Below are 110,057 nucleotides of genomic sequence, written 5' to 3'. Positions count from 1 at the left end.
GGCGCCGAGGAACAGGTCCATCTGTTCCGTCGAGATGCCGGGCATGCTCCAGCCGCGCACCACCCATTCCAGCGGCCCGAGCCTGATCCCCGCCTCCTCGTAGACCTCGCGGCGCGCGCCCTCCTCGGCCTCGGCCTCGTCGAGAAGGCCGGCCGGAGCCTCCCAGACTTCCGCCGTCCCGTCGGCGTAGAAGGCCGGGGCGCGGAACTGCGAGATCAGAACGGCGATCCGACGCTTGGGATCGTAGGGCAGCACGGCGACGGCGCGGCCGTGATCCTCGATCTCGCGCTTGATCGGCGTGCCGTCGGTCATCGTCACCTCGGCGACGAGGAAGCGGCTCCAGCCGTCGTGGACCGTCCGGGTGCCGCGGATGATGGGTGCCATGCGAGAATCCCCGAGCCCGCCGCGGCGGATTGTTGCCGCGGCTTTCGGGCGGTCCTCTAAGGGGGACTTGGCGCATCAATGAGGCGGCAGGCTACCCGTTGCGGCGAATGACGAAGCGCAGCGTCGCGCCGTCGCGCTCCTGAGCAATAAGGCTGTCCCCCTCCTCCCGCAGAAGATTGGGGATGTCGATGGCCGCCATCGGATCCGTGCAGGCGATGACGAGACGAGTGCCGGGCGTCAGGCCGCGCAGGACCTTGCGCGTACGCAGCACCGGCAGAGGGCACTTGAGCCCGCGCAGGTCGAGTTCGATCGGGTCACTCACGAAAAAACCCCGCCGACGGCGCAGGCCGTCGGCGGGGTATCTAGACGATGGCGGCGTCCGCGTCAGGCGGCCCGCCGCGCATCCGTGCCGGGCCTCAGTAGCCCCAGCCGTAGGCCGGGTAACCGTAGCCGTAACCGTAGGCCGGGTAGCTGTAGCCGTAGGCCGGATAGCCGTAGCCGCCGCCGTAGCCGGCACCGTAATAGCCGTCGTAGTAGCCGTAGCGGGGCGCCGAGCTCGCCGCGATCGCGCCGCCGATGATGCCGAGGGCCGCACCGGCCGCCAAGGCGCCGCCGACGCCGCGACGGTAGCCGTAGCCCCGGTAGCCGTAGCCGCCACGGTAGCCGCCGTAATAGCCGCCGCCGCGCCAGCGAACCTGATCGACGCCGCCGGCCGGGCCTCCGACCTGCGCCGAGTTCAGGGCCGGGAGGGGAGCCGCCTCGGCGGCAGTGAAGGAACCCGCGGTCATGCCGATCGCGGCAGTGCCGGCGAGGGCGAGGGTCAAGATACGCGACATGAGGACAATCTCCTGTGTCGAAGCGGTAGTGCCCTGAGAACGGCGTCGCTCCATTTCCGTTCCGCCGGCCGCGGGCACGGACACGCTTCGCCCGTGCCCTCACGCACATGTGTACGGTCAAGGCTCCGGCGGCCGGCCTTAGGGACGCATCCTCGCAGGGGGTCGCGAGCCTGTCGAAGGGTCAGAACACGCAGGTCTCGAAGGCGGGCGCGACCGAGCGACGCCACGCACCCTCGTAATCAGCGAGCCGGTCCTCGGCATGGGTGCGGCCCGCCGCGACGATCGCCTCGAGCGGCTGCAGATAGGCGGTCTCGTCGCGCCCCGCGGCATCGCGCCGTGCGCGCGCCTGGAGACCCGAGCGGGCGATGGCGAGCGTTTCCGCGGCCACCTGCCCGAGGCTCCGGCCGGCCACCGGCGTGGCGAGGCCGAGCCGGGGCACGGTGGCGCGCACCGCTTCGCGCTCGGCCTCGCTCCAGCCCTTGGCGAGGTCGAGGGCGGCGTCGAGGGCGCCCTCGTCGTAGAGGAGGCCCGTCCAGAAGGCGGCCTGCGCCGCGATCATCGCCGGCCCGCCGACATCCGACCCGCGCATCTCGAGGAAGCGCTTCAGGCGCACTTCGGGAAAGGCGGTGGAGGCGTGGTTCGCCCAGTCCGAGACCGTGGCGTACTCGCCCGGGAGCTGGGGCAGCTTGCCCGCCATCAGGTCGCGGAAGGAGGCGCCGGAGACGTCGTGGTAGGTGTCGCCCCGCTTCACGAAGTACATCGGCATGTCGAGCAGCCAGTCGACATAGGTCTCGTAGCCGAAGCCGGGCTGGAACGCCTCGGGCAGCATGCCGGTGCGGTCGCCGTCGGTGTCGCGCCAGATCTCGGAGCGTCGGGAGAGGAAGCCGTTGGGACGCCCGTCGGTGAACGGCGAATTTGCGAAGAGCGCCGTCGCCACGGGCTGGAGGGCGAGCGACGCGCGCATCTTGCGCGCCATGTCGGCCTCCGAGCAGAAATCGACGTTCACCTGCACGGTCGCCGTGCGCAGCATCATGTCGAGGCCGAGGGTGCCGACCTTGGGCATGTAGCCGGCCATGATGCGATAGCGGCTCTTCGGCATCACGGGGGTCTCCTCCCGCGTCCATTTCGGGCTCATCCCCAGGGTGAGGAAGCCGATTCCGTGCGGCTCGGCGGCGCGCGCCGCCGCATCGAGGTGCATCTGTAGCTCCCGCGCCGTGGCATGGACGTCGGGAAGCGGCGCGCCGGAGAGCTCGAACTGTCCGCCCGGCTCGATCGAGATGGCCCCGCCCTCGGCGCCCGCCAGCCCGATGATATTGCCCGTATCAATGATGGGCTCCCAGCCCGTCTCCCGCGCGAGGTCTTCGAGAAGCGCCCGGATGCCGTGCTCGCCCGCGTAGGGCACCGGTCCACGGCTCTCGCGATAGAAGGGGATCTTCTCGTGCTCCGTCCCGATCGCGAACTGGTCGCGCGGTTTCTCGCCCTCGGCGAACCACGCGATCAATTCGGCGCGCGTGGTGAGCGGGGTCGTGTCGGACGTATCGCGCGCCATGCGCTGCCTCGTGGTGCGGGATCGTTCGGGGGAGCGAGGGGCCGCGCCGCTCATCTGCGCCGTCGAGCCCCTCGGTCTGATGTCGTGTCCTTAATCCAGCCCGCAAGGCGCGACAACGCGAGGCACGCGCGGGGCACCGGCTCCGGACCGGTGCCGCGTGCCGTCCCGGACGACCCGATGTGCGCCCGCGCACGCGGATCCGGCCCTCAGCGGGCGTCGCCGAGGATCGCCTGGACGAGGGCCATCACCGCCACGGCCGCCGTGTCCGCCCGGAGGATGCGCGGCCCGAGAGACAGGGCCACCGTGTTCGGACGCCCCACGATGAGGTCGCGCTCCTCCGGCGCGAATCCGCCCTCGGGTCCGACGAGCACAGCGAGGGGCGGCGGGCTCGCGGGATCCGCCGCCCCGCGCAGCGCCGCGACGGGGTCGGCCACGGCCGCATCCTCGTCGCAGAAGACGAGGAGCCGGTCGGGTTCGAGGTCGGCCAGAGCCGCGCGCAGGCGGGCCGCCTCGGGCAGGTCGGGGATCGCCAGGATGCCGCATTGCTCGGCGGCCTCGATCGTGTTCGCCCGCAGCCGCTCCGCGTTAATCCGCTCGCCCTGCGTGTAGCGGGTGAAGACGGGGCGGATGGTGCCCGCTCCCATCTCGACGGCCTTCTGGGCGAGGTAGTCGAGGCGGGCGCTCTTCAGGGGCGCGAAGAGGTAATGCAGGTCGGCCCGGTCCGGCTGGGGCCGGGTCTGCGCCTCGAGCAGGAGGTCGGCGCTCTTGCGGCCGGTCGGGTCGAGGCGGCCCCGCCACTCGCCGTGTCGCCCGTTGAAGACGAGGACCGGGTCCTCCGGGCTCCGCCGCAGCACGGTGAGGAGGTAGTTTGCCTGCGCCCGGTCGAGGGGCAGGCGCGCGCCCGCCCCGAGATCCGCCTCGACGTAGAGGCGGGGAGCGGTGAAATCGTAGGCGGCCATGGCTGCGAAGTCGCGCGGCCGCGCCGCCCTGTCAACGCGGCCCCGGGAGACGTTGCAAAAACGTTACGCCCGCCGCTTTTTGCCGAATTGCCCACGGCCGAGGGCCGCCACCGGTTTGCGGCTCGAAAGACGCCACATTCCTATGCAGAACCGAAGCCCAGCAGAACTGAACGAGCCTGGTCCGGCCGGCGGGCGGACGATCGCGCGAGCCCCGCGCGGCAAAGCCCGCATCTCGAGAGACCGGCGCCTAGAGGGAAGACGGCATGTTCACGAAATCCATCGCCACGCTCGCCGCCGGACTGACGGGCGCACTTCTCATCGGCGGCGCGGCCCTCGCGCAATCGGCCGATTGCGGCGCGATCCAGCAGACGCTGAAGACCCGGCAGGACCTCGTGGCGAAGGCGAACGCGGCCTCGCAGTCGAAGAAGAAGATGACGCCGCAGGAGGCCTGCGCCCTGTTCGGCAAGCTGCAGTCGAACGGCGCCGAGGGCGTCAAGTGGATCGCCGCCAACAAGGAATGGTGCTCGATCCCCGATTCCTTCGCGGAAGGCTTCAAGGCCGACCACGTGAAGGTGTCGGGCATCCGCACCAAGATCTGCTCGGTGGCGGCTCAGGCGTCCAAGATGGAGGCGCAGGCCCGCGCGCAGGCCGCGGCGGGCGGGGGCACTCCGGGTGCCGGCGGCCTCCTCGGCGGACCGGGCCTGAGCGGGTCCTTCAAGATGCCGCAGGGCGCGCTGTAAGAGGGAACGCGTCCGATTCCCTGAACCGAGACGCGCGCCACCTCCCGGCGAGTCGGGAGGAGTGCGCGGTGCCGATGAACAGCCAGCAGCGATTCCCGTGTCTCAGCGTCCCGTGTCCCCGGTGAGCGACCTCCGCCGAGAGGAGGGCCGGGTCGCGGACGCGGTCGCGGGACACTGGGTCGACCGCCTCGCCCCGCTTCGCGCGCGGCCCTACCTGCGGCTCGCCCGGATCGACCGCCCGATCGGCTGGTGGCTCCTGCTCCTGCCCTGCTGGTGGTCGGCGGCCCTTGCCGCGGTCGCGGACGGGCAGCCCTATCCCGATCCCCGGCACCTCGCCCTGTTCCTGATCGGCGCCGTCGCGATGCGGGGCGCCGGCTCGACCTACAACGACATCGCCGACCGCGACCTCGACGCGCAGGTCGAGCGCACGCGCTCGCGCCCCCTCCCCTCAGGGCAGGTGAGCGCGAAGGCGGCGGCCCTGTTCCTGGTGGCGCAGTCCCTGATCGGGCTCGCGGTGCTGCTGCAGTTCAACGGGGCGGCGATCCTCGTCGGTATCGCCTCCCTCGTGCCCGTGGCGATCTACCCATTCATGAAGCGCGTCATGTCGATGCCGCAGGCCGTGCTCGGCCTCGCCTTCGCCTGGGGCGCGCTGATGGGCTGGGTCGCCGTCTTCGGGCGGCTCGATCTGCCGGCCGGCCTTCTCTACGCGGGCGCGGTCGCCTGGGTGATCGGCTACGACACGATCTACGCGGTGCAGGATATCGAGGACGACGAGATCGCGGGCATCCGTTCCTCGGCCCGCCTGTTCGGGCAACGCCTCCGCCTCGCGGTCGGGCTCTGCTACGGGGTGTGCGCCCTGCTCGTCGCGCTGGCGGCGCTCGCCGCGGGAACGGGGCCGGTGGGCTTTCTCGGGATCGCCCTGTTCGCCGCCCATCTCGGGCGGCAGGTGCTGCGTCTGCGGGACCGCGACGGGCGGGGGGCGCTCGCCCTCTTCCGCTCGAACCGCGACGCCGGGCTGATCCTGTTCGCCGGGCTCGCCCTCGACGCGATGCTCAGGGCCTGGGCCGCCTGAACCGTCTCAGGAACGGGCGATGATCTCCTTCTCGCCCCGGTGGATCAGCGGGCGCACCGGCAGGCGGCCGGTCTTGCGGCGCACGAGGAAGCGGGGGCGGCGGTCGCCGAGGAGCCCGCAGCGGCGGCGCATCCGGGTGGTGCCGAGCGCGACGCGGCCGATCTGGCGGGAAACGAGGCTCAAGGCCCCGTCCTCGCGGATGATCATCCGGGGAAGGCCGGTCTTGGCGGACAGGTCCCGCCAGACCGCCACGACGTCCTCCTCCGCGAAGGGGCCGAGCCGCGACAGCACCTCGCCCTGGTCGTCCACGAGGACCAGATCGAACCGGTCCTCGCCGCAGCTCTCCGCGTCGTCCCCCGCGAAAGCGAGGGCGATCCCGGTCGGCCGGGCGGCGCCGGACAGCGTGCCGAGGATCGGCAGCGGCGAGGCGGCGAAGACGGGAGATTCCGCCGAGGCCGGAGCGGGGCTGTGCGCGTTCATGCTCTGATAAGTGTTCATCTGCCTGACGCCCTGATGCAAGTGGCGATCTCTGCCGGATCGTCCGTTATGCCAAGCAAAATCGCGTCGAACCTCCTCAGGCGACCTTAAGAGTGAGCGTTAAGCGATGGTGGAGATGCCCCTGAAGCTCGGAATGCTCAACGCTTCCTTGCCCTGATCGGGACAAAGCCGGCGTATCCCATTCTGCGCGGCGCTCCTTGTGACGAATCGGACCGCGACCTAGTTTCGGCTTGCACTCGGCATGAACCATGCCGCACCCTTCGCCGGGAGCGTCGCCACGGTGAGCCGGGACGCCGCCGACCCGCCGTCCGCACGATGCCGCCGAGGCCCGTGCGGACAGACAGCTCCGCCCGATCCGGACTTTCATGCCCGACACGATGTCCCCCGAGGCCGCGCAGGCCGTGATGCCGGCCTTGCGGGAGGCGGTCCACGAGGCCGCCTCCCTCGCCCTGCCGCACTTCCGGCCGGGCGCGCAGACGCGCGCGCGGATCTGGTCGAAGGCGGGCGGCTCGCCCGTGACGGAGGCCGACGTCGCGGTCGATGCCTTCCTGAAGGTGCGGCTGAGCCAGATCGTGCCGGCCGCCGCGTGGCTCTCGGAGGAGACGCGGGACGATCCCGTCCGACTCAAGGCCGATCTCGTGTGGATCGTGGATCCGATCGACGGCACCCGCGCCTTCCTGTCGGGACATCCCGACTGGTCGATCGCGGTGGGTCTACTTGCGGGTGGGGAGCCGCTCGTCGGGATCGTGCACGCGCCCGCCAGCGGCCATTTCTACGAGGCGGTGGCGGGCTTCGGCGCCACCCGCGACGCGGCGCCGATCCGGGTCTCGGACCGCGCCACGCTTCCCGCCGCCCGCGTCACGGGCCCGAAGCCCATGATCGAGCGTCTCGCGCGCGGACTCGCCCGCGAGGGGGTCGAGCCGGACTTCGTCCGCGTCGACCGTGTGCCCTCTCTCGCGCTCCGGGTCGCCCGGGTCGCGGAAGGCAGCATCGATGTGGGTCTGGTCTCGTCGGACGCGCGGGACTGGGATCTTGCCGCCGCCGACCTGATCCTGCGCGAGGCGGGCGGGTCGGTCTGCGACCTCGCCGGCCGGCGCACGATCTACAACCGGGAGAACCCGGTGCACGGCGAACTCGTCGCCGTGCCGGAAGGGTTGCTCGCGCCGGCGATCGCGGCGCTCACCGCGTGAACCGGCCTCAGGCCCGCGCCTCGCGCAGCGAGACGGCGGCGGGTGCGAGGCCGAAGCGCTCGGCGAGATGCCAGCGCAGTTCGCGAGGGGAATGGTAGTTGTAGGAACGATCGATCACGTGGCTGAAATCGGTGCCGGGCGTGCCGGCATTCGGGGCCTGGTTCAGGCGAGCCACGCGGAAGGTCGCGGCGTCGGTGACGGGCGACCGGGCGCTTCTGCGCCGGGTGAACTCAAACTGCATGTCGTTTTTTCTTATGTCCTGGTGACCGGATATTCGCTCTGCGGCGAAGCCCGGACTCGTTTCTGTTTTCGGGTGTTCCGCATCCGGCGCGACCGGACCCGTTGGGAGCGTCGGCGGCGTCGGAGGCTTTGGGCTTGGCGTTGGAGCCCTTCAGGAACGCCAGCCCGCCGGAGCGGGCTGGCGCTGGACGATCGCTTTCAGATCAGGCCGCCTGAAGGTTGCCCGCGGCGTCCTTGCCGCTGCGCTTGTCGGTCAGGATCTCGTAGGAGATCTTCTGACCCTCGACGAGATTGCGCATGCCTGCGCGCTCGACTGCGGAGATGTGAACAAACACATCCTTGCCGCCGTCATCGGGCTGGATGAAGCCATAACCCTTGGTCTCGTTGAACCACTTCACAGTGCCGGTATTCACGAATAGAACCTCGTATCGTCCATTGGCCGACATCGCGTGCCCACGCGGGGCTCGCGCTGTGACCTCTTCCGTAGTTTGTCGGAGCGGCGGGGCTGGAGACGCAAGACCTTTAAAGCGCCCGTCTCACCAATAGCCCCCCGAGACCCTATGTAGGCGTTTCATGCGGCCGCAACAAGGCGTCGGCGGCTCGACGATCCGCTTCGGAGCCGCCGCGACAGGGGTAGCCCGGGTCCGCGACCCTGGGTTTTTCGCGCCGCAGCGTGCATATATGAGTTCGGCTCCAGGCAGTTAGGCGATCCATGGCGGGTATCTCGGTTTCCCTCGAAGGCGGCAACATCCAGCTCTCGTTCCAGAAGGACGATCAGGCCACCGCCGTCGTGATGGACGCCCGGGCGGCCCGCGCACTCGTGCGCGCCGTAGGCCAGCTTCTCACCGCGATCGACGAGACCGACGAGTCGGACCTGCCCGAGGAGATGGGCGAGGAGGAAGTCGCCATGCTCGACGTGACCTCGTCCGCCATCGAGGTCGGCACCGACGAGCAGGGCCAGGCCGTTGTCGCCCTCCAGGCCGGCGCCCTGCCCCCGTTCCAGCTGCGCCTGACGGACGAAGAGGCCCGCCACGTCGCGACGAGCCTCTCCGAGATCCTCAACGCCCCGCGCGACGTGCGCGCCTCGCATGGCGGCCATTGAAGCCTACAGGCGCACGCCCGGGTCGGTGGGATTGCCGGGCAGGTAATCCGGCTCGGAGCCGGGCCCGGCCGGTTCGTCGATGCCGGGATCGTCGACCGGATAAGGGGTGCGCGGCCCGGTCGGTCCCGTGTCCGGCAGGTCGTCGGGCTGGGGCGGCGGCGGAAGGTCGCCGGGGATGTTGCCGCCGGGCGTGGGTTCGGGTGTCGGAAGGCCGGGGTTGGCCATGCGAAGCCTCCTCCATCATGTTGGGGTATACCGGGTCAACGGGGCCGTCTCCCGAGCGGTTCCGCCTCCGTTCCCGCTCGAGGGCGCGCGATGACCTGCGGCGGCGGGCCAGGCGCGAGAGGCCGGAACATCCGGAGCCAGCCGCGGTTTGCGCCTCCAGTTCCCCAACATGGAGGTATGACCCATGGCCGACATCAAGCAGGCCAAGATCCTGATTCTCGCCACCGACGGCTTCGAGGAGAGCGAGCTGACGGTGCCTCAGGCCAAGCTCAAGGAGGCGGGCGCGACCGTCCACGTCGTCGCTCCGCAATCGCGCCAGTCGAAGGATTCGATCCGCGGCTGGGACAAGACGGACTGGGGCAAGAGCGTGCCTGTCGACAAGGACGTGGAGAGCGTGAACGCGGGTGATTACGACGCCCTCGTCCTGCCGGGCGGCCAGATCAATCCGGACAAGCTGCGGCTCGAGCCGAAGGCCCTTGACGTGATCAAGGGCTTCCTGACCTCAGGCAAGGTCGTGGCCGCCATCTGCCACGCGCCGTGGCTCCTGATCGAGACGGGCGCCGTGAAGGGGCGCCAGCTCACCTCCTTCGCCTCGATCAAGCGCGACGTGGTGAATGCCGGCGGCACTTGGCAGGACAAGGCGGTCGTGACCGACCACGGCATCATCACGAGCCGCAACCCGGGCGATCTCGACGCCTTCTGCGCGAAGATCATCGAGGAGGTGCAGGAGGGCAAGCACGAGGCCCGCCAGCTCGCGGCCTGAGACCGGGCGGCCCGCGCCGGGCGCTGAGGACACGCCGCGTCAGGCGCGCCCATAGCATCGCCCCCTTCGTCTGAGGCGTTGGCGAGAGGGTCCGCCTCTCGTCAGCGCTTGGCCACTGCCTTCTGCACCTTCGGCTTGTCGCCGGTCGTGCTCGCGATCAGCGCCGACAGGTGGTCCTGGTCGAGGCCGCGGCTCACGGGCTCGGCCGGCGGCCGAACCGCGCCGGAGCGCGCGGGCGCGATCGATCCCGTGGTGACGGGGTCCGGGATCGAGGCGACGGGAGCCGGGCGTGCGGCGGGCTCGCGCTGAACGCGCAGCGCCCAGTGCGCCGCAGTGGACAAGGCCGCGATCGCCAGGATCGCCTTGATGCCGCCGGAGAGGAGGCGCCGCATGATGGGTAACCTGAGGATACGCGGTGGAACGCGGCCGGTTTCACGGCCGGTTCCAGCTTCGCTCAGGAGCGTGAACGAAGCCGCAAGGCGCGCCGGGCTCGCCGGTCCCGGAATGGCGCAGGCAGCCGCGTGGATAGGCAGGTGGGCCATGCGCCAAGGCCCGCGGTTCCTGTTCCCCGCGCTCCCGACACCCCTGCAGCTACTCGGCCCACTGAGCCTCACAGGAGGGGCGCAGAGAACTGGTCCGCGCCGTCCCGTCACTGCCGGCCCCGCCACCATGCAGGCCCGAGAGGGCTCGCGAAACCGTCGGACGCATCGGTTGCTGGGGAGTGCCGATGTAGGGGGTGGCATCGAGCCGGGCAACCGCGGATCGACGATTCGGCAACGCTGTGACGATCCGCCGGCCCGCCGCACGAAAAAGGCGCCCGGTGCGAGGCACCGGACGCCCGATCGCGTCGGCCGGGGCCGGGCTTAGCGCAGCGAACCGCAGAAGCGCTGGATGCGGTGACAGGCCTCCTCCAGCGTCTTGTTCGAGGTCGCGTAGGAGATGCGCAGGTTCGGGCCGAGGCCGAAGGCCGAGCCGTGGACGGCGGCGACGCCCTCCGCCTGGAGCAGTTCGGTCACGAAATCCTCGTCCGTCTCGATCGTCTTGCCCGACGGCGCCTTACGCCCGATCGTCTCGGCACAGGACGGGTAGACGTAGAAGGCGCCCTCCGGCACCGGGCATTGCAGCCCCTTGGTCTGGTTCAGCATCGAGACCACGAGGTCGCGCCGCTCCTGGAAGGCCGCCTTGAAGCGCGCGAGATGCTCCTGCGTGCCGTCGAGCGCGGCGACAGCCGCCCATTGCGAGATCGAGGAGGCACCCGAGGTCTGCTGGCCCTGGACGAAGTCCATCGCCTTGATCAGGTGCTCGGGACCCGCCGCGTAGCCGATGCGCCAGCCCGTCATCGCGTAGGCCTTCGAGACGCCGTTCATGGTGAGCGTGCGCTCGTACAGGCCGGGCTCGACCTGGGCCGGGGTGACGAACTCGAAGTCGCCGTAGGTCAGGTGCTCGTACATGTCGTCGGTGAGCACCCAGACGTGCGGGTGGCGCATCAACACGTCGGTGATCCGCTTCATCTCGTCCCGCGTGTAGGCGGCGCCCGACGGGTTCGAGGGCGAGTTGAGGATGATCCACTTGGTCTTCGGCGTGATGACGCGCTCGAGATCCTCAGGCTGGAGCTTGAAGTCGTGCGCCATGTCGGTATCGGCGAAGACCGGGGTCGCGCCGCACAGGATCACCATCTCCGGGTAGGAGACCCAGTAGGGGCGCGGGATCACGACCTCGTCGCCGGGGTTCAGGCTCGCGAGGAGCGCGTTGTAGATGACGTGCTTGCCGCCGGTCCCGACGATGGTCTGCGAGACCTTGTAGTCGAGCCCGTTCTCGCGCTTGAACTTCTTGACGATGGCCTCGCGCAGCGGGTTGATGCCGGAGACCGGCGGGTACTTCGTCTCGCCGCGCCGGATCGCCTCGATCGCCGCTTCCTTGATGTGGTCGGGCGTGTCGAAATCGGGCTCGCCGACCGACAGGCTGATCACGTCCATCCCCTGCGCTTTCAACTCGCGCGCCTTCTGCGTCATCGCGATGGTCGCGGACGGCTTCACGCGGGAGAGGGCGTCGGCCAGAAAGCCCATGGGATGGTACTCCGATCGAAAATTCAGGTGGTGTGCCAGGTTCCAGGCGGCGCGGACCCTAGTCGCGGGCGCTGCCAGGGGCAAGGTGCGGGGATCGCGCTCCGCCCGCGAATGTCATGCTTGGCCGGAATGGCGGGACCGACCGGGGCGGCCCCTGCGTGGGGCTCGCAGGAAGGCCCGTCCCTCCCCATCTGGCGGGCATGATCGCGATCTCCGTCCTCGACCTCTCATTCGTGATCGCTGGCGCGAGCCCGGCGCAGGCGCTCCAGGACTCGATCGCCCTCGCCCGCCACGTCGACGGGCTCGGATTCACCCGTTTCTGGCTTGCCGAGCACCACGCCCTGCCCTCGGTCGCCAGCCCCGCGCCCGAGATCATGATCGGCCAGATCGCCGCCGCGACCCGGCACCTGCGCGTCGGCTCCGGCGGCATCATGCTGCCGAACCACCCGCCGCTGATGGTGGCGGAGCGCTTCAAGATGCTCGAGGCGCTGTTCCCCGGCCGCATCGACCTCGGTCTCGGGCGGGCCCCCGGCACCGACGGCATCACCGCGCAGGCGCTGCGGCGGCGCGAGGTCCCGCGCGGGGGCGACGACTTCCTCGACCGGCTGCAGGAGTTGCTGCTCTGGGAGACGGGCGGCTTTCCCGAGGGTCATCCGTTTCGCCAGGTGGAAGTGATGCCCTCCGGCGTGCCGCTGCCGCCGCTCTTCCTGCTCGGCTCCTCGGATTACAGCGCCCATCTCGCCGGCCAAGTCGGCACCGGCTTCGCCTTCGCGCAGCATTTCGCGGCCTTCGAGTCCGAGGCCGCCATGCTGGCATATCGGCGCGGCTTCCGCCCCTCCCCCTGGCGGGAACGGCCCCACGCCATCCTCGCCGTCGCGGCTGTCTGCGCGCCCACGGACGCGGAGGCGGAGCAACTCGCCCGCAGCGCCGAACTCGCGACGCTCCGGCGCGAGCGGGGCGAGTATCTGCCTCTGCCGAGCCTGGAGGAGGCGCAGGCCCATCCCTACACGCAGGCCGAGCGCATCCGCCTGGAGCGGGGGCGCGCCCGGCTGCATGTCGGCTCACCCGAAACCCTGCGGGCTCGCCTCGGCGCGCTGGCAGACGCGACCCAGGCCGACGAGATCATGGTGTTCTCGGCAATCCACGATCAGACGGCGCGGCGCCGATCCTACACCCTTCTCGCCGAAGCATTCGGCCTCGGCGCAGGGGTGGCCGCCTGAGATGGCTCACCAGCGGCAGACGCGCCGCGGACCGAACGGCGTCGGGCGGAGAAAGCAGCGTCGCCCATAGAAGGGACGCGGACGGTAGTAGCGGCCCGGGCCCGCAAACGGGCGGCAGCGGCCGTAGGCGCCACGGCCCCAGCCGGGGCCGCAGCCCTGCGCGACCTGCTCGACGAGCGGCGCCGTGCCGGCCAGACCCCGTGCCGCATCGACGCCGAGCGGCGCCGCCTGCGCCGACGAGACGGCTCCGAGACCACCGAGGGCGAGCACGGCTCCGAGAACCGGCATCCAGCGTTTCGACATGGCGACATCCTCCTTCGGGCGTGCCGACCGCACCGATCGCGCGGCCGCAGAACCATCTAGAGGTGCCGAGCCTTGCCGAGGCCTTTGCGCAGCATGACGGTTTAGACAGGTTTCAGGCCGAACCCGAACGGTGAGCCCGCGCCCCGCGAGCCCCGAAACGCCCGATACATCAGAGACCTATTCGTCCGCACAGGTTAATGCGGACCGCTGGCTATCCCCGCTAGATGTCACTGATACGTGATTGGGAGTTGCCATGCCCCGTTACTTCATCGATGCCGCCGTCGGGTCTCGCGGCCACCGCGACACCGAGGGCTTGATCGCTCACGACGATCTGAGTGCACACGAGATCGCCCTCGCGACCCTCCATGATCTGGCGCGCATTGCGACGGCCGAGGGACGGGAGGTGCCGCTCAGCGCCATCGTCCGCAACGAGGAGAACGAACGGCTGTGCACCGTCTCGATGACGATCCGCACGGACTGGTGCCCACAGCGTGACCGGCCTCTCACGAGGATCCTGGAAGACGTCGCCTAACGCATCGGGGGCGGGAACCAGCGCTGCACCGCCTCCGCCGTGTCGGTCGGCTGCGTGTTGAAGCAGAGTTTCGCCTGCGGCGCATGGACGTGGACGACGTTGATCAGCTTCTCGAACAATGGGGTGTTCTCCGCGATCAGGCGGAGGCCCGCCCCGATCACCACCGCGTCGAAGAGCCGGCGGCGCAGGAGTTCCCGGACCACGGATTCGGCCGTCTGCCCGAAATCGACGAGGCAGATCTCGGGCGCGTAGCCGAGCTCCCTGAGACGGGCCGCATCCGCATCGAGACCCGCCCTGACCTTGCCCGCGTCGAGGCCGGGATAGGCGCTGTAGGCGGGTGCCGAGAAGTCGATCAGATCGGGATCAAGGCCGATCAGGACGACGCTGACGGGAGCCATGGCAGCCTCCGGACCGCAAACGCGGCGACGATCGCCGCGCCGGTCGAGGATAGCCCTGGCCCGAGGCCGGGGCCACCGGCCCCGAGACGCTGGCCTCAGCCGCCGAACAGGCGGCGGAGGGTCGCCAGGAACCCGCGGGGCTCCGTCGTCTCGCTGGCCGGTGTGGACGCGCTGCCACCGTGTGAGCGCGGTGCCTGAACGAGCCCGAGGGCCGCCGTGTCGGTGCTCTCGCGATCGATCAGGATCAGGCTGCCCGTGTCGCGGTTCTCGGCGTAGGGGTCGAAGGCAACCGCGCGGTCGAGCGTCAGGGTGACGTCGGCGATCTCGTTGGCCGCGAGCCGCTCGGCCGGACCTGGGCGCCCCGTCTCCGGATCGATGCGGGTGCGGATCGCGCTCACCGTGGCGTTCACGGTCACCGTGCCGATCTTGGCGAGGAGCGTCGATCCGGGTCGGAGCTCCGTCTCGGCCGCCCAGAACAGGCGGGTATCGAGAGTGTCGGAGACCTGGAGCGGCGCATTCGCCGCCGCGATGACGGCCCCGCGGGAGGCGTCCACCTCGTCCGAGAGGACCAGCGTCACCGACTGGCCCTCAACCGCTTCCGCAAGGTCTCCGTCGGCCGTGGCGATGCGAGCGATCGTGGTGGAACGGCCAGAGGGCGCGACGGTGACGCGGTCGCCGGGGCGCACACGCCCGCTGGCGACCAGCCCCGAGAAGCCGCGGAACTCGGAGTTCGGGCGGTTCACCCACTGCACGGCCATGCGGAACGGGGCGGCCTGCGCCTCCTCGTGCACCGGCACCTCTTCCAGATACTGAAGGAGCGGCCCGCCGGTGTACCAAGCGGCGGCGGTGCCCGGCAGCACGACGTTGTCGCCGTTCTTGGCCGAGAGCGGGATCGCGCGGACCTCCGCGAAGCCGAAGGTCGCCGTGAAGGCGTTGAAGCCCGCGAGGATCGCCTCGAACTTGTCCTGCGACCAGCCGACGAGATCCATCTTGTTGACGGCGAGCACGACCCGCCTGATGCCGAGCATCGAGACGAGGAGCGCGTGGCGCCGCGTCTGGCGGGTCAGGCCCTGGCGGGCATCGACGAGGATCACGGCCACGTCCGCCGTCGAGGCGCCGGTGGCCATGTTGCGGGTGTACTGCTCGTGGCCGGGCGTGTCGGCGACGATGAAGGAGCGCTTGTCGGTCGAGAAGAAGCGATAGGCGACGTCGATCGTGATGCCCTGCTCGCGCTCGGCCTGGAGGCCGTCCACGAGGAGCGCGAGATCGACCTCGGCGCCCTGCGTGCCGTGCTTGCGCGAATCCCGCTGAAGGGCGGTGAGCTGGTCGTCGAAGATCTGCTTGGTGTCGTGCAGGAGGCGCCCGATCAGGGTCGACTTGCCGTCGTCGACCGAGCCGCAGGCGATGAAGCGCAGGACTTCCTTGCTCTGGTGCGCGGTGAGGAACGCCTCGTAGCCGAACGCCTCGGGTGACTGATGGATCGTCATCAGAAATAGCCCTCCTGCTTCTTGCGCTCCATGGCGCCGGCGCCGTCCTTGTCGATCACCCGGCCCTGCCGCTCGGACGTGCGGGCGGCGAGCGTCTCGCCGATGATCTCGGGCAGGGTCGCGGCGGGGCTCTCGAAAGCGCCGGTGAGCGGATAATCGCCGAGCGTCCTGAAGCGCACCTGGAGATGGCGCGGGGTCTCGCCGGGCTCGAGGGGCAGGCGCTCGTCATCCACCATGATGAGCTGTCCCTCCCGCTCGACGACAGGGCGCTCCTTGGCGAAGTAGAGCGGGACGATCGGGATCTGCTCCTGCTCGATGTAGAGCCAGATATCGAGCTCGGTCCAGTTCGAGAGCGGGAAGACGCGCAGGGATTCGCCGCGCTTCTTCTTCAGGTTGTAGAGGTGCCAGGGCTCGGCGCGCTGGCGCTTCGGGTCCCAGCGGTGCTGAGGCGTCCGCAGCGAGACGATGCGCTCCTTGGCGCGGGACGCCTCCTCGTCGCGGCGGGCGCCGCCGAAGGCCGCATCGAACTTGTGCTTGTCGAGCGCCTGACGCAGGGCCTGCGTCTTCATCACGTCGGTGTGCACCTCGGAGCCGTGGCTGATCGGGCCGATGCCCTTGGCGAGGCCCTCCTGGTTCGTGTGCACGATCAGCTCGGCGCCGATCTCCGCGGCGCGCCGGTCCCGGAAGGCGATCATCTCGCGGAATTTCCAGGTCGTGTCGATGTGCATCAAGGGGAACGGCAGGCGCCCCGGCGCGAAGGCCTTCAGCGCCAGATGCAGCAGGACCGAGGAATCCTTGCCGATCGAGTAGAGCATCACCGGGTTCTCGGTCTCGGCGACCGTCTCCCGCATGATGTGGATGCTCTCGGCCTCCAGGCGCTGGAGGTGGGTCAGGCGACCGGGTCCGAGCCGTGCGGCCGTGGTCGCGGGGGCGGCGCTCATCGGGCCATCTCCGGTGTCTTGAGGTTCGTGGTTTCGAAGGCGGCCGCTTCCTGGCCGGGCTGCACGCTCGCCTCGGGGACGTGCACGTGCAGGCCGCACTCCTTCTTGGATTCCTGCTCCCACCACCAGCGGCCGGCGCGCTCGGGCTCTCCGACGCGCACTGCCCGGGTGCAGGGGGCGCAGCCGATCGAGGGGAAGCCCCGATCGTGCAGGACGTTGTAGGGGATGAAATTGTCACGCACGAACGCGTCGACGTCCGCCCGCGTCCAGTCGGCGAGCGGGTTCACCTTGATCAGCCCGCGCGCCTCGTCGGCCTCGGCGAGGGGCGTGTCGGCGCGGTTGGCCGACTGACCGGCGCGCAGGCCCGTGAACCAGATGTCGGCCCCCGCGAGCGCCCGCGCCAGGGGCTCGACCTTGCGGAAGCCGCAGCATGCCTGCCTTGCGGCCACCGAATGGCGAAAACCGTTGATGCCCTCCTCCCGGACGAATCGTTCCTCGGCCTCACGCTCCGGCGCGTAGGCGCGGATGCGGATGCCGTAGGCCGATTCGGTCTCGGCCCAGACGTCGTAGGTCTCGGGAAAGAGGCGGCCCGTGTCGAGGGTGACGATCTCCGTGCGGGATCTCGCCATAGCCAGCGCATGCGTCAGCGCCTGATCCTCGATGCCGAGGCTCGTGGTGAAGACGAGGCGGCCGGGCACCCTGCGCTCGACGAGCGCGATGCGCCCGGCGAGGTCGAGGCCGGCCAGCGCCGCGGACAGCTCGTCCGCAGCAAGAGCGAGTTCGCGAGTCATGGGCAATTGATCGGGTATCTGTGGGTACCTTCTTGTCCGGCCCCTGAAATGTTCGCTATAACGAACGGTGTCAAGGCTGGAGCCGTGTCCCGGGCCGGTCTTGCACCGCAGTAGGAAGCCCGACGGCAACCGAGGCGGGTGCCGACAGGTTGCCTGGTCGAGGAAGATCCTTCTCATACCAGGCTCACATCCGTGCGAGCGCGCACCTGCCTTCGTTCACGAGCAAGAGAGGTCCGGCTTGGATTCGATCGACCTGAAGATCCTCGCGCTTCTGCAGCAGGACGCCACGCTCTCCATCGCCGCCATCGGCGAGAAGGTGGGCCTCTCCCAGACCCCGTGCTGGAAGCGGATCCAGCGGCTTGAGGCGGACGGCGTGATCGACCGGCGGGTGGCCGTGCTCGACCCCGTCAAGCTCGGGCTCGGCCTGACCGTTTTCGTCTCGATCGAGACGGCGGATCACTCGAAGGAGTGGCTCGACCGATTCGCCTCGACCGTGGCGGCGATGCCGGAGGTGCTCGAGTTCTATCGAATGGCGGGCGACGTGGACTACATGCTGCGGGTCGTGGTCGCCGACATGCGTGCCTACGACACGTTCTACAAGCAGCTCATCGCGACGCTGCCTCTCAAGAACGTAACATCGCGATTTGCCATGGAGAAGGTGAAGTCGACGACGGCCCTCCCGCTTCCGGCACCGCCGACCAACACCCGCCACGTGCCGGTCCTGGCACTGGCCGGAGAATAAGCTTCTCTTTTGCGTCGCAACAGCGAATGGCTCTTCTACCGCGAGGTCGTTCTGTAAAACGGACATTCCCCGTTGACAGAAGCCGTCGCGCAGACGACATGGTCTCTTGATGTCCCGACAAGCACTCCTCCCCCGCACTGCACCGTTCGGCGATACCGAGCGGGCCAGCCTCGACGCCGTGCTGGGGACGGCGACACCGATCCAGCGGGCATGGCTCGCGGGCTTCCTCGCCGGCCTCGACGCGGCAGGGGGCCAGCCCGCGTCGGCGCCCGCCGCGCCTCCCAAGGCTGCCGAGCCGCTCGCCATCGTCTATGCAAGCGAGTCCGGCAATTCGGAGAAGCTCGCCGGCGATGTGGCGAAGCTCGCCCGCAAGAGCGGCTTCAAGCCCAAGGTGATCGACTTCGCGGATCTCGAGTTGGCGAACCTCGCCAAGGAGAAGCGCATCGTGGCGATCGCCGCGACCTGGGGCGAGGGCGAGCCTCCGGCCCGGGCCGTGCGGGCCTACAACGAGTTGATGGGCGACGGCGCGCCGCGTCTCGACGGAGCCGAGTTCAGCGTCCTGGCGCTCGGCGACACGAGCTATGCCGAGTTCTGCGCCATCGGGAAGGCGCTCGACGAGCGGTTCGAGGCGCTCGGCGCCAAGCGGGCCTTCGAGCGCGCCGACCTCGACCTCGATTTCGACAAGCCCGCCGCGGAGTGGATCAAGGGCGCCCTCAAGGCGCTGGCACCGCCGGCTGCCGCGGCCGACAACGTGGTCGCCGTCGATTTCGCCCGGGGCGGCCACGATGAGGACGCCGAACCGAGCCGCGACCCGGTCGTGGTCGAGGTCGTCGATCATGTGAACTTGAATTCGTCGCGCTCCGACAAGGAGACGATCCACCTCGCGCTCGCGTTCGAGGACGGGGCGCCGGCCTACGAGCCGGGCGACTCGCTGGAGATCTATCCCGAGAACGACCCGCAGCTCGTCGAGGACATCCTGAAGGCCGCGGGCCTCACGGGCGACGAAGCCCTGCGCCGCGCCCTCCTCGCCGAACGCGACATCACCACGCTGTCGGCCACCACCGTCGAGCGTTTCGTCAAGGCGACCGGGCACGAGGAGGCGAAGCGCCTGATCGAGAGCGGGGAGGTTCGCGCCTGGATCGAGGGCCGCCACCTGATCGACCTGATCGAGACCTATCCGGCCAAGCTCACGGCCGAGCACCTCAACGCCGTCACCCGGCCCCTGCCGCCGCGGGCCTACTCGATCGCATCCTCGCGCAAGGAGGTGGGCGACGAGGTTCATCTCGTGATCGCCGCCGTGCGCTACGAGACCCACGGCCGGTCTCGGTCCGGCGTCGCCTCGGTTCACGTGGCCGACCGGATCCGGAACGGGGCCAAGCTCCGCGTGAAGCTGAAGCCGAACCGCCACTTCCGCCTGCCGGCCGATCCCGCCACCGACATCATCATGGTCGGCCCCGGCACCGGCGTCGCCCCCTTCCGCGCCTTCGTGCAGGAGCGCCGCGCCGCCGAGGCGCCCGGCCGGTCGTGGCTGTTCTTCGGCGACCGCCATTTCACCCACGACTTCCTGTACCAGCTCGAATGGCAGGACGCGCTGGAAGATCGCTCGCTGACGCAGATCGACGTCGCCTTCTCGCGCGACCAGCCCGAGAAGATCTACGTGCAGGACCGCCTGTTCGAGCGCCGCAGGGAGCTCGTGGAATGGCTCGATGCGGGCGCCCACCTCTACGTCTGCGGCGATGCGAAGAACATGGCCAAGGACGTGCGGGCGGCCGTCGTCAGGTCCTACGCCGACGTGAAGGGCCTCTCGGATGCCGAGGCCGAGGCTGCCGTCGCGGGCCTGGAGCGGGCGCAACGCTATCAGCAGGACGTGTACTGACCCGCTGCCGTCGGGATTTCCCTCCCCTCGCGGGGACGGGCCTCAGGGGTCGAGGGCGTTCCGCACAGAGCGATGCGGTCCTCTCGATCCCTTCCCACCTCCTCCCTCCTCCCCACGAGCGGGCGGAGACGCTATCACCGGACCGCCGCCATGACCGACCGCAAGCCTCCCTCCGAGCGGGTCTACGAGACGCCGCCGACCGACCGGCCCATCTCCGAGGCGGAGGCCGCGCGGACGGCCGGGCTTGCCCATAACGAGCACATCAAGATCGCGAGCGGCTATCTCCGCGGCACCCTGGCCGACGGGCTTCTCAAGCACGCCACCGGCGCCATCTCGGAAGATGACGGTCAGCTCGTGAAGTTCCACGGGATGTACCTGCAGGACGACCGGGACCTCCGGCCCGAGCGCACCAAGAAGAAGCTCGACAAGGCCTACAGCTTCATGATCCGGCTCCGCATCGCGGGCGGCGTCGTGACCCCGAAGCAGTGGCTGATCCTCGACAACATCGCCACCACCTACGCCAACGGCACGCTGCGGGCGACGACGCGGCAGACCTTCCAGTATCACGGCGTCATCAAGTCGAACCTGAAGCGGACGATGGCCGGCATCGACGCGGCGCTCCTCGACACGATCGCCGCTTGCGGTGACGTGAACCGCAACGTGATGGCGGCGACGAACCCGGCGCAGACCGGCGCGCACCAGGCCGCCTACGACCTTGCCAAGACCATCTCGGATTCGCTGCTTCCCAAGACGAACGCGTGGCGCGAGATCTGGCTCGATGGCGAGCGGGTGATCGGCGGCGAGGATGCGGCGGAGGTCGAGCCGATCTACGGCAAGACCTACCTGCCGCGGAAGTTCAAGACCGTGATCGCCGTGCCGCCCTCGAACGAGGTCGACATCTTCGCCCACGATCTCGGCTTCATCGCGATCCTCGACAAGAAGGGCAAGGTGACGGGCTGGAACGTCACCGTCGGCGGCGGCATGGGCATGACCCACGGCGAGACCGACACCTTCCCGCGCACGGCCGACGTGATGCTGTTCTGCGAGCCTGCCGACGCCCTGAAGGTCGCCGAAGCGGTGATGACGGTCCAGCGCGACTGGGGCAACCGCAAGAGCCGCAAGAACGCGCGCCTGAAGTACACGATCGAGCGCTACGGCCTCGCGGCCTTCCGCGCGGAGGTGGAGAAGCGCGTCGGCAAGAAGCTCGCCGATCCGAAGCCCTTCAAGTTCGAGAGCAACGGCGACCGCTACGGCTGGGTCGAAGGCGAGGACGGGCGCCACCACCTCACCCTCTACGTGCCCTCCGGCCGCGTGAAGGACATCGAGGGCGGCCCGCAATTCCTTTCGGGCCTGCGCCGCATCGCCGAGGTGCACGAGGGCGATTTCCGGCTGACCGGAAACCAGAACGTGATCATCGCGAACGTCCCGGCGGCCAAGCGGGCCGAGATCGACGCGCTCGTCGAGGAATACGGCCTGACGAAGGGCGCGGGCGCCCTGCGCCGGAACAGCATGGCCTGCGTCGCGCTGCCGACCTGCGGCCTCGCCCTCGCCGAGAGCGAGCGCTACCTGCCCGACCTCATCACCGAGCTCGAGGAGAGCCTCGCCCGCCACGGCTTGGCGGAGGACGAGATCACCATCCGCATGACGGGCTGCCCGAACGGCTGCGCCCGCCCGTTCATCGCCGAGATCGGCCTCGTGGGCCGCGGGCCCGAGCGCTACCACCTGTATCTCGGCGCCGCCTTCGACGGGTCTCGCCTCGGCAAGCTCTACGCCGAGGACGTGACGGCGGCCGAGATCCGTCCGACGCTCGAGCCGCTCTTCGCGGCCTATGCGAAGGAACGCACGACAGGCGAGCGCTTCGGCGACTACCTGATCCGCGCTGGCTACGTGGCCCGCACGATCAACGGTCCGGACTTCCACGAGCAGACCGGATCGCTGAAGAGCGCAGCCTGACGCTCACCCCTCGCCTGCCCCCTCGGGGGCAGGTCACCCTGCCCGAAAGGCCCGATGCAAGCTCGGCAGTAGAGGCAGCCGCCGCAACTGCCGAGCTTCAGTTCGCGCACGCGAAAATGCTTGGCGCTCCGTGAACCGTTGCTTGAGCCGGCCGTTGTCAGCTTGAGTTCGCTGGGAGGGGCACATGGCCAAGCACGAGATCCTCGGCTTTTTCGAGCATCGCCGGGACGGCGCCTGGGTCTGCGTGAAGCCGTTCACGCTGACGACGAAGAGCGCCAGCGTCGACATTCGGCAGGGCATGCGCTTCGATTACGGCAAGCGCGTCGGCGGGGTCGACCTCGCGGAATACCTCGAACAGCTCGGGTCGCAATTCGGCTCCTGAGCCGTCGGCGCGGTACGGAGGCTGATCAGGCCGGCCCTCGCGGGACGCGCGGCCTTCACGTCTGTCAGAAACGGTAGGCCGTACGGCAGGCGCCCCAGTGGCGTCCCTGAACGCGGATCGGCGCGTCCACCTCCCGCACCATCACGATCTGGCCGCCGACCTCGCGCCGGTAGACCTGCACGGTGGCGGGACGCTGCGAGCGCGCGGCCGTGATGCCGGTTCGATCGTCGAAGATGCGCAGGTTGCGGCTGTTGGCATTGTTCCAGACGGGATCGTCCGGGCGCTGGGGTTGGGAGACCCGTCGGTTATGCACCGGCACGAATCCGTTACGGTCGGCGACGATGCAGAACAGCATGCTCCCGTCGCGCACCAGTTCGGGCTCCAGGATGGGCGGCAGTAGGCGCTCGAGCGGCTCGACCGACCCGGTCCGGTATTGCGGAGGGTTCGATCCGGCGACGGGTCGATACTCCGTGTCGAACAGCGCCGACGGCGCGAGGCGTCCGCCAGCAATCTCGGCCTCCATCAGCGTGCTGATGCGCTCCGCCAGATCCTGCGCCCGAACGATCAGCGGCCGGTAGGCCGTCTCGATCTCCGACAGCTTCTCCTGAAGCCGGGCCTGCTCCCCGGGGGCGACCTCGCCGAAAGCGCAGTGCAACCCCATCGCGCTCACCGAGACGATGGTCGCCGGCAGAGGGCCAATTCCATCGAGCCCGAGCACCAACCGGTGACCGACCGGCAGCGCCGCGCCGCCCTCGGGCGCAGCCAGAAGGACGCCGCCCGTGCTGATATCCTGGGTCCGGGTGCGGCGGCCGTCGCCGAGGTCGACACCGAGATCGGCGGGATAGCGGTCGGCGCGACGCCGGTCTCCGATCTCGCTCTGGCGGATCACCGCCACGAAGCGGCGGCCGAGACCCGCAGCCTGCTCGGCGGCTTGACCGGAAGCCGCCTCCATCGCAGCAGCCTGGGCATCGAGGGCGACGGTCGCATGACTCGCTGCACCCGCCTCGACATTGACGGCCGCGACGAGATCGGCCGCCTGCGAGGCGCCCGAGGCGACGCCGGCCACGATCGAGGCCTGCTCGTCCGAGATTCCGCGCACCGTGGCGAAGGCCGGGCGCACCGCGTCGATCGCCTCGGCCACCGACTCGATCGCCGTGCCGGAGGCTGCCGCGCCCTCGCGTAACCGTGCGATCCGGGCACGGACCTCGTCGGCGGCGCGAGCGGTCTCGACGGACAGGGCCTTCACCTCGTTCGCCACCACCGCGAAGCCGCGGCCCGCCTCGCCCGCGCGCGCGGCCTCGATGGTGGCATTGAGCGCGAGCAGATTGGTCTGCCGCGCCACGGCCGAGATGGTATCGACGATGCCGGCGATCTCGTTTCCGGCCTGGGCCAGCGCCGCGACGAGCATCCGCGCCTCGGTACCGCGCAGGCCCGCGTGGTCGAGATGCGTGCCGGCCTCCGTCATCGCGCCCGCGATCCGGCCGGTGGTGGCCGAGAGACGACCGGTCGTCTCCGTGAGGCCGCTGCTCGCGCCCGCCGCAGCCTCGGCGGCATGAGCGAGCGCAGCCATCTGCGCGCGGATGCTGGCGAGCCCGGCCTGCATCTGCTCCACCTCCGATCGCGCCGTGGCGATCGACTGTCCGACGCCTCCGATGGCGGTGAGCACGTCGGCCTCGATCACGTCGAGGACCTCGCTGGCGCCCCGCTCGGCACCGGCCTTCGACGGGGGCGCCTCCTGCAGAAGATCAGCCTGCGGCTGCATGACCGGCTCTGGTGAGGGCGACGGGCGACGGTAGCGCAGGGAGATCGGCATGCCCCTCGATACCACGGCGTCCCTAACGAACCCTTACATCGCAGGAACCATCAAGCATTCGCTCGGCGCATCGGAGCATCCGGCCGCTCCTATTCAGGCTCTGATTAGCGGCAACATCAGCCTGCCACCCGAAACCGAGATCTGGCCCACAACTTGATCTGCGCCGTCATAGGCAAGGAAGAGAGCAATCTTGCAACGTCGCTCGGTTGATCGGCAAGTTCCCTACGGATTTTCTCCAGTGAGGTTTCGATTTGCTCGGGCGGCTCGACGCGTTGCTGCCAGCCGGGATCGGGACCAGCCCGAGTGCGCTGGTGCGGATGGCGATCCGAATGGAGGTCACGCACGGTCGCGGGAGAATCCGGCCTTGAGTCGGCCCTTCAGTCAATCGGCGCCCGAACGGAAGGCGACGGTTTCGGCCGCGACGGTGATGCGGCGACGGCACTTCGCCGGCTATTCGGAATTGTTTCTTCGATGTTGCTTTGACGGCCGGGGGCGCCCCGGCCTAGGTTCCGCCCATGAACCACCCAGTCGAACAGGATCTCGCTGTCGCGGAGGAGAGCGCGCCGACCACGCGCTGCCGCATCCTCGCGACGGCCGAGCGCTTCTTCCGGGAGATCGGCTACCAGAAGACCACGGTCGCCGACATCGCCAAGACGCTGCGGATGAGCCCGGCCAACGTCTACCGGTTCTTCGACTCGAAGAAGGCCATCAACGAGGCCGTGGTGGAGCGGGTGACCCGGGAGGTCGAGGCGCTGATCGCGACGATCGCCGCCACCCCCGGCCTGTCGGCCTCCAACCGCATCGCCGAGATCGTCCGGAGCCTGCACGGCGACTGCCTGGAGCGCTGCCGGGAGAATCCCCGCATCCACGAGATGGTGGAGGCGGCGATGACGGAGAGCTGGGACGTCTGCCGCCACCACGTCGAGCGCATCAGCGCGGTGCTGACGCGGGTGGTGACCGACGGCGTGCGCACCGGCGAGTTCGCCGCCGAGGATCCGGCGATGGCGGCGCAGTGCGTGCACGTCGCGATCGTGCGCTACTGCCATCCGGTCTTGGTCAGCCAGTACCCGAACGGACCGGCGCCGCCGATCGAGGCGATGATCGCCTTCCTGCTGCGGGCCCTGCGGGCGCGGCCGGCGAGCGCCTGACCCGCCTCCTATTCCGAGGCCGGATTGGCGGGCTGCGGGGGTTCGCCGGCACCGGGCTGCTCTCCGTCGTAGCCCTCGATCACGATGAGGTCGGTGTCCGCACCGCCCTTCTGCCGGGCGCGGGCCGACTGGTAGAGGTCCGAGTGCCAGCAGGCGAGCGCGGCCTCGTAGGAGGGGAACTCGATCACGACGTTGCGGGAGCGGGCCGAGCCCGAGACCGCTTCGAAAGCGCCGCCCCGAACGAGGAAGCGGCCGCCGAATTGGGCGAAGGCGGCGCCGTTCGCGGCCGCGTAATCCCGGTAGGCGTCGGCGTCCCGGACATCGACCCGGACGACCCAGTATCCGCGTGCCATCGCGATCTCCTTGATCCTCAAGCCATCTCGGCGACGATGCGGCGGGCCACCCCGGCCGGGTCGGCGGCACCGGTGATCGGGCGGCCGACGACGACATGGTCGATGCCGGCGGCCCGCGCCTCCGCGGGGTTCATCACGCGCTTCTGGTCGCCGAGGTCGCTGCCGGCGGGGCGGATGCCCGGCGTCACGATGAGGCGGTCCGGACCCACCACCGAGCGGACGGAGGCCGCCTCCTCCGCGCTGCAGACGATGCCGTCGATGCCGATCTGGAGGGCCTGGGCAGCCCGCTTCGCGACGAGGTCCGGCACGGGCAGTGCGTAGCCGGCCTCGCGGGCATCCGCCTCGTCGTAGGAGGTGAGGACCGTAACCGCGAGGATCTTCAACGGGTTAGCTCCCCGTCCACGGATCGCCGCGCGCATGGTCTGCGGGTAGGCGTGGACCGTGAGGAAGGTCGCGCCGAGGCCGGCGAGCGAGCGCACCCCCTCCTCCACCGTGTTGCCGATGTCGTGGAGCTTAAGGTCGAGGAAGACCTTGAGGCCGCGCTCCGCGAGCTTCGGCACCAGGGCGAGGCCGCCCGCATAGGCGAGCCGATAGCCGATCTTGTAGAAGGTGGCGGCGTCGCCGATGCGGTCCACCAGCGCCTCGGCCTCGGCCACGTCGCCGAGGTCGAGGGCGACGATCAGGCGGTCGCGGGGGTCGGCGAGAGCGGGCATCGGGCACTCCGGAAGGATGCCGGCAGCGATCACGCGCCGACGCGCCTGTCAATGATCGCGATCATCCGGCTCGCCCATCACCCGTGCAACCTCCGCGCGCAGAACGGGCAGCAGCTCCGCCTCGAACCAGGGATGCCGCTTCAGCCAGCCATTGTTGCGCCAGGAGGGGTGCGGCAGAGGGAGAACCCGGGGCCGGCGCGGCTCGCCGAGGATCTCGCGCCAGCGCGCGACGGTGCCGGTGAGGCCGCCCTCCAGCCGCCCGAGATGCCACCCCTGCGCGTATTGGCCGATCACGAGGATCAATTCGAGATCAGGCAACCCGCTGAAGATCGCATCACGCCAGCGTTCGGCGCATTCCCGGCGCGGCGGCCGGTCGCCGCCCTTGGCATCGAGGCCCGGAAAACACGAGCCCATCGGCACGATCGCGACCCGCGCGGCGTCGTAGAACGCCGCCTCGCCGAGGCCGAGCCAGGCGCGCAGGCGCACGCCCGACGGGTCGGTGAAGGGCTGGCCCGTGCGGTGCGCCCGGGTGCCCGGCGCCTGCGAGGCGATGCAGAGGCGGGCGGTGGCGCTGCCCTGCAGGATCGGCCGCGGCTCCTGCGCCAGGGGCGGCCCGTAGACCGGCGCGTCGCGGCAGAGGCGGCAGGCGCGCAGCCGCGCGGCGGTCTCGTCGAAGGCGGAGAGGATCGGGCGGGGCGGCATCGGTCCGGCCGCAGATGGGCCGCGGCTCCCGAAACGAAAAGACGGCGCGGTGTTGAGCCGCGCCGTCGTGAAGTGGGTCGAAACCTTTGGGGTGAGGCGACCCTGCGCCTCGGGTGCCCGGGGGTCTGTGCGTTTCCTCACACCCCTCCGGATCGCAGGCCGGGATCACACCCCACGGAGGCTCGCGAGGTCGAGAGGCAGCGAGCGCAGGCGCTGGCCGGTCGCGGCGAAGATCGCGTTCGAGATGGCCGGGGCGAGCACCGGCACGCCCGGCTCGCCGATTCCGGTGGGCGCGGCCTGCGAGGGCACGATGTGCACCTCGACGACCGGCATCTCGCTCATCCGGGTCGGCTCGTAGCTGTCGAAGTTCCGCTCCTGCACCACGCCGTCCTTGAGGGTGATGCGGTTGCGCAGCACCGAGGAGAGCGCGAAACCCACCGCCCCCTCGACCTGTGCGCGGATGATGTCCGGGTTGACGGCGATGCCGACATCGACCGCCGCGACGATGCGGTTCACCTTGACGCTCGCCTCCTGCACCGAGACGTCGGCCACCATGGCGACGTAGGAGCCGAAGGATTCGTGGGCCGAGACGCCGAGGCCGTGGCCCTTCTCGCGGGTGCGCTCGGCCCAGTTGGCCTTCTCGGCGGCGAGCTTCAGGGCGGCGGAGAGGCGGGGCGCCTGGTTCAGGAGCGCGAGGCGGTAGGCGAGCGGATCGACGTTGGCCGCGTGGGCGATCTCGTCGATGAACACCTCCATGACCTGGGCCGTGTGGGTGTGGCCGACCGAGCGCCACCACAGGACCGGCACGCCCTCGCGGGCGTTGTGGACCTCGAACCGGTAGGCGGGAAGCGCGTAGGGCGTGTCGGAGGCGCCCTCCACCGTGGTGCCGTCGATGCCGTTCTTGACGATCATCGCCTCGAAGGGAGAGCCGATCATGATCGACTTGCCGACCATCACGTGCTGCCAGCCCGTGATGGCGCCCTTGGCATCGAGGCCGGCGCGCAGCTTGTGGAAGACGGTCGGGCGGTAATAGCCGCCCGTCATGTCGTCCTCGCGGGTCCAGACGAGGTGGATGGGTGCCTTGGCCCCCGTCGCCTTCACGATGCTCGCGGCCTCCGCGAGGTAGTCGGCGCCGGGCGTCGCGCGGCGGCCGAAGGAGCCGCCAGCCCAGAGCGTGTGAAGCCGGACCTTGTCCGTCGTGACGCCGAGGATCGCGGCGATCACCGCCTGCTCGACGGTCTGGAGCTGGCAGCCTGCGTAGACGTCGTAGGTCCCGTCGGAGGCCCGCTCGATCGTGGCGTTGAGGGGCTCCATCGCGGCGTGGGCGAGGTAGGGGAAGCTGAACTCCGCCTCCAGAACCTTCGCCGCGCCCTTGATGCCGGCCTCCGGGTCGCCGCGCTCGGAGGCGACGAGGCCGGGGCGCTTGGCGGTCTCCCGGTACTCGGCGAGGATGGCGTCGGAGGAGCGGGCCTCCGCGCCCGCATCGTCCCAGGTCACGGCGAGGGCATCGCGGCCCTTCATCGCGGTCCAGGTATCCTTGGCGATCACCGCGACGCCGGTCGGGATCGTCACCACGTCGAGGACGCCCTTGACGGCGCGGGCGGCCTTGTCGTCGACGCTCTTCACGCTGGCGCCGAAGCGGGGCGGATGCGCGACCACCGCCGTCACCTGCCCCGGGCGGCGGATGTCGAGGGAGTAGACGGCGCTGCCGTCGGTCTTGGCGACCGAGTCGAGGCGCGGCACCCGCTGGCCGATCAGCCGCCACTCGCCCGGCTGCTTGAGGCGCGGCTCCTGCGGCACCGGCAGGGTCGCGGCGGAGGCGGCGAGCGCGCCGAACCGGGCCTCGCGCTTCGAGGCGGCGTGGCGCACGACGCCGGTCTCGACCGTGATCTCGGAGACGGGCACTTTCCACTGGTAGGCGGCGGCGGCCACCAGCATCTCGCGGGCGGCGGCACCCGCCTTGCGGAGCTGGAACCAGGAATTGGCGATCGCGGTCGAGCCGCCCGTGCCCTGCACCGGCCCCATCAGGGTGTTGTTGTAGAGGGTGGCGTCGGCGGGCGCGAACTCGGTGCGGATCGTCGCCCAATCCGCGTCGAGTTCGTCCGCGAGGATGGTGGCGAGCCCGGTCGTGTTGCCCTGGCCCATGTCGAGGTGCTTGCAGATCACCGTGACGGTGTCGTCCGAGGCGATCCGCACGAAGACGTTCGGCATCGCCTTGACCGCCGAGAGGTCCGGCCCGCCCGCGGCGTAGGACGGCCCCTTCGGGTCGAGGCGGAAGCCGATGACGATGGCGCCCGTCGCGGCGGCGGCGCCGCCGAGGAAGCTGCGGCGGGAGACGCGCGGGGCGCGGCCTCCGGCCTTCGACCGACCGATTGTCAGCATGTCTGTGCTCCAGTCAGGACGAACGGGGATCAAGCGAGGGTGCGGGCGGCTTCGTGGATCGCCGCGCGGATGCGCTGATAGGTGCCGCAGCGGCAGATGTTGCCGTCCATGGCGCCCGCGATGTCAGAATCCGAGGGCTTCGGATTGTCGGTGAGGAGCCCGATCGCCGACATGATCTGGCCCGACTGGCAGTAGCCGCACTGGACCACGTCGAGCTTGCGCCACGCCGTCTGGACCGCCTCGGCCACCCGGCCCGAGACGCCCTCGATCGTCGTGACCTTGCCTTCGCCGACATCGCCGATGCGGGTCTGGCAGGAGCGGACCGGCTGCCCGTCGAGATGGACGGTGCAGGCGCCGCACTGGGCGATGCCGCAGCCGTACTTGGTACCCGTCTTGTCGAGATGGTCGCGCAGCACCCAGAGGAGCGGCGTCTCGGGATCGGCCTCGACCTCGTGGGCCCTGCCGTTGACGGTCAGCTTGATCATCCCGATGCCCTCCGGTCCGGTGAGGATCACCGAGCGGTAGCGTCCCCGCGCGCGCGGCCGATGTGCGGCCGCGCACCTGCCAGGCGATCTCCGCGGGGCGGGGCCTCGGCCGGCGGGGGAGCGTGTCCGGGATGCGGAGAATCCGCACGGTGGCGGCAGCCGGTTCTTAACACATTCATACCATCCTGGGGGTGGTCGCGGTTCGGTACGCCCGCTCCGACCCGTCCAACGGCGCCCTCAGCGTAAACTTCGAGACTGATGTCCGACCTGACTGTCGAGATGGTCCAGCGGGGGCGCGGCCCGTCGGCGGAGGAGGCCAACCGGCGCCGCGGCATCGCCCGCGACATGCGCTCGGCCCGCGAGAAGCTGACCTCCGTCACCGGCCTGGAGCGCGCCTTCGACTACGAGCTGCTGCGCCTCTACGCGCAATACAGGATCGGCGCCGGGATCCCGCTCGGGCTGTTCGCCGTGGCGATGGCCGGCGCCTCGGTGTTCTGGGTGCCGCACGTCGTCGCGGCGACCTGGGCCCTGTGCGTGTTCGTCGCGATCACGCTGATCTCCACCGCGAGCCGCCGCTTCCTGCGCCAGGACCCGGAGGAGGTCTCGCTCGCGCGCTGGCGGCGCCTGTTCGTCGCGGGCGAGGCGGTGCAGAGCCTGTGCTGGGCGGCGATGATCGGGCTCGGCGCCACGGGCGGGCGGACCTTCGCCCTGTTCGGCCTCGTCATCGCGGCGGCGGTCGCGACCATGCTCGCCGCGACCGTGCCGGCGGCCGCCGTCGCCGGCCTCGTGCCGCTGATGCTCGCGACGCTGTCGCTCCTCGCCTTCTCGCAGCACATGGACGCGCTGCTCCTCGTCGCCATGGCGGTCGGTTCGCAGCTCTTCTTCATGGGTCTGGCGCGCCGCCTCTACACCTCGACGGTGGGCGCCCTGCAATCGCGGGCCGAGAAGGACGCGATCTTCGCCGAGCTGGAGCAGGCCAAGGCCAATTCCGACGAGGCGCGGCGGCGCGCGGAGGAGGCGAACCTCGCCAAATCGCGCTTCCTCGCCACGATGAGCCACGAGCTGCGCACGCCGCTGAACGCCATCCTCGGCTTCTCGGAGGTGATGAAGAACGAGGTCTTCGGCCCCCACACCGCGCCGAGCTACCAGGAATACTCGACCGACATCCACGATAGCGGGATGCACCTCCTCAACCTCATCAACGAGATCCTCGACCTCTCGCGGATCGAGGCGGGGCGCTACGAGATGAACGAGGAGGCCGTGCTCCTCGCCCACATTGTCGAGGAATGCCGCCACATGATGGGCCTGAGGGCCCGCTCGAAGGGGCAGACCTTCCACGATTTCGTGGACGATTCCCTGCCGAAGATCTGGGCCGACGAGCGGGCGCTCCGCCAGATCGTGCTGAACCTCCTCTCGAACGCCGTGAAGTTCACGCCGCCGGGCGGCGAGATCACGATCAAGGTCGGCTGGACGAGCTCGGGCGGCCAGTACGTCGCGGTCAAGGACAGCGGCCCCGGCATCCCCGAGGACGAGCTCGGCACCGTGATGTCCTCCTTCGGCCGCGGCTCGCTCGCGATCAAGACCGCCGAGCAGGGCTCGGGGCTCGGCCTGCCGATCGTCAAGGGCCTCGTCGACCTGCACGGCGGCCATTTCCAGCTCGTGTCGCGCCCCCGCGAGGGCACGGAGGTCATCGTCACCCTGCCGGCGAGCCGGGTGATGGACACGCTGCCGGCCGTGGACGTCGAGGCCGAGATGCAGCCCGCGGCCGTGCGGCGGCCCGCCAGGGCCGCCTGAGGCAGGCCCCCGCCTCTCCCGTGTCGGGAGAGGTCGAGCCCGCGGCAGCGGGCCGGGTGGGGAGCACAGGCGCCCGAACGAACCCCGGCGCCCTATCCCGGCAACCCCGCGTCCCCGCCCTGTCCCCCCTCCCGCACGGGAGCACGGCGCGGGCTTCGGACGCCCCCTACGCCTCCGAGCGGCCCGACACCCCCGCCTGCTCGAAGGTCGCCATGTCGCGGTGGCAGGCGAGCGCGCCCTTGAGGAGGCCCATGGCGAGCGCCGCGCCCGAGCCCTCGCCGAGGCGCATGCCGAGCGCCAGGAGCGGCACGAGGCCGAGGCGCTCCAGCACGTCGGCATGCGCGCCCTCCGCCGAGACGTGGCCCGCGAGGCAATGGTCGAGGGCGGCAGGGTCGAGGGCGTGCAGGATCGCCGCCGCCGCGGTGGCGACGTAGCCGTCGAGGATCACGGGCACCCGCTGCAGGCGCGCGGCGAGGATCGCGCCCGCCATCGCGGCGATCTCGCGGCCGCCGAGGCGGGACAGAACCTCCAGCGGGTCGGCGAGGTGGCCGGCATGGTGGGCGAGCGCGGCCTCGACCGCCGCGACCTTGCGGGCGATCCCCGCATCGTCGATGCCGGTGCCGCGCCCGACCCAGTGGCGCGCCTCGCCCCCGTAGAGGGCGGCATAGATCGCGGCCGCGACCGTGGTGTTGCCGATGCCCATCTCGCCGACCGCGAGGCAATCGGTGCCCGCGGCGACCGCCTCCATGCCGAAGGCCATGGTGGCCACGCACGCCTTCTCGTCGAAGGCCGGCCCCACCGTGATGTCGCCGGTCGGCAGGTCGATGGCGAGGTCGAACACCTTGAAGCCGAGCCCGTAGGCCGCGCAGATCTGGTTGATGGCCGCCCCCCCGGCGGCGAAATTGTCGAGCATCTGCCGGTTGACCGCGTCGGGGTAGGCCGAGACGCCCCGCGCGGTGACGCCGTGGCTCCCGGCGAAGACGCAGACGAGGGGGCGGTCGAGGGTCGGGCTCGCCTTGCCCTGCCACGCGCCGAGCCACGCGACGAGGTGCTCCAGGCGCCCGAGCGCACCCGCCGGCTTCGTCAGGCGCGCCTCCCGCTCGGCGACGGCGGCCGCCGCCACCCGGTCCGGGCCCGGCATGGAGGCGATCAGGCCGCGGATATCCGCGAAGGGGCCGGTCTCGGTCATGGCACGAACAATCCTGTGGGCGGGGCCGCTCCCGCGCGAGGCCGGCCGCGGCCGGAGCTATAACGGGGCGGGATGCGGGGGTGAAGGCGAGGCGCGATGGCCGACCAACCGAGGCGCTCCGGCGAGGCCGACATGCCGGGGCTCGACCTCCTCTACGACCTCGCCGCGTGCCTGCGCTTCTTCTCGCGCCTGCCGGTGCCGCGCCTGCCCGGCGAGCCGGACCCGCACCTGCCCCCCGATTTCCGCACGGTGCCCCGGATGCTGCCGCTCGCGGGCCTCGTCCTCGCGCTGCCGGCCGCCCTGGTGCTGCTGGCGGGCCGCGGCCTCGGGCTCGGCCCCTTCCTCGCCGCGACGCTCGCCGTCGCCGCCCTCGTCCTCGTGACGGGGGCGCTCCACGAGGACGGGCTCGCCGACGTGGCGGACGGGTTCGGGGGCGGCGCCACGCCGGAACGGCGCCTCGAGATCATGCGCGACAGCCGGATCGGCGCCTACGGGGGTGCCGCCCTCGTCCTCTCGCTGGCGCTGCGGATCGGCGCGCTGGCGACGCTGCTCGACCGGACCGGGGCGGGGGCCGCCATCGCGATCCTGCTCGCGGCCTCCCTCTCGCGCACGGCGGCGCTCGCCCCGATGGTGCTGCTGGCGCCCGCCCGGGCCGGGGGCGCGGCGGCCTCCGTGGGCCGCCCGACCAAGGCGACGGCGGGACTCGCCGCGGGGATCGCCGCCCTCCTCACCCTCCTGGCGCTCCCCTTCGGCCTGCCCGTCGGCGGGCTCCTCCTGATGCTGCTGCTCGCCATCGGCGCGAGCCTCGCCGTGAGCGGGATCGCCCGCGCCCGGATCGGCGGCCAGACCGGCGACGTGGTCGGCGCCTGCCAGCAGATGGCCGAGATCGCCGCGCTGATCGGCCTGATCGTGGCCGTGCCGATGTGAGGGGCGCGGCGGGCTTGATCCCCCGGCGCCCTTGCGGGCATGGGTGAGCGCATGAGCCTGCCCCCGAAGCCCTCGAGCCCCTGCACCAAGGTCTGCGTCCTCGACGACGCGACGCGCCTGTGCCGCGGCTGCGGCCGCACGCGCGACGAGATCGCGGCCTGGGGCTCGCTCCCCGAGGCGCGGCGCCTCGCCATCATGGCCGGCCTCGAAGCGCGGCTGCGGGATGCCTATCTGACGCCTGCGGAGGTCCCGGCATCCCCGTGACGATCCTCCCAGGCTGAGTCTTCCATGCTGATTCTCGGGCTCATCGTTCTCGGTATCGCGCTCCTCCTCCTCGTCACCGCGGATGGCGGGCGGATCGCGGGCGTGATCGAGCCCGACCAGCTCGCGGGCCTCGCCTCGGGCGTCGCCGTCCTCGCCCTCGTGCTGGCGGGCTTCCGGCACCGCTTCCGCGAGGGCATCGGCACGAACCTGCGCCACCTGCTGATCTGGGGCCTGATCGGGCTCGCCTGCGTCGCCCTCTACGCCTACCGCGACACGGCGCAGGAGGTGGGCGCGCGGGTGATGGGCGAGCTCAACCCCGGCAGCGCCACGATCGGCCCCGGCGGCAGCGTGACGATCACCCGGCGGGCGGACGGACCCTTCGCGGTCAAGGCCGAGGTCAACGGCCGCAGCCAGAACTTCCTGTTCGACACGGGCGCCAGCGCCGTGGTCCTCACCGCCGAGAACGCGGCCGCGCTCGGCATCCGCCCGGGCGAGGACGCCTTCACCACTCGGGTCGCGACGGCCAACGGCGTCACCTTCGCCGCGCCCATCCTCCTCGACAGCCTCCGCATCGGCCCGATCCTCGAGCGGCGCGTGCCGGCGATGGTGAGCCGGCCGGGCGCGCTCGCAGGCAACCTCCTCGGCCAGAGCTTCCTGAACCGCCTGCCCTCCTACGAGGTCCGGGGCGACCGGCTGATCCTGAAGGGCCCGTAGCGGGCGGCTCAGGCCGCCTCCGGCACCTCCCGCGAGACCAGGGAGACCGCCTCCCGCAGGGTCGCGAGATCCGCGCCGGGCCGCATCCCGTGGGTGGCGAGATGGCGCCGGAAGGCCCGGGCGCCCGGGCGCCCGTTGAACAGGCCGAGCATGTGGCGCGTCAGGCTGTGGAGCCGGGCACCCCCGGCGAGCGCCTCGGCGAGGTAGGGCTCGAAGGCCTCGACCGCCGCGAAGGCGTCGGCGACCGGCGCGGCCTCGCCGAACAGCTCCGGATCGACCGCGAGGAGCTCGGCCGGGTCGCTGTAGGCGGCCCGCCCCATCATCACGCCGTCGAGGTCCTCAAGATGCGCACGGGCCGCCGCCACCGTGGCGATGCCTCCGTTGACCGCGACCGGCAGCCCGGGTCGCGCCCGCTTCAGGCGCGCGACGCGGCCGTAATCGAGGGGCGGGATGTCCCGGTTCTCCTTCGGCGACAGGCCCTGCAGCCACGCCTTGCGCGCGTGCACGATCAGCGCGTCGACGCCCGCCGCGACGACGATCTCGGCCAGCGCGTCGAGGGCGGCTTCCGGGTCCTGATCGTCGACGCCGATGCGGCACTTCACCGTGACGGGCACATTGACGGCAGCCTTCATGGCGGCCACGCAATCGCCGACGAGTCGGGGCTCGCGCATCAGGCAGGCGCCGAAGCGGCCGTCCTGCACCCGGTCCGACGGGCAGCCGACATTGAGGTTGATCTCGGCATAGCCGAAATCCTCGGCGATCCGCGCCGCCTGCGCGAGCTCGGCGGGGCCGGATCCGCCGAGTTGCACCGCCACCGGATGCTCGACCGCCGAGAAGCCGAGCAGCCACTCCCGCGGGCCGTGCAGCACGGCGCCCGTCGTCACCATCTCGGTGTAGAGCCGGGCGCGCCGCGACAGGACGCGGTGGAAGACCCGGCAATGCCGGTCGGTCCAATCCATCATAGGCGCAATCGAAAAGCGCCACTCGCTGGAAACGCTGGATTTTTTAGCTTCTGCGGTCACTTACCCCTCGATCCCTGCTGCACCCTTCGCCGCCCTGCCCGGCCCCTGTCGCGCCGACGATACGGCCATGCCTTGGCGCTCGCCTCCATTCTGTCCCAGCGGAGGCCGGTTCGGGCACGGACCTCGTGCGCGAACGGCACGGACGGAGCGACGGGTTATAACGCACAGGTGGCGATGCAACAGGCGGCCGCCAGCGACCGCGAGACCCGGACCTTCGATCGCCCGCCGATAGCCCGCGCCCGGATCGAGACGCGGGAGTGCAACCAGTCTCGGCGCGGCGCCCTCGCCCCGCATCCGACGCGAGCGGATTGCCTACGACGGTGCGCGTCACCGAGACGCGGAACGACCGCCCGCGCCGTCCGCCGCGCCTATCGTTGCGCGCAGAGGACGAACACGCCTGTATTCTCCGTCAGGAACCCGTGCGTCACGGAGGCCACGAAGCGCATGTGCGCGTCGCTGAACCCGGCCGATCGAGCCCGTTGAAGGATGTCCCAACCGGGAGTTTCGAAAACGAGCGACCCGCCGCCGGGATCGACCGGGTTTCCATGCCGTTCCGGTTCCTTGATGTGAACGATCGCTCCATCGACAATCCTGGCGCGGAGATCGCCCTCCTCACTCATGAACCGGAATGGATGCGTCCCCACATGCCAGCCTCCTGGTTTGAGCACGCGGGCAATCTCGCGCAGACCTGCGTCAAGGTCGGGAATATGCTCCAGCACTTCGTTCGTCGTGACGAGGTCGAAGCTCTCCGACGGCAAGGACAGGGCCGTCAGGTCTTCGTGCTGGATCGGAAACAAGGCGCGCCTCGCTTCCTCGTTCAAGGCGTATTCGGATCCGAGAAAGCGCGGGAACAGCCCGCGCAGCCGCAGAGCGAATGCCGTTACGGCCTCTGTCGCAAAAATGCGGACATCGTGCCTCGGACGATGACCGAACTTTTCATCGATCAGCGCGAGAACGGACCGCATGCGCGCGTTGATCCCATGCGCGACAAGCCCTTCGCGGACATTCGTCCCACCCACCTGTATCTCGTGAGCGGACATCCGCCACCCCGTCAGCGGCTCGACGAGGCCAGCATCGGCGATCTGATCGACCATTCTCTTCGCATGGTCGGCCCTGAAAACATACGGGTTCGATGTCGCCCAAGCTATCCACTCTTCCAGGGAGTAGAATTTCTGGTCAATCTCAAACACGCTGTAGGAGCTCCCTTAAAGCGTCTGGTCGAGCCGGCAACGCAGCATCAGATCACTATGAAAGAACCGAATCCCTTTCCCGAGAGTGGCCAGATCGATACGCTGAGCCCGCATCGGATCTCGCTTGGCATAGGAGCCATGTCGGGAAGTAAAATTTCGATCTCATTTCCCTCCAGTTTCGTCTCGAGATCTAATGTCGATTCGAAGGGCGCTTCAGCATTGATATAATGCAGCTTGGAGCGGGCCACACTTGATTGATCCGCGGTTATCAATCGGAATTCTTTGTCTTTTAGAAGACTTAAGCGGCCGTCTTCTCGCGATATATTGAAAAAAATCGGTGAACCAGCGAGAAATATCTGCTCGCCCGCGCGAGCCTGTTCATTAAGTTCAAACGATGAAGCCAAGTGATTTTCGTACAGATGGGCGAAAGAAGCCTCTTGTTCCGTTGAAAGAGGCGACTTCCGAATGACATTCCCCAATATGCTAAAATGCCCATTTGCGACAGCTCCTCGCGCGAGAGCCGAGGAAAAGTGTCTCGGGGAAATGTACTCGAAGATCTCGCGAAAATCCGCGATGGGCTTGCCACTCAGTTCCTCCACCCATGGGAAGCCGTTCGCCCGCACCCAATTCATCGAATAGAAAGCCGCTCGCTGACTCGCCCCCGTCGCAGTCCGCCACGTTGAAAGGTGGGCGTTGAAAGCCACCGGTTCCGGGTAGAAAGTTGCCCCGCCCTTCACGCCCTTCGGCAGCGTATCGGCGGTCAAAACGAGCCATAGATATTGCAGATGCTCTTCCGGTCTCAACTGGCGAGCGTCAAATATCAGCGGCTGCTTCCCAAACCCGCTTACTTGGTCCTGTGCATGGACATAGCCGGGGCTGTCGTAGAGCGGCATCTCCATCTCGCCGATCGCCTGCCCGCTCGAGAGATACGCATCAAAAGCCTTCTCGTTGAAAAATAGTATCTCGTCTGCGTCTACACGAAAAACGTAATCGGTCTGACACGCGGCGTAACCGGCGATTCGCTTTTCAGGCTCATTCGCCCAGCACCGGTTGATAAACCGAGCCGGAATGCCGGATGTCTCAATGATTTCATAAAGCGCCGGGTCCGAACGGAGCGGATCCTTTCCGACTGCCTGCAGATAGGGGACCATCCACTCATAGGCCCCATCCACCACGACCAGCTCTTGGATGCGCCCCTTCATCGAAGCGAGTGCTGGCCCAAGAAGATCCCAATCATTGTAGATGCTCAGATACGCGCTGAAGGATGTCATGATTCAAGGTCCCTCAAGCCGATGCATCGTTGAAAACGTGCGGCTCAGCGCGCCACGTCGGGCCTGATCTTTGTGGATCCGTCGAAACAAGCTCACGAGTGGCCTACAACAGAGGATCGACGCATTCATCCCCTGCCGAACTGGGATGAACCGTCGTCGAGTCGGTGGCTGGCGCAAGCGAACGCCCACGACGAGGTCGGTCCATCCCCCTTTCCGGACGGCAATGGCTCGCGAGACGGCACTTCCGTTAGACATCAATTCCTTTGACAAGGCTCTAACATCGGCGAGCGTGACGGGACAAGGCGGGGACTGACGATTCCGGCTCACGTCATCGGCACCAGTCCTGCCCCCCGCACCGCCCCCTCCATAGCCCGTTCGTACAGCCCATTTGCCAATCCGTGGCGCTTCAGCGTCTCGTAAATCCGCGGTCGCCCCGAAGAGACCGAACATCGACAAGGCCGGCCCAGTGCAGATGCACTTCACGCCTCGCTCACGCCCAGACCTGTAAAGCGAGTGCCGAACGTCGCCGTCTTCAGGCACGCGCTCCAAAGACTGCCGGGTTTCAGCCCATGCGAACGCAGGATGCGAACGACCAGCTGGATTTTGTACGATTGATGATACTAGATCAGCAACTATAGTGTCTTTGTTAGGATGACGTACTGAGCCCAGCCTACGGCGCACCAGATTGCGAATGTGCCGGAGATCTTGTCACTTGCTTCTCTCGCTTGGTCCCGCATCCAGCCTGCTGCGTAGGGAAGAACAATACGCCCGGCAAATTCCGGCTGCAGCCCAGATGTGCCCGCGATATCGATGATGTCCTGCGCTGTCCATGTCTGCAAATGCGTGTGATCATCGAAAAAATTCGTTGTGAAAGCAGGAATTCCGTGTTCGGCAAAGAATGATGAAGAGGGCATTCTTTTCGAGAATTCATGCGGCCATTCCAGATACATGCGACCGCCCGGCTTCATGCAGGACGCCGCCCAGCCAATGAATCCAGACGGATCCGAAAGATGCTCGATGAAATGAGACGCCACGACGGCGTCGAATTCGACACCGTTGAAGGGACGAGGCGTTGTTTCGAAGTCGGAAATGGAAACTTGCTCGTAATTCGCGGCTAGCCGAATCGGATCCAATGACGTTCCGTAAAACTTAAGATCTGATCGAGCCACCGACGGCCAGACTTTATAGATCGAGAGCGAGCCCTCGCCCGCTCCCATATCCAGCAAACAGGCGTCCGGAGGAGCGTTCTTCACGAACGTCGACCGCGGCGACACCGTGTGGAAATAGGCGTCGAATTCATCTTTTTGAATGTTTGGATCGATCTTGTGCGTGCACCAGCGGGTTAATTGCTCGCGCAGGTCTGCATCGGACAGATGATCGAATGGTCCGAAAATATCCAACAGGCGCCCTCTCTCAGGATTGGTGTCGTTCCGGTTTCAGCGTGCCCTGAGGTCGCAATCGATCATCTGCGTCCCTCGTGGTGACACGGCTTCGGAAAGACGTGGCCTTCTGATCAGGCGGCCCCTACCATTGATCGTATTCGGGCGTCTCTGCAAACTCATGTGATCAGAGCTTGGTCATGGCGAGCTTGGTCATGGCGAGGTTGAGCTCAGCGAGGCCGCCGGCGGCCCGCGTCTCGGAGCGGATGGCGACGTCGCGTGAGTTGTCCGATCGATCGCACGACATCGCCGAGCGCCCCGGCAGGCGCCTTCGTCGTCTTCCCATGTCGCATCACGATGGTCGTCGGCCCTGCCCCCGCGGCCGAAGGGCGTCCGCATGTTGTACGGTCTCGCGAAACGGGGAATCGCAGCAGCCGAGCTTGGCGCTTTATGATCGCGACCGTCGCGCAGGTTCGAGTGTGGATTCGAGAGACGAGGCGGCCTCGCCGGCCTGTCGGGGCCGCTGCCGACACTCTGGGCCACCCTGCGCGGCTGGAGCCGGGACGAGCGACGCGGCGTATTCCAGGCCTACACCCTGACGGTGCTATGCGGGGCTCTCCTGTGGCACGCCGCGTCCGGGCTGCTGAACCCGGATCTCGTTCGGCTTGCCGCCCTGGCGCTGCCGGGAACGATGATCGGGGCTTGGCTCGGCGCGCGCCGATCGCCCGGTGAGCGACCGGCGCTTCCACGAATTCGTCCTGGCCCTCCTCGGTCTCTCCGGGCTGATGCTCGTCTGGTCCAGGCTCTGACCGCCGCCCGCTAGTGTCAGGCGACGCATCCGCCGCACGGTGCGGTCAATCCGGTGCCACGCGGCGGCGCGCGGTACATCCCCCCGCTAAGAAATTGCACCCGCAAAGTCTTTTTCGATCTGGCCCATGAACAATCGAGCGGCAGTGATATATTGCAATAGTCGTCTCTCACATTCGCGCCACATTTCCGCGAGACCGCCCTGCGCTCTTGCTTCCAGTTCCAGACCGACATGCTCCAGAAATCTTCTGATACAGAGTGTGAGACGCATGTGCGCCAGAGCACGTCTGTGTCTGTGCTTTCCCCTGTCGGCGTGCGAGGTGTTGCGAGCTTGCACTAGCGCCGCGGCCCGCGGTGCCGGCATGTCCGCCTCGTCGAGCCCCGCGATGGGGCATGAGGATCCGATGATCAAAACGCTTCTTCTCGCCGGTACCGCCGCCGTCCTGCTGACCGGCGCTGCCTCGGCCGCCGACCTGCCCCGCCGCGCGGCCCCCCCACCGGTGTTCACGCCGGTTCCGGTCTTCACCTGGACGGGCTTCTACGCCGGCTTCAACGCCGGCTACGCGTTCGACGTGGGCAACAGCACCGCCAACACCTTCGTGGTGCCCAATCAGTTCACGACTGCGGCCGGCACGACGGCGACCTTCCGGCAGTCGAGCCAGGATGGTTTCACGGGCGGTGGCCAGATCGGCTACAACTTCCAGTTCACGCCGGGCTCGGGCGTGGTGGTCGGCATCGAGGCCGACGCCCAGTATCTCGATTTCGGCCGCAACCGCACGAGCCCGATCTTCGTCGGCGGGACGGCGGCCCCCGGCTTCACGGTGGTCGATCCCCGCGGCCTGTCGAGCCTCGACTTCTTCGGCACCGTGCGCGGCCGCCTCGGCTACGCCTTCGACCGCGTCCTGTTCTACGGCACCGGCGGTTTCGCCTACGGCGCCGGTAGCGCCGATCGCAGCTTCGGCGGCTTCCGCGGCAACGACGATTTCCGCACCGGCTGGGCCGTGGGCGGCGGCGTCGAGTACGCGCTGCCGACCGACTCGTTCCTGAACTTCTTCAAGTCGTCGGCCGTCACGCTGAAGGTCGAAGGTCTGTACGTGAACCTCGACCGCGGCACCCGCAACCAGGGCGCCCTCGTGGTCGATGCAGGCAGCAACGTGGTCGCGACGAGCGCGATCGGCCGCCGCGACGACGAGTTCGCGGTCGTGCGCGCGGGCCTGAACTACAAGTTCGGCACCTATTGAGCCTGCGGCCGACAGGAGGTTTGGCCTAAGCATCCCCAGCCCGATCAGACTGGCCGCTTAGTCAAACGGCGCCCCGGGAGAGGTCCCGGGGCGCTTTTTTCGTCTCGCGGTGTCATCACGCGCGAAAGGCGGGACGAAGTCCCGCCTCCATGTGCGCGATCGCGCTAGACTCTATGATTTCGTCCAGTCCGACGGCGACGTTTTACCATCGGACCGTCCGTGACGCTGCATCGCTTCACCTCCGAGGTTCGTTGCGCGGCGGAGTAAAAACTCCGTACGGGAAACGGGTAATTCTGCAGGCGGGTTCCGAGTGCGAGAGATTTTCTTCGTCGATACTTCTTAGTGCCAAGTCTATCAATGCCAAGTCTGTCTCGGCCTCCGCTGTCGGACATCACGGAGCGGCCGGGATCCCAGCCTGTACCCAACGACGCGAGGGTGCGATCCGGCCGGCTCCGGCCTCACGCCGCGGCCGCGGGCTCGCCCGAGGCCGCGCGGGCGGTCTTCAGGCACGCCTCCACGCCGTCCCGCAGCGAGGACACGTAAGTGTCCGCCCCGAGTTCCCGGCCGAGCGCCGCATCCGTCAGAACCCGCTCGCCCACGGGCCAGAGGCCGACCAGGATCGGGATGTCGGGGCCGCGCCGGCGCAGGCGCTCCAAGAGGTAGCGCAGATGCGCGGGGCTTCCGGTGATGTCGAGATACGAGATGCAGATCATCGCGACGCCCGACAGGTCGAGCTCCCGGACGCGACCGCGCGCGACGGATTCGTGCGGCGCCACGCGGGCGCCGAGCCCGTGCTTGCGCAGGAGCTGCGCCAGGATGGTCGAGGCCGCCTCGTCGAGGGGGCCGCGGCCGGCGATGCAGAGGATCGGGGCCTCGGAACGCCAAGCCGGCGGACGCTGGTCGAGGGGCGGCGCTTGGCCGGGGACGGCCTCGTTCTTCGGGTGCGTGCGCTCGGCGAGCGTCGGCACATCCGCCGGGCTGCCGCCCTTCGGATCGGGTGCCGGCTCGACATCCGGCCGGCCCTCGAAATCCTCGACGAGGTTCTGGCAGGAGGTCTTGATGTTCTCCAGCTGCGCGGGCGTGACGACGCCGCGGGCGAAATCGTTGGCCGCCAGCTGCAGGCCCTTGAGCGCCACCTCGTCGTAGTAGGAGGACAGCGAGCGCTCCTTGAGCATCGCCTCGCCGATGTCGCGCGCCTCGTCCGGGTCGCCGGCGAGCATGCGCTGGTAGAAGTTCTCCACCGGCGTCAGGGGCGGCCGGTCGCCCAGCATCACGTCGAAGAATTCCAGGCTCTCGACGTGGCGCCCGAGCACCACGAGGCAGACGGTGAAGGGCGTGGCCAGGATCAGGCCGACCGGCCCCCAGAGGAAGCCCCAGAACAGCGTGGAGACGATGACCGCGAACGGCGACAGCCCCGTCGAGTGACCGTAGAGCAGCGGCTCGATGACTTGCCCGAACAGGGGCTCGGCGATGAGGAACAGGGCGGCCGTCCAGATCGCCATCGACCAGCCCGGATCGACGGCCGCGGCCAGGGCGACCGGGATGAGGCCGGAGATGAAGGCGCCGATATAGGGCACGAAGCGCATGAGGGCGGAGAACACGCCCCAGAGGATCGGGCTCGGCACGCCGATGAACCACAGGCCAACGCCGATCAGCACGCCGAAGGCGGCGTTCATGCCGAGCTGGGCCAGGAAATACGTGCCGAGGCGGCTCGCCGCATCGTCCATGGCCACCGTGGTGCGGTGCAGGTCGCTCGATCCGAACAGCCGGATGAGGCGGTTGCGGAGGTCCTCGCGCTGCATGAGCAGGAACACGACGACGACGAGCACGATGCCGATGGTGGTCAGGGGCTCGACGATGGGGCCGAGGACGTTGTGCGCGAGCGTCAGGGGCGACGGGTCCGGCTCCTGGACGCGGACGAGCTGCGCCTTCGGCGTCTCGCCGCCGGCGGGCGAGGCGGACGTCGTGCCCGAGGCCGACGCCTTCTGCGACGCGTCGTGCACCTGATGGTTGATCCGCTGCAGCAGCGCGTTGGCGCGCCCGAGGAAGCCCTCCTGCAGGCTTGCGGCCTTCGTCTGCACCGTGGCCTGGTACTGCGGCAGGTTGCTGGCAAGGCTCGCCACCTGCGTTCCGAGAACGGCGCCGATGCCGAGGATGATGCCGAGCGCCAGCAGCACGGCGACGATGACCGAGGGCACCCGCCCGAGATGAATCCGGCGCAGGAAGCTGACGACGGGCGCGAGGACGAAGCTCAGGAGGATGGCGAGCACGAGGGGGATGAAGACCTCGCGGCCGAAATAGAGGGCCGCGATGACCACGACGCCGACCGCGAGCGTCAGCAGCCCGCGCAGTCCCGGGGTCACGGGCGGGGGGACCTGTGCGGGCTGGCGCGGTGCGGGTATGTCGCTGACGGCCATGGAGAACTCCGGCTGGAACGCGTGACCGGCCCTGGCGGCCGTCACCCTTCAACGCCGATCGCCGGGTTTGGGTCATGGCGCACGGTGGATCTCGGCGGGAGCAATCGGGAGCCCCCTGCCGCGGGGCTGCGGCCGGCCCGCATCGGGTGGACCGATGATCCGTGCGGCGGATCTCGCTCGGCCCTTCGCGGCCCGGCCGAGGGGGCTCCGGCGCGAAAGCCCTGCGGCCGAGCTGAAACCAAACATGGGTTAGAGGCTTGAACCTGTCCGGCCCTACCCGCCCCGCCCGACGCTCCAACGCCCGAGCCCGCCCGATGCCCGCGTTCGCTCCACTGCCCCAGCCTGCCCACGTCCTCCTCGTCGAGGACGAAACTCTCATCCGCATGATGGCGGCCGACGTGCTGGAGGAGGCCGGTTTCACGGTGACAGAGGCGGCGACCGCCGACGCGGCCTGGTCGATCCTGAACCTGCGGCCCGACGATATCGGCGTCCTGTTCACCGACGTCGACATGCCGGGCTCGATGGACGGCGTGACCCTGGTCGAGCGCGTGGCGGCGTCCTGGCCGCATATCCGCCTCGTGGTGACCTCCGGCCGCCACCCTCTGGCGGACCGGGACCTGCCGGATAACGGCCGCTTCCTGGGAAAGCCCTACCATCCGTCCGAACTGATGGGGGCGATCGACCGCGCCGCCTGAGCGCGTCCGGGGCCGGCGTCCGCCCCGCTAGCCGCGCGGCGGCCGGATGCCGAGGGCGCGGATGATGGCGTAGGTCGTCGCCGCCGAGAGGAGGCACAGCCCGATGACGAACGGAAAGCCGTGCGGGTCGTCGGCGAAGGGCAGGCCCTTCACGTTCATGCCGAACAGCCCCGTCAGGAAGGTGGGCGGCAGGAACAGCGCCGAGAGGACGGAGAGCACGTAGAGCTGGCGGTTGCTCTCCTCCGCCACGCGGGCGGCCACCTCCTCCTGCAGCAGGCGGGCGCGCTCGGCCAGCGCGTTCACGTCCCGGTCCAGGGCATCGAGGCGCTGCGCCAGCCGCGCCGCCGTGGCGACGGTCGGCCCGTGCAGGCGCTCGGCCGCATCGTCCTCCTCCAGCCGCCGGAACACGGCGGCGAGCCCGAGGAGCTGCCGGTGCAGGCGCACGGCGCTGCGGCGGATCGGGCCGAGGCGCCGCCTGTCGTCGCGCACGCGCCCGTCGAGCACCCGGTCCTCGATCCCGTCGACCTCGTCCGAGAGGCGCTGGCCCGTCGCCGCCATGGACGCGACCACGTAGCCGACCATCGTCTCGAGGAGCAGCACGGGCGAGGCGATCGGCTGCCCCTTCTCGGCGCTCGCGCGGGTGGCGTCCGGGCTCTCGGCCGGCCCCCTGCGGCCGCTCACGAGCGAGCGCGGCCCCATCACGAAGTGCAGGCGGCCCGCTTCATCCGGCTTGGCCCCGGGTCGGGCGAGATCGGCGACCACGCCGCCGACATGCCCGTCCTCGACGGTGACACGCTGGTGCTCGTCGGGCCGGAACACGGCTTCGGCGAGCGCCCGAGGCCCGACGCGGCCCGCATCGATGAGCGGGGCGAGGTTCGCCGTCTTGAGGTCGACGTGGAGCCACAGGAAGCCGCTGCCGAAGGCGTCGAGGTCCGGGAGCCCCTCGTCGGGTTCGAGGAGGCGGCCGCATCCCTTCTCGTCGAAGGCCATCGCCCAGAGCAGGCCGGGCAGCGCGGCGGCTCGGATCGCAGGGGTCATGGGCCGGCCCCCGGCCGGCGCGCCGGGCTCAATCCGTGGCGACGGCCACCAGGGAGAAGGCGGATGCGATGGCGAGGTTGCCGGCGATCAGGAGGGTGAGAAGGGTCATCATCGGTTTCCAGAGGATCGGGCACCCTCAACGCGCGCGGCCGCACTTCTGTTGCCAAGGTTTCGGCCAAGGTTTCGGCCAAGGTTTTACGGAACCGAGCTTTTACCGGGCCGCACCTCCGGCGGAACCCGGCGGCCAGGCTCCCCGTTGCGGGTCGGCCTCCCGCTGCGAGGTCGGTGTCGCCGATGTCCCTGTCGAAGAAGGTGAAGGTCGCTCTCGACGAGACGCGCATCCTGATCCTCGGCTCGCAGGTCCTGCTGGGCTTCCAGTTCCAGGGTGCCTTCCGTCCGGCCTTCGAGACGCTGCCGCTTCGCGACCGCCTCGTCTGGTCCGCGGCGCTCGGCCTGATCACCCTCGCCATCGCCCTCCTGATCGCGCCCTCGGTCGAGCACCGGATGGTGGAGGGCGGCCAGGACACCAAGCGGCTGCTCGGCGTGATCGGGCGCTGTGCCGGGCTATCGCTGGCGCCCTTCGCCCTGGCCCTCGGGGCCGACCTGTATCTCGCCGCCGAGCCGGTGCTGGGCTTCTTCCCCGGCGCGGCCGTCGGCCTCCTCGTCTGCGGTCTCGCCCTCCTGTTCTGGTACGGGCTGGCGGCCCTGAAGGCCCGGAATGTCGGACAAGGCGCGCGCACCATGACAGCCCGCGAACCCGAGCACGCCCCCACCTCCCTGGAGACCAAGATCGAGCAGATGCTGACGGAAGCGCGCGTGATGCTGCCCGGCGCCCAGGCGTTGCTCGGCTTCCAGCTCGTCATCACCTTCTCGGAGGCTTTCGGGACCCTGTCCCTCACCGGGAGGATCGTGCACCTGATCGCACTCGGCTTCCTCGCCCTGACCGTGATCTGGCTGATGGCGCCGGCCGCCTATCATCGCATCGTCTACGCGGGAGAGGACACGCCGGAGCTTCACACCCTCGGCACCCGCTTCCTGCTCGCCGCCAGCGTGACCCTGGCGCTCGGCATCTCGGCCGACCTCGGCGTCGTGGTGGCGAAGGTCGTCGCGTCCGACGGGGCCGGGTTCGTCGCGGCCCTCGCCTGCCTCGCCGTCCTCGTCGGGCTCTGGTACGTGCACCCGGCCCTGCTGCGGCGGAGGCGGGACAGGGCCGCGTGAGGGGGCCCGGCCCCGCGCCTCCGCTCGGGCGGGGACGCGGCATTGGTGCCCCGACCGCCCCATCTTTTCGGCTCGCCGCGGGTGGAGGCTGCCGAGCCTCCACCTTGACGCCCTCGCCGCCATGCGGAACGCTCGTGCGCGGCCGAGGTCCGCTCCGGCCCCGGGCGGCCTGTCACGCTCCCCGCGCGGTTGCAGCAAGCCAGCGGAGACACGGTTGAGTTCAGCGGCCCTTGCCGTCGAGACCCCCGGCCTGCCGAGCCGTTGCGTCCCGCGCATCCGGTCCGCGATCCTCTGCGCGGTCGCGGGCTCGTCGCTCCTCGCGGCATCCGCCGCGGCGCAGCAACTCGCCCTGCCGCCCTTCCGCGGCGCGGGCGGGGATCCGCGCACGGCCATCGCCCAGCCGGAGACCACGAGCCAGGCGTCGGGCGGATATGTCAGCTCGGTCGAGCCCTCGCTCGGCCCCCTCGGCGACCCGCTCGGGATCCGGCCCGTCCTGAAGCAACGGGGCATCGAGTACAGCCTGACCTACGTAGCCGACGTGCTCGGCAATCCCGTCGGCGGCATGCGGCAGGGCGCGATCGTCGAGGACCGCCTGAACCTGCGGCTGAATCTCGATCTCGGGAAGCTCGTCGGCTGGGACGGGGGCACGGTCCACGCCAACGCCTACTTCATCCACGGCACCGGTCTGTCGCGCTACTATGTCGGCAACCTGCTGACCACGAGCGTGATCGAGGCGCTTCCGTCGACCCGGCTCTACGTGCTCTGGTTCGATCAGAAGCTCTTCGACGGAAAGGTCGCGATCCGGGGCGGCCAGCTCGCCGCCGACACCGAGTTCATCGTCAGCCAGACCGCGACCCTGTTCATGAACTCCACCTTCGGCTGGCCCGCCATCACCGGGCTCAACCTGCCGAGCGGCGGACCGGCCTACCCGCTCGCGACGCCCGCGATCCGCGCCAAGATCACGCCGGACGACAAGTTCTCCTTGCAGGTCGGGCTGTTCAACGGCGATCCGGCCGGGGCCAACCGGCCGGGCCCCGATCCCGATCCGCAGCGCCTCGACCGGACGGGCACGAATTTCCGCACCCATGACCCGGCCCTGCTGATCGGCGAGGTGGCCTACGCCTACAACACGGACAACAACCTCGAGACGCTGCCGGGGACCGTCACGTTCGGTGGCTGGCAGAATTTCGGGCGCTTCGAGGATCTCCGCCTCGATACGGGGGGACGCCCCCTGGCAGACCCGTCCTCGACGGGCGTCGCGCGGCGCCTGCGCGGGAATGCCGGCCTCTACGGCATCCTCGACCAGACGATCTACCGGGAGCCCGGCAAGGAGGACGAAGGCATCAGCACCTTCGTGCGAGTCTCGCTCTCGCCGACCCGCAGCAGCCTGATCGACTATTACCTCGATGGCGGCCTGGCCTTCCGCGGTTTGATCGAGGGGCGCGACAGCGACACGTTCGGCGTGAGCGTCGGCTACGCGCATATCGGCCGGCAGGCGCGGCGCGCGGACCGGGATGCCATCCTCTTCAGCGGGGTCGCGATGCCGGTCCGCAAGGCGGAGACGGTCTTGGAGGCGACCTACCAAGCGGTCGTGGTCCCCGGCTTCACGGTGCAGCCGGACGTCCAGTACATCATCCACCCGGGCGCCGGCGTCGCCAATCCCTACGATCCGGCCGGCCGGCGCATCCGGAACGCGGCCGTGATCGGGGTCCGGGCGACCGTGCAATATTGAGGCGCGAGACGCCCCGCGGCGCTGAGCCGGCTACTCATCCGGGCGCGGGGCGCGCCGCGAGGATTCCGATTTGCCTGTGATGCCGGCCACCCGCTAAAGCGCGGCACCGACGCGTTCGCGTCGCCGCACGGGCCTGGTCGCCCGTGCAGCATTCCCGGATCTCGATCCACCTGACGGCGCAGCGCCGACCCAGCCGGTCGGCGCCGTCCCCAGGCCCGAGCAGAAGAGGCCATGCATGCGCAGTTCGTTCGGCCTCAACCGCTCGCTCGGCGGCGCCATCGGGACCATCGCCCTGGTCACGCTTCTCAGCAGCGGCGCGGTGCTCGTCACGCTCAACCAGTTGCACGACGCCACCGAGGCGCGCGGCCGCTCCAGCCAGATCATCCGCACGCTGGGCGAATTCCGCGCCGCCATGGTCAATCAGGAGACGGGGCTGCGCGGCTACCTGATCACCGGGCGCACGAGCAGCCTGGAGCCCTATCAGTCGGGGCGGCCGGCGCTGGATGTGGCGATCACCCGTCTCGGCACCCTGATCGGCGGCGACGCCGAGGCCTCGCGCCTGCTCGCCGACGCCGTCTCGGCGGCCCGCACGTGGCAGTCGGACATCGCCGAGCCGGCCATCCGGCGCGCGGCGGATCCGGCGACCCGGTCGGAGGCCGTCCGGATCGAGGCGGACGGATCGGGCAAGCAGCTGTTCGACACCTTCCGCCAGAAGCTCGGGACCATCGAGGCGGTGGAAGAGGGCAACCGTGTCGCGCAGAACGAGCGGCTCGAGGGTGCGCAGCGCAATGCGAACCTCGCGCTCTGGCTGGGCACCCTGATCACGCTCCTGATCTGCGCCGGGATCGGGCTGGCCATCAACCGCCTGATCGTCCGGCCGCTCCTGCGCGTGATGGCCTTCGTCGAGAGGATCGGCTCGGGCGACCTGTCCCAGACCCTCGAGGCGCGCGGCCACGACGAGATCGGCCGGCTCGGGCGCAGCCTCAACGGCATGGTGGCCGGGCTCGCCGACCTCGCCCGCACCAACCGCGCCGCCACCGCCGACCTGAACGCCGCCGCCGCCGAGATCCGTGCCTCCGCCCAGGAGCAGGCAGCCTCCGTCGAGGAGCAGTTCGCCGCCGTCCAGGAGACCGCCGCCACCGTCGACGAGATCGCGCATTCGGGCGTTCAGGTCACCAAGCGCGCGAGCGAGGTCATCGCCACCGCCCAGGCCACCGCCCAGACCGCGCGCGCCGGATTGCGGGCTGCGACGGATACGGCGCGGGCGATGGACGCGATCCGCGAACAGGGCGAAGCGGTGGCCGGCAACATCGTGGCGCTCTCCGAGAAGACGCAGACGATCGGCGAGATCGTCGCCAACGTCGATGACATCTCGGAGCGCACGCACCTCCTGGCGCTCAATGCCGCCATCGAGGCGGCCGCCGCCGGCGAGAGCGGGCGCAGCTTCGCCGTCGTCGCCGCCGAGATGAAGCTTCTGGCCGACCAGGCCAAGGCCGCGACCGTTCAGGTCCGCGCGATCCTCGGCGAGATCCAGCGAGGCATCAACACCTCGGTGATGCTGACCGAGGAGGCGGTGAAGCGGGCGGCCACCGGCAAGTCGCGCTCCGACACGACCCAGCGCACCATCGAGGAGATGGCTGCCCGCGTGGAGGAGAACGCCCAGACCTTCCAGCAGATCGTGGCCTCCACCAACCAGCAGCAGCTCGGCATCGAGCAGGTGACGGGCGCGCTCCAGAACATCCGGCAGGCGAGCCAGCAGACGGCGGCGGGCACGCGCGAGGTGGAGGCGGCCTCGGCCAACCTCACCGAGCTCGCCCAGGCCCTGATCGCGCTCGCCGAGCGCTACCGGCTCTGAGGCCCGCGGCGAGCGGGCTCCCGCCGGGCAATCTGCCCGCGCGCGCCCGCTTCCGCTCGGGCGCGTCGCGCGAAGCGCCCGCGGTCAGGCCCCGCGGTGACCGCTGCGGCACGACGGCCTTCGTCCCAAGATCCTGATCCCGGATTCGCGGCCAGCGTTTTCGCCCGCGTCATCCAAGTGAAGGATGCCGGCAGCGGTCAGTCGTGCCACCTACGGTCTGCTGCAATGGCCCTGGCGCGCGTCGAAATCGGCAACCTTGAATTCTTTACGGTCGACGCTTGACACGTATAAATTGCATGTATCTAACTGTGAGTTGCACGGACGTCCTGCACAAAAACACCTGAAAGCTGCAGATTGCGGTCTGCAAAGATCAAGACCTATGGAGATGTGCAGTGGTTGCAATCACGCGCGGAACGTCCGCATCGGAGACCTTTAATCCTGCGTCGCAAGAAGGATCGAATCCTTTCGGAGAAGACTCGTCTCTGGTCTACGGCAACGGAGGCAACGATCGTTTCTTCGTCCTCGGGACTCAGAACGATCTGAACCGGGTCGATATCGTCGCCGGCAGCGGAAATGACACGGCGGACGTGAATTACGGCAGGGGCAACTTCCTCGCCGGCGCCGGCAACGACACCCTGGTCATGCATCACGGAGTCTACCAGTACGACGCGGATGCCGGCACGGACACCCTCGCGTTCGACGATTCCATCAGCAGTTACAGCATCTTCGCGGCGGGTGCCGGGACGACGATCTTCCGCGGCGCCCTCGACAACCCGGACCTGTACGTTCAGAGCGCCGAAGTCGAGACGTTCCGCTTCTCGGATGTCACGGTCAATCAGGGGGACGGCAACCAGCTGGTCGACGACTTGCATTACCTTAGCCAGAACCTCGACGTGGCGGCCGCCGGCCTTGATCCGGAGGCGCATTACGCGGCGTTCGGTTGGAAGGAAGGCCGGGATCCGAACCTGTTCTTCGACACCAAGGGCTACCTCGCAGCCTATGGCGACGTGGCGGCTGCCGGCATCAATCCGCTCGAACACTACCTCCAGTACGGTTGGAAGGAGGGCCGGGATCCGTCGGCACAGTTCGACACCAGCGCCTACCTCGCCGCCAACCCGGACGTCGCGGCGGCCGGCATCAATCCGCTGGGGCATTACCTCACCTACGGCGTGAACGAGGGCCGCGCGTTCTTCAACGACGGCATCATCGACGTCTGAGCCGGCACCCGATCCGGGCTTCCGCCTGACCGTGAACCCGCCCGGCTCCCCTTCCCTCGCCGTGGCGGGTTCCTCGCGCTCGTCCCCTGCCTCTGCGCCGCCTCGCGACGGCGGCTTCGTCCCCGCCGCGAGAGGCGGGCGGTGTTGCGCTCCCGGAGCGACGGCCTAGAAACGGTCAGGGGCGCCGACGAGGGCATTCATGCGTGAGGTTCGTTACTGGCACAGCAAGCCGTTCCGGCAGACCTACGGCCGGGACGCCTCGTGGAAGGGATTCCCGAAACAGGATCCGGACGGCTGCTACCTGACGATGGGCTATCGGATCCGGCTCGACGACGGGCAGCCCGAAACCGGCGAGCCGAGCCCGGTCCCGTCCGCATCGGCGAGGGCGGCGCCGGCCCTGCCCCGGCGGCCGCTCCGGCAACCCGCTCCGGAGACGGCGCCCCAGCTTGACCTCCGCCCGGAGAAGGCGGCCCCTCGGGCCTCCTACAGGAGCTTCGGCCATGGCGGCGGCTTCGACGGGTTCGAAGGCCGCATGGCCACCTCCGGGATGGCGATGTCCGGGCCGGCCGAGACGTCGCCGTCGCGAACGGGCGGGCAGCGCCCGAAGAGCGGCTATCGCTGAGGGCGCTCCCGATCAGTGCTCGTGCCCGCAGCCGCAGCCCGGCCCATGGCTGTGGGCGTGCTCGTGCCCGGCATGATCGTGGGCGTGATCGTGGGCGTGCCCGTGATCGTGGTGGTGGCCCTGATCGTGAGCATGCGCGGGTTCGTGCGCGTGGTCGTGGTGGGCATGCTCGTGATGGTGCGCGTGCTCGTGATGGTGATCGTGGCCGCAGGTGCTGTGGTCGTGGGCCGCGCGCTCGGGCCGGAAGGCGCGGGTGACGGCCTCGGCGGCGCAGCCCTGGCCCCGGATCAGCTCCGCGTTGGCGGGGGAGGCCGGCACGTAGAGGATGTCCGCGCCGATCTCGGCCGGCACGTGGCTGCCGCCGAGCTGCCAGGCGAGCCGCAGCAGGCGGGCCGGGTTCTCGGCCCGCACCGCGAGGAGCGCCTCGCCCGCTGCCCGCACCTGGATCAGGCGGCCGTCCTCCAGGCGCAGGGCGTCGCCGTCCTCGAGTGTTCCGGCCTTCGTCAGGGCGAGGCTGAAGGCGAGGCCGCCCTCGGCCGTCAGCGCCCCCTCGCTCCGGCCGCGGCCGGCATGGTCGAGGGTGACGGCGTCGGCGATCTGCTCGGGGCGGACCGCCGCCTTGCGGACGATGGTGGTGGCTCGCAGCATGGAATCCTCGTCTCTCATCAGGGCCGGGACACGCGCGGCCCCCTCACGCCCCCTCATGTCGGCACGGGCCGGCAGGAAGGGAAGATTCTTCGGTGCGATCCAGGCCTTCGCAGGAACCTTGACCGTGTGGCGTGCATTCACCGCTCATAATGGCTAAGCTCGGCCCGCACCACGGCGAAATGCTGGACCAATAGACGGCACAAGGGAGACCCCGTTCATGAAGAAGATCGTTGCGGCCGCACTGGCCGGCACGCTCGCCCTCTCGGTCGGAGCTTGCAACACCCCGCAGGACCGCGCCCTCGGCGGCGCCGGCCTCGGCGCGCTCGCGGGCGCTGCAATCGGCGGCGCCGCGACGGGCCGCGCGGGCGGCGCGCTCGCCGGTGCGGCGATCGGCGGCGCGAGCGGCGCGATCGTGGGTGCGGCCACCGCCCCGCAATGCCCCTACGGCACCTACCGCGACGCCTACGGCAACGTCTACTGCCGCTGATCTCACCGCATCGAACCCACGCCGAGGGCCGGAGCCGCGCTCCGGCCCTTTTTCGTGGTCGCGGGAGCGGCTATCCCGGGCGGCATCCGAGCGCCGGCCTTCCGCCGGCGACGCCGAACCCGCACCGCGCCCTCCGATGACCCTTCCCCTCCGCGACGATCCAGCCCCCTCCCCTCCGCGGCGGTCCCGCCGATGACCTCGGGCATCTGGGGCAAGCTCGGCGGCGTCGGGCTCGGCATGGCAATCGGCGGCCCGCTCGGCGCGCTGGTCGGCGGCGTCGCCGGCCACTTCCTCGTCGACCGGGAGGGCGCGCTGTTCGGCACGACGCCGCGCGACGTCGTCTTCACCACGGGCCTCGTGGCGCTCGCTGCCAAGATGGCGAAGTCCGACGGCGTGGTGACGCCCTCCGAGGTCGAGGCCTTCGGCAAGGTCGTGCAGGTCGCTCCCGAGGCGCGGGCTGGCGTCGAGCGCCTGTTCGACCTCGCCAAGGCGACGACGAGCGGCTTCGAAGCCTATGCCCGGCAGATGGCCTCCGCCTTCCGCGAGGAGCCGGCGCTGCTCGAGGACGTGCTCGACGGGCTGTTCCACATCGCCAAGGCGGACGGCGCACTGCACGAGGCGGAGGAGCGCTACCTGCGCGCCGTGGCCGAGATCTTCGGCCTCGGCGCGGACGAGTTCCGGCGCATCGCGGCCCGGCACGTGGCGCTCGCGGGAGACGCCTACCTCGTCCTCGGGCTCGACGAGGCCGTGGACGATGCCGCCCTCAAGGCGCGCCACCGCCAGCTCGTGGCCGAGTACCACCCGGACCGGGCCATCGCCCGCGGCCTGCCGCCCGAGGCGGTCGCGATCGCCAACCGCCGGCTCGCCGCCATCAACGCCGCCTACGACCGGATCGCGGCCGAGCGGGGCCTGCGGTGAAGCCGTCTCCCGAGAGCCCGGTCGCGACGGGGGTCGTGCCCTCGCCGAACCACGGCGAGCGGCAGGGAGCCCCGCCCGATCTGCTGATCCTGCACTATACCGGCATGGAGACGGCGAGCGCCGCGCTGCAGCGCCTCGCCAACCCCGTGGCCGAGGTCTCGGCCCATTACTTCGTGTTCGAGGACGGGCGCGCGGTCCAGATGGTGCCGGAGGGCCGCCGCGCCTGGCACGCGGGTGCCGGCGCCTGGAAGGGGGAGCGCGACGTCAATTCGCGCTCCATCGGCATCGAGATCGCCCATCCGGGCCATGTCGGCGGCCTGCCGCCCTATCCGGACGCGCAGATCGAGGCCGTGATCGCGCTGGGGCGCGACATCGCCGCGCGCTGGCGCATCCCGTCCGAGCGCGTCCTCGCCCATTCGGACGTGGCGCCGGAGCGCAAGGAGGATCCGGGCGAGGTGTTCCCCTGGGACCGGCTCGCCCGGGCCGGGCTCGGCCACCACGTGCCGGCGGCCCCGATCCGGGACGGGCGCTTCTTCGCGCGGGGCGATGCCGGCCAGCCGATCGAGGCGCTGCAGGCGATGTTCGGCCTCTACGGCTACGACCTGCCCGTGACGGGCCTGTTCGACGCCCGCACCCAGGCGGTGGTGACCGCCTTCCAGCGCCATTTCCGGCAGGCGCGGGTGGACGGTGTCGCCGACGCCTCGACCATCACCACCCTGCGCGACCTGATCGCGGCGCTGCCGGGATAGGGGCCGGGCTCAGGCCCGGCCGCGGATCTCGGCCTCGCCCCCGACATCCTCCGCCTTCGCCTCGCCGCGGGTGCGCCAGAGGCTGTAGGCGATGCCGGCGAAGAGCAGGACCAGCGTCACGACGAGCGACACCCACGGCGGGATCTCGATCAGCTCGAACGTGTCGGCCACGACGATCTTGGCGCCGATGAAGATCAGGATGAAGGCGAGCGCGGTCTTCAGGTAGGCGAAGCGCTCCACCATCGCGGCGAGGGCGAAGTAGAGGGCGCGAAGGCCGAGGATCGCGAAGATGTTCGAGGTGTAGACCACGAAGGTGTCGGTGGTGATGGCGAAGATCGCCGGCACGCTGTCGACGGCGAAGATCACGTCGGCGCCGTTGACGAGGACGAGGGCGAGGGCGAGCGGGGTCAGCCACAGGACCGGCTTGCCGCTCTGCGGGTGAGGCTGCCGCACCACGAAGCGCTGGCCGTGCAGTTCGGGCGTGATGCGAAGGCGCTTGCGCAGCCAGCGCACGGCGGCGTTGTCCTGCACGTCGCCCTCGTCCTCCTCGTTCGAGAAGAGCATCTTGAGGCCGGCATAGATCAGGAAGGCCGCGAACAGCGAGAGCACCCAGGCCGCCTGATGCACGAGGGCGGCGCCGAGCCCGATCATCAGGCCGCGCAGCAGGATCGCGGCCAGGATGCCCCAGACCAGCACCCGGTGCTGGGCGGCGCGCGGGATGCCGAGGGCCGACAGGATGACCGCGATCACGAAGACGTTGTCCATCGACAGCGACTTCTCGACGACGAGGCCGGCCACGTATTCCTGGCCCGCCTGCGGGCCGAAATACCACCAGACCCAGCCGCCGAAGATCAGGCCCAGGGTGAGATAGAAGGCGGTGAGGCCCAGGCTCTCCTTGACGCCGATCTCGTGGTTCTTGTCGCGATGGAGGAGGCCGAGGTCGAAGGCGAGAAGCCCGAGGATCAGGGCGTGGAAGCCCAGCCACATCCAGACCGGCTTGCCGAGCCACACGATGTACAGGAAATCGACCATCCGCCGGACCCGCGATGCTTCTTGAGGGAGAGCATCGGCTCCGACATCACGGAAGCATCAAGAATGCGTCCCGCCAGAGGGGCCCGCAGCCGATCCCCGCGAGTTGGGGACGGGACGGGGGTGAATCAAGGGCGCCTCGCCCTGCCGAAAGCTCGGCCGTTCCGGAGCGGCCCTCGCCCGCGATAGCGGTTGACAGCGCGGCCTCCCGGACCCTTCCCCATCCCATGGACACCCGAGCGGATCAGACACTCGCGATCGTCGGCGGCGGGCCGGCGGGGCTCGCGGCGGCCGAGGTTCTGGCGGAGGCCGGGCAGGCCGTCACGGTCTACGACCGGATGCCCTCGGTCGGGCGCAAGCTTCTGATCGCGGGGCGAGGCGGGCTCAACCTCACCCACAGCGAGAATCTGCCCACCTTCCTCGCGCGCTACCATCCGCCCGGCAGCCTCGGGCAGGCGATCGGCGACTTCCCGCCCGATTCCCTCAGGGCGTGGTGCGAGGCGCTCGGCGAGGAGACCTTCGTCGGGTCGAGCGGACGGGTGTTCCCGAGAAGCTTCAAGGCCTCGCCGCTGCTGCGGGCGTGGCTTTCCCGGCTCGCCCGCCTCGGCGTGACGATCCGGACCCGGCACCGGCTGGTGGGCCTGTCGGATGGCGGCCTCGCCTTCGAGGCGCCGGAGGGTCCCCTCGCCCTGCATCCCCGGGCCGCCCTGCTGGCGCTCGGCGGGGCGAGCTGGCCCCGCCTCGGCTCGGACGGGGCCTGGGTGCCGCTCCTCGGAGGGATCGGCGTGCCCGTCTCGGAGCTGCGGCCGGCCAATGCGGGCTTCACGGTGGCGTGGTCCGAGATCTTCCGGGCGCGTTTCGCGGGCGAGCCCCTGAAGCGTGTCGCCCTCCACGCCGAGGGCGAGACGGTGCGGGGGGAGGCCGTGATCACCGCCGGGGGCATCGAGGGCGGCGCCGTCTACGCCCTGTCGCGGGTCCTGCGGGAGGCGATCCGGACGCGGGGCGAGGCCCGCCTCGTCCTCGACCTGCGGCCGGACCTGATCGAGGCGGCGCTCACCGCCCGCCTCGGGGCGGGGCGACCGGGCCAGTCCATCGCGACGCGCCTGCGCAAGGCGGCGGGTCTCTCCCCCGTCGCGGCCGGGCTTCTGCGGGAGGCGGCCGGCACCGCCCTGCCCGCGGCTGCGCCGGATCTCGCCGCGCTGATCAAGGCCGCCCCCCTGCGGCTCACCGCGATGCGGCCGATCGAGCGGGCCATCTCGACGGCCGGCGGCATCGAGGCCTCGGCCCTCGACGGGCGCTTCATGCTGCGGGCGAGGCCCGGCCTGTTCGTCGCCGGCGAGATGCTCGATTGGGAGGCCCCGACCGGCGGCTACCTCCTGCAGGGCGCCTTCGCGAGCGGGCGGGCCGCGGCGGCCGGGATGCTCGACTGGCTGCGGGAGGCGTGAGCCTCACAGCCTCGCGCAGAAGCCGACCATGCCGGCGGCCTCGGATGGGCAGGTCGCGCCCGCCGTGCCGCCGGCGAGGGGCGTGAAGACCGGGCTGCCGCCCTTCAGGCAATAGGCCGAGACGACGACCTCCCCCTCCTCGCAGGCGAGCTTGCAGCCCTCGAGCGGGCAGGATTCCGCGCGCACGGCCCGGAACGGCGCGGGGGCGGAGGTGCTGGCCGTCGAGGCTGCGGCCCCCGGTTCGCCGCGGGGACCGGCCGGTCCCGGCTGACCGGGCACGCCCTGAGGCCCCGGCTCCCCGCGTAGGCCCGCCTCCCCCTTCGGGCCGGCCTCGCCGCGCGCGCCCGGCTCGCCCTTGGGACCCGTCTCGCCCTTCGCTCCGACCTCACCCTTGGGGCCGACCTCACCCTTGGGGCCGGCCTCACCCTTGGGGCCTGATTCTCCCTTGGGGCCTGATTCTCCCTTGGGGCCGGCAGGCCCCTGCAGCCCCGCCATGCCCTGCGGCCCCGTCGGACCCGGCTCGCCCTGCGGGCCGGCAGGCCCTTCGGGGGCGCAATTCGCCACCACCACCTCGCGCTCGTCCTCCTCCGCCTTGAGGGTCGCCACGCAGGTCGGCGGCCGGTGAGGCAGCCGGAAGACGAAGCGGCCGCGACGGTCGGCCATCACCGAGATGTCCTCGTCCATCACCACCACCGTGCCGCCCTTGCGCACGGAACCGGAGATGCGCAGGTCCCCCGCCTCGATGCGGGCGTCGTAGACCATGATGGGCTGGCTGGGGGCCTGGGGCCGCCGGGCGGCGCGCGTCGGACGGGCAGGCGCGGCAGGCGCGGCCTGTGCGGCCGGCCCCTCCGGCTGCTGGGCGAGGGCTGGCGGCGTGCAGGCGAGCGGAAGCAGGCCCGCCAGGGCCGTAGCGACGCGAGCGAGGCGCATGGACGTTCCCCCGAATGATCCGCGCCCCGTTCGGGCGGGCGGGGGACATTGCAGCCCCCCGCGCGCAGCGGTCAACCCTCTCTCCGGGGCCTCCGGCCGAGCTTCGAGCGGAGCCGAATCCACAACCATCCACACCTCTCCACAGGGCAACATCCTGGCCCGGCGTGGAAAAACGCCGGCCGCCGGAAACCGGTTGAGCTTGTTCCTGTTTTGTTCCTATCGTGGCCGCATGGTCGGAGCCGGGCAGGATGGAGCGGTCGCATGAGGAACCGGACGAAGGGGCGTGCGCCGCAGGCCCAGCGGGGGCCGGGCCGCCCGACAAAGCCGCCCGCCGCGCCGCGGCCCGCGCGGCCCTGCGCGGGGTCGCGGCGGAGGGCTCGGGCAGACGCGTTTCCGATGTCCTGCCCCTCGGCCTGGCCTCGGTCGACGCGCATCTCCCCGGCGGCGGCCTCGGCCTCGGCCGCCCCCACGAGATCGCCCCCCTCGTCGAGGGCGACGAGCCCTGCGCCCTCGGCTTCGGCCTCGCCCTTCTCGCCCGCCGCCTCGACCAGGTTGCGGGCGAGGCCCTCCTCGTCGTCGCCCCCGGCCATCCGACGCCCTACGGCCACGGCCTCGCCGGGCTCGGGCTCGACCCGGGCCGCGTCCTCCTCATGGAGGCGGGCAGCGACGCGGAGGTCTACCTCGCCCTGGAGGAGGCCCTGCGGGCGGGAAGCCTCCCGGCGCTCGCCGGGTTCGTCGGGGACGGCCTGTCCCTGAAGCAGGGGCGGCGCCTGCAACTCGCCGCCGAGGCCGCGGGGCCCCTCCTCCTGATCCTGCGCCCGGCCCGCGCCGAGGCGCCGAACGGCGCGGCGACCCGCTGGCGGATCGCCGCGGGCGGGGGAGCCCGAGACCGCTTCGGCTGCCTCGCCGGCCCGCGCTGGCGGGCGCATCTCGACCGCTGCCGCAACGGGCGGCCGGGCACGTGGCTGTTGGAGTGGGATCATGCCGCGCATCGTTTCGGTCTGCCTGACGCATTGGCCGGTCACCCGCCTGCGGCGCGCCTTGCGGGAGGCTGACGACGGGCTGCCGATGGCCGTCGCCGCCCTGGGGTCCGGCGGCCTGCGCCTCACCGCGGTCGATGCCCGCGCCCACGCGCTCGGCCTGCGTCCGGGCGAGCCGCTCGGCCGCGTCCAGGCCCGGATCGGCACGCCGCTGCGGGTCCACCCGGCCGATCCGGAGGCGGACGCCGCCGCCCTCCTCCGGCTCTGCCTCTGGGCACAGCGCTACACGCCCCTCGTCGCACCCTTCGGGGCGGCGGAGGGGGGCGAGGGCCTGTTCCTCGACGTGGCGGGGGCGAGCCACCTCCTCGGCGGCGAAGCGGGGCTGATGGCCGACCTCGCGGGCCGCCTCTCCGCCCACGCGATTCCCGCCCGCATCGCACTGGCCGATACGCCGGGCGCCGCCTTCGCGCTGGCCCGGCACGGGCGGGACGGCACCATCGCGGCGCCGGGAGCGAGTGCCGCCTCCCTGCGGGCGCTGCCCGTCGAGGCGCTGCGGCTCGAACCTGAGACCGTCGCAGCCCTGAAGCGCCTCGGCCTGCGCCGGATCGGGGCGCTGGCGGACGCGGCCCGGGCGCCGCTCGCCCGCCGCTTCGGGGAGGCGCTGCTCACCCGGCTCGATCAGGCGCTCGGTTTGCGCGCCGAACCCCTCGCCCCGCTCGGCGAGGCGATCAGCTACGGCGCGGCCCGCGGCTTCCTCGAACCGATCGGTCGGCAGGAGACGATCGTGGCGACCGCGCAGCGGCTGATGGGGGAGATCGCGCCGCGTCTCGAGGCGGACGGGCTCGGGGCCTGCGCCCTGCGCCTCACCCTGCACCGGGTCGACGACGCTCTGCGCGCCCTCGATCTCGGTCTCGCCGAGCCGACCCGCTGCCCGGAGCATGTCGGCCGCCTGCTGCGCCTGCGCCTCGACCGGCTCGGACCCGACCTCGACGCGGGCTTCGGCTTCGAGACCGTGCGCCTCGACGTGACGGGAACGGGCGCGATGCCGGCGCGGCAGGGGGCGCTCGCCCGCTTGGCGGAGCCCGAGACCACCGCGCTCGCCCGCCTAGCCGACGCCCTCGGCCAGCGCCTCGGCCGCCGGGTGATCCGCCTGGAGGCGCGCGAGAGCCACCTCCCGGAGCGGGCGGACGTGCTGGTGCCCTGGGGAGCCGTGAGGGCAGGCGGGACCCCTCTCCCGAACGGGAGAGCTCGAGTCCGCGCCAGCGCACCCGGTGAGGGGCGCGACGTCTCCGGAGAGGCCGCCCCCCTCGCCCCACCCCTCTCCCGAACGGAAGAGGGGGCGGGGCGCGGCGTCCCATCCATCCTTCCGCCGCGCTCAAGCGGGCATGGGGATCCCGAGCCCGTCACCCGCGTCGTCCTGCACTGGCCCGGCCCGGAGGAGGGCCTGCGCCCGCGCCCCCTCGTCCTGTTCGAGCGCAGCGAGGCGGCCGAGGAGGTGATCGCGCTGGCGCCGGAAGGACCGCCGGAGCGGTTCCGCTGGCGGCGGCGGCTGCACCGGGTCGCCCATGCGGAGGGGCCGGAGCGGATCGCGCCCGAATGGTGGCGGGGTCTCGGCAAGGGCAGCCCGGACAAGACCCGCGACTACTACGTGGTCGAGTGCGAATCCGGGCGCCGGCTCTGGCTCTACCGGGACGGTGCCCACGCCCCCGGCGAGCCGGCGGGCTGGTTCGTGCACGGGCTGTTCGCGTGAGCGCCTACGCGGAACTCGCCGTCGCCACGAACTTCTCCTTCCTGCGCGGCGCCTCGCACCCGCAGGAATACGTGGAGCAGGCGATGGCCTACGGGCTCTCGGCCATCGGCATCGCCGACCGCAACACGGTGTCGGGGCTTGTGCGCGCCCATGCGGCCGCCCGGGTGAAGCCCGCGAACCCGCGGGACCCGGACGAGGAGGAGCGGTGGAAGATCCGCTTCCTGCCGGGCGTGCGCCTCGTCAGCGAGGAGGGCTTCGAGGCCGTCACCTACCCGATGGACCGGGCGGCCTATGGCCGGCTCTGCCGGCTGCTCTCGGCCGGCAACCGGCGCGCGCGCAAGGGCGAGTGCCGGTTCGGCTTCGCCGAGATGCTGGAGGCGGCCGAGGGCCAGATCTTCATCGCGATGCCGCCGGGGCGGCGCCTCACGCCGGGCAAGGGCTTCGCCGCCCATCTCGAGGCGCTCGCGGCCGCTGCGCCGGGCCGGACCTATCTCGGCGGCAGCCATGCCCGGCGCGGCGACGAACGGCGCCGCCTCGGGCTCTTGGCCGAGCTCGGCGAGCGCCTCGGGGCGCCGCTCGTCGCGGTCTCGGACGCGCTCTACCACCACCCGGACCGGCGCCCGCTCCAGGACGTGGTGACCTGCATCCGCGAGGGCTGCCGGATCGGCGAGGCCGGCTACCGCCTGGAGGCCAACGCCGAGCGGCACCTGAAGCCGGCCCACGAGATGGCCCGCCTCTTCGCCGACCATCCGCAGGCGCTCGCGCGCACGCTCGAGATCGTGGAAGCCTGCGACTTCTCCCTCGGCCAGCTGACCTACGAGTATCCCTACGAGCCGGTGCCGCCGGGCCGGACGGCGCAGGAATATCTCGAGGAGAAGACCTTCGAGCGCGCGCTCTGGCGCTTCCCCGAGGGTGTTCCGGAAACCGTCGAGGCGACGCTTCGCGAGGAGCTGCGCCTCATCGCGAAGATGGGCTACGCCCGCTACTTCCTCACCCTGTTCGACCTCGTGGAATTCGCCCGCGGCCGGGGCATCCTCTGCCAGGGGCGCGGCTCGGCGGCGAATTCCGCGGTCTGCTACTGCCTCGGCATCACCGCGGTCGACCCGGCCAAGCACCGGCTTCTGTTCGCCCGCTTCATCTCCGAGAACCGGGACGAGCCGCCCGACATCGACGTCGATTTCGAGCACGAGCGCCGCGAGGAGGTGATCCAGTACCTCTATGCCAAGTACGGCCGCGAGCGCGCCGCGATCTGCTCCACCGTGATCCATTACCGGCCGCGCTCGGCGATCCGCGAGGTCGGCAAGGTGCTGGGGCTGACCGAGGACATCACCGCCGCCCTCTCCGAGACGGTCTGGGGCTCCTGGGGCAAGGACCTGCCGGACAGCCACGTCGCGGAAGCCGGGCTCGATCCGGCCAACCCCGCGATCCGGCAGGCGGTCGACCTCGCGGTCGCGCTGATCGGCTTTCCCCGCCACCTGTCGCAGCATGTCGGCGGCTTCGTGCTGACCCGCGGGCGCCTCGACGAGACGGTGCCGGTCTGCAACGCCGCCATGCCCGAGCGCACCTTCATCGAGTGGGACAAGGACGACATCGACGTGCTCGACCTGATGAAGGTCGACGTGCTGGCGCTCGGCATGCTCACCTGCCTGAAGCGCGGCCTCGCCTTCCTGGAGCGGGATTACGGCCACGCCTACCCGACCCTGGCCGACCTGCCGCAGGCGGACGAAGCCGTCTACGCCATGCTGGCGCGGGCCGATTCCGTCGGCGTGTTCCAGGTCGAGAGCCGGGCGCAGATGTCGATGCTGCCGCGGCTGAAGCCCCGGGAATTCTACGATCTCGTGGTGCAGGTCGCGATCGTGCGCCCCGGGCCGATCCAGGGGGACATGGTCCACCCCTACCTGCGCCGCCGGGCCGGGATCGAGCCCGTCACCTACCCCGCCCCCCACCCGGCCCACGGGCCGGCGGACGAGTTGCACGCGGTGCTGCACAAGACCTACGGCGTGCCGCTCTTCCAGGAGCACGCCATGCAGATCGCCATCACGGCGGCGGGCTTCACCCCGGCGGAAGCCGACGGCCTGCGCCGGGCCATGGCGACCTTCCGGCACGTCGGCACGATCGGCGCCTTCGAGGAGAAGTTCGTGGGCGGCATGACGGGCCGCGGCTACCCGCGCGACTTCGCCGAGCGCTGCTTCGCGCAGATCCGGGGCTTCTCCACCTACGGCTTCCCCGAGAGCCACGCCGCGAGCTTCGCCCTCCTCGTCTACGCCTCGGCCTGGATGAAGTGCCGCCACCCGGACGTCTTCCTGGCCGCGATCCTCAATGCGCAGCCGATGGGCTTCTACCAGCCGGCCCAGCTCGTGCGGGACGCCCGCGCCCACGGCGTCGAGGTGCGGGGCCCGGACGTGAACGCGAGCGACTGGGACTGCACGCTGGAGCCGGCCTCCGAGCCCCCGCCGCCCGGCGGCCCGCGCCGGCTCGCCGTGCGCATCGGCCTGCGGCAGGTGAGCGGCCTGCCCGAGGCCGCGATGCGCCGGCTCGTGGCGGCGCGCGGCAACGGCTACGCCAGCATCGAGGGCCTGCAGGCGGCCCTCGCGCTGCCCCGCAACGCCCTGGAGCGGCTCGCCGAGGCCGACGCCTTCCGCTCCCTCGACCTCGACCGGCGCGCCGCCCTCTGGATGGTGCGCACGCTCGAGGGCACCTCGGCCCGCAGGGCCGCGAAGGCCGCCGCCGAGGCGGGAGCGGACCGGCGGGCGCATCTCCTCGAGACGCCCCTCCCCCTCTTCGCCTTCCACGCCGACGACGGCCTGTTCCGGCACGAGCCCGCGGTGGCGCTCCCCGCCCTCGCCCCGAGCGAGCAGGTGGCGGAGGATTACGCGGCGACCGGCCTCTCGCTGAAGGGCCACCCCATCGCCTTCTTCCGCGGGCGGCTGACCCGGATCGGCGCGATCCCCGCCCGCGACCATCTCGACGAGGCGCTGGCCCCGAACAGCCGGGTGACGGTGGCGGGCCTCGTCCTCACCCGGCAGCGGCCGGGCACGGCCAAGGGCGTCGTCTTCCTGACGATCGAGGACGAGACGGGGATCGCCAACGTGATCGTCTGGCGCAAGGTCTTCGAGGCGAACCGGCGCGCGGCGATGACAGCCCGCTTCCTCGCCGTGCGCGGCCGCGTGCAGCGGGAGGGCTCGGGCGAGCACCGGGTGGTGCACGTGATCGCCGAGCGCTTCCGCGACCTCACGGAGGAGCTGCGGCTCCTGCGCGAGGGCGGGATGCGGCTGCCGCCCGAGACCAACGATTTCGGGGCGCCCCTCGACCGCCGGGTCTATCGCAGCCGGGACTTCCACTGAGGGGAGCGGTGCCTCGACAAGCGGCGGCGCCCGCGTAGAGTGCCGCCATGCTTCGACTCGCCCTCGCCCTGCTCCTCCTCGCCCCCGTCGCGGCCAAGGCCGACGAATGCGACGGGCTCGCCCAGCAGATCGCGGCGGCGACCGGCGGCAAGCTCGGGCGCCGCTCGGGGCCGAGCATCGACATCAAGGTGCCGGGCAGCATCAAGGTCGACCTCACCTGCCGGGCCGAGCCGATCGTCCAGGCGAGTTCCGGCGACCCGAGCCCGTCCCCGGCCTTCTTCCAGGATCTCTCGGTCGCCGCGCAGCTCCTCGTCGGCGAGTCGCCCGCGGCCGTCCAGGCGATCCTGGTCAAGGCGTACCAAGCCTCCCTCGCCGAGCGCCGCAAGTCCTTCATCCAGCAGAACGGCTGGTCGGCGAGCTGCTACACCGACAGCGCGGGCTCGATCCGCACCCTGTGCTCCGTGGGGCGGATCCCGCGGGGGTGAGGACGGCTCGAAAAGCCGGGATCTCCAGATTTCATGAATCGTGCCGGGTACTGTCTCGGGCACCGCCGAGTCGCCCCTGAAAGCGCCCGCACCTCGCTCCTGCGGGCGCGCTGAGACCCGCTCAGTACTCGATCACGTCTTCCAGCGCGTAGTGCTTCACCGTCTTGCGGTTGGCGATCAGCTCCTCGACCGTGGGCTCCCCCTTGAGCGCGCGGGCGATGGCGAGCTTCGTCGCCTCGTAGTTCGTCCGGTAGAGGTCCTTGCGGTCGAGGTTCGGATCCTCCGCGCAGCGCGGGTCGAGCCAGATCATGATGATCATGCAGAGGTCGTCGAGCCCGTCCTTCGGCAGGACGCCCTCGATGATGCAATCGACGATGGCATCCCCCGTGGCCGCCTGGACCACGCCGCCGAGGAGCTCGACGTATTCCGCCGTGTGGATCGTGGCCTTGGTGGTCATCATGGTGGCCGGGCGAACGAGCTGGTTGAGGTCGCGCACCACGAACATGCGGGTGTGGCCCTGCACTTGGCCCATCATGTTCGCGAAGGCCTGCCCCGCCGGCCCGCGGGTGGAGCCGATCAGCACCTCGGGCATCGCGTCCGTGTACTGACCTTCGGCGGCGAGCACCGTCGCCTCGCCCGTGCGGAACCAGATCTCGGACATCGCGTGACATTCCCTCGCGTCTATGACGAGGGCGCAGAAACACCGGCTCCGGCGGGGCGTCAATCGGACGAGCCATGCGATTTTGCGCGGAGCCGGCGCCGCCTTCCCCCGAAGGCGCTGGTCAGGCCGCGCGCGATGCGCCATGCAGGACGGGCACCGGCATGCCCGGTGGGACCAGAGACGCGCCCGATGAACGGATCAGAGAGGAGCCGCGACAGAAGCCGGGACTGGAGCCTGTCGGTCGCCGCCGCCGAGGACGGGGTGCGCCTCGAATTCGGCCTGAACGACCTCGACGGCCGCCCTCTGACCGCGATCCTCGATCTCGACCGGGGCGAGGCCCGCAACCTCGCCCGCGCGCTCCTCGCCGCCGCCGGCGACGCGATGGAGCGGACCTTCCCGCACCCGCCGAGCGGGGAATAGGGCCTCAGCGCACGCCGACGTCGCGGCGGCCGGGCAGGCGGGGCACGCGCGTGCCGCGGGGCTCGACCGGCCCCGCGCAGGTATAGGCGAACTCGGTCTGCAGGTCCGTGAAGATCGTCTCGCCGGTGATCCGGCAATCCTCGCGCACGGTCTCGTCGAGGTAGGTGCGGGCCGCGAGGCGGAAGCGCTCGGTGCGGCTCGCGGCAGGGTCGCGCCCGGCATAGCGGTCGCCGATGCCGCAGCCCGTCACTTCCCGCAGGGCGTCCGAGACGATCAGCATCCGGCGCTGCTGGCGCTGGTCATAGACCTCGTAGGGTTCGTTGCAGCCGATCGTGACGACCTGAGGCGTCAGGCTCACGTAGGTCTTCGAGATGTAGGAGAAGCCGGTGCAGCCCGCGACCGACAGGCCGAGGGCGAGAACCGGTATGAGCCGCATGCCTGTCATCGCCATCCCGCGCCCGCTTCGCCCGCGCATTGAAGCGGGGCCGTGGGCGCGGTCAAGCGCAGGCCGGCCACAGGCCGCCCGCATGAGCAGCTATCCCATGAGCAGCTATCCCATGGGCAGCTATCCCGTGCGCACCGAGCGCACATGCCCCTACTCTGCGGCTGCCGCGAGATAGCGGGCCGGGTCGTAGTTGAGGATCGGCCCGAGCCAGCGCTCGACCTCGGCGACGTCCATCCCCTTGCGGGCGGCGTAATCCTCGACCTGATCGCGCTCGACCTTCGCGACGCCGAAATAGTGGGCGTCCGGATGGGCGATGTAGAGGCCCGAGACCGAGGAGCCGGGCCACATGGCGTAGGATTCGGTGAGCTTCACGCCCGCCTGTGCCTCGGCGCGGAGCAGCTCGAACAGGGTCACCTTCTCGGTGTGATCGGGCTGGGAGGGGTAGCCGGGGGCGGGGCGGATGCCCGCATAGTCCTCCCGCACCAGATCGCCCGGCGTGAAGGCCTCCTCCCTGGCATAGCCCCACAGCTCCTTGCGCACGCGCTCGTGCATGCGCTCGGCGAAGGCCTCCGCGATCCGGTCGGCGAGCGCCTTGACGAGGATCGAGCGGTAATCGTCGTTCGCCCGCTCGAAGCGCTCGGCGATGCGCACCTCCTCGAGACCCGCGGTGACCACGAAGCCGCCGACATAATCGGCGATGCCGGTCCCGGCCGGGGCCACGAAATCCGACAGGCCGGTATTCGAGCGCCCGTCGCGCTTCGAGAGCTGCTGGCGCAGGCCGTGGAAGGTGGCGAGCCGCTCCTGCCGACTCTCGCCGGTATAGAGGGCGATGTCGTCCCCGACGCTGTTGGCCGGCCAGAAGCCCACCACCGCCTTCGGGTTGAACCAGCGCTCCTCCACGATCTGTTTCAGCATCCCTTGCGCGTCCTCGAACAGGGCGCGGGCCGCCGGGCCCTGCTGGGGATCGTCGAGGATCGCGGGGTAGCGGCCCTTGAACTCGTAGGTCTGGAAGAAGGGCGTCCAGTCGATGTAGGGGACGAGCTCGGACACCTCGTAGCTGCGGAAGGCGCGGGTGCCGGTGAAGCTCGGCTTCGTGGGCTCGTAGCCCGACCAGTCGATCCGGAAGGGGTTGGCGCGGGCCTTCGCGAGCGGCAGGCGCTGCTTCTCGGCCTCCGAGCGGGCATGCGCGTCGGCGACCTTGCGGTACTCGGCGCGCAGGTTCTCGATCGTCGCCCCGCGCGTCTCCTTCGAGATCAGGCTCGACACGACGCCGACGGCGCGGCTCGCATCCGTCACGTAGACCGCCTGCCCCCGCTCGTAGGCCGGGTGGATCTTCACCGCCGTGTGGACGCGGCTCGTGGTGGCGCCGCCGATGAGGAGCGGCACGTCGAAGCCCTCGCGCTCCATCTCGCCGGCCACGTGCACCATCTCGTCGAGCGACGGCGTGATCAGGCCCGAGAGGCCGACGATGTCGACCTTCTCGCGCTTGGCCGTGTCGAGGATCTTGGCGGCCGGCACCATCACGCCGAGGTCGATGATCTCGTAATTGTTGCAGGCGAGCACGACGCCGACGATGTTCTTGCCGATGTCGTGCACGTCGCCCTTCACGGTCGCCATCAGCACCTTGCCGGCGGCCCGGCGCACCCCGTCGCCGCCGTTCAGCCGCTTCTCCTCCTCCATGAAGGGTTCGAGATAGGCGACCGCCTGCTTCATCACGCGGGCGGACTTCACCACCTGCGGCAGGAACATCTTGCCCGATCCGAACAGGTCGCCGACCACGTTCATGCCGGCCATGAGCGGCCCCTCGATCACGTGGAGCGGGCGCTCGGCCCCGGCCCGTGCCTCCTCGGTGTCGGCCACGATGTACTCGGTGATGCCGTTGACGAGCGCGTGCTCCAGCCGCTTCCCGACCGGCGCCTCGCGCCAGGAGAGGTCGGCGGCCTTGGCCTGCGCGCCGCCACCCGACTTGAAGCGCTCGGCCGCCTCCAGCAGGCGGTCGGTGGAATCGTCGCGGCGGTTCAGCACCACGTCCTCGCAGAGGTCGCGGAGCTCGGCCGGGATCTCGTCGTAGACCGCGAGCTGGCCGGCATTCACGATGCCCATGTCCATGCCGGCATGGATCGCGTGGTAGAGGAAGACCGCGTGCATCGCCTCGCGCACGGGCTCGTTGCCGCGGAAGGCGAAGGACAGGTTCGACACGCCGCCCGAGATATGGGCGTGGGGCAGCGTCTCCCGGATCTGGCGCGTCGCCTCGATGAAGGCCACCCCGTAGGGGTTGTGCTCCTCGATGCCGGTGGCCACCGCGAAGATGTTCGGGTCGAAGATGATGTCTTCCGGCGGGAAGCCGACCTCCTCGGTCAGGATGCGGTAGGCGCGGGTGCAGATCTCGACCTTGCGCTCCAGCGAATCCGCCTGGCCCTGCTCGTCGAAGGCCATCACCACCACCGCCGCGCCGTAGGAGCGGCAGACACGCGCGTCGTGGATGAACTTCTCCTCGCCCTCCTTCATGGAGATCGAGTTCACGATCGCCTTGCCCTGCAGGCACTTGAGGCCGGCCTCGATGACCTCGAACTTCGAGGAATCGACCATCACCGGCACGCGGGCGATGTCGGGCTCGGCGGCGACGAGGTTGAGGAACTCGACCATCGCCTTCTTCGAGTCGAGCAGGCCCTCGTCCATGTTGACGTCGATGACCTGTGCGCCCGCCGCCACCTGGTCGCGGGCGACGTCGAGGGCCGCCGCGTAGTCGCCGTTGGTGACGAGCTTGCGGAACTTGGCCGAGCCCGTGACGTTCGTGCGCTCGCCCACGTTCACGAAGGGGATCTCCTTCGTGAACGTGAAGGGCTCGAGCCCCGAGAGCCGCATCAGCGGCGCGATCTGGGGCACCGTGCGGGGGCTCTTGCCCGCGACCGCTTCCGCGATGGCGCGGATGTGGTCCGGCGTGGTGCCGCAGCAGCCGCCGACCATGTTGACGAGGCCGCTCTCGGCGAATTCGCCGACGAGTTGCCCCATCGCCTCCGGGCTCTCGTCGTAGAGGCCGAACTCGTTCGGCAGGCCGGCATTCGGGTAGGCGCAGACGAGGGTGTCGCAGACGCGGGACAGCTCGCTGATGTGGCCGCGCATCTCGCGGGCGCCGAGCGCGCAGTTGAGGCCGAAGGTGAGCGGGCTCGCATGCCGCAGCGCGTGCCAGAAGGCGGTCGGCGTCTGGCCCGACAGGGTGCGGCCGGAGAGATCCGTGATCGTGCCCGAGATCTGGATCGGCAGCCGGATGCCGGTCTCCTCGAACACGGCCCAGGCGGCGGCGATCGCCGCCTTGGCGTTCAGCGTGTCGAAGATCGTCTCGATCAGGATCAGCTCGGCCCCGCCCGCGATGAGGCCGCGCACCTGCTCGGCATAGGCGTCGCGCACCTGGTCGAAGGTGACGGCGCGGTAGCCCGGATTGTTCACGTCGGGCGAGATCGAGAGCGTGCGGTTCGTCGGGCCGATGGCGCCGGCCACGAAGCGGCGGCGCCCGTCCTGCGCCTCGGCGAGCTTCGCCGCCTCGCGGGCGAGGCGGGCGCCCTCCGCGTTCAGCTCGTGGATGATCGATTCCATGCCGTAATCGGCCTGGGCGATCGTGGTGCCGGAGAAGGTGTTCGTCTCGCAGACGTCGGCGCCGGCGAGAAAATAGTCGAGGTGGATCTGCCGGATCGCGTCGGGCTGGGTCAGGATCAAGAGGTCGTTGTTGCCGCGCTGATCGTGCCCGTGATCCTTGAAGCGGCCGCCCCGGAAATCCTCCTCGGTGAACTTGAGGCGCTGGATCACGGTGCCCATCGCGCCGTCGAGCACGAGGATTTTTTCGGCCGCGCGGGCGCGCAGGGCCTTCTCGATCTCACGGCCGTCGACGGGGGGAAAGGCGGTCATCGGGTCTCTCGGTTTGATGCGGACGTTTCCCTCCCCGGCGGGGACGGGAGAGTTCGCGGCTCTCGGAGCCTGCTCGTTCGTGCTCCAGCCACCGACCTCTTCCCGAGGTGCGGAGCCGGGGAAGAGGTGCGGTTGCGGGTCAGGCCGCCGCGCGCGTCGCCGCCACGGGGCGCTCGCCCCGCAGGCCCAGCAGGTGGCAGATGGCGTAGACGAGATCGGCGCGGTTCATCGAGTAGAAGTGGAAGTCGTGGATGCCGCGATCCACGAGGTCGAGGACCTGCTCGGCCGCGACCGCCCCCGCGATCAGGCGGCGGGTGTCCACGTCGTCGTCGAGCCCCTCGAAGCGGTGGGCGAGCCACTCGGGCACCGAGGCGCCGGTGCGGCGGGCGAAGTTCGCCGCCTGCTTGAAGTTCTGCACCGGCAGGATGCCCGGCACGATCGGAATGTCGATGCCGCGCGCCCGCACCCGGTCGACATAGCGGAGATACACGTCGTTCTCGAAGAAGAACTGCGTGATGGCCCGGTCCGCGCCCGCATCCACCTTGGCCTTGAGCGCGTCGATGTCGGCGTCGAGCGAGGCGGCCTCCGGATGCTTCTCCGGATAGGCCGAGACCGAGACCTGGAAGTCGCCGATGGCCTTGATGCCGGCGACGAGGTCGCAGGTCTGCTGGTAGCCGCCGGGATGGGGCGCGTAGGCCGTGCCGACACCCTCGGCCGGGTCGCCGCGCAGAGCCACGATGTGGCGCACGCCGACGTCCCAGTAGGAGCGCACCACATCGTCCACCTCGCCCTTGGTGGCGTTGACGCAGGTGAGGTGGGCAGCGGGCTTCAGGGTCGTCTCGCGCACCATGCGGGCGACCGTGTTGTGGGTGCGCTCGCGGGTCGAGCCGCCGGCGCCGTAGGTCACCGAGACGAAGCTCGGGTTGAGCGGCGCGAGCCGCTCGATCGAGGACCAGAGCGTCCGCTCCATCTCCTCGGTCTTCGGCGGGAAGAACTCGAAGGAGACCTGGATCGGGCGGCAGCCCTCGCGGCTCGCGCGGTAGGTGGAGGCTGGCATGGCGGTCCTCTCGTGTTTCCTGGTCGGCCCGCCCGATGCGGACCCTGACATCTCAAGGGGCGGTCAGGCGACCGCCCGATCGTCGGCGAGACCGTCCAGCACCGCCCGGCTCTCCTCGGCGAGCCAGAGCGTGACGGTCAGTTGGTGCTCGGCCTGCGCGGTCGGGGCGAGATCGCGGGTCTCGACCGCGCCGAGCCCGGCCTCGGCGAGCCAGCCGGAGACCTGCTCGGCGGCGAAGCCGAGGCGGCGATGGGCCTGAGACTCGCGCAGGTATTCGAGATCGTGGGGCGCGAAATCGACGACCAGGAGGCGCCCGCCCGGCGCGACGAGGCGGCCCGCCTCGCGCAGAGCCCGGGCGGGATCGTCGAGATAGTGCAGCACCTGATGCACGACGACGAGGTCGAAGCTGGCGCGGCCGAAGGGCGGCGCGTGGATGTCGCCCTGGCGCAGGTCGACCCGCGACAGGCCCATCCGCTCGAGGTTCGCCCGGGCGACCGAGAGCATGGCGTGGCTCGAATCGAGCCCGGTGGCGCGGCCCGCACGCGGGGCGAGGAGGCCGAGCATCCGGCCCGTGCCGGTGCCGAGATCGATCAGGCTCTGGATCGGGCGCGGGCCCAGCACGTCGAGCACCGCCGCCTCGACGGTGGCCTCCGGCACGTGGAGCGAGCGGAGCTGGTCCCATTTCGGCGCGAGCCGCGCGAAGAAGGTCTGCGCGGCTTCCGCGCGCTGCGCCCGCACCGCCTCGCGGCGGGCCTGATCCTCCGAGAGCGGCGGCGCATGCCGGTCGAGCCCCGCGAGCAGCGGATCGACGAGGCCGGCGGAGGTCTCGCACAGACGGAAGAAGGCCCAGGCTCCCTCGCGGTGCCGCTCGATCAGCCCCGCCTCGACGAGGAGCTTGAGGTGGCGCGAGATGCGCGGCTGCGACTGGCCGAGGATGTCGGTGAGGTCGGAGACCGAGAGCTCGCCCTCGGACAAGAGTGCGAGGATGCGCAGGCGCGTCTCCTCGGCCGCCGCCCGCAGGACGCCGAGGGCGTCCGCGAAGGGGACCGGAGCTGCCGCTATGGAGCGCTCTTGAGACATAAAGATATCTTTATGTGCGCAGAAAGCCGTTGGCAAGGGCTATTCGCGATGCACGTCAAACCTCGTTCCAGAGCCACGCCGCGCCCCGCACGCCTGAGGCGTCCCCGTGCAGGCTCGGGCGGATCGGCGTGTCGAACGCGTCCGAGAAGACGTGGGGCGCGGTGGCGGCCGGCAGGCCCGCCAGCAATTCCGGCACCCGCGAGAGGCCGCCGCCGATGACGATCATGTCGGGGTCGAGGATGTTGACGACGTGTGCGACCGCCCGGCCCATCCGGTCGAGATAGGCGGCGAGGGTGGCCCGCGCATCCGCATCGCCGGCGCGCGAGGCCAAGACGATTGCCTCGCCGGTCAGCGCCTCTCCGGTGCGGCGGGCATGGTCGGCGGAGAGGCCCGGCCCGGAGAGGAAGGTCTCGATGCAGCCGCGGCGTCCGCAATAGCAGGCGGGACCCGGCCGCTCCTCGTCGCGGGGCGCCGGAAGCGGGTTGTGCCCCCACTCCCCCGCGATGCGGTCGCGCCCCGACAGAACCCGTCCCCGGATGGCGATGCCGGAGCCGACCCCGGTGCCCAGGATGATGGCCCAGACGAGTTCGGCGCCGGCGCCCGCGCCGTCGACCGCCTCCGAGACGGCGAGGCAGTTGGCGTCGTTCTCGACCCGCACCGGCCGCCCGAGCGCGGCCACGAGGTCGGCGGCGAAGGGGCGCCCGTTCAGCCAGGTCGAGTTCGCGTTCTTGATCAGGCCCGTGCGGGCCGAGATCGCGCCCGGCATGCCGATGCCGACGCTGCAGGGGCCGCCCGCCTCCGCCTCGAGGCGGGCGACGAGGCCCGCGACGGCCCGGACCGTCGCCGCGTACTCGCCCCGCGGCGAGGCGATCCGGCCCTCGGCCAGGGTCCGGCCGGCCCGATCGAGGACGATGCCGGCGATCTTGGTGCCGCCGAGGTCGATGCCGAGGCGATGGGTCTCCGCGCCCACGCCGCCCTACTGCGCGGCGGCCACCTTCGGGGCGTGCTCGCTCGTGTCCATCGGCTCGGGGGATTCGTCCGAGATGTGGGTGCCGATCGCGACCGGGTGCGCCATCACCTCCCGGAGCTTGGTGGCGTCGAGTTCGCCCTCCCAGCGGCTGACGACGACGCAGGCGACGCCGTTGCCGACGAGGTTCGTGAGGGCGCGGCATTCCGACATGAACTTGTCGATGCCGAGCACCAGCGTCATCGCGGCGACCGGGACGGGGTTGTTCGGGATCGCCGCGAGCGTCGCGGCCAGCGTGATGAAGCCGGCCCCGGTGACGCCGGAGGCGCCCTTCGAGGTCAGCATCGCGACGATGATGATCGTCGCGTACTGGCCGATCGAGAGGTCGGCGCCGACGGCCTGCGCCAGGAACAGCGTCGCCAGCGTCATGTAGATGTTCGTGCCGTCGAGGTTGAACGAGTAGCCGGTCGGGATGACGAGGCCGACGACGGAATCCGAGCAGCCGAGGCGGCGCATCTTCGTCATCATGTGCGGCAGCACGGTCTCGGAGGAGGAGGTGCCGAGCACGATGAGCAGCTCGTCCTTGATGAAGGCGAGGAAGCGGAAGATCGAGAAGCCGGCGAACCGCGCGATGCCGCCGAGCACCACGATCACGAAGAGCAGCGCCGTGACGTAGAAGGTGCCGACGAGCCAGGCGAGGTCGACGACCTTCTGGATGCCGTACTCGCCGATGGTGAAGGCCATGGCGCCGAAGGCACCGAGGGGGGCGAGCTTCACGATGAGCCCGATGATGCGGAAGAAGACCTGACCCGCCGTGTCGATGGCGTGGGCGATGCCGTCGGCCTTCGCGCCCATGCCGGTGACGACGACGCCGGTGAGGATCGAGATCAGCAGAACCTGCAGCAGGTCGCCGGTGGCGAAGGCGTCGAAGAAGCTCTTCGGGATCAGCGCCATGATGTGGGCCACCGTCGAATCGGCGGCCGCCTTGCTCGCGTAGGTCGCGACCTTGCTGGCATCGAGCTTGGACGGGTCGGCGTGGAAATCGGCGCCGGGCTGGATGATCTCGCCGACGAGGACGCCGATCAGCAGCGCGATGGTCGAGACCACCTCGAAATAGATCAGCGCCTTCAGGCCGACGCGGCCGACCTTCTTCAGGTCGCCGATCGAGGCGATGCCGTGGACGATGGTGCAGAAGATGATCGGCGCGATCATCATCTTGATCAGGGCCACGAAGGCATCGCCGAGCCATTTCAGCGACTTGCCGAACTCGGGGTAGAAGTAGCCCACCGCGATGCCGAGCGCGATCGCGATCAGCACCTGGATGTAGAGGACCTTGTACCAGGGCTCGCCTGCGGTCGCGGGCGCAGCCGTCGCCGGTGCTGTGGGGGTCGTCGCCTGGGCCATGTCCCTCACCCGTGCGCGCCGAGAAGCGCGCCCTTCCTGATCTCGGTTTTTCGAGACGCTAGCGAAGTTGCGGCGGACGCTCAACTCGCTCTCGGTAGTCCCACTCCGCACAAACGTTACAAAATCTGTCGATCTCGGGGGAGACGATCTTCCCAAGTCGACGGGCCGGTCGCACTCAAGGTCGAGGCGGCCCGACCGCGGTCGCCGCGAAGAGACGAGCCGACCCGTGACACTCCCTCGCGCCCTGCGGAACGCCGCCCTGGCGGTCCTCCTCGTCCTGGCGGCCGGCGAGCCGGCCCTCGCCGGGATCGTCGCCCGCATCGACCAGTCGAGCCAGCGCATGCGGGTCTATGTCGACGGGATGCTGGCCTATGACTGGCCCGTCTCGACGGCGCGGTCCGGCTTCGTCACCCCGAACGGCAGCTACCGGGTCGGGCTGATGGCGCCGATGTGGCGGTCGCGGAAATATCACGGCTCGCCGATGCCGCACGCGATGTTCTTCCGCGGGGGTTACGCGATCCACGGCACCTATGCGGTGGGCCATCTCGGGCGCCGCGCGAGCCACGGCTGCATCCGGCTGAGCCCCGGCAACGCCCGCACGCTGTTCCGGCTCACGCAGGTCTTCGGCGGGGCGCGGATCCTGATCCGGAACTGAGCGGGAGGGGACCCGGCGCAGGCAAGGCCCCGGCCGGGCTTCCGCGATGCGGCCCGAACGGGGCTCGGGGACCGAGGTCCCGCATCCTCGGGGATCCTCGCGCGGGCAGCGGCCCGCCGCGAAGATCCCCAGGGGTTTCAGCGCGGCGAGGCGTCGGGTGCCTCGCGCGTCGGCGTCAGTTCTGCTGCTGCGTCCGGCGGGGGCGGACGGTCCAGCGCTCGAAGGCGGAGGTCGGGTCCTCCTCGCGGGCGGGCTCGTTCTGCGCGTCCTGCGGCGGCTGGATCGCAGCGCCGAGCGCCTGGGACAGGCTCTCGATCACGTCGTCGATGCGCGCGTCGCCTTGTGCGGTCTCGGGCTCCTCGGCAGCGGGCGCCTCGGGCTCCGGATCCGGCTCCGAAGCGGCGGCCTCGGGTGCGGGGGTCGCGGCGACGACGGCGGCGGCCGCGACCGGCGCGGCGGCCGGAGCGCCGGTGCCCGCGATGCGGCGAAGCGCGTTCACCACGCCGTCGTCCTCACCGGACTTTCCCTCGGCCGGGCGGCCCTCCGCGGCCTTCGGGGCGTTGTAGCGGCCGAAGCCGAAGCGGGGCTCGATCAGGTCGAGCACCGCGTCGAGGGCGGCGTTGTTGACGTTGATCTCGCCGGCCTGCGGGGGACCCTGCAGCGCCACCGTGTGCCGCTCGTAGGCGGCGTCCTGCGAGACCTCGCGGCCGAACCAGACGGGCGCCACGAAGCCGTTGGCGTCGTTCTCGTTGTCGAAGGCGACGCTGATCAGGTCGAGGCTGCCGGGGCTGACGTAGCGGTCGATGCGGACCTCGCGGCCGTTCACGTTGACCGTGGTCCGGTCGTAGGCGGCCTTGCCGGTGCAGACGTCGAGAAGGGCGTCGCCGTGGGCGCGCGGCACGTCGGTGCGCTCCTCGCTCGTGCTCCCGTCCTGGCCCGCCGTGACGAGGATCAGGTGGCATTGCTGCCCGTCGACCCGCACGAAGGAGGTGCGCCCGGCCTGGGGGGCGAAGTAGCCCTCGGTGATACGGGATCCACCGCGTTCCTTGCGGATCAGACGCACCAGGGACGGTGCCACGAGAAACCGCCGAACGACACTCATACTCAGCCTCCGCGCATTCGCCGCCCGCCGGCGACGGGTGGACGCTCGTACCGTCGTGTCTCGGATGACCGGGGCTGGACGCGAAGACTTCGGTTGCCTCGCCAACAGCTTTGCAGCAAGGCCCGAGGATCTTCGCCCGGCCCTGCCCATTTCTCGGTCTCACGAGACATTTCGGCTTTGGGTTCACCAGGGACTAAGGAAAAAGGCGCCGAAATCAAGACCGAGGGCCGAGCGACATCTACCGTACGAAACCTTTCCCCATCAAAGGGATGTTTCTCTGCCGGCCTCGGGCTCGAAGGTCAGGGCGGTGCCGTTCATGCAATAGCGCAGGCCCGTCGGGGCCGGACCGTCGTCGAAGACGTGCCCGAGATGGCCCTTGCAGCGGGCGCAATGGGCCTCGGTCCGCACCATCCAGTGGCTGCGGTCGGTCTGCGTCTCGACGGCGCCGGGCAGCGGCTCGAAGAAGCTCGGCCAGCCCGTGCCGGACTCGAACTTGGTGCGGGAGACGAAGAGCGGCTCGCCGCATCCGGCGCAGGCGAAGGTGCCGGGCCGCTTCTCGGCGAGCAGGCAGCTCGTGCCGGCGCGCTCGGTGCCGTGCTCGCGCAGCACCCGGTACTGGTCGGGCGTCAGCGCGGCGCGCCATTCCGCCTCCGAGCGAGCCTCCGGAGCGTCCGTGGTGGGATCGGCCATGGTGTCCTCCTGATCTTCCGGGTCTCGAGCCCGATATGGTGACGGAGCGGTGCGGCCGGGAGGCGGCCTCAGGCCGCTGCCCCGACCGAATCCGCCATCCGCGCCTCGCGGGCGCCGAGGGGCAGTTCGGGGCCCGTGGTCGTGTCCCGGACCGTCTGGTGCTCCATCTCGGCGTTGATCTCGCCGCCGAGCAGCACGATCGTCGCCGAGATCCAGATCCAGGTCATGAAGCCGATCACCGCCCCGAGCGAACCGTACGTCTCGTTGTAATTGCCGAAGTTCGCCACGTACCACGAGAACAGGAGCGAGGCGGCGAGCCAGAGGATGCAGGCGACGAGGCTGCCGGTCCCCACCCAGCGCCAGCGGGCATGCTCCCGGCTCGGGCCGTATCGGTAGAGCACCGAGAGGCCGGCCAGCAGCACGAGGAGCAGCGCGGGCCAGCGCAGCAGCGCGATGAACCACGCGCTGTCGCTGATGCCGACATAGGCGAAGACGACGGGCAGGACCACGATCGAGGTCAGCGCGAAGATGATGAACAGCAGCGCCCCGCCCGTGAAGGTCAGCGAGCGCAGGTTGAGCATCACGAAGGAGCGCTTCTCCTCCTCCTCGTAGACGACGTTGAGGGCGTCGAACATCGCCTTCATGGCGGCGTTCGCGCTCCAGAGGGAGAGCACGAGGCTCGTGAAGAAGGTCACCCCGAGCGTGCCGCCGCCCTTCGAGGCGATGCGCTTGACCTGTTCGCCGACGATCTCGATGGCGCCCTGCGGCAGCACGCCCTGAAGGCTCGCGAGATGCGTGTTGATGACGCTCACATCCGCGAACAGGCCGTAGCAGGCGACGAGGGCGGCCACCGCCGGGAACAGCGAGAGCAGCGAGTAGAAGGTGACGCCCGCCGCCACCGACAGGACGCGATCCTTGTTGAACTCGAGGTAGACGCGGAACGCGATGTCCTTCCAGCCCGCCCCGGTGATCTCGGTGGGATTGCGGGCCTTGCGGCCGCGCTCGGGCTGCGTCGCGCCGACGAGCTCGGCCGCGCGGCCGGTATGGGAGCGGGCGCCGCCATCGGCGGCGCGGACCGGCTCCGGCTCGGTGAGCGGCGCGGCGGATCGGGCCTTCGGCGCCGCGGCGAGCGCGATCAGCGCCGTCCCGACGAGGAGCGTCCACAAGATCGAGCCGCCCGCGCCGGTCTCGGGCGGGGCGGGTGGGCGGGGCGGTGGCGCTGTCATGCGGGAAAGTGGCTCGAGAGGCTGCGCGGCGGCCCCGCGCACGGCAGCAACAACGTCAGCGCGGGAGCGCCGTTCCCCTCGGCATGCGGGCCGCGCGGCTCACGGCCGATAAAGCTGTGCATGGGTCTCGCGGAGCACGTTCTTCTGCACCTTGCCCATGGTGTTGCGCGGCAGCTCGCTCGCGAAGAGCACGCGCTTGGGCAGCTTGAACTTGGCGAGGCGCCCTTCGAGCTGGGCCAGCACGGCCGCCTCGTCCGGCGCGCCCTCGCCCGCCACCACGACGGCGGTGACGCCCTCGCCGAAATCGGCGTGGGGCAGGCCGATCACCGCGGATTCGATCACGCCGGGGATGGCGTCGATCTCGGTCTCGATCTCCTTCGGGTAGACGTTGAAGCCACCCGAGATGATGAGATCCTTGCCGCGCCCGACGATGTGGACGTAGCCCTCCGCATCGATCTTGCCGAGGTCGCCCGTGATGAAGAACCCGTCCGCCCGGAACTCGGCGGCGGTCTTCTCGGGCATCCGCCAGTAGCCCTTGAAGACGTTCGGGCCCTTGACCTCGATCATGCCGACCTCGCCCTCCGGCAGGCGCGCGCCGGTCTCCGGGTCGACCACGCGGAGCGCCACGTCCGGCAGGGGAAAGCCGACCGTCCCGGCGATGCGGCCGCCCTCGTAGGGGTTCGAGGTGCTCATGTTGGTCTCGGTCATGCCGTAGCGCTCGAGGATGGCGTGGCCGGTGCGGGCCTGCCATTCCCGGTGCGTCTCGGCGAGCAGGGGCGCCGAGCCCGAGATGAAGAGCCGCATCGGCGCGGCGACCTCCCGGGTCAGGCCCGGCTCCTTGAGGAGGCGGGTGTAGAAGGTCGGCACGCCCATCATCGCGGTCGCGCGCGGCATCAGCTCCAGGATACGCTTCGGGTCGAGCCGGGGCAGGAACAGCATGGTGCCGCCCGTGGCGAGCACGATGTTCGTCGCCACGAACAGGCCGTGGGTGTGGAAGACGGGCAGCGCGTGGATCAGCACGTCGTCGGCGGTGAAGCGCCAGAGATCGACGAGGGTGCGGGTGTTCGAGGCGAGGTTCTCGTGGGTCAGCATCGCGCCCTTCGAGCGCCCCGTCGTGCCCGAGGTGTAGAGGATCGCCGCGAGATCGTCCGGCTCGCGCGCCACGTCGGCGAAATCCGGTGCCGCCGCATCGGCCGCATCGGCCATGCTGCCCCGCCCGTCGCCGCCGAGGGTGCGGAGCGCCCCGACGCCGGCCCCTTGCGCGACCGGCGCCAGCGCGTCGCGCTTGCCCGGATCGCAGACGAACAGGGCAGGCTCGGCATCGGACAGGAAGTAGGCGACCTCCGCGCCCGTATAGGCGGTGTTGAGGGGCAGGAAGACCGCGCCGGCCCGCACCGCGCCGAGATAGAGGAAGATCACCTCGGGGCTCTTGTCGACCTGCACGGCGACCCGGTCGCCGACCGTCACGCCGAGCTCGGTGAGCGCGTTGGCGTAGGCCGCGGAGCGCGCGAGGAGGTCGGCATAGGTGAGCACCGCCCCGTCCGGCGTCTCGATGAAGGTCCTGGCCGCGGGGTCGGCGGGCAGACCGGCCCGCACGAGATCGAAGAGGTGGTTCGTCATGCGCGCGTGCCTAGCACATCGCGCGAATTCTTGGGGAGGGGTCAGGTTTGGGGAGGGGTAAGGTTTGGGGAGGGGTCAGGAACGTAGGCAGGCGGCAGGGATATGGGCAGATGTCGGGGCTGTGCGGCGGACCGCGCGGTGCCCCGCCGCGAGCGATGCCGTCCGTGCGAGCTTGACGGACGGCCTCCGCCCCGGCAGCGAGAGGGGCTGGCCCACCCTCACGCACGCGTTCGGACATCCCGGCTCGACATGAATCGTCCGCAGGAACGGCCGGCCCGCCGGTGGGATGGCGCGGGGTTCCGGATGCCGGATGCGCGCCGGATCCGTCGCGGCCGCCGGGGAACAGGCGCCGTCTGCCCGGACAGGCCGTCGCCCGCGAGGATATGCCGATGACCCGCGCCATCATGATCCAGGGGACGGGCTCGGATGTCGGCAAGTCGCTGATCGTCGCCGGGCTCGCCCGGGCCTTCACGCGGCGGGGCCTGCGCGTGCGCCCGTTCAAGCCGCAGAACATGTCGAACAACGCCGCCGTCACGGCCGATGGCGGCGAGATCGGGCGCGCGCAGGCGCTGCAGGCGCGGGCGGCCGGCGTGCCCCCCTCCGTCCACATGAATCCGGTCCTCCTGAAGCCCCAGAGCGAGGTCGGCTCGCAGGTCGTCGTGCAGGGCCGCATGGTCGGAACCGCGAAGGCGCGCGATTACCAGGGCTGGAAGCCGCGGCTGCTTGCCTCCGTGCTGGAGAGCTTCGCGCATCTTCGGGCGGAGGCCGACCTCGTCCTCGTCGAGGGGGCGGGCTCGGCCTCCGAGGTGAACCTGCGGGCCGGGGACATCGCCAATATGGGCTTTGCCCGCGCCTCCGGGACGCCGGTGATCCTGCTCGGCGACATCGACCGGGGCGGCGTCATCGCGAGCCTCGTCGGCACGAAGGCGGTGCTCGACGAGGCCGACGCGGCGATGGTGCGCGGCTTCCTCGTCAACCGCTTCCGGGGCGATCCCAGCCTGTTCGCGGACGGGATGCGGATCATCGCGGAGCGCACGGGCTGGGAGAGCCTCGGCCTCGTGCCCCATTTCGCCGACGCCGCGCGGCTCCCGGCCGAGGACGTGCTCGGCCTGCGCGGCTCGGAGGCGCGGGCGGGGTGCCGCACGATCGCGGTCCCGGTCCTGCCCCGGATCGCCAATTTCGACGACCTCGACCCGCTGCGCGCCGAGCCCGGGATCGCGGTGGTGCTGGTGCGGGCGGGCGAAGCGCTCCCCGGCGACGCCGACCTCGTCCTGCTGCCGGGCTCCAAGACCACGATCGACGACCTCGCCTACCTTCGAAGCCAGGGCTGGGACATCGATCTCCGGGCGCATCTGCGCCGCGGCGGGCGGGTCCTCGGCCTCTGCGGCGGCTACCAGATGCTCGGGCGCCTCATCAGCGACCCGCACGGCATCGAGGGCGAGGCGCGCTCCGTCCCCGGCCTCGGCCTCCTCGACGTCGAGACGGTGATGACGCCCCTCAAGCGCCTGGAGGCGGTAACGGGCGAGAGCCTGCCCGATCAGGTGCCGTTCGCCGGCTACGAGATGCATATCGGCGATACAGCGGGACCCGACGCCGCGCGCCCGCTCCTGCGCCTCGCGGACGGGCGGACCGACGGGGCCGTCTCGGCGGACGGCCGGGTGTTCGGCACCTACGTGCACGGGCTGTTCGCGGACGACCGGCAGCGCGCCGCCTGGCTCGCGCGCCTCGGCGCCGCGGCGAGCGGGGCGAATTACGAGGCCGGCATCGAGGCCGTGCTCGACGGCCTCGCCCGGCACATCGAGGCCCATGTCGATTGCGACCGGCTGCTCGCCCTGGCCGGGTGACCGCCTGTCAGCCCGCGAGAAGCGTGGCGAGCACGGCCGCCAGCCCGAACAGCAGGGCGCAGGCGGTGCGGTAGATCCGGATCGCCCGCTCGATATCCCCCGGTCCCGCCTCGGCGCGCCCATCGCCCATCCACGCATCGGCCACGCGCTCGCCCCCGTAGACCCGGGGGCCGGCAAGGCGCAGGCCCAGCGCCCCGGCCATCGCGGCCTCGGGCCAGCCCGCATTCGGCGAGCGGTGGGCCCGCGCATCCCGCCGCATCGCCGCCCAGGCGCCGCGTGCCGAGGCGCCCTTCGTCAGACGCGCCGCCGCGACGATGAGGAGGGCGGTGAGACGGGAGGCCGGCAGGTTGATCAGGTCGTCGAAGCGGGCCGCGGCCCAGCCGAACTCGGCGTGGCGGGGCGTGCGGTGGCCGATCATGCTGTCGGCGGTGTTGGCGGCCTTGTAGAGGAGGCCGCCGGGCAACCCGCCGAGGCCGATCCAGAAGGCCGGCGCCACGATCCCGTCGGAGAAATTCTCGGCGAGGCTCTCGATCGCGGCCCGGCAGATGCCGGCCTCGTCGAGGGTGTCGGGGTCGCGCCCGACGATCATCGAGACGGCGCGGCGCCCGCCCGGGAGGCCCTCCCGCCGCAGCGACGCGGCGACGCGGACGACGTGCTGGTCGAGGCTCCTCTGCGCGGGCAGCGTGGCGCAGAGGAGCGCGGCGAGGACGAGCCCGAGCACCGGGCCGGCGAGCCCGGCGAGCGCCGTCAGGGCGAGGCCGCTCGCGATCGCGGCGGCCAGCAGCACGAGGAGAGCGAGCACGCCCTTGAGGCGGCGCGCGCCGGGCTCGCCCCGGTTCAGCCCCCGGTCGAGGGCCGCGATCAGCTGGCCGATCCAGGTGACAGGGTGGCCGAGCGCCCTGTAGAGCGCGTCCGGATATCCCGCCGCGGCCTCGATCACGAGGGCGAGGGCGAGGATGATGAGCGTGTCGGGCGGATGGGCGAGGACGGTCCAGGACATGGGGTCTCGGGTGGGGGGGCGGGCGCGCCGGTGGTGAGCCACGGCGGCGACCTCGACGCCGCGCGCAGGCTGTTCCCGGACGCGCCCGAGCAGTGGATCGATCTCTCGACGGGGATCAATCCGGTCCCCTATCCCTGTCCGCCGCTGGAGGCCAGCCTGTTCCGCCGCCTGCCCGCGCCAGCCGACCTCGCGGCCCTGCGCGCGGCGGCCGCCACGGCCTATTGCGCAGATCCGGCAGCGATCGTGCCGGCCCCCGGCACGCAGATCCTGATCGAGATCCTGCCGCGGCTCCTGCCGCCGGGGCGGGTGGCGGTGGTCTCGCCGACCTATGCCGAGCACGAAGCCGCCTGGATCCGCGGCGGCCACGCCGTCGCCGCCGTGCCGGAGATCGCCGGGATCGGCGAGGCGGATGTGGCGATCGTCGTCAACCCGAACAATCCGGACGGGCGCGTCATCCCCGCCCCGCGCTTGCGGGCGCTGGCGGAGCGGCTGCGCGGGCGGGGCGGCCTCCTCCTCGTCGACGAGGCCTTCGCCGATCTGGAGCCCGTCGAGAGCCTGTGCCCCTTCGTGGGCCCCGGCCTCGTCGTGCTGCGCTCGTTCGGCAAGACCTACGGGCTCGCCGGCATCCGCCTCGGCTTCGCGGTGGCGGAGCCCGGCTTCGCCGAGCGGATCGCCGCCGCACTCGGGCCATGGGCAGTGTCGGGGCCGGCGCTCGCCATCGGCCGGGCCGCACTCGACGATGCGGCGTGGCGGGAGGCCGCGGCGCGGGAGCGGCGCTGGGATGCGGAGCGCCTCGACCGCATGATCGCCCGCGGGGGCGGCCGGGTCGTCGGCGGCACCGCCCTGTTCCGGACCGCCGATTTCGCGGACGGGCCGGACCTGTTCCGGCGGCTCGGCGAGGCCGGGATCTACGTGCGCCGGTTCGAGGCGGCGCCCGAGCGCCTCCGCTTCGGCCTGCCGCCCGACAAGGCGGCGTGGTGCCGCCTCTCGCGGATCCTCAGGTAGCCCGCGGCCGGTGCCGGTCGAGCACGGCGACGAGGAGGGCGAGGCTCGACAGCACGCCACCGACCGCGCAGACGCCCGGCCAGCCGGCGACGAGGAAGGCCCGCGAGCCGGCATAGGCGCCGAGCGCGCCGAACACGAACATCGCGGTGAACAGGACGGTGTTGATCCGCCCCCGCGCCCCGGGCACGAGCGCGTAGGCGCGGGTCTGGTTGGCGATGAGGGCGCCGTTCAGCCCGATATCGATGAGCAGCACGCCGGCCGCGACGCCGATGAGCGAGGTGCCGCCCCAGAGCCAGAGCACGGCGAAGGCCGCGAGCACGCAGGCGCTGCCCGCCACGACGACGGGCCGCGCCCCGCGCCGGTCCGTGAAGCGCCCCGACATCGGCGCGACGAGCGCGCCCGCGACGCCGATCACCCCGAACAGCCCGGCCCCGGCCGCCGTGAGATCGAAGGGCGGCGCCTCGACGAGGAGGGCGAGCGTCGCCCAGAAGGCGTTGAAGCTCGCGAACAGCAGGGCCTGCGACAGGGTCGCGGTGCGCAGGATCGGCTGCGTGCGCACGAGGTAGAGGATCGAGAGCATCAGCGCCCGGTAGCGCAGGGGCTTCGTCTGCGGCGTGCGCGGCAGGGTCGCGGCCGCGATCCCCGCCATGGCGAGCGCCACGCCCGCCGCCGCGAAGAACACCGCCCGCCAGCCGAACTGGGCACCGAAGAGCCCGCTCGCCGTGCGGGCGAGGAGGATGCCGGTCAGAAGCCCGGTCATCACCTGACCGACGATGCGCCCCCGGCTCGCGTCGGGGGCGAGCTCGGCGGCGAAGGGCACGGCCTGCTGCGCGGCCGAGGCGAGGATGCCGATCATCAGGCTCGCCAGCGCCAGAACGGCGAGGCTCGGGGCAGCGCCCGCCAGCAGCAGGGCGAGGCTGAGCGCCCCGAGCTGGCCGATGATCAGGCTTCGCCGGGGCAGGCTGTCGCCCAGGGGCACGAGGCCGAGGATGCCGAGCCCGTAGCCGATCAGGCAGGCCGTCGGGATCCAGACGGCCGCCCGCGCGCCGAATTCCGAGACGAGGAGCGCGAGAAGGGGCTGGTTGTAGTAGATGTTGGCAACCGCGCCGCCCGCGATCAGGGTCAGGCCGAGGCGGGCGCGGGTCGTGAGACGGGGTGTCTGCAAGGAAGGCGTCAAGGGAGGCGTCGGGGTGCGGGGCAAGCGGGCCCAACGCCCTAGGCCGCGCGGACCCGTCCTGGCAACAACCGCGGGTGGGAGCGTGGGATACCGCTCACGGATCGGTGAACCACCCCCCTCCCTTTCGCCGGAGCGCCCCCGTCACCATATCGCAATCGTTGCGGCAGAAGGACTTATGCTCCGCTGCCGCGCCGGGAGCCCTTGGAAACGTCGCCGTTTCGGGCTCTCATTTCGGGTGCGAGGATCGCCACGCGCTGATTCGCGCCCGCGACAGGCTTTCGCCGGACAACAGGGAGTTCCTGATGCCGAATTACCGCGTGAGTTTCGCCAAGCAGATCCTGGGTGTGCCCTTCACCGTCGGGTCCGTCGAGATCGCCCGGGCCCGCGATCCGGAGCGGGCGCGGCGCGCCGCGGAGCTGCGCTTCGCGCGCCAGCACGGCGTCGAGGATTGGCGCGAGCGGGCGGACCGGAACGAGATCGCGGCGAGCGAGTCGCACCGGGCCTGAGGCCGGCGCCCGACGGGTGCCCGACCCCTGGCCCTGCCCGCGTCCCGGGCCTAGAACGCTGACGGCCGCCTGCGCGGGGCGGCCGCGAATCCTCGACTCGGGTGGCGACGGAGCGAACGGCGTTTCATGGCGGCGACCTCTTTCTTCGGCGACCTGCTGCAGACGATCAGCGATCGCGGCCGAGACCTGATCAGCTTCGGCCGCGGCGACATCGCCGCGAAGGCGACCGCGCCCGAGCTCGCCAAGCTCTGCGAGGACCTGATCTCCCGCCGCGGCGAGGCGTCGGGCGTGGCGCTCGCCCGCCTCATCCTCGACCGCTACGCGAGCTTTCCCACGCCCGAGCGCCTCACCTTCCTGCGGCTCATCGCCCAGGAATTCGACGCCGACCACGCCGCTGTGGAGGCGGCAATCGGCGCCTACCGGGCCGACCCGACGCGCGCCCGCCTCGGGCGCCTGCACGAGGCGGCCGAGCCCCGCAGCCAGGAGTTGATCCGCCGCCTCAACCTCGCCCGCGACGGGACGCTGGCGCTCGTGCGCATGCGCGAGGACCTGATGGACCTGCGCGCGGCGCTCCGCGCCGAGGAGGGTGCGGACGCGGACCTGATCGACGCCGCCGACAGCCTCGACTGCGACTTCGAGCACCTGTTCGCCTCGTGGTTCAACCGGGGCTTCCTCGTGCTGCGCCACATCGACTGGACGACGCCGGCCCACATCCTGGAGAAGATCATCCGCTACGAGGCGGTGCACGAGATCCAGGGCTGGGACGACCTGCGGCGGCGCATCGAGCCCTCCGACCGGCGCTGCTTCGCCTTCTTCCACCCGGCCCTCGTCGACGAGCCGCTGATCTTCGTCGAGGTGGCGCTGACGGGCGGCATCGCCTCGGCGATCGCCCCGATCCTCGCCAACGAGCGCGAGCCCCTACCGATCCGCGCGGCGACGACGGCCGTGTTCTACTCGATCTCGAACTGCCAGCGGGGTCTGGCCGGCGTCACCTTCGGCAATTTCCTGATCAAGCAGGTGGTGGAGGATCTCGCCCGCGAGATCCCCTCGCTGAAGACCTTCGTCACCCTCTCGCCGGTCCCGGGCTTTGCCCGCTGGCTCGATCGGGAGCGGCGCGCCGACGCGCCTCAGGGCCTCACCAAGGAGGATATCGAGGGCTTGCGCCTGCTGGAGCAGCCGGGCTGGCAGGGCGACAAGACGAGCTGCGAGGCGGTGCGCAAGGCGATGCTGCCGGCCGCGGCCGCCTATTTCCTGCGCGCGAAGAACGACCGCGGACGGCCCCTCGACCCGGTCGCCCGCTTCCATCTCGGCAACGGGGCGCGGCTGGAGCGGCTGAACTTCCTCGGCGACACCTCGCCCAAGGGCATCAAGCAATCCCACGGGCTGATGGTGAACTACCTCTACGACCTCTCGGCCATCGAGAAGAACCACGAGACCTACGCGAATCTCGGCACGGTGGCCGCCTCGGGCACCGTGAGCCGGGAATTGCGGGCGAACCTTCCGCCCCCGCGCGCCGTCGCGCTCGCCGACGCCTGAGGGCGCCGCGCAGCGCCTCGGCCGCGCCCTGCGGAGATCAGAACTCGATCCCCTCCTGCGCCTTCACGCCCGCCGAGAAATGGTGCTTCACGTTGCCCATCTCGGTCACGAGGTCGGCCGCCTCGATCAGCGCCGGCTTCGCGTTGCGGCCGGTGACGACCACGTGGAGGTCCGGCCGGCGCGCCCGCAGCACCGCCACCACCGCCTCGACGTTGAGATAGTCGTAGCGGAGCGCGATGTTCATCTCGTCGAGGACGAGGAGGCGGATCGTCTCGTCCGCCATCAGGGTCTGTGCCGTCGCCCAGGCCCGCGCGCAGGCGGCGATGTCCCGGGCCTTGTCCTGCGTCTCCCAGGTGAAGCCCTCGCCCAGCGCGTGCCAGACGACCCGGTCGCCGAAGGTGTCCAGCGCCCGCTTCTCGCCGGTGTCCCAGGCGCCCTTGATGAATTGCACGACGCCGATCCGCCAGCCGCGCCCCAGGGCCCGGAGCACGAGGCCGAGCGCCGCCGTGGTCTTGCCCTTGCCGGGGCCGGTATTGACGATGAGGAGCCCCTTCTCGACGGTCTTCGAGGCGACCTCGGCGTCCTGCACCGCCTTGCGCTTCTGCATCTTCTCGCGGTGGCGCGCGTCCTCGTCGCTCATGCAGGTCCTCCAGCGGGTTTGACGACCATCGGCAGCCCGGCCACCAGGAACACGACGCGGTCGGCCTCCCGCGCGAGGCGCTGGTGGAGCCGGCCGGCCGCGTCGCGGAAGGCGCGGGCCAGGGCGTTGTCGGGCACGATGCCGAGCCCGACCTCGTTCGAGACGAGGACGAGGGGGCCGGCCGCCGCGGCGCAGGCCGCCGCGAGATCCTCGAACGCGGCCGCGAGATCGGCCTCGGCCATCATCAGGTTGGTGAGCCAGAGCGTCAGGCAATCGACGAGGACCGGACCCCGCGTCGCCCGGATCGCGGCGGAGAGATCCACGGGCACGTCCCGCGTCACCCAGCCCTCCCCCCGGCGGGCGCGGTGGAGGCCGATGCGCTCGCGCATCTCGTCGTCCCAGGCCTGCGCGGTAGCGAGGTAGGTCCAGGGCGCCGGGCAGGCCTCGATCAAGGCCTCCGCGTGGGCGCTCTTGCCGGAACGCGCGCCGCCGAGCACCAGGGTCATGCGGGGAGCGGCCTGAAGCATCGGCCTCCTTTGCCCCAAGCCTCCCCCTCCGGTCAAAGATCGCCTCACCTCCGGTCAAAGAATCGCGCGACCGGGCCGAGCCCGCGTTGTGCCCGCTCGCGCGACAGGCTAGAAGCCGGGGGGACGGTGCCCCGGCAACGGGGTGAAAAGGGAATGCGGTGAGGGGCTCGGGCTCCGAATCCGCGGCTGCCCCCGCAACTGTGAGCGGCGAGCTCCTGCCACCACGCCACCGGACCCCCGGGAAGGCGGCAGGCGCGAGGATCCGCGAGCCAGGAGACCTGCCGTCCCCCCGCTATCCTCGACGCCGCCGGCGGGGCGGCCGGAGACCTGACACGATGACGACGAACGTCCAGACCCTCGGCACCACCGGCACCCGCGCGAACGAGGGCGCCGCCGCCATCGTGATCGCCGCCCTGCTCGGCATCGGCCTCGTCTTCCTCGCGGGCTTCGCGCCGGCCTCGGCGCTGCACAACGCGGCGCACGATTTCCGGCACACGCAGAACTTCCCCTGCCACTGACCGCTCTGCCTCAGCCCGCAGAGATCTCATGATCATCCGGCTCCTGTCGGCGGCCCTCGTCGCCGGCTTCCTGGCGGCCGTCGTCGCGACGGGCCTGCAGCTCGCCCTCACCTCGCCGCTCATCATCGCGGCCGAGCGCTACGAGACGCGGGCCGCGCACGAGGCGGCCGACGCCCGCCTGCCGATCATCCTGGCCCACGCGCCCGCCCAGGGGCAGGCGCCCGGCGGCCACGCGCACGACCACGGCACGGCCGGTCCGGGCGGGGAATGGCAGCCCGGCCCCGGCCTGCCGCGGATGGCCTTCACCGGGCTCGCGACGCTCATCGGCGCCGTCGGCTACGCGCTCCTCCTCGGCGCCGCGATGCTCGCCTGCGGCCGCGCGCCGACGCCGGAGCGGGCGCTCGCCTTCGGGCTCGCGGGCTTCGCGGCTCTCGCGCTCGCCCCTGCCCTCGGCCTGCCCCCCGAATTGCCGGGCAGCGAGGCGGCCCCCCTCGTCACGCGCCAAGCCTGGTGGCTGATGACCGCCGCCGCGACCGCGATGGGCCTCTACCTGATCCTGATCCGGCGGGCGGCCATCACCATCCTCGGCGGTCTCGTGCTCATCGTCGCCCCCCATCTCGCGGGCGCCCCGGTGCCGCCCGAGGGGAATTCGGGCGTGCCCGCGATCCTCGCCGCGCAATTCGCCGCGCGCTCGCTCGGCGTCGCCTTCGTGTTCTGGGCGATGATCGGTCTGGCTTTCGGCTGGGCCTGGCAGGTCTTCGGGCGCGAGGCCAAGGCACCCGCCCGTGCCTGAGGCAGCATCCGAACCGGTGGTGCTCTACGTCTGCACCACCTGCCGCGCCGAGGGCGACGGGGACGGCCCGCGCGCCGGGGCACGCCTCCTCGCGGCCGTCGAGAACGCGCTCGCCGCGGAGCCCGTGCCGGGCCTCCGCGTCGAGCCGGTCGAGTGCCTCTCGGTCTGCAAGCGCCCCTGCACGGTCGCGGTCACCGCGCCCGACCGCTGGACCTACGTCTACGGCGACCTCGACCCGGAGACCTCCGCCCCCACCCTCCTCGCGGGCATCCGCCTCTATGCCGGCACGAGCGACGGCATCGTGCCCTGGCGGGCGCGGCCGGAAGCCTTCCGCAAGGGCGTGATCGCCCGCATCCCGCCCCGCGCCTCCGCGTAAGCGGGCGGCACGCCATCACGAGTTCCCCATGAGCATCGTCGAGAAGATCCCCTGCACCATCGTCACCGGCTTCCTCGGCGCCGGAAAGACGACCCTCGTGCGCCACGTGATGGAGCAAGCGGGCGGGCGCCGCCTCGCGATCCTCGTCAACGAATTCGGCGATGTCGGCTTCGACGGCTCGTTCCTCGCCGCCTGCGGCGTGCCGGGCTGCAGCGAGGAATCCATCGTCGAGCTGCCGAACGGCTGCATCTGCTGCACCGTCGCCGACGATTTCGTGCCCGCCCTCAACACCCTGCTGGAGCGCCCGGACCCGCCGGAGCACATCCTGATCGAGACTTCGGGCCTCGCACTGCCGAAGCCCCTCGTCCAGGCCTTCCAGTGGCCGGCGATCCGCTCGCGGGTGACGGTCGACGGCGTCGTCGCGGTGGTGGACGGTCCGGCCGTGGCCTCCGGTGCCTTCGCGGAGGATCCCGACGCGCTCGCCGCCCAGCGCGCGGCCGATGCCAGCGTCGAGCACGAGAACCCGCTGGAGGAGGTGTTCGAGGACCAGCTCCTCTGCGCCGACCTCGTGGTGCTGAACAAGGCGGACCTCCTCGGCGAGGCCGAGCGCGCGAGCGTCCGGGCCGAGATCGAGCGCCAGCTGCCCCGCGCGGTCAAGGTGGTGGAGACCTCTCACGGCGCGATCGACGCCCGGGTGCTCCTCGGCCTCAACGCGGCGGCCGAGGACGACCTCGACGCCCGCCCCTCCCATCACGGCGAGGGCGAGGACCACGACCACGACGATTTCGAGACGGTCGCCCTGCCGGTGCGCGCGGCGAGGAACCCGGGCGACCTCGCCGCACGGGTCGAGAAGGCCGCCGAGACGGCGGGCGTGCTGCGCATCAAGGGCTTCGCCGAGATCGAGGGCAAGCCGATGCGCCTCGTCGTCCAGGGCGTCGGACGTCGCGTCGCGCACCATTTCGACCGGCCCTGGCGCGCATCCGAATCCCGCGACGGCCGCCTCGTCGTGATCGGCCTCAAGGGTTTCGACCGGGATGCCGTCGCGGCGGCGCTCGCCGGATAGGCCGGGGCGGCGCTATAGTGCGGGCGCAGGGACGGCGACCGGACATGCTGGAACGGATCACGAGGCCGATGAGCGTGGCGGAGTTCTTCGCGTGGCAGGAGCGCCAGGCGGAGCGCTACGAGCTCGTCGGCGGCATTCCCGTGCGGCTGACGGCGGGAGCGCGGAACGTCCACGACGACATCGTGGTGAACCTCTTGGTGGCCCTGCGCCGCGGCGGCTGCCGCCCTCTCACCGGCGACGGCAGCGTCGAGACCCTACCCGGCCAGATCCGCCGGCCCGATGTCGGCGTCGATTGCGGCGTGCGCGATCCCAACGCCCTGAAGGCGGCCGAGCCTCGGCTCGTCGCGGAGGTCCTGTCCCCGAGCACGCGCGACTTTGACGCCTTCGAGAAGCTGGCCGAGTACCGGAACATCGAGAGCCTCGAGTACATCCTGCTCGTCGAGCCGAACGCTCCGGAGATCATGCTCTGGTCCCGCGACGCGTCGCGCGCCTGGGTCAAGGAGCGCGTCGCGAGCCTCGACGCGTCCCTCTCCCTGCCCTCCCTCGCCACGAGCCTGCGCCTCTCGGACATCTACGAGGGTGTCGTCTTCCCGAACCGTCCGCGCCTCGTCCAGGACGAGCCGGCCGGCCCGGCGGCCTGACGCGGCGGATCGCGAGACCCCATGCACCTCGTCCGCATCGATACGGTCTCCCTCGACGAGGGCGAGGCGGCCGTCGATCTCGGGCAGGCGCCGGGCGACATCGTCTTCCTCTCCTTCACCGATTCCGACCTCGCGGGCGTCGCGGCCGCGCACGCCGCGGGAGGAGCGGGCGGGCCCTCCCTGCGGCTCGCCAAGCTCGCGCGCCTGCGCCACCCGATGTCGGTGGACCTCTACGTCGACGGCGTGGTCGCCCGCGCGAGGATCGTCGTGATCCGCTGCCTCGGCGGCCTCGATTACTGGCGCTACGGCGTGGAGCGGGCCTACGCCGCGGCGCGGGCGCGAGGGGTCAAGCTCGCGGTGCTGCCCGGCGACGACCGGCCGGATTCGCGCCTCGACGCCTATTCCACGGTGCCCGGCCTCGCGGCCGATCTCGATGCCTATTTCCGCGCCGGCGGCCCTGACAACCTGCGCCGGATGCTCGGGCGGCTGGCCTCCGAGATCGGCGAGCCGGCCGCGGTCGAGCCGCCGGAACCGCTGCCGCGGGGCTTCGCGTGGTGCCCCGGCTGCGGGCCGGTCTCCGTCGAAACCGCCCTCGCGGCGGCGGGAGCACCGATGGCGCTCCTCCTCGTCTATCGCTCCGCCATTCTCGGGGGCGACACGGCCCCGGTCGCGGCGCTCGCGGCGGCCCTGCGGGCGCGGGGAGTCGGCAGCGCCGTCGTCGCGGTGTCGAGCCTGAAGGACCCGGCCGCGTTGGAGCCGGTGCGCGCCCTGATCGCCGCACGCCGGCCCGACCTCGTCGTGGCGGCGACCGCCTTCTCGGCGCGGGAGGACGCGGCCTTCCCCCTCGACGCGGCCGATTGCCCGGTGCTGCAGGCCTTCACGATCGGCAGCCCCCGCGCCGCCTGGGCGGCCTCGGCGCGCGGCATGAACGCCGCCGACCTCGCCATGCAGGTGGCGCTGCCCGAATTCGACGGCCGGCTCTCGGGCTTCCCCGTCTCGTTCAAGGAGGAATTCCCCGAGGTCGAGGGCTATGCCGAGCGTCGCGCGATCCCCGACCCGGAGGGCATCGCGGCCCTCGCCGACCGGGCCGCCGCCTGGATCCGGCTCGCGCGGACGCCACGCGCGGAGCGGCGGCTCGCGATGGTGCTCTCGGACTATCCCGCCCGCGGCGGCCGGGCCGGCTTCGCAGTCGGGCTCGACACGGAAGCGAGCGCCCGCGCCATCGCGGCGGATCTGGCGGAGGCCGGCTACGCGATCGGGTCGCTGCCGGAGGCCGGCGGCCTGTTGCGGACCCTCACGGAGGGCGCGGCCGGGTTCGCGGTGTCCCTCGACGATTACCGGGCGTGGCTCGCGACCCTGCCGGCAGAGGCGCGCGAAGCCCTGAACGCCCGCTGGGGAGCGCCGGAGAGCGATCCCGCACTCATCGACGGGGCCTTCCGCTTCCGGTCGGCCGCGGGTCCCCTCTCGATCTTCCTCCAGCCGGACCGCGGCCGGGGCGAGGACCGCAAGGCCGGCTATCACGACCCGGACGCGCCGCCGACCCACGCCTACCTCGCCTTCCATCTCGGCCTGCGGACCCGCTTCGACGCGCTGATTCATCTCGGCACCCACGGCACCACGGAATGGCTGCCCGGCAAGGCCGTCGCCCTCGGTCCGGAATGCTGGCCGGCCCTCGCCGTCGGCGCGCTGCCCGTGATCTACCCGTTCATCGTGGACGATCCGGGCGAGGCCGCACCCCTGAAGCGGCGCCTCGGCGGCATCGCCCTCGGCCACCTGACGCCGCGCGTGGAGCGGGCCGAGCTCGCCCCGGACGCGGCGCGCCTGCGCGAGCTCGTGGAGGAATACGCGTCCGCGAGCGTGCTCGATCCGCGCCGGGCCGCGCTCATCGCGCGGGCGATCCTGGACGATGCCGAAGCGGCGGGCCTCCTCGACGGCGCCGGCATCGCGGCCGACACGCCGATCACGGACGCGCTCACCGCCCTCGACGCGCATCTCTGCGACCTCGCCGAGACCGCCTTCCGCGACGGCTTCCACGTCTTCGGGCGCGCGCCCGAAGACGCCGATGCGGGCCGCCGCGCCTGCGCCGAGGCCGAGCGGCAGGGCCTTCTCGCGGCCCTCGACGGGCGGTTCGTGCCGCCGGGTCCCGCCGGCTCGCCCTCGCGCGGGCGGACCGACGTGATGCCCACGGGGCGCAACCTCACCACCCTCGACCCGCGCGCCCTGCCGACGCGGGCCGCCGCGACGCTCGGCGCCAAGGCGGCCGATGCCGTGGTGCGCCGCTACCTGCAGGACGAGGGCGAGTACCCGGCCCGCATCGTCATGGACCTCTGGGCCTCGCCGACCCTGCGCACAGGCGGCGAGGACGTCGCCCACGCCCTCTCACTGATGGGCGTCCGCCCGGTCTGGGACCACGCCACGACCCGGGTCACCGGCTTCGAGGTGCTGCCGCTCGCCCTGCTCGACCGGCCGCGCATCGACGTGACCCTGCGCGTCTCCGGCGCCTTCCGCGACACCTTCCCGGAGACGCTGGCGCTCCTCGACCGGGCGGCCCGCGCGGTGGCCGCCCGCGACGGGGAGGAGGAATCCGAGAACCCGCTCGCCGCCGCCCGCCGCCGCGGCGAGGCGACATCCCGCGTCTTCGGCGCCGCGCCCGGCCGCTACGGGGCGGGCGCGGCCGGCACCGCCCTCGACGGCGCCTGGGAGACGCGGGCCGATCTCGGCGCCGCCTACCTCGCCGCGACCTCGCACGCCTACGGCGACGCGGAAGGCGCGGATGCGAGCTTCGCCGAGCGGGTGGCGCGGGCCGACGCCTACGTCCACGCCTTCGACGTGGCCGAGCGCGACCTCCTCGACGGCGACGCGGGCGCCGACGCGATGGGCGGCTTCGCGGCGGCGGCGGAGGCGGGGGGCGCGAGCCCCGCCCTCTACAGCCTCGACGTCGCCGACCCCGAGGCGCCCAAGGCCCGCACCGCCCGCGAGGACGTGGCCCGTCTGATCCGCGGGCGCCTCGCCAACCCGCGCTGGATCGCCGCCCAGCTCCGCCACGGCTACCGGGGCGTGCAGGAGCTGGCGCAGGGAATCGACGCCCTGTTCGTCCTCGCCGCCACGACCGACGCGGTGCGCGGCAGCGACCTCGACCACCTCTACGGCGCCTGGATCGCCGATCCCGAGACCTTCGAGCGGATCGCGGCGGCAAACCCTCCGGCGACGCGGGCGATCCTGGAGCGGTTCGAGGACGCGCGCCGCCGCGGCCTCTGGCTGAGCCGCCGCAACGCGATTCCCCCCGACGCGCTGATGCCGGAGGCCGCCGAATGAGCCTGCCCCGGCGCGCCCTTCCCGAGGCCCCCTCCCGCCGCGGCTGGTGCCCCGGCCTCGCCCGGCCGATGCCGACCGGCGACGGCCTCCTCGCCCGCATCCATCCCGCGGGCGGCGTCCTGACGCTCGAACAGCTGCGCAACGTCGCCAAGGCCGCCCGCCGCTTCGGCAACGGGCATATCGACGTGACCGCCCGCGCCAACCTGCAGGTCCGCGGCGTCACGGAGGCGACGCGCGGGGATCTCGCGGCCCGGCTCGACGCCGCCGGCCTCGGCGACGCGCGGCCGGATGGCGGCCCGCAGCGGCTGACGCTCGCGAGCCCGCTGGCCGGCCTCGATCCCGCGGAGCTGATCGACGTGCCGGCGCTGGCGCGGGACATCGAGGCGGCGGGCCGCGCCATCGCCGGGCTGCCGGCCAAGACCCTGGTGAGCCTCCACGGCGGCGGCCGCTTCGGGCCGGGTGAGGCCGAGGCCGACATCGCCCTGCGCGCCGAGGGCCGCGGAGAGATCGCGCTCGCCCTCGCGACCGCGGACGGGCCGGACCGGATCGGCGAGGTCTCCGAGGCGGAGGCGGCCGGCGCGGTGGCCTATCTCCTCGCCGCCTTCGCCCGCACGGGCCAGCGCCGCGTGCGCGACCTCTCGGATGAGGCGCGCCGCTTCCTATTTGCAGGGCGCCCCCCCTCCCCAGTCCGGGAGAGGGGGTCCGTCGTGCCGAACGGTGCCCTGGCCGGGCAGCGCGGAATGCCGCCTCCGGCGGGCCTTCACGTCCTCTCCCCGTCCCTTGCAATCCTCGCCGCCGAGGCGCCCTTCGGCCGCTGCGACGCCGCCGCCCTCGACGCGCTGGCGCGGATTGCCGACGCTCTCGGCACGCCCGAGATCCGCCTCTCCTCGACGCGCGGCTTCGTTCTGAGCGCGCCCGATCCCGCCTCGGGCACGCGGGCGCTCGCCGACCTCGCCGCCGCCGGATTCGTGGTCGCACCCGACGATCCGCGGCGGTCCGTCGCCGCCTGCCCCGGCGCGCCCGCCTGCGCCTCGGGCTCCACGCCGGCGCCCGCCGACGCCGCCCGCCTCGCCGAGGCCTTCAGGGCCTTCGCGAGCCGCGGCCTGAACGCCCACGTCTCCGGCTGCGCCAAGGGCTGCGCCCGGCCCGCTCCCGCCGACCTCACCCTCGTCGGGGCCGACGGGCGCTACGGCATCGTCCTGAACGGGGCGCCCGGCGATGAGCCGGCGATCCAACTGACTTTCGAGGCGGCGCTCGAACGCGTAAGGAGGGCGGATTCCGCCGAGCCTCTCCAGCGCGCCTTCGACACCCGACCCACAAATTCCGACCCATAAATTCGACCGATGAGTTCCGACCGATGAGTTCGCGCCTCGACTACCTGCGCGACGGGCAGGCCATCTACGCCCGCTCCTTCGCGATGATCCGCGCCGAGGCCGACCTCGCCCGCTTCCGCGGCGCGGCCGAGCGCGTCGTGGTGCGCATGATCCACGCCTGCGGCATGACCGACCTGCCCGCCGACGTGGAGATGTCGGAGGATTTCGCGGCCGCCGGCGAGGCGGCGCTGAAGGCCGGCGCCCCCATCCTGTGCGACGTGCGCATGGTCGCCGACGGCGTCACCCGCGCCCGGCTGCCGGCGAACAATCCCGTCCTCTGCACCCTCGGCGATCCGCGCGTCCCCGGCCTCGCGGCCGAGGCCGGCACCACCCGCTCGGCGGCCGCGATGGAATTGTGGCGCGAGCACCTGCCCGGCAGCGTCGTCGCCGTGGGCAACGCGCCGACCGCCCTGTTCCGGCTCCTCGAGCTGCTCGACGAGGGCGTGACGCCTCCGGCTGCGGTGATCGGCATCCCGGTCGGCTTCGTCGGCGCCGCCGAGTCGAAGGAGGCGCTGGCGCGCGACGGGCGCGTGCCCTTCGTCGTGGTGCACGGCCGCCGCGGCGGCAGCGCCATGACGGCGGCGGCGGTGAACGCGCTCGCCTGCGAGGTCGAGTGATGGACGCGCGCGACAGCCTGTTCGCCGACGGGCCCGCCCCCGAGGCGCCCGCCCGCGTGACGACCGGCACCCTCTACGGCGTCGGCATGGGCCCGGGCGATCCGGACTACCTGACGGTGCGCGCCGTGCGCGTGCTGGAGCGGGCGCCGGTGCTCGTCCATTTCTGCAAGAAGGGCCGGCGCGGCAATGCCCGCACCATCGCGGACGCGATCCTGCGCGACCCGGCCCGGGAATTTCCCCTCGTCTACCCCTACACGACGGAACTCGCCCCGGAGGACGCGACCTACGTCTCGGCGCTGGCGGGGTTCTACGACGACGCGGCCGCCCGGCTCGCCGACCATCTCGGCGCGGGCCGCGACGTCGCGATCCTGTCCGAGGGCGACCCGTTCTTCTACGGCTCCTTCATGCACCTCTGGCGGCGCCTGAAGGATCGCTTCCCCGTCGAGGTGGTGCCCGGCGTCACCGGCATGTCCGGCTGCTGGACGCGGGCCGGCACGCCGATCACCTGGGGCGACGACGTGCTCACCGTGCTGCCCGCGACGCTGCCGCACGCGGCGCTGGCCGAGCGCCTGCGCGGCACGGACGCGGCCGTGGTGATGAAGCTCGGCCGCCACCTGCCGAAGGTGCGCGCGGCTCTGGCCGAGGCCGGGCTCCTCGACCGGGCGGTCTATGTCGAGCGCGGCACCATGGCGGGCGAGAAGGTGATCCCCCTCGCCCAGAAGCCCGACGACGAGGCGCCCTACTTCTCGATGGTGCTCGTGCCCGGCGAGGGACGGCGGCCGTGAGCGGCAGCGTCGCGATCGTCGGCCTCGGACCCGGAGACGGGAGCCTCGTCACCCCGGCGGCCCAGGCCGCCCTGGACCGGGCGACGGACCTGATCGGCTACATCCCCTACGTCGCCCGCGTGCCCGAGCGTGCGGGCCTGACCCGCCACCCGAGCGACAACCGCGTCGAGGTTGACCGCGCCCGCCACGCCCTGATGCTCGCTGCGGAAGGACACCACGTCGCCGTGGTCTCGGGCGGCGATCCGGGCGTCTTCGCGATGGCCGCCGCTCTCTTCGAGGCGGTCGAGCAGGGCGACCCCGCCTGGCGGAGGCTCGCCATCACGGTCGAGCCCGGCATCACGGCGATGCTGGCCGCCGCCGCCCGCCTCGGCGCGCCGATGGGCGGCGATTTCTGCGCGCTCTCGCTCTCCGACAACCTGAAGCCCTGGGACGTCGTGACCGCGCGCCTCGAGGCGGTGCTGCGGGCCGACCTCGTCGTCGCCCTCTACAACCCGATCTCCTCGGCCCGCCCCTGGCAGCTCGGCGCGGCCCTCGGCCTCGCCCTGGAGATCCGCGCCCCCGAGACCCCCGTCGCCTTCGCCCGCGCCGTGACCCGGCCGGACGAGACCCTCCGCGTGATGACGCTGGCGCAGGCCCGGGAGGCGCCCGCCGACATGGCGACGCTCGTGATCATCGGCGCCTCGGGCACGCGGCTGATCCCGCGTGGGCCGGGCGAGCGCCCGTTCCTCTACACGCCGCGCAGCGTGCCGGCGGGGCGGTGATGGCGCCCGCGCACGCATCGCGCCGCGCCCCCTCTCCCGTTCGGGAGAGGGTTGGGGTGAGGGATGCGCCCTCTCCGGAAAGACCTGTCCCCCTCGCCCGGTCCGCATCCTGCGGACTCGACCTCTCCCGGACGGGAGAGGTGAGGCGCGCCTCACGCCCCGCCGAGAAGCGCCCTCAGCGCGGCCTCCGGATCCGCCACGGCCGGCACGTCGGGCTTGTCCGGGCGGCGGACCATCACGACCGGGATGCCGAGGTCGCGCGCCGCCGCGATCTTGCCGTAGGTGGCCTCACCACCGGAATTCTTGCTCACCAGCACGTCGATGGCGGAGCCGCGCAGGAACGCGGCCTCGGCAGACGCGTCGAAGGGGCCGCGCGCGGTAATCGCTGTCAGGTGCGGCACCCGCAGCACGTCGGCCACCGGCTCGATCGCGCGGACCACGTAATCGTGCTGGGGGGCCGCCGCGAAGGCGGCGAGTTCCTGACGGCCGACCGTGAGGAAGGCGCGCAGGGGCGCTTCGCCCAGAGCCGCCACGGCCTCGGGCACGCTCCCGACCTCGCGCCAAGCGTCGGCCGCCTGCCTTTCCCAGGGCGGGCGCCGGATCGCGAGCAGGGGCACCCCGGCCATCGCCGCCGCCTCGGCGGCGTTGCGCGAGATCCGCGCGGCGAAGGGGTGTGTGGCGTCGACGAGGCGATCGACGCCGTTCTCCGTCAGATAGCGGGCAAGCCCCTCCGGGCCGCCGAAGCCGCCGATGCGGGTCGGCACCGCCTCGGGCTTCGGCGCGGCGGTGCGGCCGGCGAGCGACAGGGTGACGGCGTGGCCGGAGCCGGCGAGGCCCCGCACCAGGGCGCTCGCCTCGCCCGTGCCTCCGAGGATGAGGATGCGCATGGCAGCCTTCTCCGCTAGCCCCGCGCCGGAGTCGAGCCGCGAGCCCTGGCCGTCGCGCGAGCCCTGCCTGTCGCGCGAGCCCTGGCTGTCGATCGTCGGGATCGGGGAGGACGGCCGCGCCGGGCTCTCTCCGGCCGCGAGCGCCGCCCTCGACGCGGCCCACGTCGTCTATGGCGGCCGGCGCCACCTCGCCCTCGCCGCCCCCCTCTCCGGCGAGGCGCGCCCCTGGCCGAGCCCCTTCGCGGGGGCCTACGACGCGATCCTGGCACGCCGCGGCGAGCCGACCTGCATCCTCGCCACCGGCGACCCGTTCCACTTCGGCATCGGCGCCGAGATCGCGCGCCTCGTGCCGCCCGGCGAGATCCGGGCCTTCCCGCAGCCCTCCGCCTTCAGCCTCGCCTGCGCCCGCCTCGGCTGGCCGCTGGCCGAATGCGCCTGCCTGACGCTGCACGGCCGCGCGCTGACGCGCATCCTGCCCCATCTCCAGCCGGGCGCCCGCCTCCTCGTCCTGTCCTGGGACGAGACGACGCCGGGCCGCGTCGCGGCCCTGATGGCCGAGCGCGGGTTCGGCGCCTCGCGCCTGGCTGTGCTTGAGGCGATGGGCGGGCCGCGCGAGCGAATCCGCAGCGCCACGGCCGAGGGCTTCGGGCTCGACGGGATCGACCCGCTCAACACCCTCGCGATCGAGGTCCTTGCGGCCTCCGACGCCCGGGTGCTGCCGCTCGCCCCCGGCCTCGACGACGCGTTCTTCGAGAATGACGGGCAGCTCACCAAGGCGGAGATCCGCGCGGTGACGCTGGCGGCGCTCCGGCCCCGCCTCGGCGAACGGCTCTGGGATATCGGCGGCGGCGCCGGCTCCGTCGCGATCGAGTGGATGCTGCGCCATCCCGCCATGCGGGCGGTGGCCGTCGAGATCCGCCCCGACCGTGCCGCCCGCATCCGCCGCAACGCCGAGGCGCTCGGCGTGCCCGACCTCGCGGTGGTGGAGGGCGCCGCCCCCGCCGCCCTCGACGGATTGCCGGCGCCGGACGCGGTCTTCGTGGGCGGCGGCGTCTCGGAGCCGGGGCTGCTGGCCCGCGCCGCCGCTTGCCTGCCCGCGGGCGGGCGCCTCGTCGCCAACGCGGTGACGCTCGAAGGCGAGGCGGCACTGCTCGCCGCCTTCGCAAACGGGGGGGGCGCCCTGCGGCGCCTCTCGGTCGCCCGGGCCGATCCGGTCGGCGGGATGCATGGATGGCGCGCGGCCATGCCGGTCACCCAGTGGGTCTGGACGAAGCCGTGACCGAGGCCCCTCCCCTCGTCGCCGGCATCGGGTTCCGCCGCGGGACGGAGCCCGCCGAGATCGTCGCCCTGCTGCGCCGCGCGCTCGCCGAGGCCGGGACGGATGCGCCCCGCCTCGCCGCCATCGGCACGGCCGAGGACCGGGCGGCGGAGCCGGCCCTGCGCGAGGCGGCGCGCGCCTTCGCGCTCGCGCCGACGCCGGTGTCGCCGGAAGCCCTCGCCGCCGCGGATGCCCGGGTGCTGACCCGCTCCCCCCGCATCGAACGCCTGCGCGGCGTCGGCTCGCTGGCCGAGGCGGCGGCGCTCGCGATCGCCGGTCCCGATTCCCGCCTCGCCCTTCCCCGCATCGCCAGCGCCGGCGCCACCTGCGCGCTCGCCGTCCCGAGCCCGTCCCCATGACCGTTCACTTCATCGGCGCCGGCCCCGGTGCCGCCGACCTCATCACGGTGCGCGGCCGCGATCTCATCGCCGCCTGCCCCGTCTGCCTCTACGCGGGCTCCCTCGTCGCGCCCGAGATCCTGCGCTGGTGCCCGCCGGGCGCCCGCATCCTCGACACCGCGCCCCTCGACCTCGACGCGATCGTGGCCGCCTGCGCCGAGGCCCACGCGGCGGGCCAGGACGTCGCCCGGCTGCATTCCGGCGACCTCTCGATCTGGAGCGCCCTCGCCGAGCAGACGCGCCGCCTCGACGCGGCCGGCATCCCCTACACGGTGACGCCGGGCGTGCCCGCCTTCGCCGCGGCCGCGGCCCTGCTCCGGCGGGAACTCACCGTGCCGGGCTTCGCCCAATCCGTCGTCCTGACCCGCACCTCGGGCCGCGCCAGCGCCATGCCGGAGCGGGAGACGCTCGCGGCCTTCGCGGCGACGGGGGCGACGCTCGCGCTCCACCTCTCGATCCATGTCACCGAACAGGTCGTCGCCGAGCTGACCCCCTTCTACGGGCCGGATTGCCCCGCCGCCGTGGTGTTCCGCGCGACCTGGCCGGACGAGCACGTGATCACCGGGAGCCTCGCCACCCTCGCGGCTTCCGTCGCGGAGGCGGGGCTGGAGCGTACGGCGCTGATCCTCGTCGGGCCGGCGCTCGCGGCGCACGACTTCCGCGAGAGCGCCCTCTACGCGAAGGGCTACGACCGCCGCTTCCGCCCGACCGGCGCGGGCCTGCCGCCCGCATGAGCGCGCCCGGCCTCCTCGTCGCCGCCCCGCGCTCGGGCTCGGGCAAGACCACCGTGACCCTCGCGCTGATGCGCGCGCTCGCCCGGCGTGGCGTGGCGGTGCGCGGCGCGAAATGCGGGCCGGACTACATCGACCCGGCCTTCCACCAGGCCGCGACCGGCCATCCGAGCGTCAACCTCGACAGTTTCGCGATGGAGGACGGCCTCCTCGACGCGGTCGGGCGAATCGCCGCCCAGGGTGCCGACCTCGTGATCGCCGAGGGCTCGATGGGCCTGTTCGACGGGATCGTGGCGGGCGAGGGCCGCACGGGTGCCAATGCCGACATCGCCGCCCGCTACGGCTGGCCCGTCCTCCTCGTCCTCGACGTCTCGGGCGCGGCGCAATCGGCCGCCGCAATCGCCCTCGGCTGCGCCCGCTACGATGCGCGGGTGCGGGTCGCGGGCGTGGTGCTGAACAAGGTCGCGAGCCCGCGCCACCGCCGCCTCGTCGAGGCGGGGCTTGCCCGGATCGGGATGCCGGTGCTCGGCGCGCTCGCCCGCGACGCGAGCCTCGTCCTGCCCGAGCGGCATCTCGGCCTCGTCCAGGCGCGGGAGACCCAGGATCTCGAGGCGCGCCTCGACCGGCTTGCGGATCTCGCGGAAGCCGGGCTCGACCTAGACGCGATCCGGGCGCTGGCCGGCGGCGCCGGGCCGCCCGCCGGGGACGGGGATGGGCTGCCGCGCCCGCCGGGGCAGCGCGTCGCCGTCGCCTCCGACGAGGCGTTCACCTTCCTCTACCCGCACATGGCGGCGGGCTGGCGGGCGATGGGGGCCGAGATCGTGCCTTTCTCGCCGCTCGCCGACGAGGCGCCGCCGGAGACCTGCGAAGCCTGCTGGCTGCCCGGTGGCTACCCGGAGCTCCATGCGGGGCGCCTCGCCGCGGCGGGCCGCTTCCTCGACGGCGTGCGGCGTTTCGCGGCGGAGAAGCCGGTTCACGGCGAGTGCGGCGGCTACATGGTGCTGGGGCAGAGCCTGGAGGACGCCGCCGGGCAGACCCACGCCATGGCGGGTCTCCTGCCGGTCGCGACCTCCTACAAGGCGCGCAAGCTCCATCTCGGGTACCGGGTCGCGCGGCTCGTCGCGGACGGCCTGCTCGGCCCGGCCGGGACGCGCCTCGTCGGGCACGAGTTCCACTACGCGAGCGAGTTGACGGAGCCTCCCGGCGCCGACCTCGCCCTGGCCGAGGTCACGGATGCCGAGGGCAGGCCCCTCGGCCTCGCCGGGCACCGCAGGGGCCGGGTCACCGGCAGCTTCTTCCACCTGATCTCGAGCCGCGCGGCGGGCTGAGCGGCGTCAGCCCGCGGAAGGCCGCCCGCGTCCGGTCAGGCCGTGCCCTCGGTGGCCGGCGCGTGGCCGAGCCGGGAGGCCGTGCGGACGATGGCGAGCACGTCGCGGCGCAGCTGGTCGTCCCGGATCGCGGCGTAGGCGCGCAGCAGCTCGATCGCGCCGTGGGCGCTGAGGAAGCCGAACACGTCCTCCTGCGCCTGGCCGGCCGCGTCGCTCTCCTCGAATAAGGCGGAGACCGGCACCTCGAGAAGGCGGGCGATCTCGCGGAGGCGGCCCGCGCCGACGCGGTTCTGGCCCTTCTCGTATTTCTGCACCTGCTGGAAGGTCACGCCCACGGCCGTGCCGAGCGCCGTCTGGCTCATGCCGCGGGCCTTGCGCAAGGCCGTGATGCGGAGACCGACAAGGCGGTCCACGTCGGTGGTCTGCTTAGGCATCATCGTTCAACGTGGTCCTTCTTCCTGATCGCTCGCTCGCCGCCGGACCTCCGGCGAGACGAGCTTTTTTCAACGGCGGCCTTCGGGTTCCGAGACCCGCGGGACGGGCCGGCGGCGACGGAGGACCGTGGCCGGATATTCCCCTCGCGCGGCGGCCCGACCAAATCACGAGCGCGTGCAGGTCGTGGCGGCGTCTCGGCGTACCAGAAGGTTGCCTTAGCAACAACTTGACCACGAAGGCCGGGGAAATTGCAAGTCGTGCTCCGGGGCCTTCAGACCTTTTGCGAGGCGAGAAGTACGGAGTCACTGATCAGTGATGCGCAATTCACGCACTTGCGGCGAGGCGCCCGATTTCGCGCGCCCGAAGACAGGGGATAGGATTCCCGCCCGAGCGAGACCGGATGTTCCGGTCTTCGGACTTTCCAGCGACAGGAGCCCCGCATGTTCATTGCCATGAACCGCTTCAAGGTGGTCAAGGACGCGACCCAGGAATTCGAGCAGGTCTGGCTCGGGCGCGACAGCCACCTCGGCGAGATGGCGGGCTTCGTCGAGTTCCAGCTCCTGCGCGGCCCCGAGCAGGAGGACCACTTCCTCTACGCCTCGCACACGATCTGGCGCTCGCGGGCCGATTTCGAGGCCTGGACGCGCTCCGAGCAGTTCCGCAAGGCCCACAGCCGGGTGCCGACCACCAAGCCGCTCTATCTCGGCCACCCGCAATTCGAGGGCTTCGAGACGATCCAGACCGTCTCACCCGCGGGCGCGGCTGACGCGGCCTGAGGAGCAGCCCCGCGCAGGTCGAGGCCCCGCCCCGACGTGCGCCGGCGCACCACTCAATCCAAAATACAACCGGAGATCGAAACCCGGCGGGCGCCGGGCCCGTATCCCCGCGGCGCCGCGCCTTGCGCGGCGTGCAGGCAACCCGTAAGCGCAAATTTTAATTGGGCGCAATCGATCCGGACGGGTCGGTCCGAGGTCCGAAGGTTGCTCGGTCAGGCCCGAGCACCCGGGCCGCGGCGAGATCCGTATCAGTCCGGGACGAAGCGTGGTTCACGACGGAACAGAGCGCCCGATGTTTCAGGATCGACTTCCCGAGACTTACCAGAGCGTCCGCTCTCCCGGCGGGCGCCGGCACGTCTGGTCGGCCCTGCTGCCGCGCCGCAGCCGCGCCGCCTTCCGCCTCGGGATCTCGGCCACCGTCGCGGTGGCGGACGTGCTCACGATCTGCGGCCTTGGCCTGCTCATCGAGGCGACCTACTACTTCGCCCATGCGGGGACGCTGATCCCGGGTTCCGAGATCCGCAGCCTGCGCATCGCGGGCCTCGTCGCCCTCATCGTGCTGCTCACCAACCTCGTGCGCGAGGAATACAGCATCGAGACCTCGCTGGCGCAGCGCCCGCACCTGCGCCGGGCGGCCACGCTCTGGCTCGTCGCCTGGGCGGTCGTCCTCGTCTTCGGCTTCGCCACCAAGACCACGACCGACTTCTCCCGCGTCGTCACCGTCACCCTGTTCGTGCTCGGCCTGCCCGTGATGCTGAGCGTGCGGGCGGCGATGATCGCGCTGGTGCGCCGCGGCATCACCCCGGCCTCGGCCTCGGTCAGCCGCGTGCACCTCGTCGGCTTCGAGGAGGACATCGCGCGCTTCTACGCGAGCAACGATGCCGAGGCCCTGGGCCTGCGCGTCATCGGCACGAGCTACCTGCGCCGCGTCGACACGGGGCTCGACGAGGCCGCGCGCCAAGCGCAGCTCTCGGAGGATCTCGACCTCGCCGTCTCCGTTGTGCGCTTCCTGCGCCCGGACGACGTCTTCATCCTCGTGCCCTGGACCGACAACGCCGAGGTCGAGCGCTGCATCGACGCCTTCCTGCGCGTGCCCTCCGCCCTGCATCTGCGGCCGGGGCCGGTCCTCGACCGCTTCCCCGACCTGCAGATCGCCCGGGTCGGCCGCCTGTCCGGCATCAATATCGGGCGCCGCCCGCTCAATCTCGGCGAGATCCTGATCAAGCGCGCCTTCGACCTCGCGCTGTCGCTGACCGCCCTCGTGATGCTGGCGCCGCTGCTGGCGGCGGTCGCGGTGCTGATCAAGCTCGACAGCCCCGGGCCGGTCTTCTTCCGGCAGCGCCGCTACGGCTTCAACCAGCAGCCCTTCGACGTCTTCAAGTTCCGCAGCATGAAGGTCGAGGAGAATGCGGGCTTCCGTCAGGCGACGCGCAACGATTCCCGCATCACCCGGATCGGCGCGATGCTGCGCCGCTCGAACATCGACGAATTGCCCCAGCTCTTCAACGTCGTGCTCGGCGAGATGTCGCTGGTCGGTCCCCGCCCGCACGCGCTCGCCCATGACCGGAGCTTCGAGCGGCGGATCGCGCTCTACGCCCGCCGCCACAACGTGAAGCCGGGCATCACGGGCTGGGCGCAGGTGAACGGCCTGCGCGGCGAGACCCTGACCGACCTCGACATGGAGCGGCGCGTCGCCCACGATCTCCACTACATCGACAATTGGTCGATCTGGTTCGACATCCAGATCATCGTCCAGACGGTGATCTCGCCCCGCGCCTACCGCAACGCGTTCTGAGCCCCGCGGGGGTGCGGGCTCAGGCGCGCCCGCGCCGGAGCCTGCGCGCCGTCACGTGGCGCAGCACCGTCGAGAGCTGCTCGGCCGAGTAGGGCTTGTGCAGGAGCTCGAAGCCGTGGGCCCCGTCCTGCGCCAGCACGTGGCTGTAGCCGGAGGCCAGGACCACGGGCAGATCCGGCAGCCGGCGCTGTAGGTCCCGGGCCAGCGCGATGCCGCCCATGCCCGGCATCACCACGTCCGAGAACACGACCTCGAACCCGGCGCCATCCTCGCCGAGCTTCGTCAGCGCCTCCTCGGCATTGACGGCCCAATCGGTCTCGTAGCCGAGATCCTGCAGGATCTGCGTGCAGAACCGCCCGACCTCGAGATTGTCCTCGACCACGAGGACGCGCTGCCCGGCGCCCACCGGCGCGAGGCTGCTCGCGTCCTCCGCCGGGCGCTCGGGCTGCCCCTCGACCGTGATCTCGGGCAGGTAGAGGGTGAAGGTGGTGCCCTCCCTCGGCCTGCTGCGCACGTCCACGTCCCCGCCCGATTGCTTGGCGAAGCCGAACACCTGGCTCAGGCCGAGGCCGGTGCCCTTGCCGACCTCCTTGGTGGTGAAGAACGGCTCGAAGATCCGCCCGAGCTGGTCCGGCGCGATGCCCGCCCCCGTATCGGTCAGGGACAGGGCCGCGAAGGCGTTCTGCGAGCCGGCATGGCCGCGGATCGGCGGCATGGCGCTGCCCGAGGTCAGGCGCAGCGTCAGCGTGCCCTCGCCCTCCATGGCGTCGCGGGCGTTCACCGCGATGTTCACGAGCGCCGTCTCGAACTGGCTGAGGTCGGCCCGGATGAAGCTCGGCTCGTCCGGCACCTGCGTCACGACGCGGATCCGCGCCCCGGTCACGGTGTCGAGCATGTCGGCGATGCCGCGCAGCTTGGCGCCCACGTCGAACACCTCGGGCTTCAGCGCCTGCCGCCGGGCGAAGGCGAGGAGCTGGCCCGTCAGCTTGGCCGCGCGGTCGACCGTCTCCGAGACCGCGTCGAGGTAGCGCGCCTTGCGCGCCTCCGGCAGTTCGGGCCGGCGCAGGAAATCCACCGACGAGCGGATGATGGTCAGCATGTTGTTGAAGTCGTGCGCCACCCCGCCCGTCAGCTGGCCCACCGCCTCCATCTTCTGGGATTGCCGCAGGGCCTCCTCGGCCCGCATCAGCTCGCCCGTCCGCTCCGCGACGCGCTGCTCCAGCGTGTCGTTCAGGGTGCGCAGGGCCACGATGGCGCGGTCGCGCTCGGCCTCGACCGCGCGCCGGTCCTCCACGTTGATGAGGACGCCCGGAAATCTCAGCGGCGTCCCGTCCGGCGCGCGGTCGACGCGGCCGTTCGCCTCGATCCAGTAGTAATTCCCGTCGCTGCGCCGCACCCGGTACTGGTGGGCGTAGGCGCCCCCGCGCGCGACCACCTCGTTGATCGCCGCGACGAGCCCCTGGCGGTCCTCCGGGTGGACCGTCGCGATCACCTGCTCCAGGCTCAGCCCGACCCGCCCGAGGGCGGGATCGAGCCCGAAGCTGCGGGCGAAGGCCTCGTCGACGGTGAACTGGTCGTGGGGCAGGTCCCAGACCCAGGTTCCGATGATGGCGCCGGCCGACAGGGCGAGCTGGATGCGGTCGGCATAGAGGTCGGCGAGCGCCTGGCTCTCCTGCAATTGCCGCGCGGCCAGCACTCGCTCGGTGGTCTCGACCACGACGGCGATCACCCCGGCCGGCCGCCCGGCCTCGTCGAGGACGGGCGAGTAGTCGAGGTTCATCCAGACGGGTTCCGGCCGGCCGTAGCGATGCAGCGTGAGTTCCTGGTCCTTGTAGGCGAGCGTGCCGCCGGCCAATCCCACCCGCATCACGTTGTCGTTGAACTCGGCGACCTCGGGCCAGCCCTCGCGCACCTTGGAGCCGAGGAGCTGCGGGTGCCGCCCGCCCGCGAAGCCCGAATAGGCATCGTTGTAGATCATGATGCCGTCCTCGCCCCAGAGCAGGACGATCGGCACGGGCGACAGCAGCACGGTGCTGACCGCGGAGCGCAGGCTCTGGGGCCAGCCCTCGATCGGGCCGAGCGGCGTCGCGGCCCAGTCATGGGACCGGACGATCGCGCCGAGCTGGCCGCCGCCCGGCAGGATGTCAGCCATGCTCATGCGGCGTGGGCTCGCCCGCTCCCGCCACGTGCCCGCCCGGCGACCGTCGGCGGCTCGAAGCCGGATGGGGGCATGACGGTTCCGCGCGGGAGCATGGGCAATGCATTGCCGGTAACTCAATCTCTGACAAGTGAGTTGCCCGCACACCGCATCACCATTCGCCGGATCGGCGGAAGCGTGGGGACGCGGGGTGCCGCCGGACACGGGCGATCGCGCGGCGTCCGAGATCGAGGCCGCTCCGGTGGGGCGTTCCCGCAGCCTGCCGAGGGCGAGGCCGCGCCGCCTAGTCGGTCTCGTCGATCGCGAAGCTGATCGTGGCCGTCATGATGCGCCTGTTCTGCGCGTCGCGGACATCGGCCCGAAACTGGACGGACGATCCCCGGTCGGGCGCGCTCTGCATCATGTCGGACAGGGCGCGATGCGCATGGCGGCGCGCGGCGGCGCGATCGGGCAAGTCGGTTCCTTCGTCGTCGAAAACGACGAGGCCATCGAAGGTGTCGAAGAAAAATCGCGGCATGTACTCTCCGTGTCGAAGGCGAGAGCACAAACCTCCCTCAGTCGCTGGTGGGCCAGTTCGAACCGGGCGATGGACCGACGATGCCGGGATGTCGATCCTCGTTCAATCGCATGCTTTAAGGGCGGCGGCGGATTCCGGCGCAGGCGCGCGCTTCTTTCGAGGTCCGGGCTCGCCCCTGGGCCGCGATGGGCCCTGAGCCATCCCGACCCGCCCGCACCAAGTCGTCGAAATCTGACGCGTGGCACCCATTCGTGAGCGGCTGCTGGCGACCCTGAGAAGCCCTTCGGTCGGTCAACAATGAACGACCGCTGACGAAGGCATTGCGGACCTTCAAGGCCATCTGCCGGCAAGGCAGGGAGCCAGGCGATTCCAATGAGTTCCGTCACCTCGACGAGCAAGGGGTTCCAGAACCCTGGGCCCTTCGATCGGAATGGGTTGGGTTAGCGGTCTGGAACGTTTCACACAGGCAAGCCCCCGTGGAACCGCATCGGCCGACCTTCTAGCGCACCAATAGCATTATTCTGCTTGCCATGGTGCTTGGCATACCAAATAATGCATATATCGCACCCAGCAGGGGATTGTGATTCGGCGTTGTCAAGGACGGCGTCGCACTAGCGTACGCCCCAACCAACAAGCCGTCAGATGTCCGTCAAGGACGAGGGAGAACGCCCATGGTAACGCCCGTTGCCGCGCCCGCCGCGGTGAAGCCGTCACCCAATCGCTGGTTGCAAATCGTTCTCGGCGTCGCCTGCATGGTGGCGGCCGCGAACATCCAGTACGCCTGGACCCTGTTCGTCCCGGAAAT

Annotated in this window: 105 protein-coding genes, 2 pseudogenes and 1 riboswitch (1 of these 108 running past the window's edge); of the genes and pseudogenes, 55 read left to right on the top strand and 52 right to left on the bottom strand. The window is 71.3% G+C overall.

The window, feature by feature from the left end; all coding sequences use genetic code 11:
- The 5 genes from J2X36_RS06285 to J2X36_RS06265 all read right to left on the bottom strand — a co-directional run.
- On the bottom strand, positions 1 to 384 hold the 5' portion of the coding sequence (locus J2X36_RS06285) for an NUDIX hydrolase (protein ID WP_310347355.1). It extends 189 nt beyond the left edge of the window; only the first 384 of its 573 coding nucleotides appear in the window; its start codon is at positions 382 to 384; its stop codon lies off the left edge, out of view.
- A gap of 91 nt (positions 385 to 475) precedes the next feature.
- Complete coding sequence (locus J2X36_RS06280; RefSeq protein ID WP_132250021.1) at positions 476 to 706, bottom strand: sulfurtransferase TusA family protein; 231 nt, start codon at positions 704 to 706, stop codon at positions 476 to 478.
- A 94-nt stretch (positions 707 to 800) separates the two neighbouring features.
- Positions 801 to 1,220, bottom strand: coding sequence for a hypothetical protein (locus tag J2X36_RS06275; protein ID WP_132250023.1), 420 nt, complete (start codon positions 1,218 to 1,220; stop codon positions 801 to 803).
- A 181-nt stretch (positions 1,221 to 1,401) separates the two neighbouring features.
- Entirely contained in the window at positions 1,402 to 2,769 is a 1,368-nt protein-coding gene (locus J2X36_RS06270; RefSeq protein ID WP_310347353.1) for a glutamate--cysteine ligase, read from the bottom strand.
- 206 nt (positions 2,770 to 2,975) lie between these two features.
- Entirely contained in the window at positions 2,976 to 3,728 is a 753-nt protein-coding gene (locus J2X36_RS06265) for a 16S rRNA (uracil(1498)-N(3))-methyltransferase (RefSeq protein WP_310347351.1), read from the bottom strand.
- A 263-nt stretch (positions 3,729 to 3,991) separates the two neighbouring features.
- Between J2X36_RS06265 and J2X36_RS06260 the strand changes: the two genes are divergently transcribed.
- Both J2X36_RS06260 and ubiA read left to right on the top strand, forming a co-directional pair.
- A complete protein-coding gene (locus tag J2X36_RS06260) occupies positions 3,992 to 4,468 on the top strand; it encodes a hypothetical protein (RefSeq protein WP_310347349.1) in 477 nt (158 codons plus the stop codon).
- A 121-nt stretch (positions 4,469 to 4,589) separates the two neighbouring features.
- Positions 4,590 to 5,540 (top strand): 4-hydroxybenzoate octaprenyltransferase, encoded by a 951-nt coding sequence (gene ubiA, locus J2X36_RS06255; RefSeq protein WP_310347347.1) that lies wholly within the window; start codon positions 4,590 to 4,592, stop codon positions 5,538 to 5,540.
- Between the two features lie 6 nt (positions 5,541 to 5,546).
- Here the strand turns inward: ubiA and J2X36_RS06250 are convergent, their stop codons facing one another.
- On the bottom strand, positions 5,547 to 6,020 hold the full coding sequence (locus J2X36_RS06250; RefSeq protein ID WP_132250033.1) for a DUF6101 family protein: 474 nt from the start codon (positions 6,018 to 6,020) through the stop codon (positions 5,547 to 5,549).
- Positions 6,021 to 6,403: 383 nt separating this feature from the next.
- Between J2X36_RS06250 and J2X36_RS06245 the strand changes: the two genes are divergently transcribed.
- Positions 6,404 to 7,228 carry a 3'(2'),5'-bisphosphate nucleotidase CysQ gene (locus J2X36_RS06245; RefSeq protein WP_310347345.1) on the top strand — a complete coding sequence of 275 codons (825 nt, stop codon included), beginning with the start codon at positions 6,404 to 6,406 and terminating at the stop codon, positions 7,226 to 7,228.
- A 7-nt stretch (positions 7,229 to 7,235) separates the two neighbouring features.
- Here the strand turns inward: J2X36_RS06245 and J2X36_RS06240 are convergent, their stop codons facing one another.
- A complete protein-coding gene (locus tag J2X36_RS06240; protein ID WP_132250037.1) occupies positions 7,236 to 7,469 on the bottom strand; it encodes an AsnC family transcriptional regulator in 234 nt (77 codons plus the stop codon).
- 202 nt (positions 7,470 to 7,671) lie between these two features.
- Positions 7,672 to 7,881 (bottom strand): cold-shock protein, encoded by a 210-nt coding sequence (locus tag J2X36_RS06235; RefSeq protein WP_109896418.1) that lies wholly within the window; start codon positions 7,879 to 7,881, stop codon positions 7,672 to 7,674.
- Between the two features lie 299 nt (positions 7,882 to 8,180).
- On the opposite strand from J2X36_RS06235, the gene J2X36_RS06230 reads away from it, so the two are divergent.
- Positions 8,181 to 8,570 (top strand): hypothetical protein, encoded by a 390-nt coding sequence (locus J2X36_RS06230; protein WP_132250039.1) that lies wholly within the window; start codon positions 8,181 to 8,183, stop codon positions 8,568 to 8,570.
- Positions 8,571 to 8,573: 3 nt separating this feature from the next.
- Here the strand turns inward: J2X36_RS06230 and J2X36_RS06225 are convergent, their stop codons facing one another.
- A complete protein-coding gene (locus J2X36_RS06225) occupies positions 8,574 to 8,795 on the bottom strand; it encodes a hypothetical protein (RefSeq protein ID WP_310347339.1) in 222 nt (73 codons plus the stop codon).
- 184 nt (positions 8,796 to 8,979) lie between these two features.
- Here J2X36_RS06225 and J2X36_RS06220 point away from each other — a divergent pair, with 184 nt between their 5' ends.
- On the top strand, positions 8,980 to 9,558 hold the full coding sequence (locus J2X36_RS06220; protein WP_310347338.1) for a type 1 glutamine amidotransferase domain-containing protein: 579 nt from the start codon (positions 8,980 to 8,982) through the stop codon (positions 9,556 to 9,558).
- A 101-nt stretch (positions 9,559 to 9,659) separates the two neighbouring features.
- Here the strand turns inward: J2X36_RS06220 and J2X36_RS06215 are convergent, their stop codons facing one another.
- Together J2X36_RS06215 and J2X36_RS06210 are read right to left on the bottom strand one after the other, a co-directional pair.
- Positions 9,660 to 9,950 (bottom strand): hypothetical protein, encoded by a 291-nt coding sequence (locus tag J2X36_RS06215; protein ID WP_132250045.1) that lies wholly within the window; start codon positions 9,948 to 9,950, stop codon positions 9,660 to 9,662.
- Positions 9,951 to 10,421: 471 nt separating this feature from the next.
- Positions 10,422 to 11,624 carry a pyridoxal phosphate-dependent aminotransferase gene (locus J2X36_RS06210; RefSeq protein ID WP_132250047.1) on the bottom strand — a complete coding sequence of 401 codons (1,203 nt, stop codon included), beginning with the start codon at positions 11,622 to 11,624 and terminating at the stop codon, positions 10,422 to 10,424.
- 200 nt (positions 11,625 to 11,824) lie between these two features.
- Between J2X36_RS06210 and J2X36_RS06205 the strand changes: the two genes are divergently transcribed.
- Complete coding sequence (locus tag J2X36_RS06205) at positions 11,825 to 12,844, top strand: LLM class flavin-dependent oxidoreductase (RefSeq protein WP_310347334.1); 1,020 nt, start codon at positions 11,825 to 11,827, stop codon at positions 12,842 to 12,844.
- A 6-nt stretch (positions 12,845 to 12,850) separates the two neighbouring features.
- On the opposite strand, the gene J2X36_RS06200 is transcribed toward J2X36_RS06205, so the two are convergent.
- Positions 12,851 to 13,147 (bottom strand): GCG_CRPN prefix-to-repeats domain-containing protein, encoded by a 297-nt coding sequence (locus tag J2X36_RS06200; protein ID WP_310347332.1) that lies wholly within the window; start codon positions 13,145 to 13,147, stop codon positions 12,851 to 12,853.
- Between the two features lie 253 nt (positions 13,148 to 13,400).
- Between J2X36_RS06200 and J2X36_RS06195 the strand changes: the two genes are divergently transcribed.
- Positions 13,401 to 13,679 carry a DUF6894 family protein gene (locus J2X36_RS06195; protein WP_310347330.1) on the top strand — a complete coding sequence of 93 codons (279 nt, stop codon included), beginning with the start codon at positions 13,401 to 13,403 and terminating at the stop codon, positions 13,677 to 13,679.
- Here the strand turns inward: J2X36_RS06195 and J2X36_RS06190 are convergent.
- The 4 genes from J2X36_RS06190 to J2X36_RS06175 form a co-directional block, all read right to left on the bottom strand.
- On the bottom strand, positions 13,676 to 14,077 hold the full coding sequence (locus J2X36_RS06190; RefSeq protein WP_310347328.1) for a hypothetical protein: 402 nt from the start codon (positions 14,075 to 14,077) through the stop codon (positions 13,676 to 13,678). The genes J2X36_RS06195 and J2X36_RS06190 overlap by 4 nt on opposite strands.
- 95 nt (positions 14,078 to 14,172) lie before the next feature.
- A complete protein-coding gene (gene cysN, locus J2X36_RS06185; protein WP_310347326.1) occupies positions 14,173 to 15,564 on the bottom strand; it encodes a sulfate adenylyltransferase subunit CysN in 1,392 nt (463 codons plus the stop codon).
- Positions 15,564 to 16,505 (bottom strand): sulfate adenylyltransferase subunit CysD, encoded by a 942-nt coding sequence (gene cysD, locus J2X36_RS06180; RefSeq protein ID WP_132250057.1) that lies wholly within the window; start codon positions 16,503 to 16,505, stop codon positions 15,564 to 15,566. Before cysD ends, cysN begins: the two co-directional genes overlap by 1 nt.
- Positions 16,502 to 17,296 carry a phosphoadenylyl-sulfate reductase gene (locus tag J2X36_RS06175; protein WP_132250059.1) on the bottom strand — a complete coding sequence of 265 codons (795 nt, stop codon included), beginning with the start codon at positions 17,294 to 17,296 and terminating at the stop codon, positions 16,502 to 16,504. Before J2X36_RS06175 ends, cysD begins: the two co-directional genes overlap by 4 nt.
- A gap of 238 nt (positions 17,297 to 17,534) precedes the next feature.
- Between J2X36_RS06175 and J2X36_RS06170 the strand changes: the two genes are divergently transcribed.
- From J2X36_RS06170 to J2X36_RS06155, 4 genes are all read left to right on the top strand, one after another.
- Entirely contained in the window at positions 17,535 to 18,038 is a 504-nt protein-coding gene (locus J2X36_RS06170; RefSeq protein ID WP_132250061.1) for an Lrp/AsnC family transcriptional regulator, read from the top strand.
- Between the two features lie 109 nt (positions 18,039 to 18,147).
- Entirely contained in the window at positions 18,148 to 19,914 is a 1,767-nt protein-coding gene (locus J2X36_RS06165) for a flavodoxin domain-containing protein (RefSeq protein WP_310347323.1), read from the top strand.
- A 150-nt stretch (positions 19,915 to 20,064) separates the two neighbouring features.
- Positions 20,065 to 21,867 carry an NADPH-dependent assimilatory sulfite reductase hemoprotein subunit gene (locus J2X36_RS06160; protein WP_310347321.1) on the top strand — a complete coding sequence of 601 codons (1,803 nt, stop codon included), beginning with the start codon at positions 20,065 to 20,067 and terminating at the stop codon, positions 21,865 to 21,867.
- A 184-nt stretch (positions 21,868 to 22,051) separates the two neighbouring features.
- Entirely contained in the window at positions 22,052 to 22,249 is a 198-nt protein-coding gene (locus J2X36_RS06155) for a hypothetical protein (protein WP_132250067.1), read from the top strand.
- A 64-nt stretch (positions 22,250 to 22,313) separates the two neighbouring features.
- On the opposite strand, the gene J2X36_RS06150 is transcribed toward J2X36_RS06155, so the two are convergent.
- Positions 22,314 to 24,011 (bottom strand): methyl-accepting chemotaxis protein, encoded by a 1,698-nt coding sequence (locus J2X36_RS06150; RefSeq protein ID WP_310347318.1) that lies wholly within the window; start codon positions 24,009 to 24,011, stop codon positions 22,314 to 22,316.
- Positions 24,012 to 24,060: 49 nt separating this feature from the next.
- On the opposite strand from J2X36_RS06150, the gene J2X36_RS06145 reads away from it, so the two are divergent.
- Both J2X36_RS06145 and J2X36_RS06140 read left to right on the top strand, forming a co-directional pair.
- Positions 24,061 to 24,219 carry a hypothetical protein gene (locus tag J2X36_RS06145; RefSeq protein WP_165937751.1) on the top strand — a complete coding sequence of 53 codons (159 nt, stop codon included), beginning with the start codon at positions 24,061 to 24,063 and terminating at the stop codon, positions 24,217 to 24,219.
- Positions 24,220 to 24,577: 358 nt separating this feature from the next.
- A complete protein-coding gene (locus J2X36_RS06140) occupies positions 24,578 to 25,210 on the top strand; it encodes a TetR/AcrR family transcriptional regulator (RefSeq protein WP_310347316.1) in 633 nt (210 codons plus the stop codon).
- Between the two features lie 8 nt (positions 25,211 to 25,218).
- On the opposite strand, the gene J2X36_RS06135 is transcribed toward J2X36_RS06140, so the two are convergent.
- From J2X36_RS06135 to J2X36_RS06115, 5 genes are all read right to left on the bottom strand, one after another.
- On the bottom strand, positions 25,219 to 25,563 hold the full coding sequence (locus J2X36_RS06135; protein WP_132250073.1) for a DUF1330 domain-containing protein: 345 nt from the start codon (positions 25,561 to 25,563) through the stop codon (positions 25,219 to 25,221).
- A gap of 17 nt (positions 25,564 to 25,580) precedes the next feature.
- Positions 25,581 to 26,276, bottom strand: coding sequence for an orotidine-5'-phosphate decarboxylase (gene pyrF, locus J2X36_RS06130; protein ID WP_310347314.1), 696 nt, complete (start codon positions 26,274 to 26,276; stop codon positions 25,581 to 25,583).
- Between the two features lie 48 nt (positions 26,277 to 26,324).
- On the bottom strand, positions 26,325 to 26,978 hold the full coding sequence (locus J2X36_RS06125; RefSeq protein WP_310347312.1) for a uracil-DNA glycosylase family protein: 654 nt from the start codon (positions 26,976 to 26,978) through the stop codon (positions 26,325 to 26,327).
- A gap of 165 nt (positions 26,979 to 27,143) precedes the next feature.
- Positions 27,144 to 29,360, bottom strand: a complete 2,217-nt coding sequence (locus J2X36_RS06120) for a xanthine dehydrogenase family protein molybdopterin-binding subunit (RefSeq protein ID WP_310347311.1) — start codon at positions 29,358 to 29,360, stop codon at positions 27,144 to 27,146.
- Positions 29,361 to 29,389: 29 nt separating this feature from the next.
- Positions 29,390 to 29,845 carry a (2Fe-2S)-binding protein gene (locus J2X36_RS06115; protein WP_132250081.1) on the bottom strand — a complete coding sequence of 152 codons (456 nt, stop codon included), beginning with the start codon at positions 29,843 to 29,845 and terminating at the stop codon, positions 29,390 to 29,392.
- Positions 29,846 to 30,103: 258 nt separating this feature from the next.
- Here J2X36_RS06115 and J2X36_RS06110 point away from each other — a divergent pair, with 258 nt between their 5' ends.
- A complete protein-coding gene (locus J2X36_RS06110; RefSeq protein ID WP_310347309.1) occupies positions 30,104 to 31,639 on the top strand; it encodes a HAMP domain-containing sensor histidine kinase in 1,536 nt (511 codons plus the stop codon).
- 166 nt (positions 31,640 to 31,805) lie between these two features.
- On the opposite strand, the gene cobT is transcribed toward J2X36_RS06110, so the two are convergent.
- The gene (gene cobT, locus J2X36_RS06105) at positions 31,806 to 32,828 is read right to left on the bottom strand and encodes a nicotinate-nucleotide--dimethylbenzimidazole phosphoribosyltransferase (RefSeq protein ID WP_310347308.1); all 1,023 of its coding nucleotides are present in this window, start codon (positions 32,826 to 32,828) and stop codon (positions 31,806 to 31,808) included.
- A 96-nt stretch (positions 32,829 to 32,924) separates the two neighbouring features.
- Between cobT and cobS the strand changes: the two genes are divergently transcribed.
- Genes cobS through J2X36_RS06090 form a run of 3 tightly spaced genes read left to right on the top strand, consistent with a single transcriptional unit; the run spans position 32,925 to position 34,733 of the window.
- Positions 32,925 to 33,755: an adenosylcobinamide-GDP ribazoletransferase gene (cobS, locus tag J2X36_RS06100; RefSeq protein WP_132250087.1), complete on the top strand. Its 831-nt coding sequence runs from the start codon at positions 32,925 to 32,927 to the stop codon at positions 33,753 to 33,755.
- Positions 33,756 to 33,806: 51 nt separating this feature from the next.
- Positions 33,807 to 34,019 carry a DUF1289 domain-containing protein gene (locus tag J2X36_RS06095; RefSeq protein ID WP_132250089.1) on the top strand — a complete coding sequence of 71 codons (213 nt, stop codon included), beginning with the start codon at positions 33,807 to 33,809 and terminating at the stop codon, positions 34,017 to 34,019.
- A 24-nt stretch (positions 34,020 to 34,043) separates the two neighbouring features.
- Complete coding sequence (locus tag J2X36_RS06090; RefSeq protein WP_310347306.1) at positions 34,044 to 34,733, top strand: TIGR02281 family clan AA aspartic protease; 690 nt, start codon at positions 34,044 to 34,046, stop codon at positions 34,731 to 34,733.
- A gap of 8 nt (positions 34,734 to 34,741) precedes the next feature.
- Here J2X36_RS06090 and dusA read toward each other — a convergent pair whose 3' ends face one another.
- From dusA to J2X36_RS06070, 4 genes are all read right to left on the bottom strand, one after another.
- On the bottom strand, positions 34,742 to 35,755 hold the full coding sequence (dusA, locus tag J2X36_RS06085; RefSeq protein WP_310347305.1) for a tRNA dihydrouridine(20/20a) synthase DusA: 1,014 nt from the start codon (positions 35,753 to 35,755) through the stop codon (positions 34,742 to 34,744).
- A gap of 368 nt (positions 35,756 to 36,123) precedes the next feature.
- Complete coding sequence (locus tag J2X36_RS06080) at positions 36,124 to 36,945, bottom strand: class I SAM-dependent methyltransferase (RefSeq protein WP_132250095.1); 822 nt, start codon at positions 36,943 to 36,945, stop codon at positions 36,124 to 36,126.
- A gap of 47 nt (positions 36,946 to 36,992) precedes the next feature.
- Positions 36,993 to 38,216: a hypothetical protein gene (locus J2X36_RS06075; protein WP_310347302.1), complete on the bottom strand. Its 1,224-nt coding sequence runs from the start codon at positions 38,214 to 38,216 to the stop codon at positions 36,993 to 36,995.
- 632 nt (positions 38,217 to 38,848) lie between these two features.
- A complete protein-coding gene (locus J2X36_RS06070; protein ID WP_310347300.1) occupies positions 38,849 to 39,616 on the bottom strand; it encodes a class I SAM-dependent methyltransferase in 768 nt (255 codons plus the stop codon).
- Between the two features lie 1,190 nt (positions 39,617 to 40,806).
- Between J2X36_RS06070 and J2X36_RS06065 the strand changes: the two genes are divergently transcribed.
- Complete coding sequence (locus J2X36_RS06065; protein ID WP_310347298.1) at positions 40,807 to 41,643, top strand: outer membrane beta-barrel protein; 837 nt, start codon at positions 40,807 to 40,809, stop codon at positions 41,641 to 41,643.
- Positions 41,644 to 42,101: 458 nt separating this feature from the next.
- Here J2X36_RS06065 and J2X36_RS06060 read toward each other — a convergent pair whose 3' ends face one another.
- Entirely contained in the window at positions 42,102 to 44,060 is a 1,959-nt protein-coding gene (locus J2X36_RS06060; RefSeq protein WP_132250103.1) for an AI-2E family transporter, read from the bottom strand.
- Positions 44,061 to 44,374: 314 nt separating this feature from the next.
- Between J2X36_RS06060 and J2X36_RS06055 the strand changes: the two genes are divergently transcribed.
- Positions 44,375 to 44,755: a response regulator gene (locus J2X36_RS06055; protein ID WP_132250105.1), complete on the top strand. Its 381-nt coding sequence runs from the start codon at positions 44,375 to 44,377 to the stop codon at positions 44,753 to 44,755.
- A gap of 27 nt (positions 44,756 to 44,782) precedes the next feature.
- On the opposite strand, the gene J2X36_RS06050 is transcribed toward J2X36_RS06055, so the two are convergent.
- Positions 44,783 to 45,793 (bottom strand): CorA family divalent cation transporter, encoded by a 1,011-nt coding sequence (locus J2X36_RS06050; RefSeq protein WP_310347293.1) that lies wholly within the window; start codon positions 45,791 to 45,793, stop codon positions 44,783 to 44,785.
- A 294-nt stretch (positions 45,794 to 46,087) separates the two neighbouring features.
- Between J2X36_RS06050 and J2X36_RS06045 the strand changes: the two genes are divergently transcribed.
- The 5 genes from J2X36_RS06045 to J2X36_RS06025 all read left to right on the top strand — a co-directional run bounded on the left by J2X36_RS06045 (position 46,088) and on the right by J2X36_RS06025 (position 52,437).
- Positions 46,088 to 47,011, top strand: coding sequence for a DUF6328 family protein (locus tag J2X36_RS06045; RefSeq protein ID WP_310347291.1), 924 nt, complete (start codon positions 46,088 to 46,090; stop codon positions 47,009 to 47,011).
- Between the two features lie 250 nt (positions 47,012 to 47,261).
- Positions 47,262 to 48,743, top strand: coding sequence for a carbohydrate porin (locus J2X36_RS06040; RefSeq protein WP_405029739.1), 1,482 nt, complete (start codon positions 47,262 to 47,264; stop codon positions 48,741 to 48,743).
- Positions 48,744 to 48,978: 235 nt separating this feature from the next.
- Positions 48,979 to 50,598: a methyl-accepting chemotaxis protein gene (locus tag J2X36_RS06035; RefSeq protein WP_310347290.1), complete on the top strand. Its 1,620-nt coding sequence runs from the start codon at positions 48,979 to 48,981 to the stop codon at positions 50,596 to 50,598.
- Between the two features lie 392 nt (positions 50,599 to 50,990).
- Entirely contained in the window at positions 50,991 to 51,815 is an 825-nt protein-coding gene (locus J2X36_RS06030; protein WP_310347288.1) for a hypothetical protein, read from the top strand.
- Positions 51,816 to 52,014: 199 nt separating this feature from the next.
- The gene (locus tag J2X36_RS06025; RefSeq protein WP_310347287.1) at positions 52,015 to 52,437 is read left to right on the top strand and encodes a hypothetical protein; all 423 of its coding nucleotides are present in this window, start codon (positions 52,015 to 52,017) and stop codon (positions 52,435 to 52,437) included.
- A gap of 12 nt (positions 52,438 to 52,449) precedes the next feature.
- On the opposite strand, the gene J2X36_RS06020 is transcribed toward J2X36_RS06025, so the two are convergent.
- A complete protein-coding gene (locus J2X36_RS06020) occupies positions 52,450 to 53,085 on the bottom strand; it encodes an urease accessory protein UreE (RefSeq protein ID WP_310347285.1) in 636 nt (211 codons plus the stop codon).
- A gap of 217 nt (positions 53,086 to 53,302) precedes the next feature.
- Here J2X36_RS06020 and J2X36_RS06015 point away from each other — a divergent pair, with 217 nt between their 5' ends.
- From J2X36_RS06015 to J2X36_RS06005, 3 genes are all read left to right on the top strand, one after another.
- Positions 53,303 to 53,572: a glycine zipper domain-containing protein gene (locus J2X36_RS06015; protein ID WP_132255709.1), complete on the top strand. Its 270-nt coding sequence runs from the start codon at positions 53,303 to 53,305 to the stop codon at positions 53,570 to 53,572.
- Positions 53,573 to 53,764: 192 nt separating this feature from the next.
- Positions 53,765 to 54,490, top strand: a complete 726-nt coding sequence (locus J2X36_RS06010; RefSeq protein WP_310347282.1) for a TerB family tellurite resistance protein — start codon at positions 53,765 to 53,767, stop codon at positions 54,488 to 54,490.
- Entirely contained in the window at positions 54,487 to 55,239 is a 753-nt protein-coding gene (locus J2X36_RS06005) for an N-acetylmuramoyl-L-alanine amidase (protein WP_310347281.1), read from the top strand. Before J2X36_RS06010 ends, J2X36_RS06005 begins: the two co-directional genes overlap by 4 nt.
- Before the next feature lie 9 nt (positions 55,240 to 55,248).
- Here the strand turns inward: J2X36_RS06005 and J2X36_RS06000 are convergent, their stop codons facing one another.
- Entirely contained in the window at positions 55,249 to 56,271 is a 1,023-nt protein-coding gene (locus J2X36_RS06000; RefSeq protein ID WP_132255712.1) for a TerC family protein, read from the bottom strand.
- A 224-nt stretch (positions 56,272 to 56,495) separates the two neighbouring features.
- On the opposite strand from J2X36_RS06000, the gene J2X36_RS05995 reads away from it, so the two are divergent.
- Entirely contained in the window at positions 56,496 to 57,713 is a 1,218-nt protein-coding gene (locus tag J2X36_RS05995) for a TIGR03862 family flavoprotein (protein WP_310347279.1), read from the top strand.
- Positions 57,714 to 57,716: 3 nt separating this feature from the next.
- Here the strand turns inward: J2X36_RS05995 and J2X36_RS05990 are convergent, their stop codons facing one another.
- Positions 57,717 to 58,643, bottom strand: coding sequence for a collagen-like protein (locus tag J2X36_RS05990; protein WP_310347277.1), 927 nt, complete (start codon positions 58,641 to 58,643; stop codon positions 57,717 to 57,719).
- A 248-nt stretch (positions 58,644 to 58,891) separates the two neighbouring features.
- On the opposite strand from J2X36_RS05990, the gene J2X36_RS05985 reads away from it, so the two are divergent.
- The 4 genes from J2X36_RS05985 to J2X36_RS05970 are packed head-to-tail and all read left to right on the top strand — an operon-like array spanning position 58,892 to position 65,202.
- Positions 58,892 to 59,698: an ImuA protein gene (locus J2X36_RS05985; RefSeq protein WP_310347276.1), complete on the top strand. Its 807-nt coding sequence runs from the start codon at positions 58,892 to 58,894 to the stop codon at positions 59,696 to 59,698.
- Positions 59,625 to 61,373 (top strand): DNA polymerase Y family protein, encoded by a 1,749-nt coding sequence (locus J2X36_RS05980; RefSeq protein ID WP_310347274.1) that lies wholly within the window; start codon positions 59,625 to 59,627, stop codon positions 61,371 to 61,373. The genes J2X36_RS05985 and J2X36_RS05980 overlap by 74 nt, the downstream gene beginning before the upstream one ends.
- Positions 61,370 to 64,717, top strand: coding sequence for an error-prone DNA polymerase (locus J2X36_RS05975; RefSeq protein ID WP_310347272.1), 3,348 nt, complete (start codon positions 61,370 to 61,372; stop codon positions 64,715 to 64,717). Before J2X36_RS05980 ends, J2X36_RS05975 begins: the two co-directional genes overlap by 4 nt.
- A gap of 47 nt (positions 64,718 to 64,764) precedes the next feature.
- Positions 64,765 to 65,202, top strand: a complete 438-nt coding sequence (locus J2X36_RS05970; protein WP_132254777.1) for a hypothetical protein — start codon at positions 64,765 to 64,767, stop codon at positions 65,200 to 65,202.
- A gap of 121 nt (positions 65,203 to 65,323) precedes the next feature.
- On the opposite strand, the gene fae is transcribed toward J2X36_RS05970, so the two are convergent.
- Complete coding sequence (gene fae / locus J2X36_RS05965; protein ID WP_132254776.1) at positions 65,324 to 65,863, bottom strand: formaldehyde-activating enzyme; 540 nt, start codon at positions 65,861 to 65,863, stop codon at positions 65,324 to 65,326.
- A 189-nt stretch (positions 65,864 to 66,052) separates the two neighbouring features.
- Here fae and J2X36_RS05960 point away from each other — a divergent pair, with 189 nt between their 5' ends.
- Positions 66,053 to 66,283, top strand: coding sequence for a hypothetical protein (locus J2X36_RS05960; protein WP_132254775.1), 231 nt, complete (start codon positions 66,053 to 66,055; stop codon positions 66,281 to 66,283).
- A gap of 4 nt (positions 66,284 to 66,287) precedes the next feature.
- Here J2X36_RS05960 and J2X36_RS05955 read toward each other — a convergent pair whose 3' ends face one another.
- From J2X36_RS05955 to J2X36_RS05930, 6 genes are all read right to left on the bottom strand, one after another.
- Entirely contained in the window at positions 66,288 to 66,734 is a 447-nt protein-coding gene (locus tag J2X36_RS05955) for a hypothetical protein (RefSeq protein ID WP_132254774.1), read from the bottom strand.
- A 144-nt stretch (positions 66,735 to 66,878) separates the two neighbouring features.
- Positions 66,879 to 70,631, bottom strand: coding sequence for a methionine synthase (gene metH, locus J2X36_RS05950; protein WP_310347268.1), 3,753 nt, complete (start codon positions 70,629 to 70,631; stop codon positions 66,879 to 66,881).
- A gap of 139 nt (positions 70,632 to 70,770) precedes the next feature.
- A complete protein-coding gene (gene metF / locus J2X36_RS05945) occupies positions 70,771 to 71,688 on the bottom strand; it encodes a methylenetetrahydrofolate reductase [NAD(P)H] (RefSeq protein WP_132254771.1) in 918 nt (305 codons plus the stop codon).
- A 63-nt stretch (positions 71,689 to 71,751) separates the two neighbouring features.
- A complete protein-coding gene (locus J2X36_RS05940; RefSeq protein WP_132254770.1) occupies positions 71,752 to 72,768 on the bottom strand; it encodes a metalloregulator ArsR/SmtB family transcription factor in 1,017 nt (338 codons plus the stop codon).
- A gap of 55 nt (positions 72,769 to 72,823) precedes the next feature.
- Positions 72,824 to 73,738, bottom strand: coding sequence for an ROK family protein (locus J2X36_RS05935; protein ID WP_310347265.1), 915 nt, complete (start codon positions 73,736 to 73,738; stop codon positions 72,824 to 72,826).
- A 6-nt stretch (positions 73,739 to 73,744) separates the two neighbouring features.
- Complete coding sequence (locus tag J2X36_RS05930) at positions 73,745 to 75,139, bottom strand: dicarboxylate/amino acid:cation symporter (protein WP_132254768.1); 1,395 nt, start codon at positions 75,137 to 75,139, stop codon at positions 73,745 to 73,747.
- Positions 75,140 to 75,365: 226 nt separating this feature from the next.
- On the opposite strand from J2X36_RS05930, the gene J2X36_RS05925 reads away from it, so the two are divergent.
- The gene (locus tag J2X36_RS05925; RefSeq protein ID WP_245516598.1) at positions 75,366 to 75,794 is read left to right on the top strand and encodes a L,D-transpeptidase; all 429 of its coding nucleotides are present in this window, start codon (positions 75,366 to 75,368) and stop codon (positions 75,792 to 75,794) included.
- A 175-nt stretch (positions 75,795 to 75,969) separates the two neighbouring features.
- Here J2X36_RS05925 and J2X36_RS05920 read toward each other — a convergent pair whose 3' ends face one another.
- The 4 genes from J2X36_RS05920 to J2X36_RS05905 form a co-directional block, all read right to left on the bottom strand.
- The gene (locus tag J2X36_RS05920) at positions 75,970 to 76,896 is read right to left on the bottom strand and encodes a hypothetical protein (protein WP_132254767.1); all 927 of its coding nucleotides are present in this window, start codon (positions 76,894 to 76,896) and stop codon (positions 75,970 to 75,972) included.
- A 261-nt stretch (positions 76,897 to 77,157) separates the two neighbouring features.
- The gene (gene msrB / locus J2X36_RS05915; RefSeq protein ID WP_310347261.1) at positions 77,158 to 77,586 is read right to left on the bottom strand and encodes a peptide-methionine (R)-S-oxide reductase MsrB; all 429 of its coding nucleotides are present in this window, start codon (positions 77,584 to 77,586) and stop codon (positions 77,158 to 77,160) included.
- 68 nt (positions 77,587 to 77,654) lie between these two features.
- The gene (locus tag J2X36_RS05910; RefSeq protein WP_310347260.1) at positions 77,655 to 78,812 is read right to left on the bottom strand and encodes a YihY/virulence factor BrkB family protein; all 1,158 of its coding nucleotides are present in this window, start codon (positions 78,810 to 78,812) and stop codon (positions 77,655 to 77,657) included.
- A 99-nt stretch (positions 78,813 to 78,911) separates the two neighbouring features.
- Positions 78,912 to 80,432 carry a malonyl-CoA synthase gene (locus J2X36_RS05905; protein ID WP_310347258.1) on the bottom strand — a complete coding sequence of 507 codons (1,521 nt, stop codon included), beginning with the start codon at positions 80,430 to 80,432 and terminating at the stop codon, positions 78,912 to 78,914.
- A gap of 389 nt (positions 80,433 to 80,821) precedes the next feature.
- On the opposite strand from J2X36_RS05905, the gene J2X36_RS05900 reads away from it, so the two are divergent.
- A complete protein-coding gene (locus J2X36_RS05900; protein ID WP_310347256.1) occupies positions 80,822 to 82,276 on the top strand; it encodes a cobyric acid synthase in 1,455 nt (484 codons plus the stop codon).
- Between the two features lie 7 nt (positions 82,277 to 82,283).
- Here J2X36_RS05900 and cbiB read toward each other — a convergent pair whose 3' ends face one another.
- Entirely contained in the window at positions 82,284 to 83,276 is a 993-nt protein-coding gene (gene cbiB / locus J2X36_RS05895; protein WP_132254763.1) for an adenosylcobinamide-phosphate synthase CbiB, read from the bottom strand.
- Here cbiB and cobD point away from each other — a divergent pair.
- Positions 83,253 to 84,281, top strand: a complete 1,029-nt coding sequence (cobD, locus tag J2X36_RS05890; RefSeq protein WP_310347254.1) for a threonine-phosphate decarboxylase CobD — start codon at positions 83,253 to 83,255, stop codon at positions 84,279 to 84,281. The two genes, cbiB and cobD, sit on opposite strands and share 24 nt — an antisense overlap.
- Here cobD and J2X36_RS05885 read toward each other — a convergent pair.
- Complete coding sequence (locus J2X36_RS05885) at positions 84,274 to 85,446, bottom strand: MFS transporter (RefSeq protein ID WP_310347253.1); 1,173 nt, start codon at positions 85,444 to 85,446, stop codon at positions 84,274 to 84,276. The two genes, cobD and J2X36_RS05885, sit on opposite strands and share 8 nt — an antisense overlap.
- Positions 85,447 to 85,760: 314 nt before the next feature.
- On the opposite strand from J2X36_RS05885, the gene J2X36_RS05880 reads away from it, so the two are divergent.
- Together J2X36_RS05880 and J2X36_RS05875 are read left to right on the top strand one after the other, a co-directional pair.
- Entirely contained in the window at positions 85,761 to 85,964 is a 204-nt protein-coding gene (locus J2X36_RS05880; RefSeq protein WP_132254760.1) for a hypothetical protein, read from the top strand.
- A 126-nt stretch (positions 85,965 to 86,090) separates the two neighbouring features.
- On the top strand, positions 86,091 to 87,500 hold the full coding sequence (locus J2X36_RS05875; RefSeq protein WP_310347251.1) for a malonyl-CoA decarboxylase: 1,410 nt from the start codon (positions 86,091 to 86,093) through the stop codon (positions 87,498 to 87,500).
- Positions 87,501 to 87,537: 37 nt separating this feature from the next.
- On the opposite strand, the gene cobO is transcribed toward J2X36_RS05875, so the two are convergent.
- Positions 87,538 to 88,140, bottom strand: a complete 603-nt coding sequence (gene cobO, locus J2X36_RS05870; protein ID WP_310347249.1) for a cob(I)yrinic acid a,c-diamide adenosyltransferase — start codon at positions 88,138 to 88,140, stop codon at positions 87,538 to 87,540.
- Positions 88,137 to 88,667, bottom strand: coding sequence for a bifunctional adenosylcobinamide kinase/adenosylcobinamide-phosphate guanylyltransferase (gene cobU, locus J2X36_RS05865; RefSeq protein ID WP_310347247.1), 531 nt, complete (start codon positions 88,665 to 88,667; stop codon positions 88,137 to 88,139). The genes cobO and cobU overlap by 4 nt, the downstream gene beginning before the upstream one ends.
- 107 nt (positions 88,668 to 88,774) lie before the next feature.
- A riboswitch (cobalamin riboswitch) is annotated at positions 88,775 to 88,968 on the top strand.
- Between the two features lie 34 nt (positions 88,969 to 89,002).
- On the opposite strand from cobU, the gene J2X36_RS05860 reads away from it, so the two are divergent.
- From J2X36_RS05860 to cobJ, 10 genes are read left to right on the top strand one after another with little or no spacing between them, the layout of a single operon-like run.
- Positions 89,003 to 89,185 carry a CbtB-domain containing protein gene (locus J2X36_RS05860; protein ID WP_132254757.1) on the top strand — a complete coding sequence of 61 codons (183 nt, stop codon included), beginning with the start codon at positions 89,003 to 89,005 and terminating at the stop codon, positions 89,183 to 89,185.
- A 28-nt stretch (positions 89,186 to 89,213) separates the two neighbouring features.
- A complete protein-coding gene (locus J2X36_RS05855) occupies positions 89,214 to 89,978 on the top strand; it encodes a CbtA family protein (RefSeq protein ID WP_310347243.1) in 765 nt (254 codons plus the stop codon).
- A complete protein-coding gene (locus tag J2X36_RS05850) occupies positions 89,971 to 90,354 on the top strand; it encodes a DUF1636 domain-containing protein (protein ID WP_310347241.1) in 384 nt (127 codons plus the stop codon). Before J2X36_RS05855 ends, J2X36_RS05850 begins: the two co-directional genes overlap by 8 nt.
- Before the next feature lie 28 nt (positions 90,355 to 90,382).
- Positions 90,383 to 91,417, top strand: coding sequence for a cobalamin biosynthesis protein CobW (gene cobW, locus J2X36_RS05845; protein ID WP_310347239.1), 1,035 nt, complete (start codon positions 90,383 to 90,385; stop codon positions 91,415 to 91,417).
- 44 nt (positions 91,418 to 91,461) lie between these two features.
- Entirely contained in the window at positions 91,462 to 92,058 is a 597-nt protein-coding gene (locus J2X36_RS05840; RefSeq protein ID WP_310347237.1) for a Uma2 family endonuclease, read from the top strand.
- Between the two features lie 21 nt (positions 92,059 to 92,079).
- Complete coding sequence (cobN, locus tag J2X36_RS05835) at positions 92,080 to 95,373, top strand: cobaltochelatase subunit CobN (RefSeq protein WP_310347235.1); 3,294 nt, start codon at positions 92,080 to 92,082, stop codon at positions 95,371 to 95,373.
- Positions 95,370 to 96,707 (top strand): precorrin-3B synthase, encoded by a 1,338-nt coding sequence (cobG, locus tag J2X36_RS05830; RefSeq protein ID WP_310347233.1) that lies wholly within the window; start codon positions 95,370 to 95,372, stop codon positions 96,705 to 96,707. The genes cobN and cobG overlap by 4 nt, the downstream gene beginning before the upstream one ends.
- 23 nt (positions 96,708 to 96,730) lie before the next feature.
- Positions 96,731 to 97,363: a precorrin-8X methylmutase gene (locus J2X36_RS05825; RefSeq protein WP_132254751.1), complete on the top strand. Its 633-nt coding sequence runs from the start codon at positions 96,731 to 96,733 to the stop codon at positions 97,361 to 97,363.
- A complete protein-coding gene (locus J2X36_RS05820) occupies positions 97,363 to 98,148 on the top strand; it encodes a precorrin-2 C(20)-methyltransferase (RefSeq protein ID WP_132254750.1) in 786 nt (261 codons plus the stop codon). The genes J2X36_RS05825 and J2X36_RS05820 overlap by 1 nt, the downstream gene beginning before the upstream one ends.
- The gene (gene cobJ / locus J2X36_RS05815; RefSeq protein WP_310347230.1) at positions 98,145 to 98,909 is read left to right on the top strand and encodes a precorrin-3B C(17)-methyltransferase; all 765 of its coding nucleotides are present in this window, start codon (positions 98,145 to 98,147) and stop codon (positions 98,907 to 98,909) included. The genes J2X36_RS05820 and cobJ overlap by 4 nt, the downstream gene beginning before the upstream one ends.
- Before the next feature lie 152 nt (positions 98,910 to 99,061).
- Here cobJ and J2X36_RS05810 read toward each other — a convergent pair whose 3' ends face one another.
- Positions 99,062 to 99,796, bottom strand: a complete 735-nt coding sequence (locus J2X36_RS05810; RefSeq protein WP_132254748.1) for a cobalt-precorrin-6A reductase — start codon at positions 99,794 to 99,796, stop codon at positions 99,062 to 99,064.
- On the opposite strand from J2X36_RS05810, the gene cbiE reads away from it, so the two are divergent.
- Genes cbiE through J2X36_RS05790 form a run of 4 tightly spaced genes read left to right on the top strand, consistent with a single transcriptional unit; the run spans position 99,795 to position 103,571 of the window.
- Positions 99,795 to 101,075 (top strand): precorrin-6y C5,15-methyltransferase (decarboxylating) subunit CbiE, encoded by a 1,281-nt coding sequence (gene cbiE / locus J2X36_RS05805; RefSeq protein WP_310347227.1) that lies wholly within the window; start codon positions 99,795 to 99,797, stop codon positions 101,073 to 101,075. The two genes, J2X36_RS05810 and cbiE, sit on opposite strands and share 2 nt — an antisense overlap.
- Complete coding sequence (locus J2X36_RS05800) at positions 101,054 to 101,473, top strand: cobalamin biosynthesis protein (protein ID WP_310347225.1); 420 nt, start codon at positions 101,054 to 101,056, stop codon at positions 101,471 to 101,473. Before cbiE ends, J2X36_RS05800 begins: the two co-directional genes overlap by 22 nt.
- The gene (gene cobM, locus J2X36_RS05795) at positions 101,470 to 102,246 is read left to right on the top strand and encodes a precorrin-4 C(11)-methyltransferase (RefSeq protein WP_310347223.1); all 777 of its coding nucleotides are present in this window, start codon (positions 101,470 to 101,472) and stop codon (positions 102,244 to 102,246) included. Before J2X36_RS05800 ends, cobM begins: the two co-directional genes overlap by 4 nt.
- Complete coding sequence (locus J2X36_RS05790) at positions 102,243 to 103,571, top strand: cobyrinate a,c-diamide synthase (RefSeq protein WP_310347222.1); 1,329 nt, start codon at positions 102,243 to 102,245, stop codon at positions 103,569 to 103,571. Before cobM ends, J2X36_RS05790 begins: the two co-directional genes overlap by 4 nt.
- A gap of 35 nt (positions 103,572 to 103,606) precedes the next feature.
- Here the strand turns inward: J2X36_RS05790 and J2X36_RS05785 are convergent, their stop codons facing one another.
- On the bottom strand, positions 103,607 to 104,008 hold the full coding sequence (locus J2X36_RS05785; protein WP_310347220.1) for a helix-turn-helix transcriptional regulator: 402 nt from the start codon (positions 104,006 to 104,008) through the stop codon (positions 103,607 to 103,609).
- Positions 104,009 to 104,446: 438 nt separating this feature from the next.
- Here J2X36_RS05785 and J2X36_RS05780 point away from each other — a divergent pair, with 438 nt between their 5' ends.
- Together J2X36_RS05780 and J2X36_RS05775 are read left to right on the top strand one after the other, a co-directional pair.
- Positions 104,447 to 104,782, top strand: coding sequence for an antibiotic biosynthesis monooxygenase (locus J2X36_RS05780; RefSeq protein WP_310347218.1), 336 nt, complete (start codon positions 104,447 to 104,449; stop codon positions 104,780 to 104,782).
- A gap of 292 nt (positions 104,783 to 105,074) precedes the next feature.
- On the top strand, positions 105,075 to 106,577 hold the full coding sequence (locus J2X36_RS05775) for an exopolysaccharide biosynthesis polyprenyl glycosylphosphotransferase (protein ID WP_132256518.1): 1,503 nt from the start codon (positions 105,075 to 105,077) through the stop codon (positions 106,575 to 106,577).
- Positions 106,578 to 106,596: 19 nt separating this feature from the next.
- On the opposite strand, the gene J2X36_RS05770 is transcribed toward J2X36_RS05775, so the two are convergent.
- From J2X36_RS05770 to J2X36_RS05765, 3 genes and pseudogenes are all read right to left on the bottom strand, one after another.
- The gene (locus J2X36_RS05770; RefSeq protein WP_405029738.1) at positions 106,597 to 108,273 is read right to left on the bottom strand and encodes an ATP-binding protein; all 1,677 of its coding nucleotides are present in this window, start codon (positions 108,271 to 108,273) and stop codon (positions 106,597 to 106,599) included.
- Positions 108,274 to 108,282: 9 nt separating this feature from the next.
- A pseudogene (locus J2X36_RS26835) lies at positions 108,283 to 108,729 on the bottom strand (PAS domain-containing protein); the annotation flags it as partial.
- 289 nt (positions 108,730 to 109,018) lie between these two features.
- Positions 109,019 to 109,252, bottom strand: coding sequence for a DUF6894 family protein (locus J2X36_RS05765; RefSeq protein WP_310347214.1), 234 nt, complete (start codon positions 109,250 to 109,252; stop codon positions 109,019 to 109,021).
- Positions 109,253 to 109,923: 671 nt separating this feature from the next.
- Here J2X36_RS05765 and J2X36_RS05760 point away from each other — a divergent pair.
- A pseudogene (locus tag J2X36_RS05760) lies at positions 109,924 to 110,057 on the top strand (oxalate/formate MFS antiporter); the annotation flags it as partial.

The organism is Methylobacterium sp. BE186, from assembly GCF_031457035.1.
Taxonomy (GTDB): domain Bacteria; phylum Pseudomonadota; class Alphaproteobacteria; order Rhizobiales; family Beijerinckiaceae; genus Methylobacterium; species Methylobacterium segetis.
The sequence above is the reverse complement of the archived record's forward strand: the minus strand, read 5'-3'. Positions and strand labels throughout refer to the sequence as shown.

Bases quoted from the DNA above. Each gene is read 5' to 3' on its own strand.
- J2X36_RS06275 (WP_132250023.1), bottom strand. From the start codon at position 1,220: ATGTCGCGTATCTTGACCCTCGCCCTCGCCGGCACTGCCGCGATCGGC.
- J2X36_RS06270 (WP_310347353.1), bottom strand. From the start codon at position 2,769: ATGGCGCGCGATACGTCCGACACGACCCCGCTCACCACGCGCGCCGAA.
- J2X36_RS06265 (WP_310347351.1), bottom strand. From the start codon at position 3,728: ATGGCCGCCTACGATTTCACCGCTCCCCGCCTCTACGTCGAGGCGGAT.
- J2X36_RS06260 (WP_310347349.1), top strand. From the start codon at position 3,992: ATGTTCACGAAATCCATCGCCACGCTCGCCGCCGGACTGACGGGCGCA.
- J2X36_RS06250 (WP_132250033.1), bottom strand. From the start codon at position 6,020: ATGAACGCGCACAGCCCCGCTCCGGCCTCGGCGGAATCTCCCGTCTTC.
- J2X36_RS06245 (WP_310347345.1), top strand. From the start codon at position 6,404: ATGCCCGACACGATGTCCCCCGAGGCCGCGCAGGCCGTGATGCCGGCC.
- J2X36_RS06240 (WP_132250037.1), bottom strand. From the start codon at position 7,469: ATGCAGTTTGAGTTCACCCGGCGCAGAAGCGCCCGGTCGCCCGTCACC.
- J2X36_RS06230 (WP_132250039.1), top strand. From the start codon at position 8,181: ATGGCGGGTATCTCGGTTTCCCTCGAAGGCGGCAACATCCAGCTCTCG.
- J2X36_RS06225 (WP_310347339.1), bottom strand. From the start codon at position 8,795: ATGGCCAACCCCGGCCTTCCGACACCCGAACCCACGCCCGGCGGCAAC.
- J2X36_RS06220 (WP_310347338.1), top strand. From the start codon at position 8,980: ATGGCCGACATCAAGCAGGCCAAGATCCTGATTCTCGCCACCGACGGC.
- J2X36_RS06215 (WP_132250045.1), bottom strand. From the start codon at position 9,950: ATGCGGCGCCTCCTCTCCGGCGGCATCAAGGCGATCCTGGCGATCGCG.
- J2X36_RS06210 (WP_132250047.1), bottom strand. From the start codon at position 11,624: ATGGGCTTTCTGGCCGACGCCCTCTCCCGCGTGAAGCCGTCCGCGACC.
- J2X36_RS06205 (WP_310347334.1), top strand. From the start codon at position 11,825: ATGATCGCGATCTCCGTCCTCGACCTCTCATTCGTGATCGCTGGCGCG.
- J2X36_RS06200 (WP_310347332.1), bottom strand. From the start codon at position 13,147: ATGTCGAAACGCTGGATGCCGGTTCTCGGAGCCGTGCTCGCCCTCGGT.
- J2X36_RS06195 (WP_310347330.1), top strand. From the start codon at position 13,401: ATGCCCCGTTACTTCATCGATGCCGCCGTCGGGTCTCGCGGCCACCGC.
- J2X36_RS06190 (WP_310347328.1), bottom strand. From the start codon at position 14,077: ATGGCTCCCGTCAGCGTCGTCCTGATCGGCCTTGATCCCGATCTGATC.
- cysN (WP_310347326.1), bottom strand. From the start codon at position 15,564: ATGACGATCCATCAGTCACCCGAGGCGTTCGGCTACGAGGCGTTCCTC.
- cysD (WP_132250057.1), bottom strand. From the start codon at position 16,505: ATGAGCGCCGCCCCCGCGACCACGGCCGCACGGCTCGGACCCGGTCGC.
- J2X36_RS06175 (WP_132250059.1), bottom strand. From the start codon at position 17,296: ATGACTCGCGAACTCGCTCTTGCTGCGGACGAGCTGTCCGCGGCGCTG.
- J2X36_RS06165 (WP_310347323.1), top strand. From the start codon at position 18,148: ATGTCCCGACAAGCACTCCTCCCCCGCACTGCACCGTTCGGCGATACC.
- J2X36_RS06160 (WP_310347321.1), top strand. From the start codon at position 20,065: ATGACCGACCGCAAGCCTCCCTCCGAGCGGGTCTACGAGACGCCGCCG.
- J2X36_RS06155 (WP_132250067.1), top strand. From the start codon at position 22,052: ATGGCCAAGCACGAGATCCTCGGCTTTTTCGAGCATCGCCGGGACGGC.
- J2X36_RS06150 (WP_310347318.1), bottom strand. From the start codon at position 24,011: ATGCAGCCGCAGGCTGATCTTCTGCAGGAGGCGCCCCCGTCGAAGGCC.
- J2X36_RS06145 (WP_165937751.1), top strand. From the start codon at position 24,061: ATGCCCCTCGATACCACGGCGTCCCTAACGAACCCTTACATCGCAGGA.
- J2X36_RS06140 (WP_310347316.1), top strand. From the start codon at position 24,578: ATGAACCACCCAGTCGAACAGGATCTCGCTGTCGCGGAGGAGAGCGCG.
- J2X36_RS06135 (WP_132250073.1), bottom strand. From the start codon at position 25,563: ATGGCACGCGGATACTGGGTCGTCCGGGTCGATGTCCGGGACGCCGAC.
- pyrF (WP_310347314.1), bottom strand. From the start codon at position 26,276: ATGCCCGCTCTCGCCGACCCCCGCGACCGCCTGATCGTCGCCCTCGAC.
- J2X36_RS06125 (WP_310347312.1), bottom strand. From the start codon at position 26,978: ATGCCGCCCCGCCCGATCCTCTCCGCCTTCGACGAGACCGCCGCGCGG.
- J2X36_RS06120 (WP_310347311.1), bottom strand. From the start codon at position 29,360: ATGCTGACAATCGGTCGGTCGAAGGCCGGAGGCCGCGCCCCGCGCGTC.
- J2X36_RS06115 (WP_132250081.1), bottom strand. From the start codon at position 29,845: ATGATCAAGCTGACCGTCAACGGCAGGGCCCACGAGGTCGAGGCCGAT.
- J2X36_RS06110 (WP_310347309.1), top strand. From the start codon at position 30,104: ATGTCCGACCTGACTGTCGAGATGGTCCAGCGGGGGCGCGGCCCGTCG.
- cobT (WP_310347308.1), bottom strand. From the start codon at position 32,828: ATGACCGAGACCGGCCCCTTCGCGGATATCCGCGGCCTGATCGCCTCC.
- cobS (WP_132250087.1), top strand. From the start codon at position 32,925: ATGGCCGACCAACCGAGGCGCTCCGGCGAGGCCGACATGCCGGGGCTC.
- J2X36_RS06095 (WP_132250089.1), top strand. From the start codon at position 33,807: ATGAGCCTGCCCCCGAAGCCCTCGAGCCCCTGCACCAAGGTCTGCGTC.
- J2X36_RS06090 (WP_310347306.1), top strand. From the start codon at position 34,044: ATGCTGATTCTCGGGCTCATCGTTCTCGGTATCGCGCTCCTCCTCCTC.
- J2X36_RS06075 (WP_310347302.1), bottom strand. From the start codon at position 38,216: ATGACATCCTTCAGCGCGTATCTGAGCATCTACAATGATTGGGATCTT.
- J2X36_RS06065 (WP_310347298.1), top strand. From the start codon at position 40,807: ATGATCAAAACGCTTCTTCTCGCCGGTACCGCCGCCGTCCTGCTGACC.
- J2X36_RS06060 (WP_132250103.1), bottom strand. From the start codon at position 44,060: ATGGCCGTCAGCGACATACCCGCACCGCGCCAGCCCGCACAGGTCCCC.
- J2X36_RS06055 (WP_132250105.1), top strand. From the start codon at position 44,375: ATGCCCGCGTTCGCTCCACTGCCCCAGCCTGCCCACGTCCTCCTCGTC.
- J2X36_RS06050 (WP_310347293.1), bottom strand. From the start codon at position 45,793: ATGACCCCTGCGATCCGAGCCGCCGCGCTGCCCGGCCTGCTCTGGGCG.
- J2X36_RS06045 (WP_310347291.1), top strand. From the start codon at position 46,088: ATGTCCCTGTCGAAGAAGGTGAAGGTCGCTCTCGACGAGACGCGCATC.
- J2X36_RS06035 (WP_310347290.1), top strand. From the start codon at position 48,979: ATGCGCAGTTCGTTCGGCCTCAACCGCTCGCTCGGCGGCGCCATCGGG.
- J2X36_RS06025 (WP_310347287.1), top strand. From the start codon at position 52,015: ATGCGTGAGGTTCGTTACTGGCACAGCAAGCCGTTCCGGCAGACCTAC.
- J2X36_RS06020 (WP_310347285.1), bottom strand. From the start codon at position 53,085: ATGCTGCGAGCCACCACCATCGTCCGCAAGGCGGCGGTCCGCCCCGAG.
- J2X36_RS06015 (WP_132255709.1), top strand. From the start codon at position 53,303: ATGAAGAAGATCGTTGCGGCCGCACTGGCCGGCACGCTCGCCCTCTCG.
- J2X36_RS06010 (WP_310347282.1), top strand. From the start codon at position 53,765: ATGACCTCGGGCATCTGGGGCAAGCTCGGCGGCGTCGGGCTCGGCATG.
- J2X36_RS06000 (WP_132255712.1), bottom strand. From the start codon at position 56,271: ATGGTCGATTTCCTGTACATCGTGTGGCTCGGCAAGCCGGTCTGGATG.
- J2X36_RS05995 (WP_310347279.1), top strand. From the start codon at position 56,496: ATGGACACCCGAGCGGATCAGACACTCGCGATCGTCGGCGGCGGGCCG.
- J2X36_RS05990 (WP_310347277.1), bottom strand. From the start codon at position 58,643: ATGCGCCTCGCTCGCGTCGCTACGGCCCTGGCGGGCCTGCTTCCGCTC.
- J2X36_RS05985 (WP_310347276.1), top strand. From the start codon at position 58,892: ATGGAGCGGTCGCATGAGGAACCGGACGAAGGGGCGTGCGCCGCAGGC.
- J2X36_RS05980 (WP_310347274.1), top strand. From the start codon at position 59,625: ATGCCGCGCATCGTTTCGGTCTGCCTGACGCATTGGCCGGTCACCCGC.
- J2X36_RS05970 (WP_132254777.1), top strand. From the start codon at position 64,765: ATGCTTCGACTCGCCCTCGCCCTGCTCCTCCTCGCCCCCGTCGCGGCC.
- fae (WP_132254776.1), bottom strand. From the start codon at position 65,863: ATGTCCGAGATCTGGTTCCGCACGGGCGAGGCGACGGTGCTCGCCGCC.
- J2X36_RS05960 (WP_132254775.1), top strand. From the start codon at position 66,053: ATGAACGGATCAGAGAGGAGCCGCGACAGAAGCCGGGACTGGAGCCTG.
- J2X36_RS05955 (WP_132254774.1), bottom strand. From the start codon at position 66,734: ATGGCGATGACAGGCATGCGGCTCATACCGGTTCTCGCCCTCGGCCTG.
- metH (WP_310347268.1), bottom strand. From the start codon at position 70,631: ATGACCGCCTTTCCCCCCGTCGACGGCCGTGAGATCGAGAAGGCCCTG.
- metF (WP_132254771.1), bottom strand. From the start codon at position 71,688: ATGCCAGCCTCCACCTACCGCGCGAGCCGCGAGGGCTGCCGCCCGATC.
- J2X36_RS05940 (WP_132254770.1), bottom strand. From the start codon at position 72,768: ATGTCTCAAGAGCGCTCCATAGCGGCAGCTCCGGTCCCCTTCGCGGAC.
- J2X36_RS05930 (WP_132254768.1), bottom strand. From the start codon at position 75,139: ATGGCCCAGGCGACGACCCCCACAGCACCGGCGACGGCTGCGCCCGCG.
- J2X36_RS05920 (WP_132254767.1), bottom strand. From the start codon at position 76,896: ATGAGTGTCGTTCGGCGGTTTCTCGTGGCACCGTCCCTGGTGCGTCTG.
- msrB (WP_310347261.1), bottom strand. From the start codon at position 77,586: ATGGCCGATCCCACCACGGACGCTCCGGAGGCTCGCTCGGAGGCGGAA.
- J2X36_RS05910 (WP_310347260.1), bottom strand. From the start codon at position 78,812: ATGACAGCGCCACCGCCCCGCCCACCCGCCCCGCCCGAGACCGGCGCG.
- J2X36_RS05905 (WP_310347258.1), bottom strand. From the start codon at position 80,432: ATGACGAACCACCTCTTCGATCTCGTGCGGGCCGGTCTGCCCGCCGAC.
- J2X36_RS05900 (WP_310347256.1), top strand. From the start codon at position 80,822: ATGACCCGCGCCATCATGATCCAGGGGACGGGCTCGGATGTCGGCAAG.
- cobD (WP_310347254.1), top strand. From the start codon at position 83,253: ATGGGCGAGGACGGTCCAGGACATGGGGTCTCGGGTGGGGGGGCGGGC.
- cbiB (WP_132254763.1), bottom strand. From the start codon at position 83,276: ATGTCCTGGACCGTCCTCGCCCATCCGCCCGACACGCTCATCATCCTC.
- J2X36_RS05880 (WP_132254760.1), top strand. From the start codon at position 85,761: ATGCCGAATTACCGCGTGAGTTTCGCCAAGCAGATCCTGGGTGTGCCC.
- J2X36_RS05875 (WP_310347251.1), top strand. From the start codon at position 86,091: ATGGCGGCGACCTCTTTCTTCGGCGACCTGCTGCAGACGATCAGCGAT.
- cobO (WP_310347249.1), bottom strand. From the start codon at position 88,140: ATGAGCGACGAGGACGCGCGCCACCGCGAGAAGATGCAGAAGCGCAAG.
- cobU (WP_310347247.1), bottom strand. From the start codon at position 88,667: ATGCTTCAGGCCGCTCCCCGCATGACCCTGGTGCTCGGCGGCGCGCGT.
- J2X36_RS05860 (WP_132254757.1), top strand. From the start codon at position 89,003: ATGACGACGAACGTCCAGACCCTCGGCACCACCGGCACCCGCGCGAAC.
- J2X36_RS05855 (WP_310347243.1), top strand. From the start codon at position 89,214: ATGATCATCCGGCTCCTGTCGGCGGCCCTCGTCGCCGGCTTCCTGGCG.
- cobW (WP_310347239.1), top strand. From the start codon at position 90,383: ATGAGCATCGTCGAGAAGATCCCCTGCACCATCGTCACCGGCTTCCTC.
- J2X36_RS05840 (WP_310347237.1), top strand. From the start codon at position 91,462: ATGCTGGAACGGATCACGAGGCCGATGAGCGTGGCGGAGTTCTTCGCG.
- cobN (WP_310347235.1), top strand. From the start codon at position 92,080: ATGCACCTCGTCCGCATCGATACGGTCTCCCTCGACGAGGGCGAGGCG.
- cobG (WP_310347233.1), top strand. From the start codon at position 95,370: ATGAGCCTGCCCCGGCGCGCCCTTCCCGAGGCCCCCTCCCGCCGCGGC.
- J2X36_RS05825 (WP_132254751.1), top strand. From the start codon at position 96,731: ATGAGTTCGCGCCTCGACTACCTGCGCGACGGGCAGGCCATCTACGCC.
- J2X36_RS05820 (WP_132254750.1), top strand. From the start codon at position 97,363: ATGGACGCGCGCGACAGCCTGTTCGCCGACGGGCCCGCCCCCGAGGCG.
- cbiE (WP_310347227.1), top strand. From the start codon at position 99,795: ATGGCAGCCTTCTCCGCTAGCCCCGCGCCGGAGTCGAGCCGCGAGCCC.
- J2X36_RS05810 (WP_132254748.1), bottom strand. From the start codon at position 99,796: ATGCGCATCCTCATCCTCGGAGGCACGGGCGAGGCGAGCGCCCTGGTG.
- cobM (WP_310347223.1), top strand. From the start codon at position 101,470: ATGACCGTTCACTTCATCGGCGCCGGCCCCGGTGCCGCCGACCTCATC.
- J2X36_RS05790 (WP_310347222.1), top strand. From the start codon at position 102,243: ATGAGCGCGCCCGGCCTCCTCGTCGCCGCCCCGCGCTCGGGCTCGGGC.
- J2X36_RS05785 (WP_310347220.1), bottom strand. From the start codon at position 104,008: ATGATGCCTAAGCAGACCACCGACGTGGACCGCCTTGTCGGTCTCCGC.
- J2X36_RS05780 (WP_310347218.1), top strand. From the start codon at position 104,447: ATGTTCATTGCCATGAACCGCTTCAAGGTGGTCAAGGACGCGACCCAG.
- J2X36_RS05775 (WP_132256518.1), top strand. From the start codon at position 105,075: ATGTTTCAGGATCGACTTCCCGAGACTTACCAGAGCGTCCGCTCTCCC.
- J2X36_RS05765 (WP_310347214.1), bottom strand. From the start codon at position 109,252: ATGCCGCGATTTTTCTTCGACACCTTCGATGGCCTCGTCGTTTTCGAC.